A 115343-nucleotide genomic window follows, 5' to 3' on the forward strand; every position below is an offset into this window, starting at 1 on the left:
TAGTTTTACAATTTTCAGAAGAAGATATTAGTCAAAATATCTCAGATGCTCAAAAGTATATTGCCCAGTTACGTCAATTTGGCGCTGAAGTTTCCCTCAGAGACTTTGGTAATAGCATTTATAGCGAGTCGATGTTACGTCAACTTGATGTAAATTGTTTAACTTTACATCAGAATTTGACCAAAATGCTGCAGACAGAAAAATCGACGCAAGAATTACAGGAAAAGCTGAGTGCCTTCCAGGAAATTAAAGCTAGCGAAATCATGCTGCGCGATCTCAATGACATGACTCTGTTTGCAAACGCATGGAACGTGGATGCTCGTTTTATTCAGGGCGATTATTTCCAGAAAAAACTGGATCATTTGATTGATGTACAAGACCAATAGGTCTTGTACAAGGTCTGTAATTGAGTCATTGATGAAATAGCGGACATAAAAAAACGGGCAAGAAGCCCGTTTTTTTCATTTTGGGTATTAACGTTTGATAGAACGTGACATACCTGCAAAACGTTGTTTGAATTTGTCGATACGGCCGCCAGTGTCCACATTCTTTTGTTTACCAGTATAGAATGGGTGGCATGCTGAACATACGTCTAGGTAAATTGTTTCTTTACCAAGCGCTGAACGAGTTTCGATTACGTTACCACATGAACAAGTAGCAACTAATTTTTCATATTTTGGGTGAATATCGGCGCGCATCGTCGATTACTCCTAAGTTAAGAAAGGCTTATGCTGTCATCGCAATTGATCACTCTCATGATTCATGAGGAATAAGCTTGATCCAGGAAAAAGCCAGACCAACACCACAACAGACCATTCTTTTGGCCCACCGAGACGGATACCGTCAGAGCTAAGCACAACAAGTGGGCGTAATTATACGGGAAAAAATAACAGATAGCGAATTATTCTTTACACTCTTCTATCGCGTTAAACTCATCTACCGGATGTTTTGACCAGTAGTTGGCAATCACCCCACAGACCATCAACTGAATTTGATGAAAAATCATAATCGGTAACACAATCATACCCAACGGCTGCCCAATAAACAGGATTTGCGCCATAGGCACCCCGCTGGCCAATGTTTTTTTGGAACTACAGAAAAACATCGCAATCTGATCTTCCCGGTTGAAACCCAACCATTTCGGAATGTATAAAGCCAATAGCATAATGATGGTCAAGAATACTGAACAGGCTATGGTCAAAATCAGCAACGTCTTCCAGCTCACTTCTTGCCACAAACCGGCAACCACCGCCCCACTAAATGCCCCATACACCACCATGAGAATAGTACCCTGATCGAATGCTTTGACAATACCGGGTAATTTCAACATATACGGATAAACATAAGGACGTAATATCTGCCCCAATATAAATGGGACCAGTAACAATAAGGTAATTTGAAGAATTGAAGATGTAGGATCAAAGCCATGTTGCGATTGGCCTAAAATAAAGAAACTGACCAATACAGGAGTAATAAACATCCCGACAATATTGGAAAATGAAGCACTGCACACTGCACTGGCGACATTACCTTTTGCCACCGAAGTAAATGCAATGGAAGATTGTACGGTGGATGGCAAGAAGCACATAAACAGGAAGCCCCAGTACAATTCTTTTCCCAGCATTGGTAGAAGAATCGGTTTGGCCAATAGACCTAAAAGCGGAAATAAGGCAAAAGTGAAAGCAAAGACCACCACATGAAATTTCCAGTGCAGCATGCCTTGTACTACTGCTTCTCTGGACAGTTTAGCGCCATGCAAAAAAAATAGAATTGCAATCGCTATGGTCGTAATGACTCCAAAAACCTGTGCAGTGCCACCTGATACGGGAGCTATACTGGCCAAAATTACCATCACTACCAGCAAAATGGTAAAGCGGTCCAATGCCAACAATTTTAACATTATTACGTCCTGTAAATGACAGCCAATAAAAAACCCAATAAGTGATTTTACCTTGCGGTAAAGTTTCATCTTACTGGGCTGAATAAATAAAGCCAGTGTTTCAACTCAATGTTGAATATTTAGTTTATCTATATCACTTTATGATGAGACTTCTTTCATCAATTCCTTTTATTTATCCTTATGAGAGAAAAATAAAAAGAGTGTCAATAATGAGCAAAAAAGTGTATTAGTTATTTCTGGCATTAACATCTTGCTGAATTAGCTCGATTTTATAGCCGTCTGGATCTTCAACAAAAGCGATCACGGTAACACCACCCTTCATTGGACCAGCTTCACGCACCACCTTACCACCACGTGCCTTGATCTCTTCACAGGCTTTATAGGCATCATCGACCGCAATCGCAATATGGCCATAGCCATTGCCCAGCTCATAACTTTCTGTGTCCCAGTTATGCGTCAATTCCAGTACGGTATGGTTTTCTTCATCACCATAGCCGACAAAAGCCAGAGTGAATCGACCTTCTTCATAATCGCGTTTACGAAGCAAAGTCATACCGAGTACTTCAGTATAGAACTTTAAAGATTGTTCCAGATTGCCTACACGTAACATGGTATGCAGCATGCGCATGATTCTGTTTCCTATGTTTTCCATTTTTATAAACACTATAGGGAGTTGCTGTGGAAAATTCAATTTAGCAAACTGGAGCTGGATATCATTTATTGTTTCACTTCCCCATTATTATTACATTTTTAAATCAATGCTCTGTTTAGTTTAACAGTACAGCACACCCTAATGATGGAGTCTTTACTTAGGCTATTTTAAAAATAAGACTGAACCTTTGCAGCAATTTTTGGCCAAAGAAAAACCCATTTCATCCTCAAGACAAAATGGGTGATTCATTCAGTTTTTTAAAATTTGAGCTTAGTTGGACCGTTGCTCATGTTCACGCAACAGCTTCGCCACCCACACAACCAATATTAAAATTGGAATACCAATCAGGGTGGTCATGAGGAAGAAATTTGGATAACCAATATTGGTCACGATGGTACCTGAGTAACCGCCTAAAATCTTCGGCGTTAAAGTCATCAGCGAACTAAAAATGGCGTACTGCACCGCAGTAAAAGATACACTGGTTAAACTAGACAAAAACGCAATAAATGCTGCACCTGCTAAACCAGATGCCAGGTTATCGACAATAATGGCAAAATATAACCACAGTGAACTATAAGGTTTAATGACCTTGCCACTTATTTCAACATCATCCGTCGATTGAACATTGACTGCCGTCAAAGGCTGCACATCAATATCCAGAGCTTTGGCTAAGCTTGAGTTCATATCGACAGTATAGCGATGCTGTGCGCTTAAAGTGGCTTTGTCATTATCAATCACTTCAGCCACAAGCTGTTTCGATGCTGAATTTGCCAGACTTTCTGCGGGGATAGCTGTGCTAAATACTCCACTCTTGTCCAGATTGGCGTCAAATTTTTGACCGTCCAAACTCAGGACAATTTTTTGTGTTTCATTCAAGGGCTGCCCAACATACTGGCCCCGTACCACCAGACTGTTCTCTTGTTCATTTGAAGCAATAACATTATCGCTGGTCACCGGCAGAATTTGCAGCATGCCTGATTGAGCACCTTGCTGTTGCGCATTCTGTTTTAAATAGGGAACTGTGGTCACTACTGAGGGTTGTGTATCATCTTGATATTGCACTTGAACCTGTACTGCATTGGCTTGTGCCAAAACCTGACTCGGCACTTTCAGTTTCCAGTACCCCACTTCATCCGACTGAACCTGATACTTGTGCTGACCTACCGTGACTTGAACATCATGAGTCGGCTGACCAGATTTGACCAAGCCAATAAAAATCAGGTTGGTTGAGCTTGCCAGCACTGCACCGACAAACATCAGTTTCATAATGTTCATACGCTGTGCCAGCAAGCCTCCCAGGAAACCACCGACCAGGCTGAAAATTACCCCATAAATTTTTACCGCTTCCGCAATCTGCTCTTTACTGAAGTTTAAATCCTGATAGAAAACATTGGAGATGACCCCGGCAATAATGTCTGAGATGCGATAGAAACCGATGAGCAATAACAGAACCAAAGCCAGCTTTAAGCCATAGCGTCTAAAAAAATCGGCAATCGGGCTGATCCAGGTTTCCACTGCCATTTGCTTGTTGACCGCACCCATTTTGACCAATAATGAGCCCAGCAATACGGCTACCACAGCAGATTCAACAAAGCGCAAGGTTTCAAAGCAAAACAGCAATAATGAATCGGTAATTGCAAATTGTGCCTTAACAGATTCGGTTAGAGTTCCGGAAAAAATATAGCTCAATACAAAGCCAATCACGGCAACAAAAAATACGGCCACCAGACGATAGTAATCACTACTCTTATAATCTTTATAAGTGCGATCAACCTTCGGTTCACGAATCACTAAAGTGGTGATAATTCCGACCAGCATGACTGCTGCCATAACCAAATAAGTGATTTTCCAGGCGCTATAAATATAGTTTCCCTTAGCCGTTCCAAGTGAGGCCGCAAGGAACAAGGCACCTGCACCGGCCACAATCATCCCGATGCGATAACCTGCATTATAAGTCGAGGCAAGCACTGTCTGCATTTCAGTTTCTGCAAGCTCAATACGATAGGCATCAATCACAATATCCTGAGTTGCTGCAGAGAAACCCAGTAATACAGCTCCTGCTGCCATCTGATACAAATAGCCCTGACCAAGTGCTGGATTAGAAAAAGCCATCATACAAATGGCACTGATAATTAAAACTTGTGCAATCAGCAACCAGGCCCGACGTCGCCCCAGCTTTTGGGTCAAGAATGGCACCGGCAACTCGTCAATTAAAGGTGCCCAGACAAATTTGAATGAATACCCCAGGGCTGCCCAGCTAAAAAAGGTTACTGCACTTTTTTCAATGCCGGCTTCACCCAGCCATAAGGACAGACTGGAAAAGATCAAAAGAATGGGAATACCGGCTGAAAAGCCTAAAAACAGCATGATCAATGCACGACGATCGAGAAAAGCAGTAAAGGCAGATTTCCACCCTGTAGATTGTGTTGTCATTACGTTGTTTTTTTCTGCAAAACTGAATGCTGCTATTCAAACGCTTAATAAGTTCAGTTTCAACAATAATTGTGAAATCATTATTTTATTTTGTCGATAAAAACGACCTGCGCGCTTGAATTTTTCAACTAAACCTGTATACCTTAAAGCTCTATTGCAATATTTTAGTTTTGGATTTAAACAGTGCCCCAAAAACTCGATCAAATGAATTCTTCATTATCTGCAACAACTACAGTGACTCAACCAGACCCTCTACAAAGCAGTTTAATTTCAGCATTCGATCAACCGGAAATTCAAAACACCCTGACCAAAACAAAGCTTCAACCCAAGCAACTGACGCATATTCCCAATCTTGAAAAAATTCCTGCGTCAACACGAAGAATCAAACCGCTCAATGACTTTCTTGGGCAAGATCGAGCACGTGCCTCGGTTGAAGCAGGCATCGCCTTGCCTTACTCGGGCTATAATATTTTTGCAGTCGGTACAGCAGGCTTAGGTAAACGCACCATGATCAAGCGTTTACTGCAACAGCATGCCAAGACCATGCAAACCCCGAATGACTGGGTCTATGTCAACAATTTCAAGTTTCCCCGTCAGCCGATTGCACTTGAACTGCCACCAGGACAAGGTCCTAAATTCCAGGCTTTGCTGCATCAAACCTGGCAAACCATCTTAAAACAGCTGGAACGGCGCTTTACTGCGGAAACCTATCACAACCGTATTGAAATGATTCGCGAGCAAACTGGCGATGAACAGCAATCGGCCTTGGTCGAACTGACCAAAGAAGGTGCAAACTTTGACTTAAAACTGATTTCGCAAGATGATGAACACTGTTTCGTGCCAGTTCATCTGAAAAACAATGAATATCAGGAAATGTCCAAAGAAGACATTAATGCCCTGGATAGCAAACAGCGCGCAGAAATTGCTGCAAACATTCGCTACATGAATAAAAAACTGGAGCGCTTGGGCCTACATTTAGGTGATCTGGAAGATGATGCACGCGATCAGGTCCAGCATCTCAACCGTGACATTGCTAAACAGGTGGTGATGCCGCGTATTGATCTGATTCAGAACAAATATCCCGATGTCGATGGCCTGACCGAATATCTGCAATATTATGCGGAAGATATTATCAATAATGTAGAAATTATTCTCGAGCAAGAAGAGGATGATTTTGCTCCGGGCATCTTTAGTCGCGTACCTTCACGTTATCAGGCCAACATCATTGTTTCCTACAAACCCAATAGCGGTGCGCCGGTGATTTTTGAAGACTTCCCGACCCACTACAACTTGTTAGGACACGTGGAACAGCTTACTCAAAATGGTACCATCACCACCGACTTTACCCTGATTCGTCCGGGTTCACTACATCGGGCGAATGGCGGTTTTCTGATACTCGAAGCTGAACAACTGCTGGAACAGCCTTATGCTTGGCAAGGTTTAAAACGTGCCCTGAAATCTGGGAAATTAAAGCTGTCCTCGCTGGAACATATGCTGACCTTAACCGGCAGCATCTCCATCGAACCACAAGCGATTCCATTAAATATTAAAGTGATTTTACTTGCAGAACCTGAAATTTATTATGAAATTTTAGAACTGGAACCTGAACTCGGCAGCGTGTTTAAAATTCGTGCCGACTTCACCGACACATTACAACGTAATGACATTAACGAACAAGCCTATATACAATTGATTGCGGATTATGTACAGGCTGACAAACTCTTACCTTTCGACCGCTCTGCGCTAGCTGCACTACTCACCGACTCAAGCCGTCAGGCAGAAGATCAAAGTTCCTTGTCATTACATGCCTTAACTTTGGGGGATCTGATCCGGGAAGCGCATCATCATGCAGCACAAGCCGGTGATAAAACCGTTTCGGAAAAACATATCAATACCGCACTTGATCATCGCAAATATCGCCTAGGTTATTTACGTGAATTGTACTGGCAAGATTTAACGCGTGGCACGCAGTTAATCGAAACCAAAGGCCACCGTTTGGGTCAAATTAATGCCCTGTCGGTGATTCAGTATGCCGATGTCGAATTTGGCTTGCCTTCGCGTTTGACTGCATCAGTCTATCAAGGTGGCGGTGACATTCTGGATATCGAGCGTAGTGTCGAACTGGGGGGCTCACTGCATGCCAAAGGCGTGTTGCTGATGTCGAGTTTTCTGAAAGCGCATTTTGGTCGTGAACAGATGCTGCATTTTTCGGCTGCCCTCGCCTTTGAACAAAGTTATGGTCAAATCGACGGTGACAGCGCAACCGTAGCTGAGCTTTCCGCGCTCATTTCTGCCATTAGCCAGTTACCGATTGACCAGTCTTGGGCCATTACCGGCTCCATGAACCAGTTGGGTCAGGTTCAACCAATTGGCGGTGTCAATGCCAAAATTGAAGGTTTCTATGATGCCTGCAAGCTGCAAGGCTTAACGGGCAAACAGGGAGTGATTATTCCGCATCAAAATATGGAACACCTGATGTTACGTCATGATGTGATTGAAGCTGTAGCCAAAGGTCAGTTCCATATTCATGCCATTGAAACCATTGACCAGGCTCTAGAAATTTTAATGGCACGTCCTGTCGGCACACTGAATAAAAAAGGCCGTTACAGTAAAGGTTCCATTTATGCAGCAGTCATGGCGCAATTAGAATATTGGCAGGCGCTTGAAGATGGTGCTGAACTGGAAGAAGAACCGAAGAAAAAGAAAAAAAAGAAGAAAGACAAGAAAAAAACCAAAGGTGAAGCATCTACCAATCAAGCTGTAACCACTGCAACGGTTGAGCCGAAAGCCAATGAGCAAGACCCGCTCACAGAAAAAGCATGATTTTTTTCTGAGATATAAAAAAGCGCCTTAAAGGCGCTTTTTTTTAATTCAACTTCACATCACTGAATTAAGCTTCAGGTGCCGGGCTGTACTGTTCGACCAAAGGTTTTAACTCACCTTTTTGGAACATATCCAGCATGATATCGCTACCACCAATCAATTCACCATTGATCCACAATTGTGGGAACGTAGGCCAGTTAGCAATTTTCGGTAAAGTTGCACGGATATCCGGGTTTTCCAAAATGTTGACATAAGCAAATGGACGACCAATTTGACTGAGTGCTTCTACTGCACGTGCAGAGAAACCACATTGTGGAAATTGTGGTGTACCTTTCATGTAAAGTAATACTGCATGTTTAGCAATTTGGTCACGAATTAACGCTTCAGTATCGCGTACTTGTTCAGTCATTGATAAATCCTCAACTAATCTGCCTCGCATTATACCCAAAACTGGAGGAAACAGTATGTCTAAAGCAATAATTCCATTTTTATTTACATTTGGGCTTTTAATCTGTCCTGGATTTTGCTTATATAAACTTTTATTTTTCCCTCCTAACAGATAAGAGTTAGTCATGAATAACATTACCCTTGCTCCTGTGCAAACTGATCAACCATCTCATTTGATGCCGGTATTTGGCCGTCAGCCGATCAGCTTTGTCCGAGGACGAGGTTCTTATCTTTATACTGAAGATGGTACTGAATATTTAGATGCATTGACCGGTATTGCAGTGTGTGGCTTGGGTCACTCACACCCTGCGGTAACTGAAGCAATTGCTGAACAGGCAGCTACCCTGATTCATACCAGCAACATTTTTGAAGTACCTTGGCAAACTGCTGCTGCACAAAAACTGGCTGAAGTTTCAGGTATGGAAGAAATTTTCTTCTCGAATAGTGGTGCAGAATCAAATGAAGGTGCAATTAAAATTGCGCGTAAATTTGGTCATATGCAAGGGGTAGCCACACCTAAAATCATTGTTGCAGATCATTCTTTCCACGGTCGTACACTGGCGACCCTGTCAGCAACGGGTAACAAAAAGGTTCAGGAAGGTTTTGCACCTTTGGTTGAAGGTTTTATCCGTGTGCCATTTGGTGATATCGAAGCAATTGAAGAAGCGGCCATCCATCACCCAGACATCGTGGCAATTCTGGTTGAACCGATTCAAGGTGAAGGTGGTGTAAATACTGCACCTCAAGGTTTTAGCTACCTGGAAGAAATCCGTCAAATCTGTAACCAGCACAACTGGCTGATGATGCTGGACGAAGTTCAAACGGGTAATGGCCGTACCGGAAAATACTTTGCTTACCAGCATACCAATATTGTTCCCGATGTACTCACTACTGCCAAAGGGCTAGGCAATGGTTTCCCGATTGGTGCGGTGATGACTCAAGGCCGTGGCGTCGGTGTTTTAACTGCCGGCAACCATGGTTCAACTTATAGTGGTACTGCTCTGGGTTCACGTGTGGTTTATACGGTTATTGATACCATTCAAAAAGAACATCTGGTTGAAAATGCCGCAAAAATGGGAAGTTATATCGTTGAGCAGTTAACCCAGCAACTGGCTGATCAAAATATTAGCGTTCGTGGTTTCGGTCTGATGATTGGTATTGAGTTACCAAAAGCCTGTGGCGAATTGGTCAATGTGGCACGTGATGAATATCATTTAATTATCAATGTGACTGCAGGTTCTGTAATCCGTTTATTACCGCCACTCAACATTAGCCAACAACAGGCTGATCAGTTGATTGAACGTCTGGTTAAAATGATCAAGGCTTATTTAGCTTAAGCCTTCAACCCAGTCTAAAAAAGCCGCTAATCGCGGCTTTTTTATGCTTCATTTTTATGAAACTGCCTGGTAAATTCTTCCGCCGGGTAACTGGCTAAAGTATTGTTTTAATGCATCCAGACAACGATGAACCTTCATGGGTTGCTGATCTTTTTTTGCCGTGATGGCATATAAAGTGAAATTTTCCAGTTTCCACTCTGGTAAAACCTCCACCAGAGCACCATTCATTAAATCCTTTTGTACATCCAGATATAAAATTCGTGCAATACCATGCCCTTGCAAACATAATGATTTTGCAACCAGGACATTATTGGTACTTAAGCGTGATTTCATTTCCAGATTCACTGTTTTATCTGACGCCGCATGTTGAAATGAAAAATGTTGATAATTTTTCATAATATTGATTGGAATCAGGTCATGATGGTTTAAATCTTCAGGCCGCGATACAGGCGCCGACTGATTCAAATAACTTGGAGAAGCCACCAACACCTGCTCTACCAGAGCCAGAGGCATCACATTCAAATGATGATCTTCTATTTTTGGGCTCATGCGTAAAGCGATATCGATACGCCCTTCAAGTATATCAATATATTGATTATCGGCTTCTAAATGGACTGCTAAACCACGATGTGCCTGCATCCAGTGAGACAATGCAGGAATCACATGATTGGCACCAAGTTCCGGGGTTGTAGCAATGCGTAAATCCCCCACCAAGTCATCGCGTAACTCGTTGATACGGATTTTCCCACGCTCTGCAGCGGCAAGCATTTCTTGACAGCTGTGGAAAAAAGCCTGTCCAGCTTCAGTCAAATTCAATTTTCTTGTAGATCGATGTAGAAGTGTCACTTCCATTTCATTTTCTAAAGAACGAATTTGCTGACTCACGGCGCTGGTCGTGATTCCTAACTCACGTGCAGCACCGCTAAACGAGTTTTTTTCAACAACACAAGCAAACACACCCATTGCTCGAAGTTGATCTAACATAAATTTCCCTCTGAACTTATAATTACTTTATCTTTCCGATAAAAGCAACTCATTGTATTATACGGCGAAATTTATGTTTTGTATTTGTAAAATTTAATTTATTGGTAAAACGATGGTCGGATTGATAGGTTTACCATTTAAACGCACCTGAAACTCCAGCATAGTACGATTTGTACCCGTTGAACCCATTTCAGCAATTTTCTGCCCTGCAGTCACATTCTGGCCACTGCTCACATTCATTTTGCTGTTGTGGGCATAAGCGGTAATGTAGCCATCGATATGCTTGATCAGAACTAAATTGCCATATTCTTTCAAACCATCAGCCGCATAGACTACTTGACCATCAGCCGCAGCAAAAACCGCATCTCCAGTATTACCACCATAACGAATACCCTTTACATTTGCAGCCACATTAAAGTTTGCAATGACTGCGCCATTACTTGGTTTTACCCAGCGCAAAGCAGAGACTTTCGAAGATGCTACGGGGGCAGTCGCCGTGGTTGCAGGAACTGTAGTTTTAGCCGGTGTAGTCGGAAGTTGAACGGTTTGACGCTGAATCGGTGCGGCTTGGGTCACCGCTTGTGTAGTGGTAGTGCGACGTGAGCCTGAATCTTTTAAACGTAAAGATTGACCGACATAAATGCGATAGGGTGGCGCTATATCGTTCATATCGGCAACACTGGTATAAGACAGACCATAACGTGCAGCAATTCCGCTTAATGTATCTCCAGATCGAACCGTATAGTAATCCGGTGCAGCCGCATAACGTGTCGCATTATGAACTTGTGGTTTTGAAGCACAGCCACTCAAAATGGCTGTGGCAATAACAGCTGTAGACAAGACCATGGTTTTCAACAAACCCACAGGCGCAGCAAATAAGCGATATGGTGACACCAAGTGCATTAATCTTCCTCTCTACACATTAAGTCTATTTATTGGTTTGCACTAAGATTAGCAAAAAAGCATCTGAAAAATAGGGGCAATTCTGCTTTTTCACAAAGTTATAACACTACTGGGCATTATTTGGAAAACTCTGCATGTAATGTGTGCAAAATCTCATAATTTGTCGCATCCATTTGAATCGGCGTAATGCTGACATAGCCATTTGCCACCGCAAAAAAATCCGATTCTATTTCAGTTAAACCTTTTTTAGGTTCAGCGACAGCCTCACCTGACAAACCAATCCAATAAACCTGACGTCCACGTGGGTCTACATGACTGCTAATCGGTTTAGATTGACTGCGACGTCCCTGATAAGTAATTTTCGAACCTCTCAATTCAGATATATCTGGAATATTCACGTTAAAAATATGACGTGGCGGTAAAGTCGGCAATCCCTGGGCAATAAAATCATGCACCCATTTTGCTGCTACGGCATAATCATTTGGATTGTCATAAGAACGGACATTGGGACCGGCCATGGAGACGGCAATAGCCGGTTGTTTCATTAGGCGGCCTTCGAAGGCGGCTCCGACAGTACCAGAATAAAGCACATCATCGCCCAGATTTGCCCCACTGTTAATTCCGCTGACCACCAGATCAAATTCAAAATCAAATAAGCCGTTCATGGACAGATATACACAATCTGCAGGTGTTCCATTGACTGCCCAGACATCTGCTGAAATTTGAACAGGTCGTAAAGGACGATCTAAGGTAAGTGCACTGGAAAAACCACTGCGTTCACTTTCAGGAGCAACGATGACTACACGACCAAGCGGAGCCAGGGCTTGAGCCAAGGCCTGAATACCGGGAGCAAAAACGCCATCATCATTGGCAATTAATATATTCACTTAAACATCTCTTAACGGTTAAAAATGACTAATCAGAACATTTGATTGAATTGTATAGAAAATTATATATATTTGACGCTCAACATCCATTCAAAAAGTGTGATTTAAAAATGACTAAAAGCATATCATTTCGTGGCTTATTGGGGTTAGGCATTGCGGCATTATTATCTTCTACTGTGTTAGCCAATGACGGTTTATCTCTGGAAGAAGCCAATACAATTGTGAAAGAAGACCTTGCTTCAACTCAAGTGATGGCTGAAGTATGCCCTGCCATTATTGGTAAAAATGCAAAATTTGATCAAAACATTCAACTGTTGATTAAAGCTTATCTGCAAGACTATTCAGATCAATCGATGACTTTTGATAAAATTCAAGCAGATTCAGAGTATAAATCTGTCCTGGAGGAAGCTCGCCATGCTGCAAAAGAAACCAGTAAAGATGAACAAAAATCGGTTTGCGAAGATGTTGTAAATTATCAGGTTTGATCATTCGGTCTTGTTTTATATAAGTTATCTAAAATATTAAACCTCTTATTATGACCACAGGCATAAAGCAGATTCCTCTTTATGCCTTTTTTAATCCTTTGCTGTTTTCATATTTTCTTGATGAACGTCATCATTTTCAACAGCTTTAATACATTTGTGTACTTACAATTACCCAAAATACCGTTAATCTTATTTTTATTATTGTGATGTTTTTAAATCATTCAGGTCTGTTTAATGAAATTATCTATGCTTAAACCGCTTTCTTTGGGACTGTTAACCACTGCTGCCATGACCCTGTCTATGATTCATGCAGCCACACCAGATGAAAATATTGAAGTGACGCCACTACAAAAAGTCACCCAGCAAGAGCTAGCAGCCATTTATGTACTTTCAGAAGTATGTCCAGATTTAGTGAATGATCGCGCTCAATTTGAACAAGGTTATGCCAAGCTGGCACAAGAATATTTACCTGCCGACAATAATGCGGTTTCGAGCCTGGCTAAACTCAGCCAAGAGAAAAAATTTGAGCCTGTTTTAACTGAAGCACGTAACGATGCAAAAAAAGCTGGAGATGCAAAAAATCAGGAAATTTGCCAAGAACTCACCACATACAGCAAATAACACAAATTGGTTACAATACTTTTGAAAATAAGCTGATTTCCCCCATAGAAGTCAGCTTTGCTTTGTCCTAAAATGCAAAGCTCTTTGTGCTTATTATTAAGATATTGGAACCACCCAGAATGACCCACAAAAGCGCCCTTGCTGCATTATTACTATTGCCGAGCTTCACATACGCAGCAACTGTCTTATCTGCACCGCCAGAACTCAATAATAAATCTTATGTTTTAATGGATTATGAGACAGGGCAAATCCTCGCATCAAAAAATGAAAATGAAAAATTAGCACCTGCTTCAATGACCAAGATGATGACCAGCTATATCATCGAACAAAAGTTATTGAGCGGTGAACTAACTGAAAATGAAAAAGTTCGTATGAACGAATCTGCGTGGTGTCGTGGTAGCAGCACGGAATCATGTATGTATGTCCCGCTTAACGGGACTGCAACAGCACTAGAAATGCTGCGTGGGATTATCATTCAGTCTGGTAACGATGCCTCTAAAGCCATGGCAGAACATATTGCTGGCAATGAAGGTACCTTTGCGCACATGATGAACCAGGAAGCAAAACGTATTGGCATGACCAATACCAGCTTCATCAACGCAACGGGTATGCCTGCCGAAGGTCACTACTCGACTGCCAAAGATATGGCAACACTTGCGCAACATATCATTCATGACAGTTCAAAATATTACCCAATCTACTCTGAAAAAGAATTTACCTTTAACAGCATTAAACAGGGTAACCGTAATGCCTTGCTTTATACAGACCCAAGTGTAGACGGTTTAAAAACCGGTCATACTGAAGAAGCTGGCTATTGCTTAACCACTTCCGCTAAACGTGGCCCAATGCGTTTAATTTCCGTGATTTTTGGCGCACCAAGCATGAACGAACGTGCCTCACAAACACGTGAAATTTTGGCTTGGGGTTATGCAAACTTTGAAACTGTTAAGGTTCAACCTGCCAATCAGGTTTTAGCCAAGTCAAAAGTTTGGTATGGCAAAAGCAATGATGTTCAAATTGGCCTGCCTGAAAACTTTAACGTGACCATGCCTAAAGGCGAAGCCAATGCCATTAAAACCCAATTGGTGGTTCAACCTAAACTGACTGCACCGTTGAAAAAAGGTCAAGTGGTAGGTAAATATGTAGCTACTTTAAATGGTAAAGTGATTGCGGAAAAACCGCTTGTTGCTCTTCAGGCAGTTGAAGAAGCTGGTTTCTTTGCAAAAATGATTGATCACATCAAACAATTCTTCGCAAACTTGTTCTAAGTACAGCTTTAGACTTAAGTTAAAGCATCCACACTTCGGTCTGGATGCTTTTTTATTTTATAATGCTTGAAAATTGACAGACTGAACCCCTCACATGGCTAAAAACATTCGTCCCTATTTAAATACAGCACCGCAAGTTGATGACTCATGTTATATCGATGATATGTCAGTCGTCATTGGCGATGTGGTACTTGCTGAAAATGTTTCGGTGTGGCCTTTTGCCGTGATTCGTGGTGATGTCAATCATATTCATATTGGCAAAAACTCCAATGTGCAGGATCATGCCATGCTGCATGTCAGCCATAAAAAAGCCGATAAACCTGAAGGTTCACCTTTAATTATTGGCGAAGATGTGACGATTGGCCATCATGTGACTTTACATGGCTGTACCATTGGCAATCGGGTATTAGTGGGGATCAACACCATCGTTTTAGATGATGTGGTGATTGAAGATGACGTGATGATTGGTGCAGGCTCATTGGTTCCACCACGCAAACGTCTGGAAAGTGGTTATTTATATGTCGGCAGTCCGGTACAGAAAGTTCGTCCGCTTACAGAGAAAGAAAAAGAATTTTTGCCTTATTCAGCAAGACATTATGTGAAAGTGGCAGGGAATTACCAATAACGGTCAGAGTTTAATTTCGCTAGTTCGTTCAGTTCAAGGCATGAACTTTACAGGTTCAATTTTCTCTAAATTAAGGATGTCACACCATGAGCAAAAAGCATTGGGAAGATGTCTATCAGACTAAATCTACTGATCAAGTCAGTTGGTATCAGGAACAGGATCAAAAATCTTTAGAACTGATCCAGAGATTAAGAGATAAACATAAACTTGATTTAACTGCGCAGATTATTGATGTGGGAAGTGGTGCGTCGTTATTTATCGATCAACTTTTAGAGCTTGGATTTAAACATATCCATGTATTAGATCTCTCCCGGACAGCTTTGGAAAAAACCCAAACCAGACTACGGGAGAAAAATCTGCATGCAGAACAGATCACTTGGCTGGTAGAGGATATCTGCACCGTCACGCTTCCCGCCAATTATTTTGATTTATGGCATGACCGTGCCGTATTTCATTTTATGGTCACAGCTGAACAACAACAGCAATATATTTTCAACCTAAAAACCTCTTTAAAAAAAGGGGGGCATCTAATCATGTCCAACTTTGCTGAAGATGGCCCAACCCAATGCAGCGGTTTAACTATTCAGCGTTATAGCATTAAAGAGTTACAAGAAAAACTCGGTGCCGATTTTCATTTAATGCATTTTGAACATGATATTCACCTGACCCCGTGGGGCTCAGAACAGAAATTTCTACATAGTGTCTGGGCTTACCAACCCAATTCCTGATGTATTTTCACCGTGCAAGTGATCATCAAGAAGGTGGATTAGAAAGAAAAAGCCCTGCAACATAGCCACCGAGCGCTAAATTTTGTAGAATACCCCTTTTATCCCATGGTGCTTTTCTATGACCGCTTGGACTGCCCACGTTACCGTCGCTACTGTTATTGAAAAAAACGGAAAATTCCTGTTTGTTGAAGAACATACTCAAGGTGTGACACATACTGTATTTAACCAGCCGGCAGGTCATGTCGAATGTGGCGAAACGCTGATACAGGCGGCTATTCGTGAAACCATGGAAGAAACCGGGCATGATGTAGAAATTACAGACCTGCTTGGCATATATACTTATACTCCCCCAATGTTCCCTGACCGTACCTATTTCCGTTTTTGCTTTTTAGCCACAGATCTGCATCATCATGCCGATGCCAAATTAGATACAGGAATCGTGGGTGCCGTCTGGATGACATTGGACGAACTGGAAGAATCTGCACGCGCACGTAGTCCCTTGGTGATTAAAGCCGTCAAAGATGCCCTATCCGGTCAAAAATATCCTTTATCGCTCGTTTATGAGCACCAAAATTCTCCCTTATTTACAACTTTGGATGCCTAATCCTATGCAACAACGTGTCATCGTCGGTATGTCTGGTGGTGTAGATTCTTCTGTTTCTGCAGCACTCCTTCTTCAACAGGGTTATCAGGTTGAAGGACTTTTCATGAAAAACTGGGAAGAAGATGACGGCACGGAATATTGCACGGCCATGGAAGACCTTGCCGATGCGCAAGCTGTGTGCGACAAAATTGGCATCAAACTGCATACCGCCAATTTTGCCATGGAATATTGGGATCGTGTGTTTGAGCACTTCCTGGCTGAATATGCGGCTGGTCGCACCCCAAACCCGGATATTTTATGTAATAAAGAAATCAAATTTCGCGCCTTTTTAGACCATGCCGTGAATTTGGGTGCAGACTTTATTGCGACCGGTCATTACTGCCGTCGTGGTGAAACCATGACCAACTCGCGTGGTGAAGAATATGCACCTTTGTTACGCGGATTTGACCAAAACAAAGACCAGACTTATTTCCTGCATGCGGTACATGGCCGTGAAATTAACAAGACTTTGTTCCCTGTCGGTGAAATTGAAAAGCCACAAGTGCGTAAAATTGCTGAAGAACTGGGTCTGGCAACTGCAAAGAAAAAAGACTCCACCGGAATCTGCTTTATTGGTGAACGCCGTTTTAATGACTTTTTAAAACAATATCTTCCAGCCCAACCCGGAAAAATTTTACTGGATACCGGCAAAGAGGTTGGTGAACATCACGGCTTAATGTACTATACGCTCGGTCAGCGCGGTGGTATCGGCTTAGGTGGTCTGAAAGGCGAAGCCGAAGGCGCCTGGTTTGTGCTTTATAAAGATATTGAAAACAATCGCCTTGTTATTGGTCAGGGTCATGAGCATCCACTCATGCAAAGTACTATACTTTGGAGTGAAGCAATTGACTGGGTCGCGGGTGAGCAGAATATTCCAGTAACAGGTTTCCGCTGTACGGCTAAAACCCGTTATCGCCAGCCGGATCAGGCTTGTGTCATTTATCAAGATGCCAATATGCCAAATGGCGTACGTGTTGAATTTGACGAACCGCAACGTGCGGTGACTCCAGGACAAAGTGTAGTGTTCTACGCAGATGAAGTTTGTTTAGGTGGCGGTGTGATTCATCATACCAATGCACCAAAACCTGATTTTATTTAAAAAGGAAGCGATAGGCATGGCTGAGTTACCCTTTCAACAGCCTCGGACTTTGAATGTACGTCAGAACCGTGCTTTGGCGTTGGCAGCTGTGTTCCAGTCAACACAGCTGACCCATATGACAGCCATGTCAGGACAACACAGTATTGGTGAAAATGGTAGCTTCTATTTAGAACAACTGATTAAAGCCAGCCTGAATATCCGTCCTACTTCCAATGAATCCTGTCAAACCCTAGACTTTTTTAATCAACTGGCCGATATTTCCCTTGGCTTAAAAACATTAGAAAGCAGTATTACCCAACCCTTTAATCCTTCTCCTAAATCACGTTTACCGAAATTTTCCAACGCCAAATTGCCAATGAGCTATGCCATGGCGTTGTTACAGTTAGAGAAAAAAGTCTATAGCAATCCCAAATTTGTTGAAATTATTGAACAATCACAACAAAAAATTCTAAAACAGCTGTCTTTTTTCGATAATAACTATCTGCATCCCAGCATTATTGCTAACCTTGCCCAAACCTATATAGACACTGCCGGACAAATTAATCCGCGGATTATGGTCAAGGGCAATGCCGAAGCATTTAAAGATAGTGCCCATACCAACCGAATTCGCGCTTCCCTGTTTACTGGCCTGCAACTGGCGCACTTATGGCGTCAGTTAGGTGGCAGCTCATGGGGCATGATTTTTAGCAAGCGCAAACTGCTCCAGGATATTCAAGATCTTGCCCGTTTACAGTATCAGGTAGTTTAACCTGATCATGAACGAATTTTTATTATTCGCTTTACGTTTAATTCCAAAGTTTAAGGAATCGCTATGAACGCTTTAACCGCACTTTCTCCATTAGATGGACGCTATGCTAGCAAATGTGATGCTTTGCGCCCTTTCCTCTCTGAGTTTGGTTTAATCCACGCTCGTGTGACTGTTGAAGTACGCTGGTTACAAGCGCTTGCAAACCGTCCTGAAATCACTGAAGTTCCTGCTTTCAGTGCAGAAACCAATGCTGCGCTTGATGCAATTGTTGCCAACTTCTCTGAAGACAATGCCAACCGCATTAAAGAAATTGAACGTACCACAAACCATGACGTTAAAGCAGTTGAGTATTTCCTTAAAGAACAAATTGCTGATATCGAAGAATTGAAGAATGCCGGTGAATTCATTCACTTTGCCTGTACTTCTGAAGACATCAACAACTTGTCTCATGCTTTAATGCTGAAAAATGGTCGTGAAGTTTTAGTTGCTGCAATGCAACAAATTATCGACTCAATCGTTGCTTTGGCTGAAACTCATGCTGAACAACCAATGTTGTCTCGTACCCATGGTCAAACTGCTAGCCCAACCACTTTGGGTAAAGAAATGGCGAACGTTGCTTACCGTTTAGCGCGCCAAATCAAACAGTTCAAACAAGTTGAACTTCTAGGCAAAATCAACGGTGCTGTAGGTAACTATAACGCGCACTACTCTGCTTACCCTGAAATCAACTGGCCTGCTCATTCACAAGCATTTGTTGAATCTTTAGGTTTACAGTTTAACCCGTACACTACTCAAATCGAACCACATGACTACATGGCGGAACTTTTTGATGCGTTACGTCGTTTCAACACGATTTTGATCGACTTTAACCGTGACATATGGGGTTATATCTCGCTTGGTTTCTTCAAACAACGTTTGAAAGAAGGCGAAGTGGGTTCTTCAACCATGCCGCACAAAGTCAACCCGATCGACTTCGAAAACTCTGAAGGTAACCTGGGTATTGCCAATGCAGTTCTTGCACACTTGGGCGAAAAACTTCCAATCTCTCGCTGGCAACGTGACTTAACTGACTCTACTGTGCTTCGTAACATGGGGGTTGGTTTTGCGCAAAGCTTGATCGCATTCGAAGCTTGCTCTAAAGGTATTGGCAAACTTGAATTGAATGCACAGCGTATTCTGGAAGATCTTGACCATGCTCAAGAAGTGCTTGCTGAACCAATTCAAACGGTAATGCGTCGTTATGCAGTTGAAAAACCATACGAGAAATTAAAAGCCCTGACTCGTGGTCAGGCCATGACTCGCGACATGATGGTGAACTTCGTAAATGGTAACGAGCTGGAAGCCGTTCCTGCTGCTGACCGTGCCCGTCTGGCTGAAATGACTCCTGCAACTTATACAGGTAATGCTTCAACTCAAGCGAAACAGATTAAGGATTTAATTTCTAAAATTTAATTCGAAATAAATCTAAAAAGCGAAGCTTCGGCTTCGCTTTTTTATTAGAATAGAATCTGTTGATAATTCATCTATGTTTGTAACCACATAAGCCATTGATAAAATTTCAGCACTTCCTATAAAACTTTGCCAATACAAGAAATAATGATTGAACATCAATTGAATATCAAACACTGGGTTGCTCTTGCAGTACTCACTATTGCGGTAATCATCGCCAGTATCCATCCTTTAGAATTTGAAGCATATCTACTGCATCAAGCCGGTACCGTGTTTATGCTGGTGCTGCTATTGTTTACCCAAAAAAAAATTGGCATGAGTTTTTATAGTTTTGTGCTCTATCTCATTTTTTTACTGATCCATATTATCGGTGCACATTACCTCTATTCCTATGTTCCCTATAACGAATGGCTAATTCAGCTGTTCAATTTTGACCTTAATCAATCGATGGGCTGGTCACGCAATATGTATGACCGTCTGGTGCATCTTGCCTGTGGTGTACTGCTCTACCCAGTGTTACTACGGCTGTTTCATGTATGGCTGCCTGAGGCCAAACCCTTCACGCTATTTTTATTAGTCGTGCAATTTATCATGGCCACCAGCTTAATTTATGAATGGCTTGAATGGCTGATTGCCATTGGTTTATCACCAGAGGAAGCAGAAAATTATAATGGGCAACAGGGAGATATGTGGGATGCACATAAAGATATGCTGCTTGCAACAGTCGGCGCTGCAGGCTATGGCCTTCTTGATTTATGTTATAAAAGCTTAGCTAAAATACCGCAACCAGAAAGTGACCACACGTCCAAGGATAGCATTCAGGCAAACAGGGAACCATGAGTCAGCTTCAGCCTCCCCCAGCTCTACTTTGTCAGCCATTTTTCAAGCAGAATACTATTTACTCCCAATATACTGAAACCGGATCAGTAAATCCGTTGCAGAAGTGGTTCTACGCTAAAGCATAAAAAACCTGTGCTCATTTATTTTAATTTCCTCATAAGGGGGGATCAAATTGAATCGGATATTAAGCTACAGTCAGTCAAAAAAATTGCGCTCATCAGAGCGCAATTTTAAAATCAGCAAACAGCTTTCAATTAAAGTTTAGGGTCACGCATTTGTAGCAAATTTGCATTGGCTTTACTCAATGATTCCATCACTTTATTCATCACTACAGGGACTAGACCGTCAGCTATTTGCGCGGCTTGTAAACCCAGCTTTTCACCCAGTGTCGGTTTACGTCGAGTTTCAATCACAAAGACTTCATGTTGTGGCAATAAAGCAAGTAAATATTCATCTGAAGTTTGCAGCTTATCTACCAGATTCAATTCAAGCGCATCTTTTCCATACCAGTGCTCACCAGTTGCCACTTTTTCAACATTCAACTGCGGACGATACTTTTCAACAAAGTGCTTAAACAGCTCATGCGTCTGCTGTAACTCTTGTTCAAATTTGGCTTTACCTTCAGCGGTATTTTCACCAAACATGGTTACGGTACGTTTAAACTGACCTGCGGTATAAAGTTCAAAGTCGATGTGCTTTTCTTTCAGCAGACGGTTAAAGTTTGGTACCTGTGCAACCACACCAATGGAACCGACCACGGCAAATGGTGCAGATACAATTTCATTGGCAATACAGGCCATCATATAGCCACCACTGGCTGCGACTTTATCGACACAGATCGTCAGGTTAAAACCGGCATCGCGCAAACGCACCAGCTGGGCAGCTGCCAGACCATAGCCGTGCACCATACCGCCCGGGCTTTCCAGACGTACCACAACACGGTCACGCCCTGCTTTTGCAGTGGCTAAAATCAGGGTAATTTCTTCACGCAAGTTTTCTACGGCAGAGGCTGCTGTGTCACCTTTGAAGTCAAGCACATAAATTTTTTGATTATTCTTTTTACGTAAACGCGCTTCTTTTGAAAGCTGTTGGGCAAGATGCAGTTGTTCCAATTTAGATGCAGTCGCTTGTGCAATTTTTTTTCGTTGTTCATTTACACGTGCGTTTAAATGGTTGATACGGATTTCAGCGGGTAATTTGGGGTTGTGAAATAACATAAAAAATCTATTCTCAGTTTAATTCGGTTTATATCTTTAGATTAGGTCAATTTCAGCATTTTTCAATAGTATTATTACGATTGCGTTTAGCTTGTTCACATCGAATCAACCCCTTATATTGTGTCATAATAGCTTTCACCGCGAATAAACGAAAATACAGCCAAAACCATCCCGAATATAACACCCCTATAATGACCGCATTGATTGGCCACCACGTCTGAATAAAGAAATTACCACGTCTTGAATTTTCAATTGGTGTGATTATTGAATACATTAAAACAAAGAATATAATCAAAAAAATGAGAAAGAAATACTCCCCAAAGCGTGTATGCAACAAGGGGAATTTACCTTCCTGTTGTGCTTTTTGATAACGATATAGTTTAACTTCAACATTTGCTCTAATGTAGGCACGCCACTTTTGGCCAAACTCAGTATTATATTTTTGTCTTTTCAATAAAAAATAAAGGACAAAACCCATCAAACTCGACAAAATCACAAAAATATCATAAAGCCATCGATGGTAATTTGTCATGCCGCGGCTTTGCGACGTTAGAAACAGGCCATCATAATCAGGGATCAAAACTGCAATGACTATACTCAGCCCAACCATGAAAACAGCAAAATATGATCTATATACACTGTGCCAAATACGATTTGAAACACCTCTTTTAAGGCACGACGTGTGATTTTAGCGCGCTCTCGCTCTTCAAGTGTAGGCTGCATTCTTGTTTTATGGTTGGATTCTTAATCTGTTAATTATAACGAAAAAAGAGCCTTACGGCTCTTTTTAGATATGGTGTTCAGATTAACCGAAGCGACCAGTAATATACGCTTCAGTCAATTGGTGATCTGGCTGAGTAAAGACTTTTTCAGTCGAATTGACTTCAATCAAGTCACCCAAATGGAAATAGGCAGTACGGTCAGATACACGTGCAGCCTGTTGCATCGAGTGCGTTACAATCGCAATGGTATATTGGGTTGAAAGTTCTGAAATCAGTTCTTCAATTTTAGCCGTTGCAATTGGGTCCAGCGCTGAACATGGCTCATCCATCAGAATCACTTCCGGACTCACCGCAATAGTACGCGCAATACATAAACGCTGCTGCTGACCACCTGAAAGACCTGTACCCGGCTGGTTTAAACGGTCTTTGACTTCATTCCACAGCCCCGCTTTATGCAGGCTATTTTCCACAATTTCTTCCAGGTCGTATTTATCACGCGCCAAACCATGCAGTTTAGGACCATACGCCACGTTATCAAAAATTGATTTCGGGAATGGGTTCGGTTTCTGGAAAACCATACCAACCTGTGCACGCAGTAAAACCACGTCCAGATTCGGGTCATAGATATCCTGATTATCAAGCATGACCTTACCGGTCACGCGACAGGTATCAATGGTGTCGTTCATACGGTTTAAGGTACGCAGGAAAGTTGATTTACCACATCCCGATGGACCAATAAAGGCAATCACTTCATTTTCATAGATATTGATGTCAATACCTTTAATGGCTTCTGCTTCGCCATAGTAAACATGGACATCTGAAGTACTTATTTTAACATTCGATGTTTCATTTTCTTTTTTCGTTGAAGTATGAGTATCGAATTGAGAAACAAATGAAGTACCAGGATGTTTTTGATCGACTTCGGGAGCGATAAACTGTTTCTGTTCTGGATTCACGGATTCATCCTGTTCTAAGGAATTTGCTTGTGTCATAGCTGTTACAGTATTCATATATTGTCCTCACTTACCAGCGCACTTCAAGTTTCTTACGTAACCAGATGGCAAGGCTGTTCAAACCAACCATCAGCGCCAGTAAGACAATAATTGCGGCAGCAGTACGTCCTTCAAAGAAGTTACGTAATTCGTTACCCTGCCATAAGAAAATTTGTACCGGTAATGCAGTAGATTGATCGAGTGGTGTCGCTGGCACGCTTGCTACAAAAGCACTCATCCCAATCAAAAGTAAGGGTGCGGTTTCACCGAGGGCTTGTGCTACCCCAATAATGGCGCCAGTTAAAATACCAGGAAGCGCCAAAGGCAGCACGTGATGAAATACCGTTTGTACACGGGAAGCACCCAGGCCCAATGCCGCCTGACGAATGGATGGTGGCACTGCTTTCAGTGATGCACGTGTGGTAATAATCACGGTTGGCAAGGTCATCAGACTCAGTACCAGACCACCGACCAATGGTGCAGAAAGGGGTAAATGCATCCAGCCAATAAAAATTGCAGCGCCGAGCAAACCAAAGACAATCGAAGGAACAGCTGCCAGGTTATTGATATTCACTTCAACAACATCTGTAATCCAATTTTTAGGCGCAAATTCTTCAAGATAAATAGCTGATGCCACACCAATCGGAATCGAGATAAAAATCACGATCAGCATCATGAACACTGAGCCCATGAATGCACCTGCAAGACCAGAAGTTGCAGGTGAGCTGCGTGAGTCCGGATTGGTAAAGATATTGGTATTAAAGCTATTCTCAATCACACCTTTGGCTTTTAAATCATCGGCAAGCTGGCGAATTTCAGGACTAAGCTGTTGCTGGTCATCAGGTAAACTGCGATCAATATTACCTGCTAGCCATACATCGACATTGGCATCGGCCAGAATCTTGATCTCTTCTTTTTTGCCAATCAGTGTTGGATCAGCCATTACCATATCACGCAAGCGATAGGCCTCTGAACTGGTATACAAAGCGGATAAATCATCACGTTTTGAGGCAATTGAAGGATCTTTTGCAATCATGCCATTAACAATCAAGGCATCCCAATCCACCATGCCCATTTCGGTTTGCCAGGCAATGGTACGCTCTGCAAACTGGGCTGGAGATTCACCATCCTTCTGCGTAGGTTTTGCACCCACCTGAATGATGGCAGGATCGAAATAGACCGGTACAGAGAGACTGCTTTGCCAGAATGCCGGTAAGCCTTTCGCTAAAATACTTCCGAATAAAAGCACCACAAAGAACAAACCTGTCACAACTGCAGAAAAGCCTAAAATACGGAATGTCTTTTCTTTACGATGACGTTTGGCTAAAGAACTGGCAATTCTCTGTTTACGTTTTTCGCGTAATTCAGCTGCAGCTTGTGGGTCAAAGCTTTGCCCCATAGAAGATGTATTTGATGTACTCATTCGTATTGCTCGCGATATTTACGCACGATATACAGTGCAACAATGTTTAAACCTAACGTAATGACAAACAGCGTTAGACCTAATGCAAATGCCACCAAAGCTTGCGGGCTGGCAAAGTCGGTATCGCCGGTTAACTGGTTCACAATGGTAATAGTAACTGTAGATACGGCTTCTAGCGGATTGACATGCAGTAATGGGCTGTTCCCTGCTGCCAGAACCACAATCATGGTTTCACCAATCGCACGTGATGCGGCAAGTAGGAATGCGCCAATAATCCCCGGCAGTGCAGCAGGCAGAACCACCTGACGAATGGTTTCAGACTTGGTTGCACCCAGCCCTAAAGAACCATCGCGTAGTGCACGTGGCACCTGGGTAATAATGTCATCCGACAATGAAGATACAAATGGAATAATCATGATGCCCATGACAAAACCGGCAGTTAAGGCACTGGTTGCATTAATGTGTAGTCCAATGCTTTCGCCAAGCAACTTGAAGAATGGGCCAATCACCATCAATGCAAACACGCCATAAACAATGGTTGGAATACCGGCTAAAACTTCAATGGCAGGTTTTGCCCAGGCACGAAAACTTGAAGGTGCATATTCAGCCAGATAGATAGCAATCATCAGTCCAACAGGAACCGCAACCAATAAGGCGATTCCGCTCACCATCAGGGTTCCCCAGATTAATGGCAACAGGCCATAACTGCCTTCTGCATTTCCAGAAGTACTAAATCCAGGGTTCCATTCCGTACCAAAAAAGAAATCGATCGGACTTACAAAATGGAAAAAGCGCATGGCTTCGCTAAACATCGAAAGTACAATGCCGATGGTGGTTAAGATGGCCACACCGGAACATAGAGCCAAGCCCCAATTAATGATTTTTTCAACCTGGTTACGGGCACGATATTGCTGGGCAATGCGCTTTTTAGCCATCACCAGACCCGCCAAAGCGGCACAAATCACTAAAGCCAATTTGGCAAAAGAACTAATCGTTTCAATTTTCGCGAGTTGCTGTGCGGCTGCAATTTCATAGGCTGCGGCTTGATCACTCACACCAAAACCCGAAGCAATCGCTTTAACACGATCAATGAGCACTTCTATGCCGGCACGATCCAATGTCGCTGCAACGTTTGCAGGGACATTATTTAACACCACATGGCGCAGAATGTTCGGTTCGACAATATTCCAAACCAGTAAAATTAAAAAAGCAGGGATACCACACCATAAAGCCACCAGTGCCCCGTAATAGCCAGGACGCGAGTGCAACTTTGCAGTGTTATTTCCCTTACCTGCTAGGTTACGGCTTTTTGATAACCCGATTTGATAGGCGATGGCAATTAATGCCAACAACACGCCCATAAGTAGCAGATTCATGTATTCTCCAGCATTTTTCAATTTTCATGCTTTGAAAAACTTGTCTATACAAAAAAGCCGAAGGTAGAAATTATTCTACCGTCAGCTCATTTATCCTAATTACTTAACCGCTTTACCGGCTTTCAAATTTGCAAGAACTTTGGCACGTTCTTTGTCTGACATAGAAATCAGACCAGCTTTTTCCAGTTTAGAGCCTTTACCTGAAACTTTCTTGTTCAGGAAGTACTCAGAATACTGTTGTAAGCCTTTGATTGATTTAAGGTGCTCACCTTTTACGTAGAAGTACAATGGACGTGATACCGGGTAAGAACCATTTAGAATAGTTTTCTCTGATGGGGTCACATTGTTCACTGTAGCTACACGTAATTTGTCACGGTTTTGGTCATAGAAACCTAAACCAAACACACCTACTGCACTTGGAGAAGTTTTTAAACGTGCAAGTGTTTCAGTATAATCGCCAGAAATTTCAATGACTTTTCCGTCTTTACGGAAATTTGAACATGCTTTCTTCTGAGCATCTTTGTCTAAGTTTTTGAAGTATGCGTAAGATTCACAACCTGCTTCAACCATTTTTTCCTGGAACACTTCACGTGTACCATGGTTAGAAGCTGGAATTACCAATGTAATTGGTTCATTTGGAAGTGCTTTGTCAATTTGATTCCAGCGTGTATACGGGTTTGGAACCAATTTGCCTTGTGAAGGCAACTGTGCAGCCAGTGCAGCAAATACATGTTGTGGACGTAATTTATAAGCTGCTTTCTTTGAGTTAGATGCGAATACAATACCGTCATAACCTACTTTAACTTCGATTACTTGGTTTACGCCAGCTTTTTTACATGCAGCCAATTCAGTATCTTTAATTTTACGAGATGCATTGGCGATGTCGATGGTATTGTCACCTACACCCTGACAGAATTGTTTTAAACCGCCAGATGTACCACCAGAACCAACAACTGGTGCTTTAAATTGCGGGAAAGTATTACCAAATTCTTCTGCTACAATACTTGCATATGGCAAAACAGTTGAAGAACCAGCAATCTGGATGGTGTCACGAGCTGCATTTGCTGTTGTTGCTACAGCTGCCCCTGAAAGTGCTAAAGCAAGTGCGATGTGGTTTAAGCGCATTCTTTTCTCTCTTCAATAGATGCAATTTTGAAGTACGCTACTTTTTATAAAGTTTTGTACTTATTTCGATGATTGCATTTTGATTTTAGAATATGACAATCAAGTTACAGCTTTGTGACGCTTTTATGATAATTCATTTCTTTTGTAGGATTTTTAAAAATATCTTTTAAATTCAATAACTAAAAACCAATCAAAAATATTATTCAAACATTGTTTTTGAGTACGAATTTGTAATATTTCTTAAATCTGTCATTTTCTCATGCCTTCTGTTTCTACTTACAGGGTGTTTATTCTATGTACAGACCATAAAAATGTTCTGTTTCTGGATTTCTTTTCTATCTGTATCAGGCTTTCTTTGTCCCGTCTCAAAGTTACACTACTCTAATTTTCACCACCACTTGTCCAAATCTCTGAAATTCATACAACATGATTTTGTCATATAGTCAAAAATAAATAATGACAATGATATGACCATAAACATTAAAATAATTAAAAATTTTAATCCTGATTGACCCGCTCACATGATCTTTAAAGAACATGACTGGGACTTGCTTGCAGAATACTGCTCTCTAAAAGGTTTTAGTCTGCAATTTACAGCTTGAATTTAAAGCAAAACTTTTCAACCACATCTCTTCCAATCAGATCAATATTGATACCTCATAAATCAAATGAGGTTGTACAATCTTAAACACACAAAAAAGGAGACCGTATGGTCTCCTCCTTTCACACAGACAATCAATTAATCAATTGCTGGTGTATATGTACCGTCCGCGATTGGACCTTTGATACGATCAGCCTCTGCAAGCACAAGGCCAAGCAGGTTCTTCACGTTATCTAAAGTCGCAACTGGACTAAGTGTAGTCATCTTCAAGGATTGAACATCACCCACTTTAGTCACGCCAATATTCGCTTCACCACGGGCAAACAGTTCATCTGCTACGTTTTGGTTTAATGTATCGAGCAATTCTGCCGGATAGCCTGCTGGCACTACACGGAACAAGACCGAAGCAAATTGCTGTTCAACCAGAAGCTCTAAACCATCAGTCACTTTAATGTAATCAGCCACTTCACGTGTCAACTTCACACCATGATCGATCATTGAACCGTAAAGCTCTTCACCCAATGCTTCAACCGTCATCCACAATTTCAGTGCATCAAAGCGACGAGTCGTTTGCAATGACTTGGACACCAGGTTCGGCACGCCATGTTCTTCATCATAAGCAGAGTTCAAGTACTCAGCCTCATAATGCATGAAACGGTAGTTGGCTTCGTCTTTCAGCAAGAACGCGCCACAAGAAATGGTCTGGAAGTAATGTTTATGGAAATCGAGCGTCACGGAATCAGACAACTCAATACCATCGAGCATAGAACGATAGTTATTAGACAGAATCAGTGCACCACCCCAAGCTGCGTCAATGTGCATCCACGCGCCGTACTTGTTAGTGATTTCACGAATCTGTTTTAATGGATCAATCGCACCCGCATCAGTCGTACCCGCAGTAGCAACCACACATGCCACGATCTTGCCTTCAGCTTGAAGGTGAGCCATGGTTTTTTCCAGTGCATCCACATCCATCTGTGCATTTTCATTCACAGGAACAGTGACTACAGACCGGAAGCCCATGCCCATCATCGCCATATTCTTTTGCACAGAGAAGTGTGCATTTTCAGAACAGATGACCTTGACATTACGCATCGCATCAGCAGGAATACCATCGCGCTGAACTGACCACGGATTGCCGTTTTCGTCTTTCCAGTTTTTCGCGATGCAGGCATCACGCGCAAGCAGTACACCCATCAGGTTCGACTGGGTACCACCAGAGGTAAATACACCTGCCTGACCTGAACCATAACCAACTTTTTGACGTAGCCAGTCAATCAACTGCACTTCCATCAATGAACCGGCCGGGCTTTGATCCCATGAGTCCATAGACTGGTTGGTTGCATTAATCAATACTTCTGCAATCTGGCTTGCCACCATGGTCGGGCAATGCAAATGTGCTAACGAGTGCGGATGATGAACTTTCAGGCTTTTGTTTAAGAAAAGCTCAACCATACGTTCAAGAGATTTGTGTAGCCCCATGCCTTCTTTTGAAGGATGAAATGCAATTGCACTACGTAGCTCTTTAATGCTGCCGCCGGTGTACATTTTGTCGTTTTGCAACCATGCAGAAACGGCTTTTACCGCTTCGTCCATTGCTGACTGATAGTCAGCAATGGAACCTGCATCATTGCAGAATAACGCTTTACGGTGTTCTGCAAAATCTACCATGCCTTATGCACCTCGAACTGCAACAAGCGCTTCAGCAATTGCTTTCTTAAAGCGGACAATCACTTCAACACATTCCTCTTGGGTGATGATAAGCGGGCAAAGTAAACGAATCACAGTACCGTTACGACCACCTTTTTCTAACAACAGTTTGTTGTCGAAACATGCAGCCTGAATAGCAGCAGCCAATTGAGAATCACCTGGGAATGAACCCATATGATCTGCTTTTTGACGTTCGTCAACGATTTCAATACCGATCATCAAACCACGGCCACGTACGTTACCGAGACATGGGAATTCCACTGCTAATTTTTTCAATTCAGCTTGTAAGAAATCGCCACGTTCTTGCGCATTTTGTGCAAGATTTTGTTCTTTGATGGTTTTGATGGTCGCAAGACCTGTACCCATCGCCAACTGGTTACCACGGAAAGTACCGGTGTGACCTGCTGGCTGCCAAGCATCAAATTTACGTTTAATACCCAGTACTGCAAGCGGCAAGCTACCACCCACAGCTTTAGACATTACGACCACGTCAGGTTCAATACCCGCATGTTCAAAGGCAAACATTTTGCCTGAACGTCCAAAGCCTGCTTGAACTTCGTCAAGAATCAACACGATATTGTGTTTTTCAGTCACTTCACGGATTTTCTTCAACCATTTAACCGGTGCAGTCACCACACCGCCTTCACCTTGAATCGCTTCAAGAATTACAGCTGCTGGCTTGGTTACACCGCTTTCTACATCTTCAATGAAGTTTTCGAAATAATAAGTCAAGGCATCAACACCCGCTTCACCGCCAATGCCTAATGGGCAACGGTATTCATGCGGATATGGCATAAACTGTACGCCTGGCATCAAGCCATTGACTGCATTCTTCGCAGACAGGTTACCTGTCATTGCCAAAGAACCGTGTGTCATACCGTGATAGCCACCTGAGAAGCTAATCACTGAGCTACGACCAGTATAAGTTTTTGCTAATTTAATTGCTGCTTCTGTACCGTCTGCACCAGACGGACCACAGAACTGTAGGCAATACTCTTCCTTCCCACCAGGGAGCTGTTCAAGTAATGCTTCAGTAAATGCATCTTTTAAAGGTGTCGTTAAATCTAAAGTATGTAATGGAAGACCGCTTGCTAGCGTATCTTGGATACTTTGAATTACCGCAGGATGATTATGGCCTAAAGCCAATGTTCCTGCCCCAGCTAAACAATCGAGGTACTCTGTACCTTCAACATCAGTAACCCAACAACCTAAGGCTTTTGCTATCGCTAACGGCAATTTACGTGGATAGCTACGAACATTGGATTCCATCTGGCTTTGGCGAGTCAAATAGTATTCGTTAGTAGACTTAGTGGCAGGATTTACAGAAGAAACGCTCATATCGAATTACCATCTCTGATATGGGTTGAAAGAAATAAGTCGGGTGACTTGTGGTCCTTTGACTCGGTGCTTTATAGAATCTAGTTTGACGACTTGATTTATACATCATAACTAAACGGCGGATGATACAGAATTTTTCAATAAAATAAACAAGTTTTATGACTTTATCTGCCTAAAACCGATCAAAAAAATATATCAAGCCAATTCTTAGATTGAATTATCATCTTACAGTGTGACAGACTAAAGAAAACCTTATTTTTATACTTTTTTTATGCAAAAGATTGAATGAACGTAACCGTTCAAGTTAAATCAAGTTAAGTAATTAATTTTTAAATATTTTATTTACAAGCCATTTTTTATAAGATCGATCAAACTATTTACAATCTTGACACAAAGTCTACAAAAAATCCTCATGAAGTAGCGATACCATGTTTATTAAAGACTGAACTTTTCTTTACAAAAAATAGGTAAAAATAATGCGATATTTAACTCTCTCCTCTCTTGTACTTACTAGCCTACTTTCAACAGCTACCTTTGCGCAGCCAACAGAACAACTGAATTATAATTTAGTCAATGTCCAGGCTGAAGCCACTCGCCAGATTTCCAATGATGAAATGTATGCAGTTTTATATATTGAAAGAAGCAAGAAGCAGCCAGCTGAACTTTCTGCACTCATTACGCAACTCATGAATCAAGCCATTGCAGCATCGAAAAAATACCCGCAAGTGAAAGTCGAAACGGGCACACAGAGCACTTATCCGGTGTATGACAATGACAGCCAGAAATTGAAAGAATGGCGTGGCCGGGCTGAAATTCGCCTAAAAAGTACCGATTTTAAAGCCGTCAGCCAGTTAATCAGCGAATTACAGCAAAACTTCCAAACCCAGTCGATCAACTTTACCGTTTCCGATGCACAACGTAAAAAAGTGGAAAATGAATTGATGGTGGAAGCATCGAAAAACTTTCAGCAACGCGCACAAATGTTGACTTCGGCATGGAATAAATCAGGCTATCAATTGGTCAATCTCAACCTGAATACCAATAACTACTACCCACAACCGGTAATGATGCGCGCCAATATGGCGAAATTTGCAGGTGCTGAGGCCGCTGATGCGCAAAATGTTGAGGCCGGTGAATCAAAAATTACCGTTAATGCCAATGGTTCAATTCAGTTTAAATAATGAAATGATGAGTTAAACAAAAACCGTGTGCACACACGGTTTTTTTAATCAGCCAAATAGATAATTTACAACAATATAGCGATAATCCAGTTAAACGTTTCATTTTATTTTTCTTGTAACCCCCATCTTTCGCCTTTTATCTCTCCCACTTACCATATGTCCCTTGAAAGTTTAAATCTTGATCTGTTTAGCATTTTGAATGTATCTGAACAGGCTTCTCCATTGATGATGTGCTTTGCCACTTTTGTCGCCCATGATCTCGTGTATCTGCTGATTGCCTGCTTTGTCCTGTTTTGGTTTTATGGTCATCAAAATTCAAAAGCCCTGATTCTAAAAGCCTTTGTATTTTGTTGTATCGCTCTTTCCATCAGTGAGCTGGCCTCTTACCTGTTCAATACTCCACGTCCTTTTGTGATGCATCTCGGTCAGACTTTAATTACACACGAAGCAACAGGCTCATTCCCCAGCAATCACATGACCATTTTTAGCAGTATTGCCTTTGCCTATTATTTTTCGGCGCGCCGGTATATTGGAAAATTCTTGCTGGCAGTTGCCTGGCTGGTGGCATGGTCACGAATCTATGTTGGTGTACATTTCCCGGTTGATATGTTCGGTGCCTTTATTTTGTCGTGGGCTGTGAATCTTGCTGGTTTAAAATTATGGCATCACTACCAGGCAAAACTGATGTGTTGGGTCATGTTCCTCTATGAAAAATTATTTGGCGCTCTAATTCAACGTGGTTTAATTAAATAAGTAATTAAAAAATATATATAAAAATCCCGCTCTAAAGCGGGATTTTTTTGAATCTATAAAACTTAGTAAATCGCCATATGATTGCGATATATAAAATATATAAATAATTGTTTTAATTATATTATTTTTACAGGTATAAATATTTAACCTCCAATTTAACCTCTACCTGTATTTTATATCTTTCATATCCAATCGGTAATTATTTTGACTTTCAGATTTCTGTATCATGGGTTCGAGTCCCACTGAGAGATTCCCTCAGATTAAACTTTATTCATAAGTTGATGACTTCAGCTTAAAGCTTTCTAAATGTGTCTTATTTTTTAATTACAATTTTCATCGGCTGAAAGTCATCGATATAAACTTTTTTAGCCTTCAGTAAATCTTCTCTTTTGCCATCTACAACCAACACGGCACGCTTAACCTGAACTGTCCAGGTACGATCTGCTGCACACATAGTCTCTGATTCGATAAAGACATTCCCAAATGCCTTACCTTGGAGGTTTTGTATATCGCCGTAGGTTATGACATTCTCAGAAGTCCCCTGCACCCTGCCAGCTTTATCTTTTGCCACCAGGTCTAAATACAGCTTGTCATTAGTCCCAAGAAAATCATGAATGGTTACATCCACCACGGCGGAACAGATCCCAGCATTCACATAGCTTGTTTTGGAGTGTTGCAAGGTAATTGGTGTAGCCATAGCTAATGAGCTGGCAAGAGCCATTAAAGAGAACATTATTGTCTTATGCATGATGCAAAATCCCCTTTTAGTAAATTACAAATGTGATGTTATCAAAGGCTGTATTTCAAGTGAGTTAAGCAATCCGCTATCTCTTTCCCAGGCATCGACCGCTTTGATCCCGTAACGGCTGCTTGAGCGTCCATGTGCTTTGATCACTGGCTCAGGGAAATTCTTTTTATTCCGCCAGCTGATCAACGTTCCTTTAGTAATTCCATAGCGCTTCAACAGCTCAGGTGTTGAGATATATAAGGCCATCAGGATATCCCTCTAAGTCGTATATTGCTGTCACCTCTTACTCGATACCTACCGATACGAGTATTCATTATGGTAGTGCACTCTGTATAAGGCTCATAAGGGAATCCATATTATCCCAACCAACATCTACAATTTTCATTGTCAGGTGTTTTAGCCCTTCTGCCGGCAGTTCTTTAATAGCATCTATCATAGTGGTTTTACGTTCAGAACTAAGATCAGAACTCATAATTTTTGCAGCAAGAATGGCTCTAAGCTGCTCGGTTTCAAATTTGATCGTAACTGTCCCAAGAATTGCAGATAGGCCACCGTCATCAGCCAAGAAATCCATACCTCTGTGATTTAGCCTGGTATTTCCCAGGGTCCAACTTTGCCCTCCACCGATCCCAAGGGTCAAATGAATACTCTTTGCCTCCAATAATCCATGGGACTCTAAATAATAAAGATTAGTGAAAAGCTTTGTCCGAAAGTCACTATCCATATATCGCTCATCTTGTGAAAAGTCATAAGCAGCTGGATATACTTCAGCCATCTTCGTCATAATTTCAAGCTGAAACGCCCTATCTAAAATCATTCTATTTTCATCCTATGACTGCAGGTAATTCTCAGAAATTTTTGACTAATTTAATAAAAATCTCTCATATCCTTCAGGAGAGAAATTGTTAGACCAGTATTTTGAATTTTTCTTTCATTAGAAATATATTTATTTTTCTCATTTTTATAAGAGTACTGCATCTTTTTGGAATCGATCATTTTGGCTAAGAATTTCTTAACTTCGAACTTATCAATAATACGGTAAGTTGCCTCAAAACTAGGCTCCTTATCAAATGCCACTATATAGCGCCCTCCGCCTCTTGGCTTATTTTCCATTTCAATTATATATCCTAACGAACCCAACAAAATTCTGAATTCCCCTCTCTGTGCTCCGCATATAACGGCATTCATGTTGTAACTATCTTTGTAAGAGTTACAGCTTAAAAACCAGTAATTATCACCGCTCTTGTTTGGAATAGACTCACCATCAAATAGAGCTAAAGTTAGTAATCCATTCTCTTTAGCTGAAATAAATTTAACCCCATTAATAGACCCTTCTTTAGGCGTCCCATCAGAGTTAAAGATGTCGGCTATATCAACTTCTGAAGCTGCTAAAGCAATACAATTAAATGCACTAAAGCATGCCAAAAACATTAAAACCTTAAGTAAAAATTTATTCATTTCTTTCATTTTTAAAGTGTATTAATTAATCACCATACAATAAAAAAGGAGCCGAAGCTCCTAATTTTATTCTGATAAATCCCACCAGTAGCTATTGCCCAAGTTCTCCAGCCGCTGCTGTGTACGAGGCAAATAATCCGGATCAATCATATTCTGCAACTTTGAATAAAGCATACGATCAACAATCAATTTACTGTACCAAAGATTTTGCAATGGGATATTACTCTTCAGCGTATTGGCCACCTCCATCATCCGGGTAGATTCCTTACCCTCAATGATGTTGTTCCCCATACCAGTTAGCAGCATACCCAGTTTCATACTCTGACCTAAGAGCGGTCCACTGATAAAGTCCGATGCACTTCGACCAGTAGGATCTGAAAGCGCCGACATAATGTCACCCAGAAAGGAAAGCCCACCTCCTTTAAGAAGTGACTTACCAAAGAAATCAATTGTGAATACTGGCTCTGGATTCTTACCATTTGCCAAGTTCTGTGTCTGGACAATCAAAGCCCCTGCCAGTGTTTGATAGGCTAATAGAGAAGCTAGGAACGTTACCCGGCTCTTAATATCTCCCTGAGCAAAAGCACGATGACCAATACGGAACATATATGCCAATGGGAAGCCTTTGAACTGGAATAAAGTACGGCCCAATTCTCCCTGGATGGTACCGGCCTCACCTAAGTTGATAATACTGCGCTCACGTACACCGGCCTCGATGATAGCTACGGATTCCTCATTGAAGATATGAGTCTGATATTTCATTGCGGCCTTATAACGAGCATCAGCTAACAACTCTTGTTGTCTTGGCGTAATGGAATTATTGAGGCGACCCATAACATATTGACGCTTTGTTTGGCGCTCATTAACTTTGGCTTGATATTCTGTGAACTCGGTATCTAACTCATTCACTCGCTTATCAAGTTCTTTATATTTTTGAGTTATGGCTTTATTTGCCAAACTGTCGGCATTACGCATTCTTGCTCGTAATTCAATCATACGGCGTTCTGCATTACCAAGACGATAACCTAGATCCTCGCCACTCTTGTAGTTTCTCCGAGCATTACGTGATAGCGATGAGTCAATTTTCTTATCGGTCTCTTCTTTGATTCTTGTTTGCTCAGTAGCCTTGCGAATTTCAAAATCAGTTTCAAGCTGCTCTTTCTTTAAACCAATCAAATCCTTTAATTCATTTAAAGCATCCATTTCTTTTTGAGCAATTACATCACGACGAGAACCATAGCGATTCAGACGGTCCGATAACCTATCCTCATATTCAGCCAACTTTTCTTTTGATAACTTATTTTTACTGTTCAGTAGTCCAGTGAAATCACTAAATTTGCTTTGGATCTCTTTTTCAAAAGTCTTGATCTTATCGTTCAACTTAGTTGTTTTTAATGCAACTGTATTGTCCAAACTCTCAAGTGTTCGACCTAGTTTTTTGGCTTTATCAGTTAAATTATCAATGGTTTTTCCTTGCGTAATACCATCAATAAAACCTTTCAATTCTTCTTGATTCCCAATCGTACGAATATAGGCATTCATATCAGCATGAGCTGCTGCGGCCTCTTTCTGGGCATCAATTAGATCAATTCGATCTTGTAGTGCTCGCTTCTCCGCTTGAGCTCTTGCATCTTTCTGATTTGCATAGTCCTGAAGTCTTGCAGAGAGCTGTTTTTTAACGTCCTCGATTCGCTGTGCTTTGTTAGCAATACGCATATCATCTTCAGCATTACGACGATTCAGGTCAGATACTTGCCCTTCGATTTCATCTTTAAGAGCTTTTAATTCTGGTGATGCAAAATCAATGAATACATCATCAGGTGCATTAAAGAAGTCATTCTGAGAGAGTACCGCCGTCCCATCTTCACGCTTACTTGGCTCCAGCTGCTGCCACAATTGCCAGTCACGTTCGGTAATACCGTTCCCCTGCAGGATCTTAAGATCATCTGCACCGAGATCCTGCCAATCCGTTTTACGGGTCATTTCAGCAAGCTTATTCATATGCACCAGATTAAACGCTCGTTTCGCTCCTGCGGTCACGGCGTTCAAACCTGATAGTTTCATCGTTGTTGAGGCAAGGGTGTTCATACGGGCATTAAAACGCCCTGATTTGGTAGCACTGCTTACAATATCTGCATCACCAAAACGGGACATAGAGCCAATCATCTCATTAATACCAAGCCCAAATCTTAAAGCTTCATCTCGGGTACTGCCCTGCTTGAGCTGCTTCATGTATTCAGGAAGAATGGATTTGGTGTAAGACAAGCCCAGCATATTAGCAACCTTCTTCATGCTGGCATGGTCACCAAAGGTAGTTAATGTGGTACCACCTAATTTAGATGTAACCATTAATGCACGGAGACCCCCCATGACATTACCTAAGGTTGAATCAATCGACCTGGTATAGGCATCCAAAGTGTTATACATCGATAAAGCACGATGAGCCTGCTTATCAATTTCGCCGTGCTTTAATCCATTTTGAGGATCAGCCTTAAGGTTAATCTTGGCTTCATCTAATAATGATTCGAATGTCAAACGTGGATTCGAACCTAGGTTTTGCATCATGGCCACTTCAGTACTCATACGCTGAGTATGGTTTTTCAAGATTTCATGAAAGCCAGACTCATTGTAAGTACCGTATTTTTTCTGATACTCCAACCAGGCATTCCCATCTTTAAAGTGTAGCGCACGAGATTCTTGATGACGGTTAGCCATTTTGGCACGACCACCTACAGGTGATGTACCTGCTTTGGCTTGTTTAGTCAGTACCAATAAGTCTTTATTAGCGCCGTTGGTTGAAATGGTTTTATAGACCTCCTCAAGCATGGATTTGAGCTCTAACTCATCCATGAGTTCACCAGTCTCTTTAATGTACTGGTTTCTATCTACCCCTTTTAAAGTATCACTCACCCATTCCGCTTGCTCCGTTAAAGCAACTTTCTTTTGATCATGAGATGTCATAAAACCAAAGTTGTCTAACTTTTTAATATTTCCCCCGGCTCGGTTGAAAGCTAAACGCATTTCCTCTAAGACTGCGCTTACATCTTTGGCCATTGCAGTGATTTCAGGATTATCAGATTTTCCACCAAACATGACTCGAATAATGTCATCAGTCATTGCCTTATTCACTGACATCCCAAACCGTTCTTGGGTTTTGGTAAATGCATCAGCTACTAAAGACATCCAACGACTATGCAATGCTTGAGATTGCTTCTCTATAGATTGGACACCACTTTGATCAGAGAAATATGCAATCTTACGCATAAGAACCTGAACTGGATTTAATTTAGGATGGTTATAAATCTCGTTCTGTAGCTGGGCCTTAATAGTGGCATCCCGTGCAATATTTTGATTATTCTTAGCAATCTGCACGGCGAGATCCGAAGCTGTTTTCTGAGCAATAGCTTCTGCACGTTCAGCCGGGCTTTTAAATATCCAGTCCGGGTCAGTTCTGGCCAATGTGTTTTGTGCACGGATATACAGTGATGAAATACGATTACTGTCTGCAGCACTTAATTTTCTTTTGCCTAAAGCCTTTGCGACCTGTTCTCTACATTCTGCTCTCATGCTGCTTCACTCCCATATCTTAATGCACAGCTGGCTAATGCCTTCACTGCCTGAATTTCATCTTTTGCGATTTCTTCTTGCTCTTTAACGTAATCCAACAGATCACGGGAAGACATCGTCACAATTTCTTCATTCCCATTTTCATCCATACGGGTAAAGGTCACTTCCATATCAGGATCTGCTTCCATAATGGCAACGGCTTCCCGACCATCTGGAGTATCAGTGAATGCGCCGTATTCACCTTTACTGGATTTAGTTAAGTCTGGTGCACCATCAACTTTAGATTTGCCTGGCTTCCAGAACTCCCGCTCTAATGCCTGGGTGGCTTTATGTTGGACTGCTGTTAATTCAGGGCTATCTGCTTTGCTATTGGCTGGATGTGCAAATAGATCATTACCATTACGTGTAGCTTTTACTGGAGTGATCGTACCGTCCTGATTAATCTGACGCTGAAAGGTCGTATTAGAGGCTTTGTTGTGGAGCTCTTGAGTTAAGCTGCCATCCTCCCTTACCTGCTCGCGCTTAAGATAGTTTTGAGATCTGGTAGAAGCCCAGTTATCTACTCCCTCAATAATTGAGTTCTGCTGATTGGTTGATTCAAGCAGTCTGTTATTAAGATCAAAATTATCTGACTCAGGAGTATTAACAAGAACCCGTTGCTGTTCTGGTAGAACTTGCTGATCTGGTGCCAATTGCTGAATGTCATAATCCAATGTATCCAAAGTACGATTTGCACTATTACTTGGACCAGATAAATCAATTTGAGGCTCGGTATACGGCGTACGATAAGCACTGCTTTCAGAATATTGATAATGCGCTGTAGCCTTTAAATACTCTAAATCCTCTTTAGTCAGTGGAGAAGATAGTGCTTCAAACTCTTCCTGCAGTGATTTAACACTATGCTCATCCGCACTAAATACAAAAGGCATTGCTTCGATTTCAGCATCAGATTGAGACTTATAGGTAGGAGGTGCCGCTATTTCTGACTCAAACTCTGGAAACTCTGATTCACTTCCTCTGACAGCTGTAGATCCATTGTCATCGGACAGTGTGCCAACACCATCATATTGCTTGGCAATGTCATTCCAGCGATTCTGATATTTTGCTTTAACCTGTCCAACGGTCATGCCATTAAATTTATGAGACGCCGTAATACCTTCCGCAATTTGACGAGCCGTTTTTTTCTCGTTGCCTTTGCTCCAGCGAGTGGCCACATCAACAAACAACTCATTATCTTTGGCCTTCAAAAAAACTGGACCACCACCCTCACCAAAGAAATGTAGATAGTAAAGCTCTAAGCCGTTAGGATCTCGATTAAAGTGGCTGCGGAAAACTTTGGTATTATGCTCGTAGTAGTTCAGACCCGCTTTAATCTGATCATTACCATCAAACTTATTCTTTCCACCCATACGTGCAAACGTACTATCAATGGTTTGAAATAAGCCTGTAGCAGATGACAGTAGATTCCCTTCTTTATCTTTAGGCTGAATTTTTGGGTCAAACGTGCCAGCATTTTCTATATGAGATAACACCAAAGCATCTACTGGATTAATACCGCGTTTAGAAGCTTCTTGAGCGATAGTTTTGGCCCATGGCTTTTTATCCAATATAGGATTGGTAAAAACCTGTGCTCTATGCTCATCAGCATTTAATGGAACTGGTCTTATGATTGCCTTAGGTGTTCCTGTTATTGGTACCACTGGTGTACCGGTTACGATTGCTTTAGGTGACCCGGTCACTGGTACCTTCAGGCTCACTAACTCATCATTTAATGCGCTTTCCATGGCACTATCTAATGCATCAAAGTGTGAGTTTACTTCTTTAGGGTTGGTTGAACTAAATGGGTTTGAGCCTTCCGCATGCTCAACATTCGCTTGAATATGCGCTGCATCATTCATAGCATCAACATTACTGTGGTCTTTAACCTGATCTGGTCGCAATCTCCCCTTATTCGCCCACAGGTTAAGCAGCAATGCCATTCCCCCATTAGCTGCCAAAGTAGATGGACTGGTTGCATTTTCCTTTAAAGCTTCACCGTACTGAGCAACCTTTTTATTTTTATGGTCTTCAAGGTACGACCCTTCCAGATAATCTCCCGCTGAACCTGCAGCAGTAGACAAAGCAGTAGTAGCAACGGCGTCAGCTATTACAGATTTGGATACGCCGTGAGTAGGAATTGCGAATCCTAAAGCGTCCGTAACACCCCTGATGGCCCCACCGGTACGGGCTGTTTTTATATCTGCCCCTTTATTCAGTAAGTCTGATTTCTCTGCCTCAAAGGTCTGGTACCCAAATAGCCCAGAATTCAATGCCAAACCAGGTACACCACCTGTACCTAGTGTGGTTACGGCGTTCCACCCAATACGTGTAAAGTCTTTAGTCAGGCCGTAGGTAAACTCACCCACACCACCTAAATCATCAGGTTTAAAAATTTCAAGGTTTTGCGCTCTAAGAGCAGCTGCCTTTTTATCGCCCCTAATTAGTGAATCTGGTGCTGTTGCGGCCTCAATTGTTCCCATTGCCACACCGGAAACAGTACCTAATGCACCATCTAAAAAGTTCCCACGCTGACTTTTTGGCTTAAACCGTGGGTCATCCTGATTTAATGTGAGTTCATCATCTGCTAAAAAATCCATGGATCACCTCATCGGACTGTAAAAGTTAAACGTGTCTTGCGCTTCTTATCGTTTGCATCCATCACATACCTGGTACCATTTTTGAAATAGTATTTGTATGGATTGGTAGGGTCTTGCTCTAATGGTAAATCCATAAAGAACTCTTTATCCGATCCTCCATAAGTACGAGCATTACGGGAATTGAAATTTTCTAATTGTTCACGGAATGACTTTTCACCAACAGTATGAGGTCGCAACACGACTGACTTGGAGCCAAAAAATCCACCAGAGGTGTACTTTCCTCCAGTTACGTTCAATACAGCTTTGTGGAATAAATCTTCATCAATTGACTTATTTAGGAGGCTTCCTTTTGAATCAGCCACTTGCCCAGACTTCTGCAGCAAATAGGCATAATTAGCCTTTACCGACTCCAGATAAATTTCAAAATCAGGTTTTCCAGGAGTCGTAACACCAGCCAGATAAGTTGCTGTATGAGTTCTGAGAGCATTCTCATCAACCTTTACCAGATTTTTATCCAGCAGATCCTGTCCGGTGACAATCTGCCCCGCAATATCATTCAAGCCTCTACGGCCTAATGATGCTGATAAACGATAAGCTCCACTGTCACCAGCAACACTCTTGATTATGTCCCGCGCTGCATTAGCGTTCCCCGCGCTAGCAGTAAACAAATTGGTCAAAAGTGTAAGCTTGTCACCTGGCTTAGCCTTACCCCAAAACTGTTTTAATTCTTCTTGTTGCTGAGATGTTAATGGGTTAAGCGAACCAGTTACACCGTTAAGAACATTATTGGCATGGATCGTTTTAATATTTTTAGATAATGCTGCAACCGCCTTTGGATCTCCCATAATGATGGAAGTAGTGGGGATCGGTGTTAATTCCTGCCCGGTCTTGATGGAATAAGCCAAGGATGAATTATTCTTTTCATAGCTCAGCATATTCTCATGAGTTTTGGATAAAAGATTTAAATTCCAGCTCACATCTTGAGGATTATCTAATGCTCTATTCTGTGCCTCTGATCGTTTTTTGCTTAGGTAAGCTTCACGCTGATCAGGGCCTAGCCTCATGAATTTTTGAACTTCAACCAAAGCCCCACTATATTGGACAAACTCAGACTCTTTTTCAGTTCCTTTAACACGTGCCAAACGAGATTTGATGATATCTTCACTTGGAATCAAGCCTGTTTCGATATCTGCCTTCATCTCATCAAGAGCATCTTTAGCATCACTCTCTAACTGCTTCTGCTGCAAAGCAGCTGCCCGACTGTTCTGATCAATTTGGCTTAATACTCGCCCACTCCAGTAGACAGCTTGCTCTTGGGTCAAATTAGGATGTTTAGCTATTACAGCTTCTGGGGTGGAGAGTTCAGTCAATTTTTCATTGTCTGACTTGTTTCCCAGGTAGAAGGTATTTATATCATTTGCAGCTCGTTTATTTTTATACTCTAAAAATGTGTCGTCCACATAAGCTTGTGATAGACCTTTTGATTGAGCAAATACGATTAGTCCATTCTGTACTTCCTGTTCTGTAGCACTTGGATTCTTCAGGTAGTTTTCAGTCATGCTCTTTAATTCAACTACGCCCTGTTGCTGTTTAGCTTTTTGAGCAACAGGTAAATATTTAGAAGCACTTTGATATGAATGTTGTTCAAAATAATTATCAAAAACTTGAGTGTAAGTTTTTGGAATTACATCCTTGTACTGCCCTTTAATCGTTTCAATATTATTTTGTCTTTGTTTTACCGCTTCATCATAAGTTAATTGGCCATCCTGCATTTTGACCAACAAGTCCTCATCAATCAAACTGATGTCCGCCCCAATCTTTGATGATTGGAGCGCAAATTCGGCCTTATCTTTCTTATCCTGCTCAACCTTTTGCTTTTCTTGTTCTAGTTTTTCTCTTTCGTGCTGTTGCTGTGCAACCTGTGAAATATTCTGTAGTGCACCTGCAATCATCTGGCCACTTTGGTTTTGTGGCATCTGGATACGCCCCACCTGAGGCATAGCATTACCGAAATTACCCATCGGGATTTTAGCCATTTATTTATCCTTCTAAATCTATTGAATAGGATCAATTTAGAACGATATTGGCATTCAAAAAATGGGTGTATTTAGATGTAAAAAAGGAGCTAATGCTCCTTAATTTACTGATCAATAATTAGTATGCTCGGCTTATTTCCAGCCACCTGTTGTTTTTGGTGGTGCTGCGGTCATAATTGCAGTCTGATTCTGAGATGCCGCACCTTTCTTCGCCTTGGTGTAGTCACGATAACCACCAGCACCAACAGCTACAGTATTTAAAACACCTGTAGCAGCGGCTGCATTGGCATTATTTTTAAATTGGCTTGCTTCAGCTTTCAAAAGCTGTGATGAGTTATATCCAGTAATTTCAGCCATGTTTGCATCATAATTTGCAGCCTGCTCAATGCTGTCATTAATAACTACAGATGTACCTTCATTAACATCAAGACCATTACTTGCAAGTGCTGCACGTGCTGCTGACTGTGTTTTTTCCTTCTCCTTACGGATACGCTCAGCTTCAAGTCGACCACGTGCTTTTTGTGCTTCAGCATCAGCATTGGCTTGCTCAGCCATACCTTTGCTTTGATTATAGGATGAATATCCTGTGATTGCCGCACCCGCTACAGCTGCAACTGCTGCTACCGTTGCTGCCCAAGTCATACCAGGAACTCCTGCATATTTTGTCCGATTGAAATGAGATAATCTTCCTCTTCACCACTTGGAACAATTATTTCTTTTTCAATTTCTTGTACATCCGTATTTTCAGTCGGATGAATAGTCATACAGGTTGAATCTTCATGGAAATAGGCTACACGCTTTGTACCTGGCATAGTTCGCTGGATACACGGTGCTTTAATGTGTTCAACACCATTTTCAGTCATAACACTTAAACTGCCAGTTAAAAACAAAATGAAATGCTCAGTACGATGCATTTTGCTTACAACCAAAGTACCTGCTTTGGCACTGAACTCCCTTAAATAAACATTTGGCGCAAAATGATTAACAAGTCCGGTATCCGCTTTTTCAATTTCTCCAGATTCTATTTTTTGTTCTAATTCAGTCTGTAAATTAAGTGCTGAATGTACATAAGATTGCTTATGTGCTCCACCCATGATGTGAGTCAATAGTTCAGTATTTTCTGGTGATATAATTTCGCTCATATTTAGCTCTATATTTTGATCGATCAAAATACAGTTTATAGCTACCTATATGCAGAAAAATGGGTGTATTTTTAGGTATAAAAAAAGGAGTACTAATGACTCCTTCACTTTTTTCACTTACCAACGGGATCTAAAATTTAAAGTTGGCCTAGGAATATTTCTACTCATAGGATCGCCTTTACTGACGCGCTCTAAGACTTGTTTAACAAAATCAACTTTTCTAAAAATCTGATTTAATTCAAAAGAAAAAGAATGTTGATTCAACAAACGTTTATATTTATTTTCAGGCTTCAAATAATGCGCCGTGATAATTAAAACATTTGATGTGCCGTTGAGTGCTGCCAAAGCTGTTCTTAAAGAGGAATAGTAAATATCCTTTGGCTTAATCATCCCAGTTAGCAAATAATGCAACTCATCCAAGTTATTTACGAGAGATAATAACTGATTAACGAATTGGTCCTGAAAAAGCTGATTTGAATCAAGATAGTAAATACTCTTTTTGAACTTCTTTAAATCTTTAGGAATATTCTTGCATAACTCTTGGACTCGATCCGCGCTTTCCCCTGTAATCGGTTCAAATAATTTCTTTTTAGATCCCATGTTTAATCCTTTTATTATCCAGCAATATGGTGTCGATTAATTCGAGGCATTTCTTTTTCAGTTTTATCTGTTAAATGCTTCCATAGCTCTATGAAAGCATTCCCATTGTCGAAGTTCATTAAACTTCCATGCGACCATTCGGAAATAGTAGATGCTCCCGATACTGGAAGAACAAAGGCAATTTTCTCATGTGTCCAGCCTAATAAAGACAGATCCTTAATCATTACAGAAAAGTCTGGAGCTGAATAAGTACGAATACTTTTATTCAAAAAAAGATTTGCAGGAGTATCGAAACTGCACAATTCACTAAATATATTCATGTCTCACCCTATTCAATTTGTCTAATTAGGGCTTAATCCAAGCTCTCAAAAAATGGGTATATTTCCAACAAAACGCGCGCGCGCGCGAGGGAGAGAGGAAAACACTATATTTTTAGTCCTTACCCCATCTAAAATGATGAACGACCAAAGCAATATTATTTGCCTCTACGGCGTAGATAATTTGCTCATAGCTGATGTAACAAACGAAATTTACAAAACGCTCTAATTTGCTTTATATCGCACTTAAAAAGCAGGCATGTATCCTTTATCATTTTTTCAATTAAAATCGCACACAGCTCAAACCAGTGCAAAATTGGTACATATATTAGGATCGTTTTAAAGTTTATTTTCGAATATTGAAGAAGAATGAATGCGAATTAAGACGACTCTCTCAGAGAGATGATTGATTCAATGGTAGATTCATTGATAGGTTCTGCATCCCGTTTTTGGGATCATTCAAAATACCAAAAACGGGTACATTCAAAATACCGAAATTGGGAATATTACCGTTTTTGGAATAATACCAATATTGGGTATATTAGCCACTCATAAATCCCAGCAGAGATAATCTAAAATGCAGTAAATTATTGGTCTGCAAACGAGTTGACTTATGCCATGTTTCAACGTGAATAGGCATGTTTAAAATTAAGCCAATACACTGGCATAAATTGAAAGCAAATAAAGAGATATTCCAACATTCAGAACTTATACATACTACCTATAACTAGATTGCAGGTTTTGATGTGGTAACAGGTTTTAGCAATTGCAGGTTTTGATGTGGTAACAGCATTTTTTTGATGTAGTAACATAATCCAAGTATATAAAATGATCAAAAGTACGGACATTCAACCTACACCCATAATTCTATGATTTATCGACAAAAACTATAAAAATTTAATGCTTATTTTATATAGCTTTAATATGGTTCGAATATCATTTGTGATATCAAAATTTGTCATGGTCTGATGAAATTTTTATCGAGCGGCCTTAGTCTTCACAACATTCTCAAAAGCATTTTTATTGCACTCACCTTATTAAAATGTAAATCTATTTAGAATAAAAACTAACTTCCGGATACCTATGAATATTGATAGACGAGTTCGAGCAAAAGAATTTATGGACCTTCTTGCTGTTGGTCGAACCAAGTTTTATAGACTGCTAAAAAAAGGCCTGATTCCTGAACCAGTTAAAATTACGGAAAAAGATGTTTTCTGGTATGAGTCAGTGGTAAAAAAAGAAGTGGAAAAGTTTAAAGATAAACCGGAGTAGCCTCAATTATGTTTAAGCACAAATACATCATAACAGTAGAAAGCGACACCCCTCCTCAAATATGTTTAGGAGATAAAATTCACGGTGCCACAGTTATTGCCTTAGAAACTGAGCAATATCCTGATTTTGTAGATTTAGCCTGGCTAACTAAACGCTTTCCGATGTCCAGAAAAACGCTTTCGCAAAAATTAGAATTATTCAACGTCGGTAATTCTGGTAAAAAACTTTATGATCCCAATATTGTAATTCCATTTCTAAAGCTGGATATCAAAAACAGAAGAGGTAGACCTAGAAAAAATTAATATATTACAAAGGAGTACTTCTTTAATTCGAAACCATAAATTATTATTGTCAGAACAAAATAGCTAAATTACAGTTGGTTATAACTAAAGACAACTAAATAATGTCAATGATTATGTCCAAGTACAAAGCAATTCTTGTATTCAATCAAGCAACAATCAACCATTTCGTTATGATCAACGATATGGTACCTTCACCAACGAAGGTATCGTCAGCATATTTTAATTATGGTGAAACAGGATTTATTTAATTCGATCTAAATATCGACCATATGTGATCCATTTACACTTGTCACATTGCCACTCACTACGAGCATTTAAGTGATTAATCTGATCACCATGAATAGTTCGAATCAGTTTATAATCATGCTTGCAAAAAATAGATTTAATAATTTTTCTAATCATACCCCACCATTTTTTAACTGAATTCCATAAACCCAACTCACAACCTATTCCTACATACAGTGCCAGTGTGAAGTGGAATTAAATATAAGGCTACAGCTTTCCAGTATGCAAAAAAAAGCCCAATCCAGTAGTAGTTGGATATGGGCTTATAAACTAAGGACCTTGGATGGTCACTGGGAAACTACAGCCGTTTCTGGTGGCGATTATACATACCTATTTATTAAATTCTTGTTAAAAATTAATATAAGTTTCAAATAAATCAATATATTATAAAAACTTAATTAATTTTTTATTAAATATTAAAAAAGCCCGATCAATTGACCGAGCTTTCGTTGCTATATAAATCTAGTGGACATAATTAGTTTTACACTGATCATCCCTCAGTAAGCAAAAATTATATTATTTAAATTTTAAATCCAGTTGATATTCATCCTGAGTAACTTTGATTTTATAGCCTTTATATTTTCGCTTATTGGCGCTCAAAGATGATTCTGTCACTTCTTTATGAAAGTTACAGTCAGTCATTAAGCAATTGTAAGCCTTATAACCAATGATAATTTTCTCAATTTTCTTCCCCTCTGTTAATGCATTTTCAAGTAAATCATCTAAGTTTTTTAATTTAATATCAGACATCTAATTTTACTCAAATTTAAAAAATCTATTCTGCCACATTTATATTTCAAGTTGAGTAGTAAATGATGCTCTTTCTATCGGAATGTTTTTACTTAGTATTTCATTATCAACAAAAAAGCCAACTATTATGGGCTTTCATTATCCAGGACAACTTCATTCACATAGCCACTCAGCCAGTACCGGTTTGGTCCATCTTTGAATGGTTTTTTTATCACACCATCATTAATGCGAGTCCATAGAGTTCGTTCCGAAATATTCATTCGAATAGCAAACTCTTTTGGCCCAATCCGGTATTGCTCTCTTTTGATCAAAGCCTTCTCCAAGCCTTCAACCTTTGAAAGGATGGCTTGTAATAATTCGGTATCGCTCATGTCACTCTCCTTATGCCTCTGGCTTAATGCGTGGATTAGCTTTGTCCTTCTCCGATTCAGCAAAAAACTCTGCAGTACTTCTTCCATGTTAGTCGTGACAATATCGAACCAAATATTCATACATGCCTAGACGATCAAGCAAATTATCCAAATGAATTGCTTTACAGCATTTAGCATCTTAAAACTTTAAAATTAAATTAATTTATCAACTAATATAGCTAAATATGGTTATTGGAAAAACATCCAATAAAAGTTATAAAGCATTACTAAGAAAGAAAATATTGGGGGATATATGTCTTATATAATCAAATTGATATCAGAAAACTGCTACATCATTCCTGATGATGACGGTTGGCTTACCACTACAGAGTCACAGCAAGAAGCGATTGATATAGGACTTTTTGATGATATGGAATCCGCAGATGAAACAGCACAAAGTTTCAGTGGCGGGATGACCAGAGGCATTGATTACATAATCCAGCCAATTTCTAAAGACCCCTACCATGTTGTGGAAATTATTATTCCTGAAGAAATTGCCCCTAAACTAAAAGATATCAATAGCTTCATTAAGAATGGTAAGGCGCATATATTCCTTACTAATGTGACGACTGCAAATGATGCTATGGATGGCTTTACTCGCTACGGCGTTTCTACTGGAACCAATGCTGTTCTTTATAAAGCTGATCAATATGAAGCACGCAAAGAAGAAATTTCAGCATACCTTGATCAGCGATTTGGGAGTCAGTGGGAAATTAAACTGGTACCAGTTCGTGTTTAATAAAAGAGTTAAACCAAATAGTAATAGCTTCAAGCAAATAATTTTAGCCTAAATATTTAATTTAGCTACGATCCTGACACAGACACAACCTACTGTAAGTTGTTGTTTTTATGAAAAAATATTTAAAATTTAGTGATGATTTAGAGGGTAAAATGGCACAAACTTTTGAAGAAAAACAGGCATTCATTCAAAGTGGAGTAAAATTCTATAAAAATAGAGGTTATACACTTCGCGGTAGTATTAATTCTATCTTTAAATCGAATGGATTGTTAAATACGAAAAGTTCTTGGGAAGACACTTACAAACTCATTTCTGAATTTCAAGATAGTGAGATTAATAATGAAATTTTAGACAAGATAATTGAAGCCTTTCATAATGATCTTTTCTCTACCATTCTATTTAGAGATAAATATTTATCTATATATGAAAACCCCAAGAACTATGATGACATAATTGCTAAACTCGATGAGATTTCTATAGACTTTGATGGTGATTTCTCATCAATTCTTGATAACTCTTTAGATTTCGAATATATAAAAACTATTCATAATCACCAAATTTTTTATACCTTTAAATCAATTAGATCACTTTCAACTAAAGTTGATTTAGGTGTTTTTGCATTAAAACAGGATTTTGTAGATGAAGAGTATGAAAGAGTTTTTGCATATAAAACTGTAGATTTACCATGCTTTAACTCAATAATTTTTGATACTCAGAAAAAAAATCTCATCCTTTCTGTTGATTTAGCTAATCAGTTTCAGGATGAAAATTTAAGAGCTGAAATTGCACGATTAGTTAACTTAATTAGACAAACTACTGGTTTAGGTCATACTATTGAAGATACAGGTATCAATCTCTTTCCATGTGTAGCAAAACTTTACCATGAGCAACCTGGCGTGATAAAGGAATTAGCATTTAAAACTGATGACGGCGTAGCTCACCGAGAGATTGCACGTGGTGGTATAGATGATGTTCGTGAAGGCGATTATCATGTTGGTGGTACTGCTTCAACTAGCATTCAACCATATGATATTAAAAAAATTTATGGTGGTAAAAAGTTCAACGATAAAAAGGATTTGTTGTTAAAAGGGAGCTGGTATATATTAAACTTACCTACCCCTATACTTACAAATGTTACCATAACAGTGAATTCTGCACAGGATATGAATGATATGGTTAATAAACTAATAGCTTTTTCTCAATAAGTAAAAGCTTATGAATAAAAAGAATGTTATCAATGAAAAATATCTTTCACGTTTACGTGAAAGATGTTTTTTCGAAAAAGAAGATCAACTTTCATTACTCACATATGAAAGCTCAACTAAAATTTTTCTTTTTTTAGTCGAAACTCCTAAGCCATCGAAATTGAAACATCTTAATTTTTCACGTTTAAAAGAAATAGCTGCTTATCCGACAGATTTACCACCTAATTATTTTAAATTAGTTTTAGCAATACTAACTGATGAAAGAGTTAATATTTTAGAAGAGATTTTTGAAGCACATAATGTAGAGTCTGACGAAAGTTTGATTTTAAGTTTTGATGAAATTACTGACTTTATTATTGAAAATAAATTCATTAATCCTTTTACAGAAGAAGAAATCAGCGAGTTAGAATTTTCTAAAATGATAACAACTTTTTTTTCAATTTCAGAAGAACTTTTAGGAGACCTAAATGTCTAATGATATTGAAAAATTTGATATTTCCAATCATTTTGAAAAAAGTATTCTGTTAAGAAAAAGAGCTAGGGTTAAACGTGATTATGAAGCTTATATTAATCAATTCTATATAGATTTTGAATATCAAATCAGTGAACTTGAATTACAGTGTAATCAATTACATGATAAGGGTGAGGATCTGATTACAGCCTTTATTGTTACTGGTTTAAGAAGTAGTGGCTATCCTGTCACTCATGATGGAAATAGCAATGGCCATGTAGATATCAATTTAAATGATCCTCCTTTCACATGGTTTGGGGAATGTAAACTCCAAAAAGGTAATGAAAATACGCTTGGAGGTTTCCAACAATTAACTACTCGTTATAGTAGAGGAAATGATTTTGGATACCATGGAGGCGTTATTATCTATCATCAGAATACTACTAAAAAAGCTTTGACATCACTTACAGAATGGAAAAGCTTCTTAACTGCTGATCCTGAACAGATTGGTATTCAATGTAATGATATACCTCATCGAAAATTATATTTTGATAGTTCACATGAACATGAAGATTCTGGATATCCATATCTTATAAGACATTTTTGGATCAAGTTGACATATACGCCAAAGCAATAGTTATAGTTTTTTGATTACAGATTCACTATCTCTTAATATCGTTGAAGATGTCTGCTTACAAAGCCTGCAAATCACGTGTAGACGCCGTGCAACAGGCTTTGAATGAGACTTTTAAAGAATAAAAGCAATATGTTCTTTCTTCAGCAATTCTTAAAACTCTTGGTTTCGAAATGCATACTATTCCAACTATATTTTTACATAACGCCAAGTTTTCAACCCTAGAGCCTTAGCAGCATCTTTAGCCGTTGCCTTGTCACCTAGTAATGGCACTTGTCTTAAGTCCAAGACCTCAAGTAACTCAAACTCTCCGGCTTTAAGATTTTGATCAAATTTATATTTGTACCAACGTACTTTATCTTCAGTTGTAGCTAGGACATAAGACATTTCATCATCACCTTATTATTTTGCATTCTTAGACTCATCTTTAGTTAATACATTAGAGTTCAATTTTGCCAGATTTATATTTTTATAACAGAATATTATATAGATACCTGTACCCAACACTGATTTTTATGAACAAGCTATTAGAAATTCTAAAAATTAAATGTATGTGTGAAATAAAATATCTTTTAAAAGCAACCAAAACCAATATGTAGGATCAAAACTATGCGAGTAAAAGACCTAATTGATAACCTATCAAAATTAGATCCAATGTTAGATGTGTATGTAGTTCATGATGACATTGATAATGGACCCAAAGTTTTTTATATAGATGGAGTAGATACCCATCATGTTGAAACCAGCAGATCAGATGATGGAATACCTCTGATTAAGTTTGTAACGCCGTCAGAAGGTCGTAAAATGGCTTTCATCGATGTGATTGATCAATTCTAATACCAGAGCAAAGAAAGAAGGATAAACAAAGCCCTCATTCGAGGGCTATCTCTAATATCTACAAGGCTGAACTATGGATAACGTCATTCAAAGAAGATTTAACTGTCCAATTTCATATTTATAAGTCTGCCACTCACCTTCACGGGGTTCACGGCTAATACCGGTTTCTGCACGCCACAGCTCAATTAAGGCTTCTCCATTCTCATAATTCGGAACACCACCACGTGCCCATTCGCTTACCGTAGAAGCACCAGAAACAGGTAATACAAAGGCTATTTTTTCATGTGTCCAACCTAACCGTACCAGATCTAGGATCATTCGGTTGAAGTCTGGGCGTTTATAGCCGCGGCGTTTAACGATAAACTCCTTTACCTTCTTTTGGGTTCTTAAATTCTTGAACCTATTGGTTAGCGATTTGCTTGATGCTGTAGAATCTATACGGTCAACCTGGCTAAACATCATATTGCATTCCCTTGAATTTGATTAAGTGCATCGTGGTCTAAGTTGGTAAATTGACAATACTTGAGCTGAGCATGCATGTATGCGATACCAGATTCGCCATGCCGGTTCTTACCTACGATGGCTTCAGCAATGCCTCGGTATTGGGATTCTTTGTTATAAACTTCGTCCCGGTACAAAAAAATAATTTGGTCGGCATCCTGTTCGATTGCACCGGATTCACGTAGATCCGACATCACTGGTCTTTTGTTTGGTCGTTTCTCAAGTTCACGATTGAGCTGAGATAAAAGAACAATGACGCACTCAAACTCTTTAGCCATCGCTTTGAGTTCACCAGTAAAATAAGCAATCTTTAAATCTTCCCGGGCGAATTGTTTTGTGGTCTTCATAATCTGAAGGTAGTCAACAAGAACAACACCAACAGATCCATATTGGTGTTTTACCTTACGGATAGACTCCCTGATATTCGCAATAGAGGGGCGGGAGGTGTCATTGATGTGCATCGGCACACTTTTAAGCATCACGACGGCGTTTGTATATGCCGTAAATTCGTCCTTAGGAAGCAGGTGTGGAGAATTACGTACCACTCCAATATCTGCCGGTGCAATCGCGCAACAGAGGCGCATGGCGATCTGTTCTTTCGGCATTTCTCCCGACATGATAAGGGCCGGTTTTTTTTGAATGACTGCCACATTATTTGCAATAAGCTGCAGCATCGTGGTTTTACCCATCGCTGGGCGTGCGGCCACCACCATAAGGCAACCAGGTTCGACATCACCTAGTTTTTTATCCAGGTCATAAATACCGGTCTGGATTCCTTTAATCATCGAATTACCAGCAAGTGCAGCTTCAATCTTGCGATGCATCTCAAGAAATGTATTAGATGCAGCATCATGGATATGAAATAGGGATTCACTCCCTGATTCCGTATTTAGATCGGCAAAAGCAGATTGAGCATTTTGTACAAGCTCACCACGACTGATAGTTAAATGCCGGGCCTGTTGAATTACTTTAAGTGCTTCAGCTTCAACTTGGCGGCACGTAGTAAGATCTTTCAATTTCTCGGCATAAGAAACCAGGTTATAAAAACTCGACGGTGCATCACCTAGGATTTGCATAATGTATTGCTCACCGCCAGCAGCTTCTGAGCCCCCGTGCTTTTCCAACCATTCATTGACCAATACGGCGTCATAAGGTGAATTCTTGGAATCCAGATCCACTATCGCTTGGAAAATAAGTTTATGACGTGTAGCGTGAAAATCATTTTCAGTTAGCAGGCTTTCAACTTGAGAATAAGATTCAGCGACAGTCATTAGTGCAGCAAGTACGGCTTGTTCAATCTGTAGGTTGTGAATAGGCTGATTACTCATTGCACACTCCCAGTAAGCTCTTCGGTTTGCTGTCCGTTAAATTAATAACAGGTGTATTGGCGATATTTATTTGTGTTCCAGGCTGGTTCACATAATTAGGATTCAATTTCTTATAACGCTCAAATTTATCGATGATCCAGCGGGCAAAAGAATAAAGCTTCCTGGCATTAGGTATCACTTGTCCTGCATAGTGAGCATTGAATGCACCCAACTGAAATTCAAAATCAGGCAATCCAAAAATGAGGTCCAAATTTTGTTGCTGACCGGCAGAATTTAAGACGGCGATCAATTGCTTTTGGTCTGGAATCCAATCGTGCTCGCTAGAGATATTCATTGATAGATTCAATGGTTGATTCTGCATCCCAAAATTGGGATCGTTCAAAATCCCGTTATTGGGATGATTCAGAGTACCGTTTTCGGGATTATTTCCAGTATTGGAATCATTCCGTTTTTGGGTTTGTTTAATGTTCCCATTTTTGGGTGTATTTGCTCTGGATTTAGCATACTTTTTTGAACCTGAATCATCCCAATTATGGATATATTCTTCACGTCCTTTAACGCCGTTGAGTTTAAGTACACGAACTCTATTTGTTGGTCCTGTACGGTCACCGGTATCACTGATTAGACCAAGTTTTATCAGCTCTAATATAACCTTCTGTACTGTCTTTTTGTCCAGGACGGTATCAGCAGCCAAACGATCGATGCTAGGCCAGGCTGTATGTTCCTCACCGGCCCGGTCTGCTAGTGAAATCAGAACCAGGCGTTGAGTAGAAGTTTTAACTGAAGCGGTCCAAGCCCAGCGCGTTGCATCAATGCTCACTGTGCCCTCCTTGCCGGCTATTTTTGATCACGGCGTTAAAGAGGCGATCTGGTGTTATGCGGACTGACTCAGCATAGGCAGATGATGATGGTGGAAGCTTAGGCTCAGGACTAGGCTGTATTTTATTTTTTTCAGCAGAAGCAGGAGACTTAGTCATTTTTATCTCCTCCTATTTTATTCCACTCCATTTCATACTTTTCGCGTTCAACATCAAATGCATTACTGTGATTTTCAGCAAAATATGCAGCAATATGAATAAGGTTCTCAAGAGTTATAAAGACGGCGCTATGAATGTTCTGCTTCACGGCTTCTTTAACTATCTCAGCTTCATCTTTAATTTGATAAAGCATAGTTTGAAGCCACGATGTATTTTCGAAAGCAAGCGAGTATGCATCGAGAAGATCACCGGCACTGCACTGGGCATTCAATTCTTTTTGATATCTCTTACGCTCAAGGTCGTAAGTATCTACTTGGCTGTCAGTAAGATGGTGAGATACTGCAATTAAATTTTCGAGTTCAGTAAAAATAGAGGAGTTTGCTTTGTTTTCTTCTGCGTATGCTTTAACGAATGCCGTATTTTTACTGATTTGATTAACTAGAGTTCGAAGCTGTTTTGCAGTTTCGAATGCAAGAGAATGGGCCTTTATTACATCTGCAGTGCTGTAGAAAGGAATTAATTGTTTTGGTAATTGAAAATTTACTTTAGCGTTCATGATGACGCTCCTTTTACAAGTTTAGGAGCTTCACAAGTCTCTGCTAAAAGATTGGTGTGAAGCTCAGAAGGGTTAGCAGACCGGTGTAAAAGGTACCCGGCACACCTAAAGGTGTCCCTCCCGAGCTCCACATAGCGATGCGGATGCATAGAGATTTTACGCATAAAAAAAGCCCGAAGCGGACTGTATGCGCCTTTTACATTGTAGCCTGCTAAAGCTAATTCAGTGATTTTGCACCGAACAAATCCAATATAGCCGAAGATTATTGATTTGAGAAGACTTAACCAGAAAATATTTTTCATTGGCCTTCCTCATCGAATAATAGAGGCTGTAGCTGGCGCTCAAGCTCAGCAACTTTTTCTGCAGCCAGTGGTTTAATTTTTCGGCCAAATAAAACAAGATTGCGACCAGCATCACTTGCAGCATCTGATGCACGTTCATATTGGAGTACAGCTTTATTAAATTCAGAAATAAGGGTTAGGTTCTGTGATTTGATGAAATCAGACATCTCATCAAAAGCTGCAATATAGCTTTCTTTAAAAAGAGCTGCCTGCTTACCAGTGAAGCCCATGACTAGAAAAACAAAACCATTTTTTGTCATCTCAATCATTGGTTGAGATTTACCTTGTTCGTTTAGATATGATGACTGCGCAAAATTGCGCTCTCTAAATTCATTGGAGCATTCAAGGTTTTTTGCTGCGCGAAGTACGTCGCGGTGATTTTTGCCAAAATGTTTTGCTACGTTTAGTGAGGTTGTCGTTGCTTCTGCTTGACTATCGCTATTGTGAAAGCGATTACTGATTTCAATTAATTGATTTTGAGCTTCTGGGGAAAAGTTGAGAGATTTGCTCATTGAGAAACCTCCATGCTTTGTTCTTCTATCCACGCCTGAACTTCTGACATGCGCCACACAGTCACATTGCTACTCATACGGATAGGCTTCGGAAACTTTCCTTGACGCACCCACTCCCAGATCGTTTTTTCGCTAACAGGAAGTAATCCAACGCGCCCAGGCTTAGCATTAACTTTGCGTTTCATGCCTGCATTTGCGCCTGTCTTTACTGTGTAGATTTTTGCGGGAGTAGATGGAGCACTGGCTATTTGTTTAACTCGTGCATAATGTTCTTTGAATAGCATACTTCACCTTTGCAAGTCATAGAGCGTTATTGCTCAGGTGAATAAAAACAAATAAAAATAAAGGTAGCCTAGCTACCTAAATGTAAAAAGTAGCTAACCTAACCTTAGCTACCTTATTAAATATCAATTACTTATTAAACTTATTTTTTCTATCAATGTGCCAACTTTCAAATGGTGAAGTAATCTCTCTTAATCTTTTTACCTCAACACTTTCTATCTTTTGGTACGGAGTATTCTTCTTAATCCAATAATTCACTCTATTACTATGCTTATCTTCAGTTTCTTTATTATCAATATAGAGAAACTTCCATGCATTAATAGCGAATACTAAATCAGGAGCATATCTTTCTTTTTTTGTTTCATCATAAATTAAACTTATTAAATCAGTCTGGTTTGCTTGTTGTGAAGATTTCAGCTCTTTAATTTGGTAATCTTTTTCTAGTAATTCTAACTTTAATCTTTCCACAACTATTGATAGTTCATCACATTTTTTTTGATAGTGCTCTATTGTTGCATGCCCAATGACCTGATTTCCAAATCTAGACTGATCTTGTAACAACAACACACTTTCTGATTGATTTACATCTGCTTCTTGATGTGAAATTTTTTCAGAATTTCCATCATCTTCATCAAATTGGTAAACCTCTTTATACAAATCAACATTCGTTAAACACCTAAACTCCAAGAAAAAATCAAACTTTTCCCAAGCGAATTTTTTTAACCTCCCATCGTCACTATTAAGCTTCAATTCTTCTCTAGCGATTTCCAGTAAGAGTAAATCCATTTTTGTTAATTGATTCTGTTGAAAATCCTTATATAAGGGTGTAGGTTTTCCATCAAAATAATCAAATTTATTAACTGGATTTGGTAAATCATTTTTATGTACGATCAAGAAGTTAGCAACTTCAGAATCTGATCCAAGATCAGTTCTCTCTTTTATCAATTCAAAAACACTAGATACCGAAATATAATCATCCATATCTTCCAGCATATCTTTCAAATTAACAGTTTTTTTTATATTCGAGTTTTCTTTTTCTTGTAGATTTTCAACGCCCAAATCTCCAGCATAATTTAAAACTTTAACTGAGCTTTTTGGTAACCGGCTATGCGTTAATAATAATTTTTCCACCTCAGATGCATGAAAAACAATTTCATGAGCTTTAAAAACATTCCCTTTGAAATCATTAATTTCATGTAACCATCTTTTCTCTTGTATCTCATCATCAATTCTTGAAGGGAATGCTTTAAGATATTCATCTTTTTGGAGCAAAGGAAAATCATTAGTTAATGAGATGTGCTCAACAATTTTCGTCACATTAAAAAAAACACCAGAAGTCTGAGTATCAGTATCAGCAATATAGTCTATAAAATTTGAAGCAGAGATATACCCTTTAAATGTTCTAGCCCAGCCTACAGTTTCAATATGTGCAACTGGATCACATTTATCAATACTATTTTTAAAACGCTCATCATGAATACAAACAATGTTACCTTCAAAATATATACAAGGATGTAATTCCCCTCGTCTACAATAATCTTTAATTGTATGAATACTTAATTTTTTTTCAGAAGCATCTATAAGTTCATTTAATGAAAATACTTTCTGCATTCTTGCCTCCCACAGCATCCCCAAAATAGCAAAGGCTAAGCCAGTCGGATTGGGTATCCGACTTTTCGAGAGCTACTCTAGGCTTAGTGGTTAAAATAATATCAGATGGTGGCGTAATTGCATGTAATAGATTGTTTCTGAAAGTCTTAACTTGAATAGCCACTAATTTTGTAGACACCTTTTAGTTAGATAAAATGGCTAATTAACGAGGTGCTTATGAGCAGTAAACGATATCCTGAAGAATTCAAAATTGAAGCAGTAAAGCAAGTTACCGAGAAAGGTTATAGTGTGGCCGAGGTTGCTGCGCGTTTAGGTACAACCACGCATAGTCTTTATGCCTGGATTAAACGCTATGATCCTCAACAACCCAAAGTTACTCAATCAGCAGATCCAACTGCAGAGCTAGCAAAGCTCAGAAAAGAACTGCAAAGAGTAACTGAAGAACGGGACATCTTAAAAAAGGCCGCGGTGTACTTCGCAAGCCAGTCCAAATGAGGTACGCCTTTATTCGGGACAACCAGCATATATGGCCGATCCGTCGTTTGTGTTCAACTCTAGATGTTCATCATAGTGGTTATTATGCATGGCTAAAGCAGCCTATCAGCAAGACAGCCCAGAAACGGCAACAACTTTCAGGACTGATTAAACAGTTTTGGTTAGAATCTGGTGGAATTTACGGCTATCGTAAGATTTACTGTGATCTAAAAGATGTTGGTGAGAATTGTGGGATTAATCGAGTGCATCGGTTGATGAAAGTTGATGGACTTAAATCACAGCGTGGCTATCGCAAACCTAGAACTCATGCAGGTACTCCGTCAGTTGTTGCTGCAAACACTTTAGACCGCCAATTTAATCCAGCGCAGCCGAACCAATTATGGGTGACTGATATTACCTATATTCGTACCCATGAAGGATGGCTGTATCTCGCAGTGGTAATCGACCTGTTCTCACGACTTGTAGTTGGCTGGTCTATGAAATCCAGAATTACGACAGATCTGGTTTTAGATGCGTTATTAATGGCTCTATGGCGGAGAAAACCACAGAATAAAGTTCTGATTCACTCTGACCAAGGCAGTCAATATACGAGCCATGAATGGCAAACATTCCTTAAGCAGCACAATCTGGAATGTAGTATGAGTCGCAGAGGAAATTGCCATGACAATGCTGTTGCAGAAAGCTTCTTCCAGCTATTAAAGCGGGAACGAATTAAGAAGAAAATCTATGCATCAAGAACTGAAGCCAGGTCAGATATCTTTGAATATATTGAGATGTTTTATAATTCAAAACGTAGACATGGTTCCAATGGTCAGCGTTCTCCATTAGATTATGAAAAAGCCCATCAAAAGATGGTTACGTGTGTCTAGAATTTTGGTGGCTATTCAACTTATCGCACCTATACAGACTTTTTAAATAAAATAATGTCGGGGTCATTCTCTTTGTGTAGATGATTGGCTAGTTCTTCAATGTCAGGGTTATAGTAGGTATTAATTAAAATACTTATTGTTTTATGTCCTGTAATTTTTGCCAGTACCTCTACTGGGAGCTTGGCATTCTTAACCATTCGTGAAATAGCTTCATGTCGGGTGTCGTGAAAAGTTAAATCATTAATTTTTAACTTACCTTTCACTACCTGGGTAAAGTATGCAGATAATCCCCCCCTACCTGTTTCACCATCAGCAACCTTATTTTTAAGCGTACAAACGTCTATTTCATCTATCCCTTTCATATAGCTTAGAAGCTCAATTGCTCGCTTAGATAATGGGACTTTTCTCGCAGTACCATTCTTTGTGATTTCAAGTTCAACATGCTTGTCGTAAACATCAGCCCACTTTAAGCCTGTTATCTCACTTGCTCTCATTGCTGTTTCAATAGCAAATAAAAATGCCCAGGCTGTTTGTTGTTTCTTAGTTATTGGCTGAGAATGACCATCATATTTGAATGCCTCTAAGATTCTATCTATTTCATCTTGAGAAATACGTCTATTTCTACTTACTGACTGTTTAGGCTTGGCCACATCATCTAACGGGGAGCTGGTCATAATTCTTAGTTCTTGTCGTGCGTACTTAAATACAGCACTTAATAAGCCTAAATCCCTTGCGACTGTTGCACTCTTTACCTTTTTTAAGCGCTCATCCCTAAATTGAATCATGTCTAATTGCCCCAGTTGGTTTACTGGCTTTTTCATCAACCGGGGAAATGCTTTTATATAACCATTCAAAATGACAATTTCCACACGTCCACCTCTTTTGTGTGGTGTGACCTTTTCAGCATAAAGCTGTATCAGATCAGCAAAACTCATCGCTGATAAATCTTTAAGTTTGTTTTGTCGCTTCTGCTCTGTCGGATGAATGCCCTCTGATATTTGTTTTTTTATCTCGTCACGTCTTAATCGTGCATCTTTAGCATTAAGTACCTTTGGATACTCGCCCAGTGTGATTGTGTTCTTTTTCCCATCAAGTGTATAAAGAACTTTCCAAGTTTTGCGACCTGTCGGAGATACGAATAAATACAGCATCTCACTATCATTGATTTTCTGTAATTTACTCGATGGCTTAATAGCATCAATCTGCAATTTAGATAACATGGCGACCTCACGACAATGCTTAATTTTTTCAGGCAATTAAGAAGATTCAAATTTTATGGCGATTAATTTTTTTAACCTCCTATTTAACCTCCTAATTTAACCTCCTGTTAGTCTATTGCATGTTATTGCACCACACAAGAAAAAGGCTCAATCCCTTTCAGAATCAAGCCTTAGCGTTATGTTACGTCATGGTAGGTAATTGTTAATATATTGCCATATGATTGCGGTGAATCATCTCAAGTGAACGCGCTTCACCTAAAACCTGATGCACTTTATCCGATGCCAGACCTTTGACAATTTCAGCTGAACGCGAACTGAAGTTGACGCGACCGACAGCAATACGATGCCCTTCTGTATCCACGCACTCCACCACATCACCACGTTCAAAGTGACCTTCAACCGCTTTTACCCCTACAGGTAACAAGCTGCGGTGATTGTCTTTAATCGCTTTTACTGCACCATCATCAAGAACCAGACGGCCAGCCGTTTGTAGATGTGCCGCCAACCATTGCTGATGTGCAGTAATGCGGTCATTATCCGTGATAAACAAAGTACCTAACAATTCACCCGACATTAAACGTGCCAGGACATTATCACTTTCACCACTGGCAATTAACGTTGGACAACCCGATTTTGCTGCCAGACGTGCAGCACGGACTTTGGTCAGCATACCGCCACGACCAAATTTACCGCCACCGCCTGCCATATCAAACAGGCTTTCATCCAAAGCACGCACGGTATGGAACAGTTTGGCATTCGGATTAGAACGCGGGTCTGAATCAAACATGCCTTGCTGATCGGTCAGGATAATCAGCAAATCTGCATGCACCTGACCTGCGACCATGGCTGCCAGTGTGTCGTTATCACCAAAACGGATTTCGTCGGTAGAAACCGTGTCATTTTCATTGATCACGGGAATCACACGCCAGTCAATCAGGTTCTGTAAGGCATCACATGAATTGAGATAGCGACGGCGGTCTGCCAGGTCATCGTGAGTCAATAAAACCTGCGCCGTTTGAATGGAATGATTTTCCAGAACACTCGACCAAGTTTGAATCAGCCCCATTTGACCAATGGCAGCACAAGCCTGAAGACTGGGTAGATCGGTGGGTCGATTCTCAAGTTTCATTCGCACCATACCTTCAGCCACAGCACCGGAAGACACCAGAATAATCTCATGTCCTGCATTGTGCAGATCTGCAATCTGTTTCGCCCAATGCGAAATTGCATCCAGATCTAACCCTGTTCCGTTTGCTGTGAGTAAAGATGATCCGATTTTAACAACGATTCGTTTACAAGCCTTGAGCTGACGTTGCCCATCTACCACTTCTATCATCTTGTCCTCAGTTACTCTTATTGCAGAGCTTAACGTACGTAGTACACTTCCATTTCACCATCATCACCGTCTTCATCATCATCGTCATCACCCAGAATACCGGCAAGACGCTGTTGACGACGCATCTCACGATACGCTTCTTTCGCTGCGATGGTTTGTTCACGTGTTTCAGCTTCAAGCTGGTCACGGAACGCTTTTAATTGTGCTGCGTATTCTGGATCTTCAGCTTCGAGTTCACGTTGTTTCTCGATTTCATCCATGAGGTAATACACAACTTCTTTAGTCCCTTCAGACATGAGGCCTGAAGTTTTGAATACCGGACCTGTCCATTGCATTTCCTCAAGAAGATGCTTACACCATTCTTCACGCGTATCTTCGTCAAGTTGGTCAACCTTGTTCAGCACCAGTACCACTGGCAATTTAGCAAGTGTTGGAGAGAATTTTTTCAACTCATTCAAAATTGCTTTGGCATTGTGTGCCGGATCTGAACCGTCAATAGGCTGTACATCGACAATGTGCAACAAAATACGGGTACGGGCCAGATGCTTAAGGAAACGAATACCCAGACCCGCACCTTCAGATGCACCTTCAATCAGTCCAGGAATATCGGCCATCACAAATGAACGGTGACGGTCGGCATCTACCACGCCCAGATTCGGCACCATGGTGGTAAATGGATAGTCTGCAACTTTTGGTTTTGCAGCAGAAACCGCACGAATAAAGGTCGATTTACCTGCGTTAGGCATCCCGAGCAAGCCAACATCCGCCAATACTTTAAGTTCTAGACGCACTTCACGGAATTCACCTTTGGCGCCGTGGGTACATTTACGCGGTGAACGGTTGGTAGAAGATTTGAAGTGAGTATTCCCCAAACCGCCTTCACCACCTGCTGCCACCATTACACGCTGACCATTAGTGACCAAGTCACCGATAATATCGCCAGACTCAGTATCTACAATAGTTGTTCCGACTGGAACCAATAATACGGTGTCTTCACCGCCACGGCCTGCACAGTTTGCACCGCGACCATTTTTTGCACGTTCTGCACGGAATTTGCGTGTATAACGATAATCTACAAGAGTGCTGGTATTATCGTCGGCTTGAATATAAATGCTGCCGCCACGACCACCATCACCACCATCTGGGCCACCAAATGGTACGAACTTTTCACGGCGAAAACTGGCTACGCCATTGCCACCGTCGCCAGCCTCTACGGTAATGACTGCTTCATCAACAAAGCGCATGCTGCCAATCCTCTAAAAACTTTAAAACCCCATATTCTGCCATATTTTAAAGAATTTCTCGAATATATTTATTCAGCACTCCATGAAGATGACTGAATTCAGTTTTATTTTATAAACATCAATCAAAAAGCTAATGTTGTCCGATCTTTTTGCCAAGCAATTATTTTCCAACCGTTGATATAAATTAATGATCACATGATTGATTTTACTTATTTCAGAATCTGAACAACTCTCCTTATAGTGCATGCAGCGTTGTTTGAGTCCTGATCATGTCTTTGCCAAAACCTGAAACTGTCAGCCCTTTGTCATCACAATTTGTATTGCTTATGGCAATTGCCTGCGGTTTATGTGCCGGTTCGGCTTATTTTAATCAGCCCCTGATCTATTCGATTGAAAAGAGTTTGAAAATTAGCACCAGTCAGGCCGGCTTAACCGTCGTGCTTGCCCAAATTGGTTATGTGCTTGGCTTAATGCTGTTGGTGCCTTTAGGCGACTTCCTGAATAAACGTAAACTTGTGGTCAGTTTGATGGTATTTGCTGCCATCTCGCAAATTCTGCTGTCATTGAGCACCACCCTTAGCACCTTATATCTTTTCACCCTGTGTGCCACCTTTGGGGCAATTTCCGCTCAGGTTCTGATTCCTTTTGCCTCAACCATTAGTCCACCAGAATCCAGTGCTGCAACGGTTGGAAAACTCATGAGCGGTTTGGTAATGGGGATTATCCTGTCACGGACTTTTGCCGGTTTTGTCTCAACATACTGGTCCTGGGAAGGGGTGTATTTATCCAGTGGCGTGATCACTCTGCTGTTTGCTGTTGTGATGTGGAAAAAATTACCAAATACTCAACCCCAAACCGGCTTAACCATCAGCAGTATTTACCGTTCACTGTTTACACTTGCCCGAAACAATCCACATTTAATCCGTCGTGCCTGTGCCGGTGCTTTGGGCTTTGGCATCTTGTCGATGGTCTTTACCTCGATGACCTTTGTCCTAGGCAATGCGCCTTACTACTTTAGTGATTTTGAAATTGGCCTGTTTGGCTTGCTCGGCGTTATCGGAATTTATTCATCGAGCTGGTCGGGCAAAACCGTGGGGCAAGGCAAGGAAAACCTGGTCGCAACACTGTGTATTTTCCTGATGCTGTTTTCATGCATTCCCCTGTTCTTTGCCCAGCAGAATATCTGGGTTTACGCGCTTGGGGTTTTGATGAGTTATTTTGGCCTCACCGCCTTTCATGTCCTAAACCAAAATCTGGTTTACCGGATTGACCTGAAAGCACGTTCACGGATTAATGCAGTCTATATGACCATCTATTTTTCGGGTGCAGCTTTGGGTTCGCTGGGTGCAGTATATGCATGGGAACACTTTGGGTGGATTAGCTGTGTTGCACTCGGTCTGGTCTTCTCGATTGGAATTTTACTGATTGACCGTTTTGATTTTAGCCAAATGAAAAAGGTTTAAACCCAGCACAAGGAATAGACCACAAGGTTTATTCCTTTAAAACTTTCTAAGACTTAATATCTAAAATGGATAAACATTTATCCTGTAAATCTTTTCCTGACAAGTCTTTGAATCGATAAATAAAAAGTTCCACAGACCATAACCAAAGTCCGATACCTTACCAGTAAAGTCACCAGCTGATGACTGCCCACAAAGACAATTTAATTCTTATTTAGCAATGCGGTCTTTATTTTCCAAAATCTCAGGCAAACTCCGCTCTACCCAGCCAATCAGATAATTCATTTTTTCTGCAGCTTGCGAGCCTAAAATGGTCAGCTGATATTCCACTTTGGGTGGCACCACCGGATAGACGGTACGTAAAATAAAACCATCCTGTTCCAGCATTTTTAGGGTTTGTGAGAGCATTTTTTCACTCACCCCTTCAATGCGCTGTTTCAGCTCACTAAAACGATGCACCCCCTCACTTAAACAGCGTAAAACCAATACCGACCATTTGTTCGCGAGATGTTCCAATATTTCCCGTGATGGACATTCATTCGATAACACCTGCCCCAACAAGGGACTGATCGCATATTTACTCATTCAAGCTCTCTCCATCTGTATATTTTTTATCTCTTACTTACTATTTTTAATGTACTTACCATTTGTAAGCTATCAGATTAGGATTTCGGCTACAAGTATCATTTTTTAATTAAGGTATTCAGTAAAAATTCTGCCTATTGCATGAGTTTAAAATGACGGGATAAAAAAAGAGCCTCTATAGAGACTCTTTTTTATCTACTTCTACAAATTATGCATTTGTTTCAGCAGGAATTTTTGGATAGCTTACGCCGCCCATCTGTTCTGCAATACGTAATACCTGGCAGCTATAACCCACTTCGTTATCGTACCAAACGTAGCAAGTTAGACGGTTACCTGAAGTGATTGTTGCTTGCGCATCAAATACACCTGCAGTACGTGAACCGATAAAGTCAGAAGATACCACTTCAGTTGAGTTGGTATAACCGATTTGACCTTGAAGGTTTGAGTTGATTGAGATTTGACGAATGTATTCGTTCACTTCTTCACGATCAACTTCTTTCTCAAGAGTCAAGTTAAGAATAGCCAATGAAACGTTTGGTGTTGGAACACGTACAGAGTTACCAGTCAACTTGCCTTTAAGCGCAGGTAGTGCTTTAGCAACCGCTTTAGCAGCACCAGTTTCAGTAATAACCATGTTCAAAGTAGCAGCACGGCCACGACGGTCAGCTTTATGATAGTTGTCAATCAAGTTCTGGTCGTTAGTGAACGAGTGAACTGTTTCAACGTGACCATTCAGCACTTTGTATTTATCTTCTAACACTTTAAGTGTTGGAGTGATGGCGTTAGTCGTACAGCTTGCTGCAGAGATGATAGTATCTTCATCAAGAATGTCGGCCTGGTTCACACCGTATACAACGTTCTTCATGTCACCTTTACCAGGTGCAGTCAAGATTACGCGTGCGGCGCCTGGGCATTGAAGGTGTTGAGCAAGACCTTCTGCATCACGCCATTTACCAGTGTTATCAATAACCAATGCATTGTTAATACCATAAGTAGTGTAATCCACTTCAGATGGGCTAGATGCATAGATCACTTTAATGAAGTTACCGTTTGCAATAATGGCTTCGTTTTCTTCATCAACTGAAATTGTGCCTTGGAACGGACCATGGATAGAGTCGCGACGCAGCAATGAAGCACGTTTTTCCAAATCACCATCAGATGATTTACGCACCACGATTGCTTTAAGATTTAAACCACGACCCAAACCTGATTGGCCAATGATTAAACGCGCAAGAATACGACCGATACGACCAAAACCGTAAAGAACAACATCTTTGCCTTCTACAACCTTCGCATTACCTGCCAAAGATTTCACTGCATCAGCAACAAAAGCGTCTACGTCACCGCCTTTTTCCTTGAATTCAACAGCAAGTTTACCTAGATCAATTTCTGCTGAACCAATATTTTCAACTTTAGCTAAAGCTTCTAAAATCGGGAAAGTGTTAACGACTGAAAGCTCAACATCCATAACACGTGTACGGCGATGCGCTTTTAAAATCTGGATTACTGAACGGTTAACTAAAGAACGACCGTATACAGAAGTCACGATATTTTTTTCACGATATAGTTGACCAATCAGGGCAATCATACGTTCCGCGATTTCTTCACGGTTTTTCCAGCGACCTTGGTGCTCTGCATGTAGGGCGATGATAGTGTCTTTGCTCACAGCTACGTCCTCTAATTAATTGTATATCTAGGCATAAATTTCAAACCCGACAATTGTAAAGGAATTATCAGCAACTTTGAATCAAAAGCTGAATGTTCAACGTGCTTTTTACGATATATTCACTATAAATTTATAAAATAGTTGTAATTATTTTCATGATTTCACTGTTAAAAGATCAGAAAGCTGTTTAAAAAGTAAAAGTATACTTTTTTGTTAAATGTTGCTTAATCAAACAACCTGAGTTTTCACCCAGCTTACCAAATAAAGTCTATTTTAAACGATCCTGATAGTTTTCCACATTTTGATTCAGCGCACGCTGTTTATGTTTTTGTTTGATGATATGAATTGTGCCTTCAATGACCAGCAATAAAACGGCAATCCAGATGGGAATATAAGTCAGCCATTCTCCTGTCTCAACCCGTTCCCCCAACACAATAGAAGCAAAGGCCAAAAGCACGGGCTCGAGATAACTCAGCAATCCAAAAATCACAAAGGGCAAATAACGGCTGGCCAGCATATAACTGCCCAGTCCCAACGCACTTAAAAAACCCAGGCCAATCACCGCGATAATTAAATGTGGAAAATGAGTCATTAAACTCAGACTATCGCTATGCATAAAGCCCAAGTAAAAAGCCATTGGCAAAATGAGACATAAATCCCACCAAAAACCGCCCAAATGATCCGTTTTAAAAACCCGGCGTAAAAAGAAATATAAGGGATAAGCCAAAGCAACATAAACCGTTTCCCAGGCGATACTGCCGATACGCCAGATTTCATGTCCTACTCCTAAAATGGCCAACATCACGGCAGCCAACTGCCATTTCGACAGTTTTTCCTTATAAAGCACACAACCCACCAGCACCATCACCAAAGGCAATAAGAAATAACCCAGTGAAACTTGCAGACCACGACCATTAATGGGACCCCAGAGAAACAGCCACAGTTGTGTGGTACAAAGCAGGGAGCTAAAAATCAGCCAGATCAGGAACACCGGCTGTTTAACCATACGCTTAAAAATCTGGGAAATATGCTGCAAATCACCAGACCACCACATAAACAGGGTTAGAAAAGGCAGCGTGGCCAGCATACGCCAGGCAAAAGTCTGTTCGCTGTCCAAAGGTTTTAAAAATTGCGTATAAAAATACAATACCCCAAAAGTAACAGATGCCAATACTGACAAAGCCAAGCCTTTATACATCTTTTACCTCAAGGAAATTATTCATTTCATGACTTTACGAAACCATCCCAAATACTGGATCATTCCACTTTAAAACCGGAGCTATCTTAACAAATAAAAAACCATGCCTAAGCATGGTTTTGAACTTTTATTAAAATATGAGGTCTGTTATTTCATCGTTTGCTTGGTATGAATCACATCACCCAAATCATAGCCCAACGACTTGGCATATTCTAAATATTCGTTAACGACTGCCTGATCAGGTTGTGGAGTACGGGACAATACCCACATGTATTTGCGACGTGGCTCCCCTACCAATACCGTCTGATAGTTTTCATCCAGCTTAAGTACCCAATAATCACCGCGACCGAAGGGTAACCAGCGAATCGCCTCAGGCAAGAAACTGACTTTTAATTTGCTATTGAAAGGTGCATTTTCAATAAATGCCTCTCCAATCGACTGGGTGAGTTTACCCTCTTTGGTATAGCAGCGGTTATCTACGACCACATTACCGTTCTCGTTCAGGGTATAGGTCGCGGTGACATCACGATCACACTTATTTTGAAAATACAGCGGCTTGCGAGCCACTTCATACCAGACACCCAGATATTTATCCAGCTCAACCTTTTCCACCGTTTGCAGTGGCTTGGTTTGCGCATATGCCATTGTCGCCATCCCCAAACCCAGCAATACGGCTCCACCGACAGCAATTTTAGCCAGTTTATAGCCCGCTTTTGGAAGATTATCACCTGTCATAAAAGTACCTTTCAGTCAAAATTTTAAATTTTTAAAGTGCTTACACATTTAAAAATAACGACTCTAACCCAACCATACTGTAGCGTTATGTAATGATTTTGCAATAAAAATCATCCAGCTAACTCAGCATCTGTGCCTTCAGGCGAACTATTTCATCGCGTAGTCGCGCTGCCTGTTCAAACTGCAATTCTTTCGAAGCTTTGAGCATCTCTTTTTCCAGTTTGGACAAATGTTTTGCCAGCAATTTAGGATCAGCCAAAATATGACGCTCATCAGCACTCAAGGTACGAGCCTGATCCGAAATCTTCTCGTCAATTTGATCATCATTCAGCACTTCACCAGTATCAATATCCTGAGTGTTTTGACGCTTGGTGCTGCGCGGTATAATGCCATGCAGCTCATTAAACTCGATCTGTTTGGCTCGGCGGCGCTCAGTTTCATCCATGGCTTTTTGCATGGAGTCGGTAATGCGATCTGCATACAGAATGGCTTTACCATTCACGTTACGTGCAGCACGACCAATGGTTTGAATCAGTGACCGCTCCGAACGCAGGAAACCTTCTTTATCGGCATCCAGAATGGCAACAAGGGACACTTCCGGCATATCCAAACCTTCCCGCAGCAGGTTAATACCGACCAGCACATCATGTACACCGCTACGCAGCTCATGAATAATCTTGGTCCGCTCCACGGTATCAATGTCTGAGTGCAGATAAGCCACCTTGACCCCGTATTCTTTTAAATACGAAGTTAAATCTTCCGCCATGCGTTTGGTTAAGGTCGTCACCAGAACACGTTCATCCAGTTCCTTACGAATATTGATTTCCGACAGCACGTCATCCACCTGGGTCAGCACAGGGCGGATTTCGATTTCAGGATCGACCAGTCCGGTTGGGCGAACCACCTGCTCTGCAATCTGCTGTGATTTTTCCAGTTCATATTTTGCCGGTGTTGCACTGACATAAATCGTGGATGGGATAATACGTTCCCATTCTTCAAACTGCATCGGACGGTTATCCAGCGCACTTGGCAAACGGAAACCATAGTTGACCAGATTCTCTTTACGCGAGCGGTCGCCTTTATACATGGCACCAATCTGCGGCACCGTGACATGCGATTCATCAATAATCAGCAGGGCATCATCGGGAATATAGTCAAATAAGGTCGGTGGTGCCTCACCTGCCGGACGGCCCGACAAATGCCGTGAATAGTTTTCGATGCCGTTGGTATAACCCAGCTGCTGCATCATTTCCAGATCATAGCGAGTGCGCTGTTCAATACGCTGTGCTTCCAGCAATTTATCATGTGCGCGAAAGAAGCATAGACGCTCTTTCAGTTCTTCACGAATGGTACCAATGGCGCGCTGCAAGTTATCCTTTGGAGTAACATAATGACTTTTAGGATAAATGGTCACACGCGGAACTTTACGCACCATTTTTCCGGTTAAAGGATCAAACCAGCGAATCGAATCAACTTCATCATCAAACAGTTCGATGCGGATGGCATCCTGATCTGATTCGGCCGGGAAGATATCAATAATTTCACCACGGATACGGTAAGTACCACGCAAGAATTCCAGCTCGTTACGAGTATATTGCATTTCTACCAGACGGCGAATAATGTCATCACGGCTGATCCGGTCGCCCTGCACAATATGCAACAACATGCTCATATAGGCATTCGGATCACCCAGACCATAAATGGCAGACACCGAAGCGACAATAATGGCATCACGGCGTTCAAGTAATGACCGCGTTGCCGAAAGACGCATCTGGTCAATATGATCGTTAATGGCTGAATCTTTTTCAATAAAGGTATCGGAAGATGGCACATAAGCTTCTGGCTGATAATAGTCGTAATAGCTGACGAAATATTCCACCGCATTATTGGGGAAAAATGACTTGAACTCGCCATACAGCTGTGCAGCCAAGGTCTTGTTATGTGCCATAACGATGGTGGGACGCTGTAACTGGGAAATCACATTGGCCATGGTATAGGTTTTACCCGACCCGGTTACCCCAAGTAACAACTGGTCATGATAGCCTTTTTGAATACCTTTGACTAATTTTTCAATGGCTTGTGGCTGATCCCCCGCAGGCTGATAGCTGGTCACTAATTCAAAAGGTTGATGACTATCCGACATATTATTCAGCTTCTATACACTAATGCAGTTTGAATGATATGAGGGTTAAAGCTCAACATTCAATATCAATCTTCCGATATTTAGCGAGGGACTTATATAAAGAAAATTGCAACATTTTTGTCTTGACCGCATGTGCATTCAATAGCAACATGAGACAAAGCCTCATGATCAAAATAAAGCCTATGACTTACCATTACCATGACGAAAGTATTGTCAAAAATCTACCAGAAGATACCGTTTTTGTCTTTGGCAGCAACATGGCAGGAAACCATGCAGGTGGAGCTGCGCGTACAGCACTACAATATTTTGGCGCAATGCAAGGCGTAGGACGTGGCTGGTCAGGTCAAAGTTATGCCATTCCCACCATGAACGAACATTTGCAACAGATGCCCTTGTCGCAAATTCAGCACTATATTGATGATTTCAAGATTTATACCAAAAACCATCCGAAAATGACCTATTTCATTACCTCGGTGGGTTGCGGCATTGCCGGCTATAAAACCGAAGAAATTGCCCCAATGTTTAAGGGTATTTCACATAATGTGATTTTTCCCATTTCATTCCGTCCTTTTGTAGAAAGAGCCTTACCCAAACTAACCCGTCATTTTCTCAGAACAGTATTTACCGATGAGGTTATTTTTTCCTCTCTAGATGAAGATATTACTGCCTGTTTAGATTTGTCAGAAAATGAAAAAAGTGCCGCCCGCATTATTTTAAATACCCAAATGTACCCAACCGACAGTAATGGCCGGGACCGAAATTTTGAAATTTCAGACATTTTGCATGTGTTAAACGGCAAAATTTTTGACTGGCAAGACCATTCAGAAGGTTCAATGATGTTTGGCGGAGTCATTCTGGCTTTGCTTGAACTCTACAATATCAACGAAAAAGACTTTATGGATGTCTGGCAAGGTGAACGTGAAATTTCTGCGCCTAAGCCAGAAAACAAGGCCCGTAGAGCCAGTCGTTAAGCTTTAATCCTATTTCATAAAACCGATCTTGAAAGCCAGTTCCTGAATTGGCTTTTTTTATCCACCTGATTTTTTATTTTGAGATACCCTACTCATTAAAAATACATATTATTTTACTTATCATATTATTTTAAAATCATTTTTTACATCATATACTTGATACTTAAATTCTAAAAAATAATGAGCGCCTTAAATGGACATGCTGAACTCTCCTTTTTTTGAACTCTCTCCCGTTGCCATGTGGCTGGAAGACTATAGTGAAATCAAAAAACAATTTGATCTTTGGCGTAGTCAGGGCGTGCAAGATCTGTTCAGTTTCCTACAAGAAGATGAATCGCGTATTCTTGCATGCGCAAAAAAAATTAAATTATTAAAGGTCAATTCTAAAACCCTTGAACTTTATCAAGCCCAAGACTTTGAACATTTATCGCAAAACCTGCAATTAGTCTTTAAAGAAGATATGACAAAAACCCATATCCACGAAATTGTTGCGTTGTGGAATGGTGAAACCCGTTTTTCCAATCCCGCAGTAAACTATACCTTGACTGGAAAGCGCCTGGATATCCAGCTGAAAGGCCTTGTACTGCCGCAACATGAACAGGATTGGTCCTTAGTATTAATTACCACCGAAGACATTACGTCTTACACCGAAGCCTGCCGTAGGGAAGAACGAAGCCGTCATATGGCAGAGGCACGCTTTACTTATTCCCCAACCTCACTTTGGATAGAAGATTTCAGCCGTATTAAAATTAAATTGGATCAATTACGTAAATTAGGCATTGAAGATTTTGCCACCTTTCTGGATGTGCATAATGAATTTGTCATTGAATGCATCAAGGAAATTAAAGTTATTGATGTCAATCAAGCCACACTCGACCTGTTTGGTGCCCCGAGCAAAGATATTTTATTAAAAAATCTTCATATTGTTTTTGCTGAGGAAATGGTTCGAACTTTTCGGGAACAATTGATCGAATTGTGGAACGGTCATTTGCATCATCAACGGGAAGCGGTCAATTACGCGATTGATGGCAGCATTCGCCATGTGCTGCTGCAATTTACCGTATTTCCAGATTATCTGGATGACTGGAGCATTGTACAAGTTGCCCTGACTGATATTACCGCACGCAAAAAGGCTGAGCATTATCTGGAATATTTAGGCAAACACGACGTACTCACCAAACTGTACAACCGTTCTTTTTATGTGGCAGAACTGAACCGGCTTGAACGCAATATATTACGTCCGGTCTCGTGTATTTTTATGGATTTAAATGGACTAAAACAGCTGAATGACAGCGAGGGACATGACGCAGGTGACAGTCTATTACGGCGTATGGGTAACATTCTTAACCAGCTGATTCAGCATACCCGCTATTCAGCTTCACGCATTGGCGGAGATGAGTTTGTCGTTCTTTTACCAGGTGCAGATGAAGCCGCCCTACAAAATTGTTTGCAAAGTCTGCAGGAACTTTTGCTGGTCGACAATCAATTTTATGCCAATCAGCCGATCAGCCTGTCTATAGGTCATGCGACAAATTTGCCGCATGAACGGATTGAAGATATGCTGAAGCGTGCTGACCTAGACATGTATCAGCAGAAAAAGAATTACTATCAGAACCACGATAGACGAAACCAGCTTTCTGGTTCAAGTTAAAGATTCAAAACAACGTTTTATGCAGCAATAAAAAAGCCACGGTCTGACCATGGCTTTTTTATTTTTATATGAATAACTTAACGCTTACCCATAGAACGGCGTGTACCACGTGGTGGCATCCAGGTACGATCAGCATAGCGCTGCGGTTTAGGGCGTAAATCTTCCAAGACTTCATCGGAAGAATTCTCATCTGCCTTTTTCATCGGGAAAGGTAAATTAACCAAGGTTTTTTTCTTGGGCGTATTTTGGGTGCTCATATGATTCACTCAAGGATTTCTGCAGCATATTGTACGGAAAAATGCTTCTCAGTGCGAGACAGGATTTTAGCTCATGGTGCAATCACTTGAGTCAATTGCTTTAGTTATGCCAGCGATGATCTGTTTTTAACTACATCGTCATCAGCATTGACCACATCAGCCCCTATATCAACGCTATTAATGCATTAAAAATATATAAATATCATCTCAATTCCTGCCTGTTATTAACCTACAAAAACTTTATCCATTAGCAAAAACAGCAGCTTACATAAAATTATTTTTCTTCATGTTCCTGAAACAAAACAGTTAATTTTTTACATGAATACTACTCGATTAATATTTTTGAGTAACAAAATGATTTTTCTCTAAATATAGAATAAGAAATGTGAACAAAAAAAAATGAATAATCGCAAAATAGACATGGAGTCCCTGAATGAAAAAAACGTTATTTTGTATGATGTCGTCTCTTGCTGCCCTACCCGCTGTAAGCTATGCCGATTCACATTATTTCAGCTTAAAAGATGGCGATGGTTTTAAACGCTTTTCTGTTTCTGTCGGTGCCCTACATGTCATGCCGCAGGGTAAAGCCCAGCCCTTTCAGGTGAATACAGCTGTTAAAAATGGTGAAGTTGCCAAGAATGGCGATATTCAGGTCGATACTGTATTAAACAACCTAGATCCGGAGGTCAATCAGACTGCACTTGCCACCGTTTTAAGAGGTTTGGGCTTTTTTACCGGAGGTCAGCTTGGAAGCGAACTCAGTGGCAGCTCACAAATTTATGGGCTGGAACAATGGGATAACCCAGGTACAGGCCTAGAGGCCGATGATGTCACAACACTGGGGATCATGACCAATTACTTCTTTACCGATAACCTTTCCTTTGAAATCAAGGCCGGTATTCCGCCCAAAGTTGACTTACAGGGTAAAGGAAAGATTTATGCACCCTTCTCAGCTGTAGCAACACCGCAAATTGGTAACTTGCCCTTAGAATTCCTCAATATTGATTTGCAAAACAATATCTTTATTACCGATTTAGAAGCTCATGGACCTGCTGCCTCGGCTCGTGCCTGGACACCGGCCTTTGAGTTCCAGTATCACTTTGGTAAAACCGGAGTCAATAAATTCCGTCCTTATGTTGGTTTAGGTTTGATGTATGCTTATTTCAATGAACTGGAAATCAACCCGCGTACTGAACAGGACTTGATTGCAGCCGGTCATATGATTGCCAATATCAAAGAAGGCAATGCTGGAGCATCACTGGAAGGCAAACCAAGTAAAGCCAATCCTAAAGTCGAGCTCGAAGCGACCGATGCTATTGCCCCGATTGCAACTGTCGGTTTCACCTATGATTTTAATGACCGCTGGTTCGCAGTGGGTTCAGTGTCTTATGCACATCTGAAAAATGAAACCACGATTACAGTAGCTGATGAACAATTAGGTACATTAATTACCTCCAAAGCAGATATTGAAGTCAACCCGATACTTGCTTATGCGGGGGTCGGTATGCGTTTCTAAGTTTTTAATAATCCAAAGACGGCTTCGTGTCGTCTTTTTAATCTTTATAAAACTTTCTATAACTTAATTTTATCTTTTGTTGAAATTTAATTTAATCGCCTCGTCCTTTATAATCGAATAACATAGCCACAACACAACTCCGCATGGATGAAATATGTCAGACACCCGTTTTTCCAAACCTCTGATTTACATGTTAATTGGAAGTGCCGTTATTCTGGCTTTATCCTTAGGTGTCCGTCATGCATTTGGTTTATATCTTGTTCCCATGAGCCATGAGTTTGGCTGGGGACATAATGTCTTTAGTCTTGCCATTGCCATGCAAAACCTGATTTGGGGTGCAGTACAACCCATTACCGGAGTTTTTGCCGATAAATATGGCAGTAAAATTGTAGTTGCTATTGGTGGTGCACTTTATACCCTTGGCCTGTTGCTGATGGCCGTCAGCTCCAGCGGCTTGCTGCTGAATTTAAGCGTGGGTTTAATTTTAGGTCTGGCACTTTCTGCGACCTCTTTTCCCATATTGCTTTCTGCTGTGGGGCGTGCCGCACATCCTGAAAAACGCAGTCTGGCGATGGGTATTGCCAGTGCAGCAGGCTCTTTTGGCCAATTTATCATGCTGCCATCGACCCTACTGCTTTTACAAAGTGTCGGTTGGTCAGCAGCATTAATGGTCAGTGCCATTTTAATTGCTTTCATTATTCCATTGGCGTGGACTTTAAAAGCACCTGCATATACGCCTACGAATGTTTCGGCTGCCATCCCAACACCGGCATTAAGCGTCAAAGAAATTCTAAGGATTGCCAAAAATCATAAGCCGTTCTGGTTCCTGTCTTTAGGCTTTTTTGTCTGCGGTTTTCAGGTGGTCTTTATTGGTATTCATTTACCTGGTTACCTGATTGATCATGGTTTTGATGCCACCACAGGCACAGTTTTCCTGGCTCTGGTCGGTTTATTTAATATTGTCGGTACTTATACCGCAGGCTGGCTGGGTGGAAAATACTCCAAACCTCATTTGCTGATGGGTTTATATGGCCTGCGTGGTATTGCCATTATTGGCTTTTTATTGCTGCCTTTGAGTACCTGGACAATTTACAGCTTTGGCATCATTATGGGCTTATTGTGGTTGTCTACGGTTCCCCTGACCAATGGTATTGTGGCGAACATGTTTGGCATAAAATATCTATCCATGCTCAGTGGCATCGTGTTCTTTACCCATCAGGTCGGCTCGTTCTTTGGCGGATGGCTGGGAGGTGTCAATCATGACATGACTGGCAACTACAATATGATCTGGATGTTTTCTATCCTGTTAAGTGTATTTGGGGTTCTGGTTCATTTCTTTGTCAATGAGGAGCATGTGGTTCATGACTGATTCTATGCTTGGACTCAAAATTTTGGTTACCGCAGCAATTGGCCTGTTGTTAGGGATTGCGATTATGCTTTGGGTCAAAACACCGCAACTGTTTGAGTATTTCAATCAGGCCTTTTGCGCGCATTAATGCTGAAATATCAGCAGTGAAAACAGCAAAAAAACCGCTTTCTTTTACTGTTTATATTAAAAGTTTAACAATCATCAATTTAAGTATTTTTCACTAGGATTTCATAAGCTTAGAAAATATTTTGATTTTATCTTTTGTTCTGGATTGCTTAGATTTTACTTCAACGTAAAAACATCAGAGCAAAACAATGACGGCACTTACCCAACTTTCTCAGGCAATACATGATGCACCGCGCTGGCATCAGGCAGAACAATTTCAAAACCCGCAAGATATTACTATTGTGCCCTTAGAGGGGGAAGCTTTAGGGGCGGTGGTTTTTGGCCTGGATGCACGCAAAGCTCAAGCGGGTGAAACCATTTACCGCCTGAAGCAGGCACTGGCCGAGCATCTCATTTTAATTTTCAAAAACCAGCGCTTGGACGATTTACAGTATTTGGCCTTTGCCAGCTATTTTGGTTCCATTTTCCGCCCGAGTGCAGATAATCCGGTACTTGCCACCCAAACAGATACCGGTACACCACCCGATGTCGTGCCCGTTTCCAATGCTGTGGGACAGGGTGATTACACCGGCTATGGTGAACTTTCGCCGCATGCCGATCACCAATGGACGCCACAACCGTCTTTTGCTTCATTGCTTTATGCCATTGAATTACCAAAAGACGGTGGGCAAACATCCTGGTTTAATACCATCCAGGCTTATGATGCTTTAGATGAAGCAACCAAACAGCATATCGATCAATTACAACTGATTACCTATAACCCCTTTGTTCGTCGACAACACATTAAAGACAATGACAATAATGGTTATGGCAGCAGTCCTCTATATCGCTTTAAAGATCAGCCGATTATTGGTCATGCCTATCCTCATCCACTGGTACGTACCCATCCTGAGAGTGGTCGTAAAGCGCTCTGGTTAAATACCCATTCCGAGGTGGAACTGGTCAATTATGATGATCAGGCTGGTAGTGAATTGATTGCTTCATTGCGCGAACATCTGTTAAAACCTGAATTTCGCTATGAACATCAATGGCAACAGGGCGATATCGTATTTTGGGATAATCAGGTCACCCTGCATTCACGCAAACCTTTTCCTAGTGAGCAGCGCCGTTTGCTAAAACGTATCAGTCTGGCAGGTGGTCGGCCTTATTAAGGGATTCATCCATCTGAAATAATAACAATAAACAATAGCTGAAAAATTACTCCACAGCATCATGACCTCATCTACATTTAAGAATAGGCAAAATCGTAAATAAAATAAAAAATGCGTCATGATGCTGCAATTTTTTATTATCCCCCTTACCTTAGGATAAGCTCCCTCTACTTATCAGTAACTAGCGTGCGATACATCACATCAGGGATCATTTTCAATGATGGTCATCTTGTTTAAATATTTACGAGTTAAATTAAAAAATAAAAGCCCATCAAAAGTAATTACTTGGGATGGGCTTTTTCATATTTGCAATATGTATTGCAGGAAAACCATACAACAAGGTCAATCCGACCTGTTAATCTTGCTTAGGCTAAAACTCAAATATTTTTGGATCATTTCATCATGTCATCCCCTGTTCCCAAGCTGTCAAATTTCAGCTTGTTTAAAATATTCCTCAGATTAGGCTGTACGGCATTTGGCGGTCCAGCAGCCCATCTGGTGTTTTTTTATCGGCGTTTTGTGCAACAGCTTGGTTATCTGGATGAGCATCAATATGCCCACCTGCTGGCCTTGGCACAAATTTTACCTGGACCTAGCAGTAGCCAGCTGGGTCTTGCAATTGGTTATCAGCTAAAAGGTTATCGGGGTGCGCTACTGGCATGGCTGGGCTTTACTTTACCTTCGGCACTGCTCATGACCCTTGCCGCAATGCTGGGCATTCAATTTTCTGGTTATTTTTCTGTCGAATTTTTCCATGTGATTCAACTGATTGTATTTAGCGTGGTGGCATGGGCATTCTGGCAAATGTTACGTAGCTTTTGTAAAGAGCAATGGCAGTATGTATTAATGCTGCTGTCGGGCTTATTTGTCTATCTAGTTCCCATCAGTATCAATCAGGTTTTGGTGATTCTTTTTGGTGCTTTGGCAGGACTGATTTATCTGCATTATTTTCCGCAAAAAAATACCCATAAACCCGTTACGGGCATCTCAATCACAGCTAAAAAACCTTTCGCTTATCTCTGGCTGATTTTATTTGCCTTCCCTTTTGTACTGGTTCCAGCGCTACAATATTTTTTTCCCAGTATTTGGCTAGACAGTTTTACCGGTTTATACCGCACTGCTTCTTTAGTCTTTGGTGGCGGTCATATTATTTTGCCATTTTTACAGCAGGACTTTGTTGCATCCGGCTTGGTCTCTCAGCAACATTTTGACCTGGGCTATGCCATTGCCCAGCTGATGCCAGGCCCATTATTCAGTTTCGCCAGCTATCTGGGTGCTTTATTACCCTTAAGTTCATCGGCAGTACTGAATGCCGCCTTTGCAACTACAGTGATTTTCTTGCCTTCTTTTTTCCTCATTTTCGGCGCTTTACCTTACTGGTCGCGTTTAATGCAGTTTCCAGGTTTATTTCAGGCTTTAGCAGGCGTTAATGCTGCTGTGGTGGGCCTGTTATTATGCCTGGTGGTGCAGATGGGTGAAAAATATGTACTGTCTGGCTTAGATATTATTTTTATTATCGCTGTCATTGCATTACTTAAGAGCAAAGTTCCAGTCTGGCTGACCTTAATCAGCAGTTTCTTTAGCTATTACGGACTATTATGGTTATTGGATTATCATGGCTTTTTCTCATAGCCTATAGAATCCAGTGATCCACTATCTATTTACCCAGATTTTTTATCATGCAGCATTCGCTTACTTAAAGCGGACACTGTTTACTTTTAATCACTCAATCTCTCTATTTTCTTAGTCTATTTCTAATTAGCTTATTCAGATATCAATTTAAATTATTAATCAGGAAAACAGAATGAATACTGTCAGCTTTTCAGATTGTGTCCAAATGTGTATGACCTGTTCTTTGACCTGTACCACCTGTGCAGCTGCTTGTCTGGATGAAAATGACATAGAGATGATGCGTGAATGCATTAAACGCTGTCTGGACTGTGCAGATATGTGCAACTTATGCGCCCACTCTGAACAAAGAACATCTGCCTTTATGCAGGAAATCTGTCAGCTCTGTGCTCAAATGTGCGATTACTGCGCCAAAGAATGCAGTAAACATGAAGCAGAACATTGCCAGCGATGTGCCGAAACCTGCCAGCAATGTGCGGCAGAATGCCGTAAAATGGCAGCCTAAATCCAAGCAAGTGATAAGCAAAATATGAACACTTGATCTGCGGGTTTGCGCTAAGCTCTATTCTCACTCTAATCTCCTGATGAGATATTTTGTCCTACAAAATAAACAAAAACCCGCAAGCCTTCACTGACGGGTTTCGCATCTAAAATTCAGAAAATCTTAGAATAAACGGTTCATACCATTCAAGGTTGCTACACGGTACGCTTCCGCCATGGTCGGATAGTTAAAGGTAGTTTCAACAAAATACTTGATGGTATTGTTCGGGCTATTCATCACAGCCTGACCAATATGGATAATCTCGGCAGCGTTATTACCAAAGCAATGCACCCCTAACACTTCTAAGGTGTCACGGTGGAATAGAATTTTCAATTCACCTACGGTGTCACCGGTAATCTGTGCACGTGCCAAATGACGGAAAGATGCCTGACCAACTTCGTAAGGAATTTTTTCTTCGGTCAATTGCTGTTCAGTCTTACCAATCGAAGAAATTTCCGGAATGGTATAAATACCTGTCGGAATATCCGTTACCGGTTTAACGTTCTCTTCACCGCTCATGTTTGAACCAGCGCAACGCCCTTGGTCATAAGCAGCAGAAGCCAGTGATGGCCAACCAATCACGTCACCGGCAGCATAGATATTTTCCACTTCAGTCTGGTACTGATCATTTACTGTAAGCTGACCACGACTGTTTGGGGTAATGCCTACATTTTCCAAACCTAAACCGTCAGTATTCCCCGAACGGCCGTTACACCACAAAATGGCATCGGCTTTAATTTTCTTGCCGCTTTGCAAATGCAACACCACATGATCATCAAATGTCTCAAGATGATCAATTTGTTCATTATGACGAATCAATACACCCTGTTCACGTAAACGGTAAGATAAGGCATCAGAAATTTCATCGTCCAGATAACTGAGCAATTTAGGCTGGGTATTAATCAAATCAACTTTATGGTCCAGACCAATGAAAATGGATGCATATTCACAACCAATAACGCCGGCACCATAAATAATAATTTTTTGAATTGAATAATCCAGATCCAGAATTTTGTCTGAATCAAATACACGTGGATGATTGAAATCAAGCGCCGCCGGACGGTATGGACGTGAACCTGTCGCAATAACTAATTGCTGGAAAACAATCGTTTCTGTTATGCCTTCAGGGCTAAAGATCAATACGGTATTTTTATCCTGGATATAGGCACGACCATGATAAATATCAATCTTGTTACGGTCATAAAAACGCGAGTGTGTTTCAACCTGTTGCTGAATCACTTTATGGGCATTACGCAGCACCTGTTTCATGGTGAACTGCTTCCATTCGCCCACTTTCTGGAACATCGGGTCACGCTGGTAACGCAAAATGCTCGATACTGTTTGACGTAATGCTTTACTTGGAATGGTACCTACGTGTGTACAGTTACCACCTAATTGTTCACGCATATCAACAATTGCAACACGCTTGCCTGATTTAGCAAGTTTCATTGCCGCGCCTTCACCCGCAGGGCCTGAGCCGAGAACTACCGCATCGTATTTAACGAAAGTTCCACTAACGACCTCTTTTTTACGTGGCATTCAACGCTCCTATCTTCAATATTGGTCTATCTTGGCTATATTATGACGTAAATACTCGCAATTTTCTGTATTTACCTCACATATATTAAGTGATGACTACATTTATTAAATGAATATCCTTTTTACCCCATTTAGATTCAAGTCCGTTATAATGAGAGACCTAATATATCTAGTATCTCCCCCGTCAAAAAACAGTGGAAAAGTTGAATATGTCTGAAAACCGTAAACCTGAACAGGGTGTCAAACTTCGTGGCGCAGAGAAAGTCGCTCGTATTCCTGTAAAAGTTGTACCTACGGTTGAAACGCCACGCAAGCCGGACTGGATCCGGGTAAAAATGGCGGCTCCTGAAGAAGTTCAACGTATTAAAACCACGCTGCGTGAGCAAAAATTACATACGGTGTGTGAAGAAGCCGCTTGCCCGAATCTGCCAGAATGTTTTGGTGGCGGTACCGCAACCTTTATGATTATGGGTGATATCTGTACCCGTCGCTGTCCTTTCTGCGACGTAGCACATGGTCGTCCAAATGCCCTTGACCCTGACGAACCGCGTCATATGGCCGAAACCATTGCCAATCTGGGTTTAAAATATGCGGTCATTACTTCGGTTGACCGTGATGACCTTCGCGATGGCGGTGCACAGCATTTCGTGGACTGCATTAAAGAAGCCCGCAGTTTAAGCCCGAATACCTTATTAGAAATTCTGGTACCGGATTTCCGTGGCCGTATGGACATAGCGCTTCGCATCATGACCGAGTGCCCACCGGACGTATTCAACCACAACATTGAAACCGTGCCGCGCCTGTATAAAGCGATGCGTCCAGGTTCAGATTATCAGCATTCTTTAAACTTACTGAAAATGTTTAAGGAATACTGCCCGGACGTTCCAACCAAATGTGGCTTGATGGTCGGTATTGGTGAAACTGAAGAAGAAGTGATTGCATTGCTGGATGACTTAAAAGCACACGATGTCGATTACGTGACTATTGGTCAATACTTACAGCCTTCTAAAGAACATGCACCGATTGACCGTTTCGTGACTCCAGAAGAATTTGAACGCTATACTGCCCACGGTCAGAAACTTGGATTCAAGAATATCTGGGCAGCGCCGATGGTTCGTTCAAGTTACTTTGCCGACCGTCAGTATTATGGTGAACCGGTTCCTTCGGTACGTCGCAAAACTGATCCTGCGAAAAAAATTGCGGTGCAGACCATTGAAGCTTGATTGAACTCAGCCTGAAACCAGACTGATCAATAAATGCCAATCTAAAATATTTAGATTGGCATTTTTATTTAAGATTAAAATAAATCATAAGATATAAAAAATCCTCCATTTAAATAGAGGATTTGTTAGATCAAAAGTATTTAAACAGCTTGACGCGGCACACCACTATGAAAACGGAAAGTATCATCTTCTGAAAGGATTAAATTCTTTTCCACTTCACGGATATGCTCGATGCGCCCCTGAATGTCTTCTTCCGGGTCTTTCATTTTAGATGTTTTGGCAACATCTAAGGCCAGTGCCAGATAATCTTCATAATGGCGTGATTCAGATTTAAGCAGGTAGCGATAATAGCGTCCTAACTCTTCATCAACCAGTGGCGCAAGTGCATAAAAACGCTCGCAGGAACGTGCTTCCACAAAGGCACCAATAATCAGCACATCAATCAATGCTTCCGGCTCGTAGGTACGGATTTCCTTACGCAATATGCCTGCATAACGCCCTGCACTCACGGCTTTCCATTCTTGTCCACGTTTGGACATAAACTCCAGCACCTGTTCATAATGCAGCATTTCTTCGCGTACCAGTTGTGCCAGCTTGACCTGCAAATCGGTAAAAAAGCTGTAGCGGAACATCAGGTTCATGGCTGTACCAGCGGCTTTTTTTTCACAATTGGCATGATCCTGCATGAGTAACTCCAGGTTATTCACGGCTTCATCTAGCCACATTTTTGGCGTTTCACATCCCAGGAAGCCAATCACAGGTTTCATGAGATCATCATAATGGGTTGTCGACATAACTTTTAAACTTAAATCTTAACGTGCTGCTTTAATCACAGCTTTCATTTGTTGAACAGCTTGGGCCAAACCGACAAACACTGCATCGGCAATAATGGAATGACCAATATTGAGCTCATGAATGTGTGGAATTGCAGCAATTGGGGTGACATTTTCCAGGTTCAGCCCATGCCCGGCGTTCACAATTAAACCTTTAGATGCAGCATATTCCGCACCTTTAACAATACGCTCAAGTTCATGCTGCTGTGCTTCTGCAGTTTCAGCATCGGCATAAGCACCTGTGTGTAACTCAATGGTTGGCGCACCGCAAGCCACAGCTGCATCAATTTGGGCAAAGTCAGCATCAATAAATAAAGACACTTCACAACCAATAGAAGACAAGGCCTGAGTCGCGGCTTTAACATCTTCAAAATGACCCACCACATCCAGACCGCCTTCAGTGGTCACTTCCTGACGCTTTTCTGGAACGAAGCACACATGATGCGGCTTGATTTCCTTGGCGAATTCCACCATTTCAGCCGTCACGGCCATTTCCAGATTCATATGCGTTTTCAGCACAGGACGCATACGACGTACATCATCATCCTGAATATGGCGACGGTCTTCACGTAAATGCAGGGTGATACCCTCTGCACCGGCCTGTTCGCAAATTAAAGCAGCATTTACCGGATCTGGATAAGCGGTTCCGCGCGCCTGTCGCAAAGTCGCCACATGGTCAATATTTACACCAAGTAATGCAGCCATAACAATTACCTAACTATGTTTAAAATTAAGATTGAGATTGAGTGTTTTGAATCCACAATTGACGGCTTTTCAGCGGTCGGTCGCCCAAAAGCGCGGTGATGATCTGCCGATACAGCTTAGTCAACAATTGTAACTGTTCAGGATTAAAATCCCTACCCTTTTCATAATCATGCATCGAAAGAATCTGCTGTCCAGATAAAGTCGAACGTGACTGTTGTACTGTAGGAATAAAACCATCATTGAGCTGAAACAGATAAGATTGTGATTCCTGAATTTTATGTTGCTGTGCATCCACTGTAAAATCAAGTGCATAGCCCAGTTCTTCTAAAAGTGCATGCTCGAACTGACGTAAGATTTGTCTTAAAAAAAGATCAGGATGCTCCTGCTGTGCCAATTGTTGCAATTGCTGCAAGGTCTGATGATATTGCACAAAGGTTTGTGGCATTTCCACTTCAACCGGGCACAAGCGCAGGATAATTTCATTCAGATAAAAACCGGAAAAGAAGGCATCGCCAAAAAAGAAAATCGGCTGATTGACAATTTCCAGTTTGGTAAAATTTTTCAGCTCAGATTTACCCGAAGCTTGCAGACAAATCGGTTGGTATTGCGGCGGTGGCGTTTGTCTTAAAATTCCATCCACACGACCATGCTCCTGAGTAAACAGATGCACAATATGGCTGCGCTCACGGTATTTACGATGATGGATTAAATAACCATGCAAGGTTTCATTGCGCATACAGGCTTAAGTCTAATCCTTTTTCTTTTCAGAATCAGATTCTTCATCATCCCCATCTGGAATGACGGCACCCACCACAGCTGCCGTACCTTTAACCACGCCTTTAGTGGTTTTATAGGCCACTTTGACCGGAACTGTAACAATCTTGTAAATACAGCCTTGCAGGAACAATACACATGCCACAACAGTCAGCACTTTCATCATTACAGCTCCTTTCAAAGTAAAACCTAGATTTTAGATATCACTATAACCCAAGCTTTTTAATGCACGCTCATCATCAGACCAGCCACCTTTAACTTTCACCCAAAGGGTCAGCATGATTTTCTGTTCGAACATTTTTTCCATATCGGCACGCGCATCCATACCAATTTTTTTCAGCTTAGAACCTTTTTCACCAATTACGATGGCCTTTTGACCAGGACGATCAACAAAAATGGTGGCATCAATATAGGTACACGCCGCTTTTGGACGACCTGTTTTCGCATTAATGGTCGCTTCTTCAGTCTTGAAAGATTCAATTTGCACGGTCAAATCATACGGCAGTTCTTCACCCAATTGACGCATGATTTTTTCACGAATCACTTCCGAAGCAAGGAAGCGTTCTGAACGGTCGGTGATTTGATCCAGTGAATAGAGTGGCGGCTGGAATGGCAAATACTTTTCGATGGTATTACGCAAATGTTCCAGATTGGCACCACGTAAAGCGGATACAGGTACGATTTCGGCAAAGTTCATCAGCTTGGCACGTTCCTGGATCAAGGGTAAGGCTTGATTCTTGTTTTCAAAAGTATCCAGCTTATTGATGACCAGGATCACCGGCATTTCTGCATTTTTCAGTTTTTCCAGCACCAGTTCATCATTTTGCGTCCATTTTTGCGCATCAACCACAAACAGCACCAGATTGACATCACGCAGTGCAGAGTGAGCCGCACGGTTCATCATTTTGTTGATGGCACGGACTTCTTTTTTATGCATCCCCGGCGTATCCACAAAGACTGCCTGAGATTTTTCACGAGTATCAATCCCCACAATCTTGTGGCGCGTAGTTTGTGGTTTACGTGAAGTGATTGAAAGCTTTTGACCCAGCAAATGGTTCATCAAGGTAGATTTACCCACATTCGGGCGTCCTACAATCGCAACAAAGCCACTTTTAAAGTCCGAAGGAATCGTCGTTCCTTGCGAACTGAAGAATTGATTAATTAAATCGTTACCGCCGTCTTGCGGTTCGTGATCAGCATCGATGTGATCGGAATGAGTAGTCATTAAGACTTTTGCTCCAATTGTTTTAAGATATCTGCCGCAACTGCCTGTTCAGCAAAGCGACGACTTGAACCCTCACCACACAATACAGGCAAGCCTTCAATCGTACATTCCACCTTGAAATGCTGATTCGGAGCATCGCCTTGAATATCTACAACGTCATAAACAGGGAGAGGTTTTTTACGTGCCTGTAAATATTCCTGTAAGCGTGATTTAGGATCTTTCAGCTGGTCTGTAGGTTCGATATGGTCTAAATATGGCGTGTACCATTTTAGCACGATGTCTTGCAAGACATTTAAATCGTGACAATCAACATAAATTGCACCAATAATCGCTTCCACAGTATCAGCAAGAATAGATTCGCGATGATGTCCACCCGATTTCAACTCACCCGTGCTGAGAATTAAACACGAACCGAGTTTCAAATCGTTTGCAATTTTGCCTAATGCTTCCTGACGAACCAGTGTGGCACGCATACGCGTTAAACGCCCTTCATTTTCATGCGGATAGGCTTGATACAAATAATGGGCAATGATCATCCCCAACAATGAATCGCCTAAAAACTCCAGACGTTCATAGTTAGTTTTATGACTAACCGATCGGTGGGTCAGTGCAAGCTGCAATAATTCAGGTTGTTTAAACTGATAACCGATACGGTTGACTAAGCGCATATCACTTAGTTTGGACTGACCTTTGATCAAAACTTTTCTCGAACTTTAACACTAAATCTATATTGAGTAAGAACGGCTTTCTTATCTCATACTCTTTTTTCACTTGCAGTCCATCAATATTGGTCACCTGAGCGATTTCATCAAATTTAAGATCGCGAACATTGTTCATCTCTAAACGTTGACTCATCTGACTTGCAAACTTTGAAGGATCGGTATCGGCCGGGCTACTTTGCAGCAACTCTGTAATCTGGCTATCTACAACCCGATCATCCCAGTACGGTGCCCAAACAGCGATGGCAATTTTTGCTAAGAAAGCAAAGCCAATGATTGCAATTAAAACTGCAATATAAGATGCCCCTTGTTGATTTTTACGCATTTGTTATTTTTTCCAATCATGCTCAATCAATTGCACCGTTGCGCTTAAACGACGGTAATTTAAATCCAGGTTCTTTATGCATCCAGATATAAAATGCACGACCTGTTAGATTCTGTTCCGGAACGAAGCCCCAAAAACGGCTGTCAGCACTCTGATCACGATTATCCCCCATCGCGAAGTAATGACCTTCAGGTACTTTCACTTCCCAATATAAACCATTTTCAGATGAATATTTACCATTTTCAACATAGTTGATAAAGGGGGCCTGACGGGCCACATTTACACCTTCAAGCTCACGCATTTTAAAGGTATGCTTGCCTAATGTTTCTTGATGGTAACTTGAAGTTGGTGTATCGAGAATATCTTTTTCTCGGCTAAATTCCACTGGAACTTTCGCCACTTTTTGTCCATTGATAATCAGTTGTCCATGATCATAAACAATATGATCTCCCGGCAAACCTACTACACGTTTGATATAACTGATGGTCGGTTGTGGCGGATAACGGAACACAATCACATCGCCACGTTCCGGTTCACCAACGTCAATGACTTTGGTATTGACAATCGGTAGACGCACACCATAGTTAAACTTATTGACCAGAATATAATCCCCCGTTTCCAAGGTCGGAACCATAGAATCAGACGGAATGTTAAACGGCTCATACAGGAATGAACGCAGCACCAGAACCACTGCCAGGACTGGCCAGAAGTCATATGCCCATGTGATAATGAAATTTTCATTCCCCTTACCTAAGGTTTGTCTTTGTTTGAAAACAAACTTATCCAGTAGCCACACCAAGAAAAAAATCAGCGTGACGGGAACGAGAATTAAATTAAAATCAAAATCCATGAGCTATATGACCTCTATTATTATCTTTCTACTTTCAACACAGCAAGGAACGCTTCTTGCGGGATTTCAACACTACCCACCTGCTTCATACGCTTCTTACCTTCTTTCTGTTTAGAAAGAAGTTTTTTCTTACGTGATACGTCACCACCATAACATTTCGCCAATACGTTCTTACGCATCGCTTTTACAGTTGAACGGGCAATAATTTGCGCACCGATGGCAGCCTGAATCGCCACATCAAACATTTGACGCGGAATCAGGTCTTTCATTTTTTCAACCAGGGCGATACCACGGTGACGTGCATCCTGACGGTGACAGATCATGGCCAAGGCATCAACTTTATCGCCATTAATAAGCACGTCAACCTTCACCAGCGATGAGCTTTCAAAACGGATAAAGTTGTAATCGAGTGAGGCAAAACCGCGCGAACATGATTTCAATTTATCAAAGAAATCCATCACCACTTCGGCCATTGGAATTTCAAAGGTAATTGAAACCTGGTTCGCCATGAACTTCATGTCTTTTTGTACACCACGGCGTTCCACGCACAAGGTCATCACGTTACCCAAGTATTCTTGTGGTACAAGGATATGACATTCTGCAATAGGTTCACGCAAATCTTCTACCGTTGAACCATCTGGCATTTTTGATGGACTGTCGATATAGATCGTTTCACCATTCTTCATCACGGCTTCGTAAATTACGGTTGGCGCAGAAGAAATGAGGTCAAGATCGTACTCACGCTCTAGACGCTCCTGTACGATTTCCATGTGCAACATGCCAAGGAAGCCACAGCGGAAACCAAAACCTAAGGCATCTGAACTTTCAGGTTCAAAGAATAATGCCGAGTCATTGATTTGCAGTTTATGCAGTGCTTCACGGAACGGTTCAAAATCGCTTGAATCAATCGGGAATAAACCCGCATACACCTGCGGTTTAACCTTTTTGAAACCAGGTAAAGTTGCAACATCAGGAGTAGTCGCAAGGGTAATGGTATCACCGACAGGCGCACCAAAAATATCTTTAATCCCTGCAATGATAAAGCCGACTTCACCCGCTTCAAGCATGCCTGTTTCAGTATGTTTAGGATTGAAGATACCGACCGAGGTAATGATGTGCGATTGGCCAGTTGATTTAATCAACATTTTATCGCCCTTACGCACACGCCCCTGTTTGATACGCACCAAAGACACTACGCCGAGGTAGTTATCAAACCATGAGTCAATAATCAAGGCTTGTAGCGGTGCTTCGCGATCACCTGTAGGTGCAGGAATAACATTCACCAGCGTTTCAAGCACACCTTCAATGCCGAGACCTGTTTTCGCTGAACAGGTCGGTGCATCAGTTGCTTCAATCCCGATGATGTCTTCAATTTCTTGGATCACACGCTCAGGTTCAGCTTGCGGCAAGTCAATCTTGTTGAGTACTGGTAAAACTTCGAGTCCCTGTTCAATCGCGGTATAACAGTTTGCTACAGACTGGGCTTCAACCCCTTGCGCAGCATCGACAACCAGAAGCGCACCTTCACATGCTGCAAGCGAACGTGATACTTCGTAGGAAAAGTCCACGTGTCCTGGAGTGTCAATAAAGTTTAATTGGTATTCTTGACCGTTCGGATGAGTATAATACAACGTCACTGATGCCGCTTTAATGGTAATACCGCGCTCACGTTCCAATTCCATAGAATCCAGAACCTGAGCCTGCATTTCGCGATCTTGCAAACCTCCACAGGTTTGAATAAAGCGATCTGCCAGTGTCGATTTACCATGATCGATATGCGCAATAATCGAGAAGTTACGAATGTTTTTAATATCAACAGATTTTTTAGCTTGCGCCATGGGCTACCTTGAGAAAAAAACACGCCATGCAACCAATAGTTAATGCATGGCAAAAGCTGAATAGAAATTGCGTAGGATTATAGCAGATGGATTTTTCAATGTATCCTAAATAATGAGTTCGTTTTTTGCTTTGACTGTTATTTTCAAAATAAAACCGGATTGTAGTCATGTACTCAATTTGAAGCCATCGCATCATACTGACTAAAATCCAGCGGATTCACCTGTTCCGATATCGGCTGGTAGGCTTGGCTAAAAGTGGGAGACATGCGTTTTGGCCGACCTGTGGCAATTTCCACACAGGCCCATTTGGTATTCCCCATAAATAAAACGCTTTGGTCTTGGGGACGATAAAACACATATTGCCGGAAAGAATACAAGGCATTGATATCATTCAGCCAGGTACGCAAGATAATCTTTTCGCCTTCAAATGCCGCTTTACGGTATTGCACATGGTGCTCTACCGCAACCATGGCATGCTTCAGTTCCATGTATTCATTCAGCCCCAAACCCAGGGCCTCAATATGTGCAGTAGCGACATCCTGCATCCAGTGCATATACACTACGTTATTTACATGTCCCAGACTGTCAATATCTTTTGCTTGAACGGTGATTTCCAAATCAAAAACTGTGCTCATCTATTTTACCGACCCTTACACTATGCAAAAAATGACCTTCAAGGCTACACAGTCTACGTAATTTTGTATCGCAGTAAAATTGCAAAATATAAAAAACCACTCAGCTGTAGAGTGGTTTTCTGTTCGATGGATTCATGCTATTCAATACGCATGCCTAAAATTGCGCGCTGATCTTGACGAATAATAGAAACACGTGCAATTGAACCTTTTTTCAATTCGGATACTGTCTTAATAAAGTCATTACTATTCAAAATGGTTTTATTATTGATTTGAGTAATGATATCACCTACAGCAATACGGGATTGTGATGCGATCCCTCCCCGTTTGACTTCTTGAATCAGAATACCGCCTTTAAGATTCAGTTGGGATTGTTCACTGGCCGTCAAATTACGAATCGTCACGCCCAAAACAGGACCTTTACTTTGTGCTGCCTGTTCCACTGGTGCCGGTGTGTCGTCCGGTGCAGTCGTCAATGTTGCCGAGATATTACGAGTCTTATCATCCCGCAAAACTTGCAATTGAATGTTTTGATTCGGTGAAGTCCGGTTTAAATAGTTGAGCAAATCAGAAGTTCTGGAAATAGGCAAGCCATTATATTTCAGGATCACATCACCCGCCTTAAAGCCAGCTCTGGCTGCCGGGGAATTGGGAGCGACCTGGGTCACCAATGAACCTTCAGGCTTGGACAGGTTATAAGATTCAGCAAGGTTACGATCGATATCTTGCAACATCACACCCAGATATGAACGGGTGACCTTGCCATTCTTTTTCAGCTGCTCTGCCACATCCATCGCTACATCGATCGGAATAGAAAATGACAGGCCCATATATCCGCCAGTACCGCTGAAGATACGCGAGTTTACCCCAACCACTTCACCATTCTGGTTAAATAAGGGACCGCCTGAGTTACCCGGATTCAACGCCACATCGGTTTGAATAAAGGGCACTGAGGTTTCCCCCATCATGTTACGCATTTTCGCACTGACAATACCGGCAGATGCAGAATAGTCAAAACCGAAAGGTGAACCAATGGCCAGTACCGGCTCACCGACTTTCAGCCGGTCTACATTGCCTGTACGCAGTTCAGGGAAATTGGAACCATTGACTTTCAGTAGCGCCACATCGGTACGCGCATCACTTCCAACTATGGTGGCATCAATCTCACGGCGGTCATTAAACATAATGGTCACTTTAGATGCATCTTCAACCACATGATGATTGGTTAACAGATAACCATCCTTGCTGATAAAAAATGCGCTGCCGTAAGCTGTTTTCTCTTGCTGAGCCTGTTGCTGTGGAACAATCACCTGGTTGCCAAAAAAGCGTTTCAAAATTTCAGGAATTTGCTGTTGAATCAGCTCTTCCTGAGTCATTTTTTTAACGACACTGACACTCACTACAGCAGGGCTGACCTGTTCAACCAAATTGGAAAAGTCTACCGAAGAAGCTGCTTGTGTTTGCATCGCTGCCATGGTGAATACAGCAGCATACATTCCTTTTTTTATATAGCGATTGTTCATATAAAGCATTCACTCCATTCATTATAAGTATGCGTAAACAGTATTTAGCATAAAACATGTCTGTCTTGGGTAATAATATGTTTGATTATATTTGTATAAACAACAGCTTAAATCTTTCTTAAAAGTTTGTTGCTTTATTACTTTTTCTCATCATACATTAGCATATTAGCTCTTGTTTTTTGATGAAAAAAGGGGTGTTATTAGCAAACTTTTTTCAAATTAGCTGATGAACATGTCTAATTTAAATACAACACATCATTTTGACGTGATCATTGTAGGCAGTGGTGGTGCAGGTTTAAGCCTGGCTTTATCATTACCAGATCATTTCAATATTGCTGTTTTGGCCAAATCGGCACTCACCGAAGCCAGTACTTTTTATGCACAAGGCGGTGTCGCGGCGGTTTTAGATGAAACTGACTCAATTGAACAGCATATTGATGACACCATGATTGCAGGTGCACATTTATGTGAGCGTGAAGCGGTCAAGCAGACTGTAGAAGGCGGCAAACCTTCGGTCGACTTTCTGCTAAAACATGGCGTGCAGTTTACCTTAGATGAACAGGAACAATTGCATTTAACCCGTGAAGGCGGTCACTCCCAACGCCGTATCATCCATGCTGCAGATGCGACAGGTCGCGCCATTTCAACTACTTTGGTGCAACGTGCCCGTGAAAAGCAAAACATCACTATTTTTGAAAATTATATTGCCATTGATTTAATTACTTCAAAAAAACTCGGCCTGAAAGATCAAGAAAATCGTGCGTTGGGTTTATACGCGCTCGATGAAAAGACTGAAAAAGTCCATACCTTCTTGGCACCCTCTACCGCCTTGGCGTGTGGTGGGGCGATGAAAGCCTATCTGTATACCTCTAATCCCGATATTGCGACCGGTGATGGTATTGCCATGGCCTATCGTGCCGGTTGCCGGGTTGCCAATATGGAGTTTAACCAGTTCCATCCAACCTGCCTGTATCATCCGCAAGCACGCTCATTTTTAATTACCGAAGCCATGCGTGGTGAAGGGGCTTATTTACGCTTGCCTGATGGTGAACGTTTTATGCTGCGTTTTGACGAACGCGCTGAACTGGCACCGCGTGATATTGTGGCACGTGCTATTGACTATGAAATTAAACGTTTGGGTATCCGTCATGTCTGGCTGGATATCACCCATAAACCAGCAGAGTTTGTGAAAGAACATTTCCCTACCCTGTATGCCCGTTTATTAGAGCTTGGCATTGACATTACCAAGGACATGATTCCTGTGGTTCCCGCTGCGCACTATACCTGTGGCGGTGTAGTGGTCGATGAAAACAGTCAGACCGACCTTCAAGGTTTATATGCCATTGGTGAAACCTCTTATACCGGCTTACACGGTGCTAACCGGATGGCGAGTAACTCACTTTTAGAATGTTTTGTCTACGGCATGAGTGCAGCCAAACATATAGAAAGCCTGTTCAATCCAGATTATGTTTCTCCTGATGCACCAAGCTGGGATGATTCCCAAGTGATGAATCCGGATGAAAATGTCGTTATTCTGCAAAACTGGGATGAACTGCGTCAGACCATGTGGAACTATGTGGGTATTGTCCGCACCACTAAACGTCTGCAACGTGCCTTACATCGTATCGAAATGTTGAAACGTGAAATCACTGAATATTATCAGGATTACCATGTCAGCAAAAACCTGATTGAATTACGTAACCTGGTACTGGTTTCAGAGATGATTGTACGCTGTGCCATGGCACGCAAGGAATCACGCGGTTTGCATTACACTCTGGATTATCCGGAGCTTGGGCCTGAATTACGTAAAACGGTACTGACTCCACCCAACTTCCAGGTGGAAACTCCGTTGGTCAATGTAGATGCTTAAACCCGTGTAGCCTAAATAAAAAAGCCGAACATCTTTGTTCGGCTTTTTCAATTAGCATGATATCTGTTTATTGCCGGGGTGGGATGGAATAAGTCCCCACTGCATGTGCAATCGGTTCATCTAAATTGATGGAATATAACCATACATCACCCACAATGAGGGCCTTGCCCACTTTCATTAATTGGCAGACCGCACGAATATCCTGTGCTGCCGTCGGTTTTCTTAAAAAATTGATATTTAAATTGGTGGTGACCACCAAAGCCACAATACCAATCTCACCCAGTATGGCAATATAAAGCGCATAATCAGCAGCGGTCATCATGGTGGGTCCAGACACCGTTCCACCCGGTCTTAAATCGGCTTCATCCACATGATATAAGATGGTGGCTCCTTTTTCAGTGACTGTTTCTATTTCACATTTTTCCAGGCTTTGCGGAAATTCACGTTGCAAAAATTCAATAATTTCGACTTTATTACTTTTCATTGTTTATAAAAAAATCTTCCATAATGTTAACCACTATAGAAGATTTTTCATTTAAACCCAATTGCTGGGGATGACTACACCGATTGCAAACACGCGAGTGCCTGAGTGAATACCTGTTCTGGCGTTTGGGTGGCATCCAGACGTTTAATCCGTTGCCCCTGCTGTTGCCAAAGCTCCTGATAGCCTGAACGTACTTTCTCAAAGAACGTGGCTTTCTCCTGCTCAAAGCGGTCTAAGGCACCCCGTGCACGCGCACGTGACATCCCCAACTCAGTTGGTGCATCCAGCCAAAAAGTAACGTTCGGCATATGCGAGACAAAATTTGCATTTAATAAAGCCAGTTTTTCTTTGCTTAAGCCACGCCCTGCACACTGATAAGCAAAACTGGCATCGGTAAAACGGTCACACAGTACGGTCTTACCTGCCTTCAATGCTGGAACAATCACCTGCTGTAAATGCTGTGCACGTGCTGCGTACATTAAAAGCAGTTCTGTGTCATTCGACATGCTTTCTTCATGGTTGACTGACAACAGCAGGGAACGGATTTGTTCTGCCATCGGCGTCCCCCCCGGCTCACGCGTCAGTACAACTTCATGACCTTGCTGTTGCAGATAATCATAAATTTTACCAATGAGTGTGGTTTTCCCGACACCTTCAGTGCCTTCAAAACTAATAAACATCCCCACTCCTTAATTTTTTGAACGAATGACAGTTAGATATTCTTGCACAGCACGATTATGCTCATCCAAAGTTGCGCTAAATTTATGCCCACCATTACCCGTGGCGACAAAATAGATATTGCTGGAATTGTCCGGGTGCATGGCAGCTTCAATAGCTTTTTGACTTGGCAAGGCAATCGGCGTTGGCGGTAAGCCATTGTTGGTATAAGTATTATATGGCGTAGGTGTACGCAAATCGGTACGGGTGATATTGCCATTATAACGGTCACCCATGCCATAGATCACGGTTGGATCGGTTTGCAAACGCATCCCTTGTTGCAGACGACGGATAAACACCCCCGACACCTGATTTAACTCCTGATCCAGACTGGTTTCTTTTTCCACAATGGAAGCCATAATCAGCGCTTCATATTTATCCTTATAAGGTAAACCGCTGGCACGATTGGCCCATGCTGTATCCAAAGCCTTCATTTGACGTTTATATAAATCGGTCAAAATCTTTTTATCAGTTTCACCTTTGGCAAAGAAATAGGTATCTGGCGCAAACAGGCCTTCGGGATGGTTAAACGGAATACCCAAGGCTTTTAGCATTTGATCTTGCGGAAGATTCAACACTTCTTTAGTGACTAAATCATCTTTCTTTAGAATTTCAATTAACTGTTTAAAGGTCGTACCTTCAATCACCAGAATGCGGTTCATCTGTGCATTTTCAGCATTCGAAACCAGTTCCAGCACTTCACGTACCGACATGCCTTGACGAATTTCATAAACACCCGCTTTCATGCTGTCATGAATCATTATTTTTTGATAAAGCTTCAAGATAATAGGAAAACTGACCTTATCTTGCTGAGCTAGACGGTCAATAAAGCCTGAATAACTGTCACCATCTCCAATCGCCAGCATCTGCTTTTCACCTTGCACCGGATAGGACTTGAACAAGCTGGCAGCCAAGATGACTGCAAATAATACCGTCAGACCTGCAATTAAAATAAGGATGCCTTTTAAAGGAAATCCTGATGCAGTTTTATTTTTCGATTTTTGCTTTTTGCTAGACATATTAATGAATCTGATTCAATTGAAGGATATTAAAGAGTTCGATACACGGCTGAATATTCAACGGTTGCCGGTTAAGTTCAGTCACAGCTTTCATGGGACTTAAGGCATTACAAAAAAACAGGCTTTCAAATTTTGCAATGTCTTCCATTTCAATAAACCGCTGTTCACAGTGAATACCATGCTGCTGCATCCGGGACAAAATTTCGGCCCGCATCACCCCATGCACGCCATTATAGCGAAGTTCAGGTGTAATCCAGGTATTGTTTAAACGAATGAAACAATTACTGCTTACGCCCTCCACAACAGTGCCTTGTACATCGGTCACCAAGGCTTCAGCCCAACCCTGCTGATCGGCTTCATGTTTTAATAAGACCTGTTCCAAACGGTTCAGGCTTTTCAAACCCACCAGATTGGGCATGCTCAGCCCTAATGCTTGCTGCAACACCCCGGACTTGATTTTTTCAATGCGAAAATCATCGACTGCTTGGGGATAAAAAAACACCCAGACATCTGCCGGATGATCAGGCAGGCTATAGCCGCGTTGTCCCTCACCACGACTGATGATGATTTTTAATGTGCCATTCAGTTCAAGAAACTGCTGCTGCAATACAGCCAAAGTTTTTTCAATGCAGCTTAAATCTGCCTGCAACATCAGCCGTTCACAACTTAACTGTAGCCGTGCCCGATGCAGGCTTTCAAGTTCAATTTTGCCATGCCGAACACGTGCCGTGGTGAAACAGCCATCTCCGTAATGGAAAGCACGGTCCTGTAATGACACTTCATTTATTTCCCGTGCATTCTTAAAACATGGCATAACAAACATCCCGCAAATGATGACCTAGTTTAAAAATAGTGGCGCTTAATTGATAGCTTTTTTATTCATATCAAATTCGTTTCTTATTATTTTTTCAACAAAAAAGATGACGCTATGCTTGGCTCCGTTACAAAACATTAATAATTCAAAGGATAGCAAAATGCGCTCACTAAAAATCGGGGTTTTAGCAGCTCTTATTTCAGCAACGTCTTTTACTGCACTGGCAAAAGACTTTTTAAACGTTTCCTATGATCCAACGCGTGAATTGTATGAAAACTACAACAAAGAGTTTGCTGCATACTGGAAGAAAACCACAGGCCAAGATATTAATTTTAAACAGTCACACGGCGGTTCTGGCAAACAGGCACGTGCCGTGATTGATGGTCTGGGTGCCGATGTAGTGACTTTGGCACTTGCAGCAGATATCGATGCAATTGCAGCAAACTCAAATTTACTTCCAAAAGACTGGCAAAAGAAATTCCCAAATAACTCTACTCCCTATACCTCTACCATCGTTTTTTTGGTACATAAAGGCAACCCGAAAGGCATTAAAGACTGGGGCGATTTAATTAAAAATAATGTCGGCATTATTACCCCAAACCCTAAAACCTCTGGTGGTGCACGCTGGAATTATTTAGCCGCATGGGCTTGGGCGAAACATCAGCCAGGCGGTAACGATGCCAAAGCACAGGAATTCGTACGTCAAATCTATAAAAACACCAAGGTCCTCGACTCTGGTGCACGCGGTGCAACCACGACATTTGCTGAACGTGGCATTGGAGATGTATTGCTGGCCTGGGAAAACGAAGCTCATTTAGCGATTCGTGAACAACCGGGCAAGTTCGAAATTATCACACCGTCGTTGTCTATTTTGGCTGAACCCCCTGTGGCGATTGTAGAGAAGAATGCACAGAAAGACGGCAACCTGAATTTAGCCAAAGCTTATCTCAACTATTTATATTCACCTGCAGGTCAAACCATTGCTGCCAATAACTTCTACCGTCCGCGCAATGCAGCAATACTGGCAAAACATAAATCCGTATTCAAACCCTTAAAACTGGTCACCATTAATAAAGAATTTGGCGGCTGGAGCAAAGTTCAAAAAGCACATTTTGAAAATGGCGGCATCTTTGACCAGATCGTAAAAGCCAATAGCACCAAATAATCTCAGTCAAGCAAACAAGGCATCAGTTTTATTTATAAGGCTGGTGCTTATTTTATGAACTCAGCCTTATTTATCTTTTTTATTCATATAAAATTCATTTTTTATTATTTTTTATGCATAAAGAATATAGCTATTCTGTACCCCTGTAATGAAACACATTAAGAATATTGAGGTTCGCATGAGCATTTCGGCAAAATTGAAACTTGGAGTTTTAGCAGCAGTTATATCTACCATTTCTTTAGGTGCTGCAGCGAAAGATTTTCTCAATGTTTCTTATGACCCAACACGTGAACTTTATGAAGACGTGAACAAAGATTTTAGCAAATACTGGGAAAGCCGTACCGGACAGAAAATTAACTTCAAACAGTCACACGGTGGTTCTGGCAAACAGGCACGTGCGGTCATTGATGGGCTGGATGCTGATGTGGTGACTTTGGCACTTTCTGCCGACATTGATGTAATTGCGGAAAAAACCAGACAGTTACCTGCAGACTGGCAAAAGAAGCTGCCACATAACTCAACACCATATACCTCTACCATCGTATTTTTAGTGCGTAAAGGCAACCCGAAACACATTAAGGATTGGGGTGATCTGGTTAAACCGGGAGTAGGCATTATTACACCAAATCCTAAAACCTCTGGCGGCGCACGCTGGAACTATTTAGCGGCATGGGCCTGGGCAAAACACCAAGCGGGTGGCAATGACAAAACTGCCCAAGAATTTGTGCGTAAAATTTATAAAAACACCAAGGTTCTCGATTCTGGCGCACGTGGTTCAACCACAACATTTGCAGAACGTGGCATTGGGGATGTGCTGTTGGCTTGGGAAAACGAAGCTCACTTAGCCCTTCGTGAACAGCCAGGAAAATTTGAAATTATCACGCCATCTTTGTCTATTTTGGCTGAGCCACCCGTGGCGATTGTAGATAAAAATGCAGAGAAAAAAGGCAATAAATACCTGGCTCAAGGCTACCTAAATTTCCTTTACTCGCCACGCGGTCAGCAACTTGCGGCTGAAAACTTTTACCGTCCACGCAACGCAAAAACACTGGCGCAATACAACAAGGTATTTAAACCCTTAAAACTGGTCAGCATCGATCAGGAATTTGGCGGCTGGAGCAAAGTTCAAAAAGCGCACTTTGAAAATGGCGGCGTATTTGACCAGATTGTTAAAGCCAATAGTGCAAAATAATAGCGTTCAATAGACAGGAGCATCGACATGATTCATACCGTAATTGTTCCAGGCGTAGGTGGCAGTGAACATGCACACTGGCAGTCGTGGCTACAACGACAACTCATGTCATGCTCCCGTGTGCAACAACAGGACTGGAACACGCCTGTGTTACAAAACTGGATTGCCGAGTTTGTAAAGACCGTGGCACCTATTCAGGGCAGCATCCAGATTGTCGCGCATAGTTTTGGTTGTTTAACTACTGTGGCAGCTTTAGCCCAGCATCCGGAACTCAATCAAAAAATTAAAAATTTGATTCTGGTTGCTCCAGCCAATCCTGCCCGTTTTGGTGAAGCCGGTTTTTCACGTGATAGCCAGCAAGATTATCAATACTATTTTCATCAGCTGAAAATTGCCGTGCCAACGACTTTACTGATCAGTGAAAACGATCCCTGGTTAAATTTTGAAGATGCCCATCAACTTGCAAAGGCGTGGGAACTTAATCCGGTTAATCTGGGTCAGGTTGGACATATTAATGTTGCTTCCGGTTTTGGGCCTTTTCCTGAAATTTATGATTATTTAATTTCAGAAAATGTGCTGCAACATATCAATTTTACTGATGATAGCAAGTGCTTTTTCAAATTTGCAATTTAAACCCTGCAAATTATGCTTGTGCCGAATTAAACTTTTATTTTCGCTGACTTTATTGGTCAGTAGTCGCTCTTTTTAAGGAATCATCATGTCGCAGCGATCCCGAGTGCTGCCAGGATTTGGTCTTTCTCTAGGCTTTACCCTAGCGTATCTGTCATTAATCGTGCTTATTCCACTATCTGCGGTGTTTATCAAATCGCTAGGTATAGGCTGGGACGGTTTATGGGAAATTTTAAGTTCAGAACGTATCTTAAAATCTTTGCAGTTAAGTTTTAGTGCTGCCCTATTTGCAGCCTTAGTCAACGTTGTGTTTGGCTTGTTACTGGCATGGTGCCTGGTCCGTTACAGTTTTCCCGGTAAACGCATTATTGATGCTTTGGTCGATTTACCCTTTGCACTGCCAACAGCGGTGGCGGGTATTGCCCTAACCTCATTATATGCACCGACTGGCTGGATCGGTCAGTATCTGGAACCCATCGGCATTAAAGTAGCCTATACCCCGATCGGGATTACGCTTGCACTGATTTTTATTGGCTTGCCTTTCGTTGTACGTACCGTACAGCCAGTCCTGAGCGATCTGGAAACCGAACTTGAAGAAGCGGCTTCTGCTCTGGGTGCCAACCGTTTTCAGATTGTCAGCAAAATCATTCTGCCCATTCTGTTTCCAGCGCTACTGACCGGTTTTGCCCTGGCCTTTGCACGTGGTGTGGGTGAATATGGTTCCGTGATCTTTATTGCCGGTAACCAGCCATTTGAAACTGAAATCGCGCCATTGATGATTATTTCCCGTCTAGAAGAATATGACTATGCCGGTGCAACTACCATTGCTGTGGTAATGCTGGTCCTGTCATTCGCGATTTTATTCCTGATTAACTTGCTGCAAGCATGGGCAAGCAAACGTACCGGGAGAACAGCACGATGAGTTTAATCACCAATAGCAATGCCTTAGCCGAGAAATTACAGTCCCGCGATGCAACGCGTGAACCGGTCTGGGTTCGTTATTTACTGCTTACGATTGCGCTGATTTTCTTTTTAAGCTGCTTGATTCTGCCTTTAATTCTGGTCTTTGTTGAAGCATTTAAACAGGGGGTTGGGGTTTATTTTCAGGCACTGGTGCATCCAGACACCTTGTCTGCGGTGAAACTGACCTTATTGACCGCTGTAATTGCCGTGCCATTAAATGTAGTATTTGGCGTAGCAGCCGCATGGTCGGTGGCGAAGTTTAATTTCCGTGGCAAATCCATTCTCACCACCATTATTGATCTACCTTTCTCGGTTTCTCCAGTTATCGCAGGCATGATGCTGGTACTGATTTTCGGTACTCAAGGCTGGCTTGGCGGCTGGCTGATGGACAATGACATTAAAATTTTGTATGCCGTTCCTGCCATTGTACTGGCAACCGTATTTATTACTGTGCCTTTTGTGGCGCGCGAACTGATTCCCCTAATGGAAGCGCAAGGTACCGAGGAAGAAGAAGCTGCGATTGTATTGGGTGCTTCAGGCTGGCAAACGTTTTGGAAAGTGACCTTACCCAACATTAAATGGGGTCTGATTTACGGCGTGATTCTTTGTAATGCCCGTGCCATGGGTGAATTCGGTGCAGTATCGGTGGTGTCGGGTCACATTCGTGGTGAAACCAATACCCTGCCGCTACATGTTGAAATCCTTTACAACGAATATACCTTTAGTGCGGCATTTGCAGTGTCATCGCTTCTGGCTTTACTGGCAATTGTGACCCTGATCTTGAAAACATGGGTAGAAGTGCGCCAGGAAAAACAAAACAAACGTAATGAAGATTCAACAGTTTCTTAAGGAATGACATCATGAGTATTCAAGTTAAAAATATTGAAAAACACTTTGGTGCATTCCATGCACTTAAAAATATCTCACTGGATTTTCCAGATGGCCAACTCGTGGCATTACTGGGGCCATCAGGCTGTGGTAAAACTACCCTGCTGCGTATTATTGCGGGCCTGGAATCAGCCGATGGCGGTCAAGTGATTCTTGAAGGTGAAGATGCAACCAATGTGCATGTACGTGAACGTGAAGTCGGCTTTGTATTTCAGCATTATGCCTTGTTCCGTCATATGACTGTATTTGACAACATTGCCTTTGGTTTACGTGTGCGCCCTCGTTCTACCCGACCATCAGAAGCTGAAATTAAAAAACGTGTGACCCGTTTACTTGATCTGGTTCAGCTGGGCTTTTTGGCCGACCGCTATCCTGCACAACTCTCGGGCGGACAACGTCAACGCATTGCCCTGGCACGTGCTTTAGCGGTTGAACCTCGTGTATTATTGCTGGATGAACCTTTTGGCGCACTCGATGCCAAGGTGCGTAAAGAGCTGCGTCGCTGGTTACGTACTTTGCATGATGAATTGCATATCACTTCTATTTTTGTTACCCATGACCAAGAGGAAGCTTTGGAAGTAGCCGATCAAATCGTGGTAATGAATAAAGGCAATGTCGAGCAGATCGGTTCACCACGTGAAGTTTATGAAACACCGGCAACACCGTTTGTATTCGACTTCTTAGGTCAGGCCAACCGTTTTGAAGGTCAAAACCAGCAAGGCATTATCCAGATTGGTGACGACCGTCTGCAACTACCGCAGGTGAAAGATGCTCCGCAAGGAAACGTGATTGCCTTTGCCCGTCCAAATGAATTACGCATTCATGCAACACCGCAAGAAAATGCCATTCAGGCCACTTTCCTGCGTGAAATCTGGATTGCCGGCAAGGTTATTGCTGAACTTCAGGATCGCCAGGGCAATTTAATTGAAATTTCGCTTAATTCTGAAGAAGCGAAGTTACACCAATTCAAACCAAATCAAACAGTGTGGTTAAGTCCAACGGCATTGCACCTGTTTGCCAATGACGTCGCTTAATAACAAATAGATGGGGCAAAAACAGCCCCATCCTCTTTAGGGTAAACAGCATTATGAATTTCCAACAATTAAGAATTATTCGAGAAACTGTTAGACAAAACTTTAATTTAACCGAAGCTTCGGCAGCACTTTATACGTCACAATCTGGCGTCAGTAAGCATATTAAAGATTTAGAAGATGAACTGGGCGTACAGCTGTTTATCCGTAAAGGTAAACGTTTACTGGGCTTGACCGAACCTGGCCAGTCTTTACTCGGGATTGTAGAACGCATGCTGGTTGATGCCGACAATATTAAACGTCTGGCAGATGATTTTAACCGCGTCGATGAAGGGACACTGACCATTGCAACCACGCATACCCAAGCGCGTTATGTCTTGCCGCCAATTGTGAACCAGTTTAAAAAAGAATTTCCAAAAGTTCATTTGATTCTGCAACAGGCCAGCCCGGTTGAAATTACCGAAATGTTGCTACAAGGTGAAGCAGATATTGGTATTGCAACCGAGTCTCTCACCACTGAGGAGAACCTGGCCAGCGTACCTTATTATAATTGGCAGCACAGTATTATTACCCCGCAAAACCATGCACTTGCCAACAAGGTAGACATTACGCTGGAAGACTTGGCGCAATATCCGATTATTACCTACCATGGCGGTTTCACAGGTCGTTCTAAAATTGATAAAGCCTTTGAAGAGGCAGGTATTGATGTTGATATTGTCATGTCAGCACTGGATGCGGATGTCATCAAAACCTATGTTGAATTGAATATGGGCGTCGGTATTGTCAATAATGTCGCTTATGATGCTGAACGTGACTATCGACTCAAACAGATTCCAACCGATATCTTTGGGGTAAATACCACCTGGATTGCGGTACGCAAAGGTCATTTGCTGCGCGGTTATGGTTATGAGTTTATTTCACTCTGCTCGCCAGAAGCTGACATTAAGGCCCTGAAAAAAGTAGCTTATCCAGAAGAATAAGCATTTCATAATTTTTTAAAATAAGGGATATAAAAAATATCCCTTTTTAAATTCATCTGTCGTGGCAAAACCAGAGTTATAAAAATAATTTAATTTTTCAATTCCTTAAAAATAATAACTTCACATAATGCTTGATCATTCTATATAAAATCACAAAAGAAAAAATTGAATGGGAAAATCTATATAAGCTAAGGCATTTGGTCTCAGTATTGGTATTTTCATGACTAGAGACTTCTATGCTGCAGCACTAGAAAGCTCTAACCAATCCATTGCCTCTTTGTTACAGCCGCATCATTAAGCCGAGTTCTCAACGGCTATTGTAGATGCCAATATTTCAGGTAAAACACTTCGACCAAACCAGAATACCCCCCAATATTTACTGAAATTTCTACCCAAAATTTTGCCCATTCTTTTTATACTTCAAATGTTGCATTTAAATTGCAAGCTCACACTCACTGGTCTTTTGGGCTCATCTACGATCACACTTTTGCTACAGATGTCGGCTATGCTTTATAGTTTGGGTATTGGTAGTTTTTATCCTATGTACTCTAATGTATTTATTGTCGCGGGTATAAAATATTTCAGACTCAACAAAGACAAAGTTAAGCAAAATCAGGAAGGTTCAGGCAGTCTGTTTGGTATATTATCTTCAGTAAACCATAACAAGGCTGTTGTTTATAGCCTTAAGCCAGGTTACCGTTTCCAGAGAACATAACTGCATTTTCTAAAAATAAAAAACGAGCCGAAGCTCGTTTTTTTTAAAGGCTACTATTTTATTACCAATGATAACTTACACCGATTTTACCTACAGGAAGCCATTTGTGTTTGTCATCAGTCGCAATTTTATTTTCATCAGCTGCAATATTGTCAACCAGTGAACCGCGTGTTGGGTTATCAGCCGCACCACCACTGACTAACTGTAAGTTAACATCTGGATTATCGGCATAGTAAGCACCGACTTCACCAAATACGCCCCAATTTTTATTAATCTTAGGCGCCCATCCTAAGCCTAAATATGGAGCAATGTCATTTTTGTAATCCATGGTCCCTTTAATATGAGCGCCATCTGCACCCGCTACAAAGTCTGTATGGTTAATGGTAAAACCTTCTCCCGCACCTACACGGCGATCAAGTTCATACTCATTATCTAAATAGGCTACACCAGCGGCCATATATAGACCTTGCACCCATCTATTTTCACTTGCACCCCAAGGACGAATTTCAGCATTCAAATAGGTATTTTTATTTTCCATATCAATGTCATAGTCTGAACCATTGACCGAGATATCATCAGACCAAGAGATATCACCGCCATTATAACCTAGCGCCAAACCGACATATGGGTTTGCAGTCCACAGTAATGCACCACCATAACCGGTTGTACCTACTTCAGCACGGACACCAGTTGGAATAAGCTGATTACGTTCAAATGCATAACCATCTTGAACGACTGCATCATCAGCTGCCATGACCGTTCCTGCGACAGAGGTCAATACCGATACTGCTAAAAGTGTAGCTAAAGTTTTCATTGTAGATCTCCTCAAAAAGGTTTCTATTTCGTCATTAGTGCTTTTCTATCTAATAGTTAGAACTATAAAATATTAATCGCTCAACTTTTATTCGAAATTTGCTTAGTTTTTGTTATTTTTTGATACATTTTCTATTTGTTTTTGATTATTAACTCATTTTTTGTTTATTTATCTGTGTAGCCGATTTTCGCTCCTATTTTGCCCATCTTTCATAATTAATTCCGATCCAAAGCCACTTTTTCATCTATTTATATCTCAATATAGTGTAAAATCTTGAAAAATTTTTTCTGGAAGGAAGATCATGTCTCAGCTTTCAACAATCATTGAACAAGCGTTTGAAGACCGTGCGAATTTCACAGCAGCAGATTGCCCTGCTGAAATCCGTCAAGCAGTTGAAGAAGTCATTGCTGGCCTGGATAATGGTACTTTACGTGTTGCTGAAAAAATCGACGGTGAATGGGTTGTTCATCAATGGATTAAGAAAGCGGTATTGTTATCATTTAAATTAAACGACAACAAACCAATGGAAGCTTGTGATCTTCGTTTCTATGACAAAGTCGATACTAAATTCTCTGATTGGACTGAAGAACAGTTTAAAGCTGCTGGTGTACGTGTAGTACCTCCTGCTGTTGCTCGTAAAGGTTCATTCCAGGCGAAAAACGTGGTATTGATGCCTTCTTATGTGAACATTGGTGCTTATGTGGATGAAGGTACCATGGTGGATACATGGGCAACTGTTGGTTCATGTGCACAAATTGGTAAAAACGTTCACTTGTCGGGTGGTGTAGGTATTGGTGGTGTACTTGAACCGCTTCAAGCCAACCCAACCATTATTGAAGACAACTGCTTTATTGGTGCACGTTCTGAAATCGTGGAAGGCGTGATTGTAGAAGAAGGTTCTGTCATTTCAATGGGCGTATTCATTGGTCAATCCACCAAAATTTATGACCGTGAAACTGGCGAGATCCATTACGGCCGTGTACCTGCAGGTTCGGTAGTTGTTTCTGGTAGCCTGCCATCTAAATGCGGTAAATACAGCCTGTACGCAGCTGTAATCGTGAAAAAAGTAGATGCGAAAACCCGTGCCAAAACTAGCCTAAACGATTTGTTACGCGAAGACTAAGATGTAGTCTTTTGCGGAACATTAATTGTTCCTCGGAGCTTCAGCCGCTCCTCGTCTCTACGGTTAGCAATAGCCGTAGGGATTTTTATTTTTATACTGTGTTATTTATCCTGAGCTGGATTATGTTGTTATGAGTACTCTTCGATCTTCCGCTATTCCTGTTACCGATCCGTCTGCGGGGTTACGTATTACGGAGATTTTCTATTCATTACAAGGTGAAGCCAACGCTGCAGGATTACCGACCGTATTTATCCGTTTAACCGGTTGCCCGTTACGTTGTACTTATTGTGATACCACTTATTCCTTTGAAGGTGGCGAACGCCAGTCCTTAGACGACATTATTCAAACTGCACTCGATTTTAAAACGCCCTATATTTGTGTGACCGGTGGTGAACCATTGGCACAGCCTAACGCCCTGCCCCTGATGCAGCGTTTAGCTGACTTAGGCTGTGAAGTGTCGCTCGAGACCAGTGGAGCTTTAGATGTATCCAAGGTTGATCCGCGAGTTTCCAAAGTACTGGATTTAAAAACGCCCACTTCTGGAGAAGTTGCACGAAACTTGCCTAGTAATCTTGATTATTTAACCCCACACGATCAGATCAAGTTTGTAATTTGTAACCGTGAAGACTATGAATGGTCAAAACAGCAGGTTGAACAATACCAACTTGCCGATAAAGTCAGTAACGTCTGGTTCTCTCCTGCTTTTGCCGTAGAAAAAGGTGCGGTGAAATTACCTCAACTTGCACGTGATTTAGCTCAATGGATTTTAGATGACCATCTCCCTGTCCGTTTCCAGCTACAGTTACATAAACTGCTCTGGAATGATGAAACCGGTCGTTAATCCATTTTTATTGTTACTTATTTTTTGGAGACTTTAATATGCGCCCTCGTGCCATAGTTTTATTATCTGGCGGCTTAGACTCAACGACTTGTTTGGCTTGGGCGCAAGCACGTTATGAATGTATTGCTTTAAGCTTCATGTATGGTCAGCGTTCAACCACTGAACTCGATGCTGCTCGAGCATTAACCCAGCGTGCTAGTGTAGAACATCGTGTGATTAATATCGATTTGGGTAACTTGGGTGGCTCTGCGTTAACAGACCATAGCATTGACGTACCAGAACATGAACAAGAAGGCATTCCTGTAACTTATGTTCCAGCACGTAACACAATATTTCTCTCCTATGCGCTCGCAGCGGCCGAAGTCTTTGGTGCAGAAGCCATTGTGATTGGCATCAATGCCGTTGATTATTCGGGTTATCCTGACTGTCGTCCTGAATTTATTGAGGCTTTTGCCAATATGGCACGTCTGGCCACCAAGGTTGGAGTAGAAGGTAAACCGCTTAAATTTGAAACACCTTTGTTACATTTATCCAAAGCAAATATCATTCGCTTAGGTATAGAACATGGCGTAGACTACAGTCAAACAGTGTCTTGCTACCAGGCAGATGACCAAGGACGTGCATGTGGCAAATGTGATAGTTGCCGCTTACGTAAACAAGGTTTTGCTGATGCAGGTATCGTAGATCCGACACGTTATATACCGTCATAATAGGGTACAGTAAATGAAAAATTTGAAATCAAACATTATTCTTTCTACATTGGTTTCTGCAGTCGCATTGATGGCGACTGCTGCAAATGCAGCCGAAACAAATAAGCTTCAGGAAGCTTATAAAAGCACCAATGTAAAATCTGCGTTAATTAATGTTTGTAAAGAAGAAACTGCTAAAGGTAAAAAACTTACTTCTGCTGAAGTCAGCAAATACTGTACATGTGCAGTGGAAGCAGATGGTAAATTAACCAACGCACAAAAATGGGAAATCCAAAGCACTATTAACCAGAAGAAAAGTCCTGCAACTTTAGCTTTTGTGCAAAAACAAAATAAAGATCTGCAAGCGTGTTTTGGACCAGAACTTACTGGCAAGCTTAAAAGCTTAAGTGAAGCGGCAATGAAATCTGCTCAACAACCTAAAAAATAAGTTGATTTAGATTGAATAAAAGCCTGCATAATTGCAGGCTTTTTTATTTGTGAAAATTACCTTCCCTACTTCAGCATAAACATCGTTAAATTCGCTATCATGGCAGCATAAACTTAAGATCAATATGACAAATTCGACTTTATAAGGATGAAGCCATGTCTGCTATTACGCTGCCTAATCAAGCCTTCCCAACCACAACCGGTGAAATCAACCTGACTGAAATATCAACCGAATGGCTGATTGTGTATTTTTATCCTAAAGATTCTACTCCGGGCTGTACTACACAGGCGATCGGTTTTTCATGCCTGAAAGACCAGTTTGATACCTTAAATACCACCATTCTTGGGATTTCACGTGACTCGGTGAAAGCTCATCAGAACTTCACTGAAAAACAAAATCTGAGCATTAACCTGATTAGCGACAAAGAAGAAGTGCTGTGCAATCTTTTTGACGTGATTAAAGAAAAGAACATGTATGGTAAAAAAGTGATGGGTATCGAGCGCTCCACCTTTATTTTCCATAACGGTCAACTGGTCAAAGAATACCGTAAAGTAAAAGCTGCAGGACATGCTGAACAAGTACTGGAAGACTTAAAAGCACTTCAAGCAGCTTAATTTTTCATTATCAAAAGGCATGATTTTTAACTAGAAATAGTATTGCTCATGCCTTTTTCTTTTGTGTTCCGCTCACTTATTTTAATAAGGAAATGGCAATCGACCACATCACACAGCCAATCATAATATCCAGTATTTTCCAGGCTTGTGGCCGTTGGAAAACCGGTTGCAAATAACGTGCTGCATAGCCCAAGCTAAAAAAGAATAAGAATGATGCCGTTATAGCCCCCAAGGCAAAATACAGTTGCGTGTCTGGATATTGTGTTGAGATCGAACCCAGCAAGACGACCGTATCCAGGTACACATGCGGATTCAGCCAGGCTAAGCTTAAACAGATCAATAAAACCTTGCCTAAAGAAGGCACATCGTTTGGTCTGACTTCTAAACGCTGCTCAGCTTTCCAGGCCTGATAAAAATGTAGGACTCCATAGACCAATAAAAACGTTGCACCAAAATATTTTGCAATATTCAGCCAATCCGGATGCAACATGACCAGCTCTGAAAAGCCCAGCACCCCTGCTGAAATCAATATCGCATCAGACAAGGCACAACACAGGCAAATGGCAAACACATGTTGCTGTTTTAAACCCTGTTTCAACACAAAAGCATTTTGTGCACCAATCGGTACAATCAGACTTAAACCCATGACAAAGCCATGTAAGGCACTATTTAACATACACAATAAAACTTAAAAATCATTCAAAAATCGTGTCTTGAATTATCCCAGCTTGAAGCATAAATTAAGTATGATTAAGAAAATATCAATTTAACTCAGTTTTTCTTAGGTAGTACCCTATGCTTTCAAGTAAATCCTGCGAAGCTTTTCTTGCTGTGGCTGAATCCGGCAGTTTTGACGAAGCGGCTCAGCGGCTGTGTCTTACCGCATCTGCAGTCACCTTAAGGGTCCAGACTTTGGAAAAAGATTTGGGACAGATTTTATTGCTGCGCGAACGTCCTTGTAGGGTCACGCAAGCCGGTCAAAAGCTGTTAGAACATTTACAGCATCAACGCTTACGCGAACAGAATCTGTTACAACAATTCATGGGGCAATCCAGCCAGCATGAATTTCATCAATTCAGTATTGCCACCAATGCCGACTCTTTATCGACCTGGCTGCTCAAAGTCCTGCAAAGCACATTGATTGAGCACAAAATTATCCTAAAACTGTCGCTGGATGACCAGACCCAAACCCATCAACTGCTTGAAACCGGTTTGGTCAATGCCTGTATCTCGACTGAATCAACTGCCATGAAAGGCTGTGAAGTGCATGACTTGGGACAGATGACTTATCGCATGGTCGCAACATCTTCCTTTGTAGAAAGGTGGTTTAAAAATGGTATTCACCGCGATGCCTTAAAACATGCCCCAGCCATTATTTTTAATGGCAAAGATCTGATGCATCATCAGGTGATTCTGAACTTGTTTGGATTAAATCAGCAAAGTTATCCGCATTATTTTATTCCCTCCTCTACTACATTTGTGGAAGCAGTACATTTGGGTTTAGGCTTCGGTTTGGTACCGGAATATCAAATTGGTGATGATCTGCAAACCGGGAAACTGATTGAAATTATGCCAAATGCTAAAACCGAGATGAAATTGTATTGGCATCACTGGAAGCAGCAATCTGTGCTACTGCAACAATTGACGATTGACCTGCTGGAAAAGGCTCAACATCAGATGAATTAAAAAATGGAAATCAGCAGATATTTTGTGGCAAATCCTACTGCTTATTTGCGTTGCCATTGCCCAGATACTTCAATATTGACTTTCTCTCCGATGCCGCCAAATGCCTTTTTCATCCCAAAATCACTACGCTTAACCATAGTTGTAGCTTCTACATTCATAAGTTGTGGATCAAATGGATTGGCTTCTAGGGACGCATCAAGGATCACCGGCCGGGTAATACCGCGCAGGGTCAGATCACCTTTGATCTTGTATTGATAATTCCCTAAAGCGAGAAATTCATGACTGTTAAAAGTCGCTGTTGGGTACTTCTCTGCATAAAATAAATCTTCACCTAAAATCATATTTTTCAGTGAAGGCTTGCTCAAGCTTAGGCTATTTACTTGCATCACAAACCGTGCCGAGGCATTCTGAGGTGCTGCAGAATCAAAGCTCATACTGGACTGAACCTGTTCAAACTTTCCTTTTACGGTTGAAAAGCCCATCGACTTCACCTCAAAGCCCACATAGCTTTGTGGAGTCAATGTCCATTCCTGTGCATTGACCTGTGCGACGATACCTAGATGGATTACACCGACAATCAGGACACTTTGTAAGCTGGTTTGGATATTCATCTTATACACTCCTGGGTCTTGGCAATGCTGTGCCTCGACCTAGTAGCTTACTGAAGATTGTTCCAGATTGGTTTTATCTTGGGTCAGGTATTTGTGCTGCAATTGTTGATAAATGGCAGTTTTCTGAAATTTGTGTAAAAACTCACTGGTACCGAGCGGCAAAGCAGATTCGATAATTTCACCACGATAATATGCTTCACGCAGCGGCGTTGCTGAAATTGCCCCGACCAGGCTGGCAAGTTCCACCATCTCCCATTCCGGAAACAGCTTGAGATAATAAGAAGATTCATCTTTAAAGTGACCAATCAAACCGACTTTTGCTTCAGGCTCTACGACACCTGCCACAAGAGATTGCACCAGTTGTTGCCATTTTTGATCATCATAAACATCAATCACATGCACAAACTTGATCCGCTTCTGGTCCGCTTCTGAAAAATTGGACAAGATCATCTGTTCACGTTCAGCAGCACTAAACGGATTTTTAATATTGCGTTCATTTTGTGCTGAACCTAAGGCCAAAATCACCTTTTGGCTTTGCTGCAATGCAATTTTAATCGTTTGCATATGTGCCAGATGAAAAGGCTGAAAGCGACCAATGAAAACCAGATAATCGAATGTATAGTTCATAACAGATCAAGTTTTTTATGACTCGTGAGTTATGCCGCTAAAATAAATATGCGACATAATAACTGCCATAAAATCAAATTAAATTTTAAAGCAAGGATAGTACGATGACACTGAGCTGTATTCAACAACCACATCAACATTTAAATGCGAATTTAGACAATGGCGTACTGACCTTAGCCATTCATCGTCCCGAAGCTAAAAATGCGTTATACGGTGAACTATATCTAAAAATTGCCCAGGCACTGGATGAAGCCGATCAGGATAAAGACGTTCGCGTGGTGATTTTACGTGGTGAGGATGCCGACTTCAGTGCCGGTAATGATATGCAGGATTTCATGAAGTTTATTCAAACTCCACTGGCAGGCAAAGAGGGAGATGCGCCTCCATTTGTGGTTTTAAAATCTGCGGCAAAATTTTCCAAACCATTAATTGCTGCTGTTCGTGGTGTGGCGATTGGCATTGGAGTAACGATTTTGCTGCATGCCGACCTAGTCTATAGTGATTCTACTGCCCTGTTCCAGATTCCATTTGTGAGCTTAGGTCTATCGCCTGAAGGTGCTTCGAGCAAATTGCTGATTCAGCAAGCGGGTTACCATAAAGCGGCTGAGCTGCTGTTTACTGCACAAAAGTTTAATAGCGACAAAGCCTTAAGTGCTGGAATTGTGAATAGTATTGAAGATGATGTATATGCAACTGCACTGAAACAGGCACAGACTTTAGCAGCACTACCGCTCGCTTCAATCAAGCAAACCAAAGCCTTAATGAAACATAATCTGCAGGAAATTATTGACTGTATTGATAACGAAGCCGAGATTTTTATGAAGCGCGTAACTTCACCGGAAATGGCAGAAGCTGTTGCTGCATTTATGCAGAAGCGTAAACCGGATTTCGCTCAATTTAATTAATTGAAAAATACATAAAAAACCACTGGGTAATTTACATTGCTTGGTGGTTTTTTTCATTTCTACCCCCACATCAAATAAAAATTGTTACGGAATACACCATGACCAGCCAAGCCAAGACTGAAAAGAAACGCTACTTTGAACCTGCTCCACAAGATATTGATGTCGAAAACTTTAAGAAAGTCGTGCAAAGCCGTCGTTCGGTGCGTAAATTTACCAACAAGCCAATTCCTGCCGATATATTAGATGAATGCTTGGACTTGGCATTACTTGCACCAAACTCATCAAATTTACAGCCTTGGACCTTTTATGTGGTTCAAAACCCGACCAAGAAAAAGCAGTTGGTAAAAGCATGTTTAGGTCAATTGGCTGCAAAGACTGCGGCTGAACTGATTGTCTGCGTGGCAAGGACCGACCGTATTGAAGAGATGGCAAAGAAAAATATCAGTGAGTTTCCATTTCCGGAAGTGCCTGCTGCTGTGCAGAAGTATTACAGGTTTATTCCCTACAATTATAAAACCGGTTACTTCAATGCAATAGGTAACTTTAAGAAAGTGGCTTTCAAAGTTGTACGTACACTCGACAAGCAATTGCCAGTGACGGCTTTTAATCCTGCTGATGCAAAGCTTTGGGCTACTAAAACTACGGCTCTCGCTTGTGAAAATCTGGTTTTAGCTTTACGTGCCTATGGTTTTGACAGTTGTATGATGGAAGGTTTTGATGAGCCGATGGTCAATAAAATTTTAAATCTGAATGACCAGCAATATCCGGTCATGGTGATTGCTGCCGGTGAACGTGCAGCGGATGGTGTGTTCTTCCCACAATACCGTTTTGAGCGTGAGCTGTTTGTTCAGAAGGTTTAACCTCTCTAAAATAGCTTATGTAATTTCTACAATTACATACATCAATCACTATTTGATACAAGGAAAGCGACATGGATGTCGCTGGTTAGACTGTGGCATATGGACATGCCATCAGTCTAACAAAGGGCTTTTGTCACTTTTCGCCCGTGAAAAGTGAGACAACACCTACGCAATCAAAAAAACATCCTCTCACCATAAAGTGAGGTAATGATATTTACAAATTATCTTTATCAATCAATATCTAATATTTGTATAAACTCAAAAGCAGGCTCTTCATACGGATGGCTGGCCTTAAGTGCTTTTGCCACATTGGAGGCTTGATTTTCAGGCACAATCGTTTCTACCCGCCATTCCGCTACCTGTTCCAGTTCCCCCACTTTACCAATAAAAGGATCAGCGCCTTTTAACGGCTTAAACTGTCCTGTACCCAACACCTGCCAGGCACAATGCTCATAGTTGCCTATCCCACCTGCCCCTGCTTGAAACACGGCGTTTTTGGTTG

The 115343-nt window shown here is 41.3% G+C and carries 118 protein-coding genes and 1 pseudogene (2 of these 119 only partly in view); 50 read left to right on the plus strand and 69 right to left on the minus strand.

Going from position 1 to position 115343, the window contains the following annotated elements; genetic code table 11:
• Positions 1-386, plus strand: partial view of an EAL domain-containing protein gene (locus GTU69_RS00915; protein WP_166166957.1) — the end only. The gene continues 1729 nt to the left of window position 1, outside the view; only the last 386 of its 2115 coding nucleotides appear in the window; its start codon lies off the left edge, out of view; its stop codon occupies positions 384-386.
• 87 nt (positions 387-473) lie between these two features.
• On the opposite strand, the gene rpmE is transcribed toward GTU69_RS00915, so the two are convergent.
• From rpmE to GTU69_RS00935, 4 genes are all read right to left on the minus strand, one after another.
• On the minus strand, positions 474-698 hold the full coding sequence (rpmE, locus tag GTU69_RS00920) for a 50S ribosomal protein L31 (RefSeq protein ID WP_001200845.1): 225 nt from the start codon (positions 696-698) through the stop codon (positions 474-476).
• Between the two features lie 203 nt (positions 699-901).
• A complete protein-coding gene (locus GTU69_RS00925; RefSeq protein ID WP_166166960.1) occupies positions 902-1900 on the minus strand; it encodes a bile acid:sodium symporter family protein in 999 nt (332 codons plus the stop codon).
• 226 nt (positions 1901-2126) lie between these two features.
• Positions 2127-2528 (minus strand): lactoylglutathione lyase, encoded by a 402-nt coding sequence (gene gloA, locus GTU69_RS00930; RefSeq protein ID WP_166166964.1) that lies wholly within the window; start codon positions 2526-2528, stop codon positions 2127-2129.
• Between the two features lie 294 nt (positions 2529-2822).
• A complete protein-coding gene (locus tag GTU69_RS00935) occupies positions 2823-4985 on the minus strand; it encodes an MFS transporter (RefSeq protein WP_166166967.1) in 2163 nt (720 codons plus the stop codon).
• A gap of 183 nt (positions 4986-5168) precedes the next feature.
• Between GTU69_RS00935 and GTU69_RS00940 the strand changes: the two genes are divergently transcribed.
• Positions 5169-7808, plus strand: a complete 2640-nt coding sequence (locus GTU69_RS00940) for an ATP-binding protein (RefSeq protein WP_346764409.1) — start codon at positions 5169-5171, stop codon at positions 7806-7808.
• 67 nt (positions 7809-7875) lie between these two features.
• Here the strand turns inward: GTU69_RS00940 and grxD are convergent, their stop codons facing one another.
• Positions 7876-8217 carry a Grx4 family monothiol glutaredoxin gene (gene grxD, locus GTU69_RS00945; RefSeq protein WP_086175639.1) on the minus strand — a complete coding sequence of 114 codons (342 nt, stop codon included), beginning with the start codon at positions 8215-8217 and terminating at the stop codon, positions 7876-7878.
• A gap of 163 nt (positions 8218-8380) precedes the next feature.
• On the opposite strand from grxD, the gene GTU69_RS00950 reads away from it, so the two are divergent.
• Positions 8381-9592 carry an aspartate aminotransferase family protein gene (locus GTU69_RS00950; protein WP_086195652.1) on the plus strand — a complete coding sequence of 404 codons (1212 nt, stop codon included), beginning with the start codon at positions 8381-8383 and terminating at the stop codon, positions 9590-9592.
• 54 nt (positions 9593-9646) lie between these two features.
• On the opposite strand, the gene GTU69_RS00955 is transcribed toward GTU69_RS00950, so the two are convergent.
• From GTU69_RS00955 to surE, 3 genes are all read right to left on the minus strand, one after another.
• On the minus strand, positions 9647-10576 hold the full coding sequence (locus GTU69_RS00955; RefSeq protein WP_166166970.1) for a LysR family transcriptional regulator: 930 nt from the start codon (positions 10574-10576) through the stop codon (positions 9647-9649).
• 93 nt (positions 10577-10669) lie between these two features.
• Positions 10670-11479 carry a peptidoglycan DD-metalloendopeptidase family protein gene (locus GTU69_RS00960; protein ID WP_166166973.1) on the minus strand — a complete coding sequence of 270 codons (810 nt, stop codon included), beginning with the start codon at positions 11477-11479 and terminating at the stop codon, positions 10670-10672.
• A 116-nt stretch (positions 11480-11595) separates the two neighbouring features.
• Positions 11596-12366 (minus strand): 5'/3'-nucleotidase SurE, encoded by a 771-nt coding sequence (gene surE, locus GTU69_RS00965; RefSeq protein ID WP_166166976.1) that lies wholly within the window; start codon positions 12364-12366, stop codon positions 11596-11598.
• A gap of 110 nt (positions 12367-12476) precedes the next feature.
• Between surE and GTU69_RS00970 the strand changes: the two genes are divergently transcribed.
• The 10 genes from GTU69_RS00970 (at position 12477) to GTU69_RS01015 (ending at position 20872) form a co-directional block, all read left to right on the plus strand.
• The gene (locus GTU69_RS00970; RefSeq protein ID WP_166166979.1) at positions 12477-12851 is read left to right on the plus strand and encodes a hypothetical protein; all 375 of its coding nucleotides are present in this window, start codon (positions 12477-12479) and stop codon (positions 12849-12851) included.
• 234 nt (positions 12852-13085) lie between these two features.
• Entirely contained in the window at positions 13086-13472 is a 387-nt protein-coding gene (locus GTU69_RS00975; RefSeq protein WP_166166982.1) for a hypothetical protein, read from the plus strand.
• Between the two features lie 119 nt (positions 13473-13591).
• A complete protein-coding gene (gene dacC, locus GTU69_RS00980) occupies positions 13592-14740 on the plus strand; it encodes a D-alanyl-D-alanine carboxypeptidase PBP5/6 (protein ID WP_166166985.1) in 1149 nt (382 codons plus the stop codon).
• A gap of 94 nt (positions 14741-14834) precedes the next feature.
• Positions 14835-15365 carry a gamma carbonic anhydrase family protein gene (locus tag GTU69_RS00985; protein WP_166166988.1) on the plus strand — a complete coding sequence of 177 codons (531 nt, stop codon included), beginning with the start codon at positions 14835-14837 and terminating at the stop codon, positions 15363-15365.
• Between the two features lie 86 nt (positions 15366-15451).
• Complete coding sequence (locus tag GTU69_RS00990; RefSeq protein ID WP_166166991.1) at positions 15452-16093, plus strand: class I SAM-dependent methyltransferase; 642 nt, start codon at positions 15452-15454, stop codon at positions 16091-16093.
• Between the two features lie 118 nt (positions 16094-16211).
• Positions 16212-16697, plus strand: a complete 486-nt coding sequence (locus GTU69_RS00995; RefSeq protein ID WP_166166994.1) for an NUDIX hydrolase — start codon at positions 16212-16214, stop codon at positions 16695-16697.
• A gap of 4 nt (positions 16698-16701) precedes the next feature.
• On the plus strand, positions 16702-17835 hold the full coding sequence (gene mnmA / locus GTU69_RS01000; protein WP_166166997.1) for a tRNA 2-thiouridine(34) synthase MnmA: 1134 nt from the start codon (positions 16702-16704) through the stop codon (positions 17833-17835).
• Positions 17836-17851: 16 nt separating this feature from the next.
• Entirely contained in the window at positions 17852-18583 is a 732-nt protein-coding gene (gene hflD, locus GTU69_RS01005; RefSeq protein WP_086195683.1) for a high frequency lysogenization protein HflD, read from the plus strand.
• 63 nt (positions 18584-18646) lie between these two features.
• Positions 18647-20035: an adenylosuccinate lyase gene (gene purB, locus GTU69_RS01010; protein ID WP_166167000.1), complete on the plus strand. Its 1389-nt coding sequence runs from the start codon at positions 18647-18649 to the stop codon at positions 20033-20035.
• Positions 20036-20179: 144 nt separating this feature from the next.
• Positions 20180-20872 carry a DUF2238 domain-containing protein gene (locus tag GTU69_RS01015; protein WP_166167003.1) on the plus strand — a complete coding sequence of 231 codons (693 nt, stop codon included), beginning with the start codon at positions 20180-20182 and terminating at the stop codon, positions 20870-20872.
• Between the two features lie 254 nt (positions 20873-21126).
• Here the strand turns inward: GTU69_RS01015 and sohB are convergent, their stop codons facing one another.
• The 8 genes from sohB to GTU69_RS01060 form a co-directional block, all read right to left on the minus strand.
• Positions 21127-22089, minus strand: coding sequence for a protease SohB (sohB, locus tag GTU69_RS01020; RefSeq protein ID WP_166167006.1), 963 nt, complete (start codon positions 22087-22089; stop codon positions 21127-21129).
• A gap of 52 nt (positions 22090-22141) precedes the next feature.
• A complete protein-coding gene (locus GTU69_RS17015) occupies positions 22142-22699 on the minus strand; it encodes a hypothetical protein (RefSeq protein WP_240921566.1) in 558 nt (185 codons plus the stop codon).
• Positions 22700-22894: 195 nt separating this feature from the next.
• Positions 22895-23821 carry a phosphate ABC transporter ATP-binding protein PstB gene (gene pstB, locus GTU69_RS01035; protein ID WP_086196108.1) on the minus strand — a complete coding sequence of 309 codons (927 nt, stop codon included), beginning with the start codon at positions 23819-23821 and terminating at the stop codon, positions 22895-22897.
• 13 nt (positions 23822-23834) lie between these two features.
• The gene (pstA, locus tag GTU69_RS01040; protein ID WP_086196109.1) at positions 23835-25226 is read right to left on the minus strand and encodes a phosphate ABC transporter permease PstA; all 1392 of its coding nucleotides are present in this window, start codon (positions 25224-25226) and stop codon (positions 23835-23837) included.
• Complete coding sequence (gene pstC, locus GTU69_RS01045) at positions 25223-26602, minus strand: phosphate ABC transporter permease subunit PstC (protein WP_086196110.1); 1380 nt, start codon at positions 26600-26602, stop codon at positions 25223-25225. Before pstC ends, pstA begins: the two co-directional genes overlap by 4 nt.
• 99 nt (positions 26603-26701) lie before the next feature.
• Positions 26702-27727, minus strand: coding sequence for a substrate-binding domain-containing protein (locus GTU69_RS01050; RefSeq protein WP_166167009.1), 1026 nt, complete (start codon positions 27725-27727; stop codon positions 26702-26704).
• 739 nt (positions 27728-28466) lie between these two features.
• Complete coding sequence (locus tag GTU69_RS01055; protein ID WP_166167012.1) at positions 28467-29999, minus strand: aspartate aminotransferase family protein; 1533 nt, start codon at positions 29997-29999, stop codon at positions 28467-28469.
• 3 nt (positions 30000-30002) lie between these two features.
• Positions 30003-31376, minus strand: a complete 1374-nt coding sequence (locus GTU69_RS01060) for a diaminobutyrate--2-oxoglutarate transaminase (RefSeq protein WP_166167015.1) — start codon at positions 31374-31376, stop codon at positions 30003-30005.
• A 476-nt stretch (positions 31377-31852) separates the two neighbouring features.
• On the opposite strand from GTU69_RS01060, the gene GTU69_RS01065 reads away from it, so the two are divergent.
• Positions 31853-32557: an SIMPL domain-containing protein gene (locus GTU69_RS01065; protein ID WP_166167018.1), complete on the plus strand. Its 705-nt coding sequence runs from the start codon at positions 31853-31855 to the stop codon at positions 32555-32557.
• A gap of 156 nt (positions 32558-32713) precedes the next feature.
• Entirely contained in the window at positions 32714-33310 is a 597-nt protein-coding gene (locus GTU69_RS01070) for a phosphatase PAP2 family protein (protein WP_166167021.1), read from the plus strand.
• Between the two features lie 313 nt (positions 33311-33623).
• Here the strand turns inward: GTU69_RS01070 and GTU69_RS01075 are convergent, their stop codons facing one another.
• From GTU69_RS01075 to GTU69_RS01130, 11 genes are all read right to left on the minus strand, one after another.
• On the minus strand, positions 33624-34058 hold the full coding sequence (locus GTU69_RS01075) for a hypothetical protein (RefSeq protein WP_166167024.1): 435 nt from the start codon (positions 34056-34058) through the stop codon (positions 33624-33626).
• A 24-nt stretch (positions 34059-34082) separates the two neighbouring features.
• The gene (locus tag GTU69_RS01080) at positions 34083-34304 is read right to left on the minus strand and encodes a hypothetical protein (protein WP_166167027.1); all 222 of its coding nucleotides are present in this window, start codon (positions 34302-34304) and stop codon (positions 34083-34085) included.
• A gap of 67 nt (positions 34305-34371) precedes the next feature.
• Complete coding sequence (locus tag GTU69_RS01085; RefSeq protein ID WP_166167030.1) at positions 34372-34875, minus strand: hypothetical protein; 504 nt, start codon at positions 34873-34875, stop codon at positions 34372-34374.
• Positions 34876-34925: 50 nt separating this feature from the next.
• Positions 34926-35525, minus strand: coding sequence for a hypothetical protein (locus GTU69_RS01090; RefSeq protein WP_166167033.1), 600 nt, complete (start codon positions 35523-35525; stop codon positions 34926-34928).
• Positions 35526-35582: 57 nt separating this feature from the next.
• The gene (locus GTU69_RS17355) at positions 35583-39083 is read right to left on the minus strand and encodes a hypothetical protein (RefSeq protein WP_346764411.1); all 3501 of its coding nucleotides are present in this window, start codon (positions 39081-39083) and stop codon (positions 35583-35585) included.
• Positions 39080-41719, minus strand: a complete 2640-nt coding sequence (locus tag GTU69_RS01105; RefSeq protein WP_166167036.1) for a hypothetical protein — start codon at positions 41717-41719, stop codon at positions 39080-39082. The genes GTU69_RS17355 and GTU69_RS01105 overlap by 4 nt, the downstream gene beginning before the upstream one ends.
• An 8-nt stretch (positions 41720-41727) precedes the next feature.
• Positions 41728-43755, minus strand: coding sequence for a hypothetical protein (locus GTU69_RS01110; RefSeq protein WP_166167039.1), 2028 nt, complete (start codon positions 43753-43755; stop codon positions 41728-41730).
• 132 nt (positions 43756-43887) lie between these two features.
• Positions 43888-44397, minus strand: a complete 510-nt coding sequence (locus GTU69_RS01115) for a hypothetical protein (protein ID WP_166167042.1) — start codon at positions 44395-44397, stop codon at positions 43888-43890.
• A complete protein-coding gene (locus tag GTU69_RS01120) occupies positions 44394-44897 on the minus strand; it encodes a hypothetical protein (RefSeq protein WP_166167046.1) in 504 nt (167 codons plus the stop codon). Before GTU69_RS01120 ends, GTU69_RS01115 begins: the two co-directional genes overlap by 4 nt.
• A 117-nt stretch (positions 44898-45014) precedes the next feature.
• On the minus strand, positions 45015-45497 hold the full coding sequence (locus GTU69_RS01125) for a hypothetical protein (RefSeq protein WP_166167049.1): 483 nt from the start codon (positions 45495-45497) through the stop codon (positions 45015-45017).
• Between the two features lie 14 nt (positions 45498-45511).
• Complete coding sequence (locus GTU69_RS01130) at positions 45512-45817, minus strand: hypothetical protein (protein WP_166167052.1); 306 nt, start codon at positions 45815-45817, stop codon at positions 45512-45514.
• Between the two features lie 1080 nt (positions 45818-46897).
• Here GTU69_RS01130 and GTU69_RS01135 point away from each other — a divergent pair.
• Together GTU69_RS01135 and GTU69_RS01140 are read left to right on the plus strand one after the other, a co-directional pair.
• On the plus strand, positions 46898-47086 hold the full coding sequence (locus GTU69_RS01135; protein WP_166167055.1) for an AlpA family phage regulatory protein: 189 nt from the start codon (positions 46898-46900) through the stop codon (positions 47084-47086).
• Between the two features lie 8 nt (positions 47087-47094).
• Complete coding sequence (locus GTU69_RS01140; protein WP_166167058.1) at positions 47095-47388, plus strand: hypothetical protein; 294 nt, start codon at positions 47095-47097, stop codon at positions 47386-47388.
• A gap of 801 nt (positions 47389-48189) precedes the next feature.
• Here the strand turns inward: GTU69_RS01140 and GTU69_RS01145 are convergent.
• Positions 48190-48423, minus strand: a complete 234-nt coding sequence (locus tag GTU69_RS01145; protein WP_166167061.1) for a hypothetical protein — start codon at positions 48421-48423, stop codon at positions 48190-48192.
• A gap of 125 nt (positions 48424-48548) precedes the next feature.
• Positions 48549-48794 (minus strand): hypothetical protein, encoded by a 246-nt coding sequence (locus GTU69_RS01150; RefSeq protein WP_166167064.1) that lies wholly within the window; start codon positions 48792-48794, stop codon positions 48549-48551.
• Positions 48795-49086: 292 nt separating this feature from the next.
• Between GTU69_RS01150 and GTU69_RS01155 the strand changes: the two genes are divergently transcribed.
• The 5 genes and pseudogenes from GTU69_RS01155 to GTU69_RS01175 all read left to right on the plus strand — a co-directional run.
• Entirely contained in the window at positions 49087-49572 is a 486-nt protein-coding gene (locus GTU69_RS01155) for a hypothetical protein (protein ID WP_166167067.1), read from the plus strand.
• A 110-nt stretch (positions 49573-49682) separates the two neighbouring features.
• On the plus strand, positions 49683-50777 hold the full coding sequence (locus GTU69_RS01160; RefSeq protein ID WP_166167070.1) for a hypothetical protein: 1095 nt from the start codon (positions 49683-49685) through the stop codon (positions 50775-50777).
• Positions 50778-50787: 10 nt separating this feature from the next.
• A complete protein-coding gene (locus GTU69_RS01165; RefSeq protein ID WP_166167072.1) occupies positions 50788-51252 on the plus strand; it encodes a hypothetical protein in 465 nt (154 codons plus the stop codon).
• The gene (locus tag GTU69_RS01170; protein ID WP_166167074.1) at positions 51245-51865 is read left to right on the plus strand and encodes a hypothetical protein; all 621 of its coding nucleotides are present in this window, start codon (positions 51245-51247) and stop codon (positions 51863-51865) included. Before GTU69_RS01165 ends, GTU69_RS01170 begins: the two co-directional genes overlap by 8 nt.
• 47 nt (positions 51866-51912) lie before the next feature.
• Positions 51913-51987: pseudogene (locus GTU69_RS01175) on the plus strand (exodeoxyribonuclease VII); the annotation flags it as partial.
• A 64-nt stretch (positions 51988-52051) separates the two neighbouring features.
• Here the strand turns inward: GTU69_RS01175 and GTU69_RS01180 are convergent.
• The gene (locus GTU69_RS01180; RefSeq protein WP_166167076.1) at positions 52052-52249 is read right to left on the minus strand and encodes a hypothetical protein; all 198 of its coding nucleotides are present in this window, start codon (positions 52247-52249) and stop codon (positions 52052-52054) included.
• Between the two features lie 222 nt (positions 52250-52471).
• Between GTU69_RS01180 and GTU69_RS01185 the strand changes: the two genes are divergently transcribed.
• Positions 52472-52699 carry a hypothetical protein gene (locus GTU69_RS01185; protein ID WP_166167078.1) on the plus strand — a complete coding sequence of 76 codons (228 nt, stop codon included), beginning with the start codon at positions 52472-52474 and terminating at the stop codon, positions 52697-52699.
• Between the two features lie 87 nt (positions 52700-52786).
• Here the strand turns inward: GTU69_RS01185 and GTU69_RS01190 are convergent, their stop codons facing one another.
• The 9 genes from GTU69_RS01190 to GTU69_RS01225 form a co-directional block, all read right to left on the minus strand.
• Positions 52787-53161 carry a hypothetical protein gene (locus tag GTU69_RS01190; RefSeq protein WP_166167080.1) on the minus strand — a complete coding sequence of 125 codons (375 nt, stop codon included), beginning with the start codon at positions 53159-53161 and terminating at the stop codon, positions 52787-52789.
• Positions 53158-54528, minus strand: a complete 1371-nt coding sequence (locus GTU69_RS01195) for a replicative DNA helicase (RefSeq protein WP_166167082.1) — start codon at positions 54526-54528, stop codon at positions 53158-53160. The genes GTU69_RS01190 and GTU69_RS01195 overlap by 4 nt, the downstream gene beginning before the upstream one ends.
• Entirely contained in the window at positions 54521-55348 is an 828-nt protein-coding gene (locus GTU69_RS01200; RefSeq protein WP_166167084.1) for a helix-turn-helix domain-containing protein, read from the minus strand. The genes GTU69_RS01195 and GTU69_RS01200 overlap by 8 nt, the downstream gene beginning before the upstream one ends.
• Positions 55338-55505 (minus strand): hypothetical protein, encoded by a 168-nt coding sequence (locus GTU69_RS01205; RefSeq protein WP_166167086.1) that lies wholly within the window; start codon positions 55503-55505, stop codon positions 55338-55340. The genes GTU69_RS01200 and GTU69_RS01205 overlap by 11 nt, the downstream gene beginning before the upstream one ends.
• Entirely contained in the window at positions 55498-56061 is a 564-nt protein-coding gene (locus GTU69_RS01210; protein ID WP_166167088.1) for a hypothetical protein, read from the minus strand. The genes GTU69_RS01205 and GTU69_RS01210 overlap by 8 nt, the downstream gene beginning before the upstream one ends.
• A complete protein-coding gene (locus GTU69_RS17070) occupies positions 56058-56363 on the minus strand; it encodes a hypothetical protein (RefSeq protein WP_240921567.1) in 306 nt (101 codons plus the stop codon). The genes GTU69_RS01210 and GTU69_RS17070 overlap by 4 nt, the downstream gene beginning before the upstream one ends.
• Complete coding sequence (locus GTU69_RS01215; RefSeq protein WP_166167090.1) at positions 56360-56914, minus strand: Rha family transcriptional regulator; 555 nt, start codon at positions 56912-56914, stop codon at positions 56360-56362. The genes GTU69_RS17070 and GTU69_RS01215 overlap by 4 nt, the downstream gene beginning before the upstream one ends.
• On the minus strand, positions 56911-57198 hold the full coding sequence (locus GTU69_RS01220; protein WP_166167093.1) for an AlpA family phage regulatory protein: 288 nt from the start codon (positions 57196-57198) through the stop codon (positions 56911-56913). Before GTU69_RS01220 ends, GTU69_RS01215 begins: the two co-directional genes overlap by 4 nt.
• A gap of 127 nt (positions 57199-57325) precedes the next feature.
• On the minus strand, positions 57326-58807 hold the full coding sequence (locus tag GTU69_RS01225; RefSeq protein WP_240921568.1) for a hypothetical protein: 1482 nt from the start codon (positions 58805-58807) through the stop codon (positions 57326-57328).
• Between the two features lie 216 nt (positions 58808-59023).
• Here GTU69_RS01225 and GTU69_RS01230 point away from each other — a divergent pair.
• Positions 59024-60171 (plus strand): IS3 family transposase gene (locus GTU69_RS01230; RefSeq protein WP_166167096.1). Its coding sequence is split into 2 segments (ribosomal slippage): positions 59024-59270 and positions 59270-60171, totalling 1149 coding nucleotides; the frame shifts between segments, so codons are not numbered across the junction.
• Between the two features lie 29 nt (positions 60172-60200).
• On the opposite strand, the gene GTU69_RS01235 is transcribed toward GTU69_RS01230, so the two are convergent.
• The 3 genes from GTU69_RS01235 to cgtA all read right to left on the minus strand — a co-directional run bounded on the left by GTU69_RS01235 (position 60201) and on the right by cgtA (position 63971).
• On the minus strand, positions 60201-61391 hold the full coding sequence (locus tag GTU69_RS01235; RefSeq protein WP_166167099.1) for a site-specific integrase: 1191 nt from the start codon (positions 61389-61391) through the stop codon (positions 60201-60203).
• Between the two features lie 202 nt (positions 61392-61593).
• Entirely contained in the window at positions 61594-62727 is a 1134-nt protein-coding gene (gene proB, locus GTU69_RS01240) for a glutamate 5-kinase (RefSeq protein ID WP_166167102.1), read from the minus strand.
• Between the two features lie 29 nt (positions 62728-62756).
• Positions 62757-63971, minus strand: a complete 1215-nt coding sequence (gene cgtA / locus GTU69_RS01245) for an Obg family GTPase CgtA (RefSeq protein ID WP_166167105.1) — start codon at positions 63969-63971, stop codon at positions 62757-62759.
• 269 nt (positions 63972-64240) lie between these two features.
• On the opposite strand from cgtA, the gene GTU69_RS01250 reads away from it, so the two are divergent.
• Positions 64241-65434: an MFS transporter gene (locus tag GTU69_RS01250; protein WP_166167108.1), complete on the plus strand. Its 1194-nt coding sequence runs from the start codon at positions 64241-64243 to the stop codon at positions 65432-65434.
• A gap of 207 nt (positions 65435-65641) precedes the next feature.
• Here the strand turns inward: GTU69_RS01250 and GTU69_RS01255 are convergent, their stop codons facing one another.
• The 5 genes from GTU69_RS01255 to uvrB form a co-directional block, all read right to left on the minus strand.
• A complete protein-coding gene (locus GTU69_RS01255) occupies positions 65642-66016 on the minus strand; it encodes a helix-turn-helix domain-containing protein (protein WP_166167111.1) in 375 nt (124 codons plus the stop codon).
• A gap of 208 nt (positions 66017-66224) precedes the next feature.
• Positions 66225-67682: a glyceraldehyde-3-phosphate dehydrogenase gene (locus GTU69_RS01260; RefSeq protein ID WP_166167114.1), complete on the minus strand. Its 1458-nt coding sequence runs from the start codon at positions 67680-67682 to the stop codon at positions 66225-66227.
• A 268-nt stretch (positions 67683-67950) separates the two neighbouring features.
• Entirely contained in the window at positions 67951-68880 is a 930-nt protein-coding gene (gene rarD / locus GTU69_RS01265) for an EamA family transporter RarD (RefSeq protein WP_166167117.1), read from the minus strand.
• 147 nt (positions 68881-69027) lie between these two features.
• Positions 69028-69615: a lipocalin family protein gene (locus GTU69_RS01270; protein ID WP_166167120.1), complete on the minus strand. Its 588-nt coding sequence runs from the start codon at positions 69613-69615 to the stop codon at positions 69028-69030.
• Positions 69616-69733: 118 nt separating this feature from the next.
• The gene (uvrB, locus tag GTU69_RS01275) at positions 69734-71758 is read right to left on the minus strand and encodes an excinuclease ABC subunit UvrB (protein ID WP_166167123.1); all 2025 of its coding nucleotides are present in this window, start codon (positions 71756-71758) and stop codon (positions 69734-69736) included.
• A 182-nt stretch (positions 71759-71940) separates the two neighbouring features.
• Between uvrB and GTU69_RS01280 the strand changes: the two genes are divergently transcribed.
• Both GTU69_RS01280 and GTU69_RS01285 read left to right on the plus strand, forming a co-directional pair.
• The gene (locus GTU69_RS01280; RefSeq protein ID WP_166167834.1) at positions 71941-72729 is read left to right on the plus strand and encodes a hypothetical protein; all 789 of its coding nucleotides are present in this window, start codon (positions 71941-71943) and stop codon (positions 72727-72729) included.
• Positions 72730-72922: 193 nt separating this feature from the next.
• On the plus strand, positions 72923-74380 hold the full coding sequence (locus GTU69_RS01285; RefSeq protein WP_166167126.1) for a sensor domain-containing diguanylate cyclase: 1458 nt from the start codon (positions 72923-72925) through the stop codon (positions 74378-74380).
• Between the two features lie 77 nt (positions 74381-74457).
• Here GTU69_RS01285 and GTU69_RS01290 read toward each other — a convergent pair whose 3' ends face one another.
• Positions 74458-74637: a hypothetical protein gene (locus tag GTU69_RS01290; protein ID WP_166167129.1), complete on the minus strand. Its 180-nt coding sequence runs from the start codon at positions 74635-74637 to the stop codon at positions 74458-74460.
• A gap of 433 nt (positions 74638-75070) precedes the next feature.
• Between GTU69_RS01290 and GTU69_RS01295 the strand changes: the two genes are divergently transcribed.
• From GTU69_RS01295 to GTU69_RS01315, 6 genes are all read left to right on the plus strand, one after another.
• Positions 75071-76153, plus strand: a complete 1083-nt coding sequence (locus GTU69_RS01295; protein WP_166167132.1) for an OmpW family protein — start codon at positions 75071-75073, stop codon at positions 76151-76153.
• A 154-nt stretch (positions 76154-76307) separates the two neighbouring features.
• On the plus strand, positions 76308-77522 hold the full coding sequence (locus GTU69_RS01300; RefSeq protein ID WP_166167135.1) for an MFS transporter: 1215 nt from the start codon (positions 76308-76310) through the stop codon (positions 77520-77522).
• Positions 77515-77649, plus strand: coding sequence for a hypothetical protein (locus GTU69_RS17265; protein ID WP_257221752.1), 135 nt, complete (start codon positions 77515-77517; stop codon positions 77647-77649). Before GTU69_RS01300 ends, GTU69_RS17265 begins: the two co-directional genes overlap by 8 nt.
• Before the next feature lie 187 nt (positions 77650-77836).
• Positions 77837-78799 (plus strand): TauD/TfdA family dioxygenase, encoded by a 963-nt coding sequence (locus GTU69_RS01305; protein ID WP_166167138.1) that lies wholly within the window; start codon positions 77837-77839, stop codon positions 78797-78799.
• Between the two features lie 402 nt (positions 78800-79201).
• Positions 79202-80431, plus strand: coding sequence for a chromate efflux transporter (chrA, locus tag GTU69_RS01310; protein ID WP_166167141.1), 1230 nt, complete (start codon positions 79202-79204; stop codon positions 80429-80431).
• Positions 80432-80603: 172 nt separating this feature from the next.
• Complete coding sequence (locus GTU69_RS01315) at positions 80604-80933, plus strand: four-helix bundle copper-binding protein (RefSeq protein ID WP_166167144.1); 330 nt, start codon at positions 80604-80606, stop codon at positions 80931-80933.
• A 159-nt stretch (positions 80934-81092) separates the two neighbouring features.
• On the opposite strand, the gene sthA is transcribed toward GTU69_RS01315, so the two are convergent.
• Positions 81093-82508: a Si-specific NAD(P)(+) transhydrogenase gene (sthA, locus tag GTU69_RS01320; protein WP_086196133.1), complete on the minus strand. Its 1416-nt coding sequence runs from the start codon at positions 82506-82508 to the stop codon at positions 81093-81095.
• 209 nt (positions 82509-82717) lie between these two features.
• Between sthA and lipA the strand changes: the two genes are divergently transcribed.
• Entirely contained in the window at positions 82718-83731 is a 1014-nt protein-coding gene (lipA, locus tag GTU69_RS01325) for a lipoyl synthase (protein ID WP_166167147.1), read from the plus strand.
• 140 nt (positions 83732-83871) lie between these two features.
• Here the strand turns inward: lipA and GTU69_RS01330 are convergent, their stop codons facing one another.
• The 11 genes from GTU69_RS01330 to GTU69_RS01380 all read right to left on the minus strand — a co-directional run bounded on the left by GTU69_RS01330 (position 83872) and on the right by GTU69_RS01380 (position 93155).
• Entirely contained in the window at positions 83872-84525 is a 654-nt protein-coding gene (locus GTU69_RS01330; protein ID WP_166167150.1) for a tRNA-(ms[2]io[6]A)-hydroxylase, read from the minus strand.
• Positions 84526-84543: 18 nt separating this feature from the next.
• A complete protein-coding gene (gene pdxJ / locus GTU69_RS01335; protein WP_166167153.1) occupies positions 84544-85269 on the minus strand; it encodes a pyridoxine 5'-phosphate synthase in 726 nt (241 codons plus the stop codon).
• Between the two features lie 25 nt (positions 85270-85294).
• Positions 85295-86005, minus strand: coding sequence for a DNA repair protein RecO (gene recO / locus GTU69_RS01340; RefSeq protein ID WP_166167156.1), 711 nt, complete (start codon positions 86003-86005; stop codon positions 85295-85297).
• Positions 86006-86017: 12 nt separating this feature from the next.
• Positions 86018-86209 carry an NF038104 family lipoprotein gene (locus tag GTU69_RS01345; protein WP_166167159.1) on the minus strand — a complete coding sequence of 64 codons (192 nt, stop codon included), beginning with the start codon at positions 86207-86209 and terminating at the stop codon, positions 86018-86020.
• A gap of 30 nt (positions 86210-86239) precedes the next feature.
• Entirely contained in the window at positions 86240-87268 is a 1029-nt protein-coding gene (gene era / locus GTU69_RS01350) for a GTPase Era (RefSeq protein ID WP_166167162.1), read from the minus strand.
• Positions 87268-87966 (minus strand): ribonuclease III, encoded by a 699-nt coding sequence (gene rnc, locus GTU69_RS01355; RefSeq protein WP_086196140.1) that lies wholly within the window; start codon positions 87964-87966, stop codon positions 87268-87270. Before rnc ends, era begins: the two co-directional genes overlap by 1 nt.
• On the minus strand, positions 87938-88312 hold the full coding sequence (locus tag GTU69_RS01360) for a DUF4845 domain-containing protein (protein ID WP_166167165.1): 375 nt from the start codon (positions 88310-88312) through the stop codon (positions 87938-87940). The genes rnc and GTU69_RS01360 overlap by 29 nt, the downstream gene beginning before the upstream one ends.
• A gap of 22 nt (positions 88313-88334) precedes the next feature.
• Positions 88335-89162 carry a signal peptidase I gene (gene lepB, locus GTU69_RS01365; RefSeq protein ID WP_166167168.1) on the minus strand — a complete coding sequence of 276 codons (828 nt, stop codon included), beginning with the start codon at positions 89160-89162 and terminating at the stop codon, positions 88335-88337.
• A gap of 20 nt (positions 89163-89182) precedes the next feature.
• The gene (lepA, locus tag GTU69_RS01370) at positions 89183-91000 is read right to left on the minus strand and encodes a translation elongation factor 4 (RefSeq protein ID WP_086196143.1); all 1818 of its coding nucleotides are present in this window, start codon (positions 90998-91000) and stop codon (positions 89183-89185) included.
• Between the two features lie 173 nt (positions 91001-91173).
• Positions 91174-91635: a thioesterase family protein gene (locus GTU69_RS01375; RefSeq protein ID WP_166167171.1), complete on the minus strand. Its 462-nt coding sequence runs from the start codon at positions 91633-91635 to the stop codon at positions 91174-91176.
• Between the two features lie 137 nt (positions 91636-91772).
• A complete protein-coding gene (locus tag GTU69_RS01380; RefSeq protein WP_166167174.1) occupies positions 91773-93155 on the minus strand; it encodes a Do family serine endopeptidase in 1383 nt (460 codons plus the stop codon).
• Between the two features lie 226 nt (positions 93156-93381).
• On the opposite strand from GTU69_RS01380, the gene nadB reads away from it, so the two are divergent.
• Entirely contained in the window at positions 93382-95025 is a 1644-nt protein-coding gene (nadB, locus tag GTU69_RS01385; protein WP_166167177.1) for an L-aspartate oxidase, read from the plus strand.
• A gap of 67 nt (positions 95026-95092) precedes the next feature.
• Here nadB and GTU69_RS01390 read toward each other — a convergent pair whose 3' ends face one another.
• From GTU69_RS01390 to pabC, 4 genes are all read right to left on the minus strand, one after another.
• Positions 95093-95509, minus strand: coding sequence for a PaaI family thioesterase (locus GTU69_RS01390; RefSeq protein ID WP_166167180.1), 417 nt, complete (start codon positions 95507-95509; stop codon positions 95093-95095).
• 74 nt (positions 95510-95583) lie between these two features.
• On the minus strand, positions 95584-96189 hold the full coding sequence (gene tmk / locus GTU69_RS01395; protein ID WP_166167182.1) for a dTMP kinase: 606 nt from the start codon (positions 96187-96189) through the stop codon (positions 95584-95586).
• A 9-nt stretch (positions 96190-96198) separates the two neighbouring features.
• Positions 96199-97245, minus strand: coding sequence for an endolytic transglycosylase MltG (gene mltG / locus GTU69_RS01400; protein ID WP_166167184.1), 1047 nt, complete (start codon positions 97243-97245; stop codon positions 96199-96201).
• Between the two features lies 1 nt (position 97246).
• Complete coding sequence (gene pabC / locus GTU69_RS01405) at positions 97247-98059, minus strand: aminodeoxychorismate lyase (RefSeq protein ID WP_166167186.1); 813 nt, start codon at positions 98057-98059, stop codon at positions 97247-97249.
• A 160-nt stretch (positions 98060-98219) separates the two neighbouring features.
• Here pabC and GTU69_RS01410 point away from each other — a divergent pair, with 160 nt between their 5' ends.
• The 7 genes from GTU69_RS01410 (at position 98220) to GTU69_RS01440 (ending at position 104908) form a co-directional block, all read left to right on the plus strand.
• On the plus strand, positions 98220-99224 hold the full coding sequence (locus GTU69_RS01410; RefSeq protein ID WP_166167188.1) for a sulfate ABC transporter substrate-binding protein: 1005 nt from the start codon (positions 98220-98222) through the stop codon (positions 99222-99224).
• 178 nt (positions 99225-99402) lie between these two features.
• Entirely contained in the window at positions 99403-100416 is a 1014-nt protein-coding gene (locus GTU69_RS01415) for a sulfate ABC transporter substrate-binding protein (RefSeq protein ID WP_166167190.1), read from the plus strand.
• 27 nt (positions 100417-100443) lie between these two features.
• A complete protein-coding gene (locus GTU69_RS01420; protein WP_166167192.1) occupies positions 100444-101049 on the plus strand; it encodes an alpha/beta hydrolase in 606 nt (201 codons plus the stop codon).
• A gap of 85 nt (positions 101050-101134) precedes the next feature.
• Complete coding sequence (gene cysT, locus GTU69_RS01425) at positions 101135-101968, plus strand: sulfate ABC transporter permease subunit CysT (RefSeq protein ID WP_166167195.1); 834 nt, start codon at positions 101135-101137, stop codon at positions 101966-101968.
• Positions 101965-102858, plus strand: coding sequence for a sulfate ABC transporter permease subunit CysW (gene cysW, locus GTU69_RS01430; protein WP_086196155.1), 894 nt, complete (start codon positions 101965-101967; stop codon positions 102856-102858). The genes cysT and cysW overlap by 4 nt, the downstream gene beginning before the upstream one ends.
• An 11-nt stretch (positions 102859-102869) precedes the next feature.
• Positions 102870-103931: a sulfate ABC transporter ATP-binding protein gene (locus tag GTU69_RS01435; RefSeq protein ID WP_166167197.1), complete on the plus strand. Its 1062-nt coding sequence runs from the start codon at positions 102870-102872 to the stop codon at positions 103929-103931.
• Positions 103932-103984: 53 nt separating this feature from the next.
• A complete protein-coding gene (locus GTU69_RS01440) occupies positions 103985-104908 on the plus strand; it encodes a CysB family HTH-type transcriptional regulator (RefSeq protein WP_166167198.1) in 924 nt (307 codons plus the stop codon).
• Positions 104909-105684: 776 nt separating this feature from the next.
• Here GTU69_RS01440 and carO read toward each other — a convergent pair.
• The gene (carO, locus tag GTU69_RS01445) at positions 105685-106437 is read right to left on the minus strand and encodes an ornithine uptake porin CarO (protein ID WP_166167201.1); all 753 of its coding nucleotides are present in this window, start codon (positions 106435-106437) and stop codon (positions 105685-105687) included.
• A gap of 301 nt (positions 106438-106738) precedes the next feature.
• Between carO and dapD the strand changes: the two genes are divergently transcribed.
• The 5 genes from dapD (at position 106739) to GTU69_RS01470 (ending at position 110152) form a co-directional block, all read left to right on the plus strand.
• Complete coding sequence (gene dapD / locus GTU69_RS01450) at positions 106739-107560, plus strand: 2,3,4,5-tetrahydropyridine-2,6-dicarboxylate N-succinyltransferase (protein WP_086196159.1); 822 nt, start codon at positions 106739-106741, stop codon at positions 107558-107560.
• A 130-nt stretch (positions 107561-107690) separates the two neighbouring features.
• Positions 107691-108401, plus strand: coding sequence for a 7-carboxy-7-deazaguanine synthase QueE (gene queE, locus GTU69_RS01455; protein ID WP_166167204.1), 711 nt, complete (start codon positions 107691-107693; stop codon positions 108399-108401).
• Positions 108402-108439: 38 nt separating this feature from the next.
• On the plus strand, positions 108440-109111 hold the full coding sequence (queC, locus tag GTU69_RS01460) for a 7-cyano-7-deazaguanine synthase QueC (RefSeq protein WP_166167207.1): 672 nt from the start codon (positions 108440-108442) through the stop codon (positions 109109-109111).
• Positions 109112-109124: 13 nt separating this feature from the next.
• Positions 109125-109538, plus strand: coding sequence for a hypothetical protein (locus GTU69_RS01465; protein ID WP_166167210.1), 414 nt, complete (start codon positions 109125-109127; stop codon positions 109536-109538).
• 155 nt (positions 109539-109693) lie between these two features.
• Positions 109694-110152 carry a peroxiredoxin gene (locus tag GTU69_RS01470; protein ID WP_166167213.1) on the plus strand — a complete coding sequence of 153 codons (459 nt, stop codon included), beginning with the start codon at positions 109694-109696 and terminating at the stop codon, positions 110150-110152.
• Between the two features lie 76 nt (positions 110153-110228).
• Here the strand turns inward: GTU69_RS01470 and GTU69_RS01475 are convergent, their stop codons facing one another.
• Positions 110229-110828 (minus strand): LysE/ArgO family amino acid transporter, encoded by a 600-nt coding sequence (locus GTU69_RS01475; RefSeq protein ID WP_166167216.1) that lies wholly within the window; start codon positions 110826-110828, stop codon positions 110229-110231.
• A 119-nt stretch (positions 110829-110947) separates the two neighbouring features.
• Here GTU69_RS01475 and GTU69_RS01480 point away from each other — a divergent pair, with 119 nt between their 5' ends.
• Positions 110948-111838, plus strand: coding sequence for a LysR family transcriptional regulator ArgP (locus GTU69_RS01480; protein WP_166167219.1), 891 nt, complete (start codon positions 110948-110950; stop codon positions 111836-111838).
• Positions 111839-111879: 41 nt separating this feature from the next.
• Here the strand turns inward: GTU69_RS01480 and GTU69_RS01485 are convergent, their stop codons facing one another.
• Together GTU69_RS01485 and GTU69_RS01490 are read right to left on the minus strand one after the other, a co-directional pair.
• Positions 111880-112449 carry a YceI family protein gene (locus GTU69_RS01485; protein ID WP_166167224.1) on the minus strand — a complete coding sequence of 190 codons (570 nt, stop codon included), beginning with the start codon at positions 112447-112449 and terminating at the stop codon, positions 111880-111882.
• 39 nt (positions 112450-112488) lie between these two features.
• Positions 112489-113076: a nicotinate-nicotinamide nucleotide adenylyltransferase gene (locus GTU69_RS01490; protein ID WP_166167227.1), complete on the minus strand. Its 588-nt coding sequence runs from the start codon at positions 113074-113076 to the stop codon at positions 112489-112491.
• 104 nt (positions 113077-113180) lie between these two features.
• Here GTU69_RS01490 and GTU69_RS01495 point away from each other — a divergent pair, with 104 nt between their 5' ends.
• Positions 113181-113981, plus strand: a complete 801-nt coding sequence (locus tag GTU69_RS01495) for an enoyl-CoA hydratase (protein ID WP_166167230.1) — start codon at positions 113181-113183, stop codon at positions 113979-113981.
• Positions 113982-114079: 98 nt separating this feature from the next.
• Positions 114080-114841, plus strand: coding sequence for a nitroreductase family protein (locus GTU69_RS01500; RefSeq protein ID WP_166167233.1), 762 nt, complete (start codon positions 114080-114082; stop codon positions 114839-114841).
• Between the two features lie 230 nt (positions 114842-115071).
• Here GTU69_RS01500 and GTU69_RS01505 read toward each other — a convergent pair whose 3' ends face one another.
• Positions 115072-115343: the 3' portion of a YqfO family protein gene (locus tag GTU69_RS01505; protein WP_166167236.1), read on the minus strand. Its footprint extends 43 nt past the window's final position; the window shows 272 of its 315 coding nt (coding positions 44-315); its start codon lies beyond the right edge, outside the window — the gene reads right to left on this strand; the stop codon is at positions 115072-115074.

This window comes from Acinetobacter sp. SA01, from assembly GCF_011319235.1.
Taxonomy (GTDB): Bacteria; Pseudomonadota; Gammaproteobacteria; order Pseudomonadales; family Moraxellaceae; genus Acinetobacter.

Bases quoted from the DNA above. Each gene is read 5' to 3' on its own strand.
- GTU69_RS01285 (WP_166167126.1), top strand. From the start codon at position 72,923: ATGGACATGCTGAACTCTCCTTTTTTTGAACTCTCTCCCGTTGCCATG.
- GTU69_RS01420 (WP_166167192.1), top strand. From the start codon at position 100,444: ATGATTCATACCGTAATTGTTCCAGGCGTAGGTGGCAGTGAACATGCA.
- GTU69_RS17355 (WP_346764411.1), bottom strand. From the start codon at position 39,083: ATGAGAGCAGAATGTAGAGAACAGGTCGCAAAGGCTTTAGGCAAAAGA.
- GTU69_RS01085 (WP_166167030.1), bottom strand. From the start codon at position 34,875: ATGATTTTAGATAGGGCGTTTCAGCTTGAAATTATGACGAAGATGGCT.
- GTU69_RS01300 (WP_166167135.1), top strand. From the start codon at position 76,308: ATGTCAGACACCCGTTTTTCCAAACCTCTGATTTACATGTTAATTGGA.
- GTU69_RS01160 (WP_166167070.1), top strand. From the start codon at position 49,683: ATGAAAAAATATTTAAAATTTAGTGATGATTTAGAGGGTAAAATGGCA.
- cysT (WP_166167195.1), top strand. From the start codon at position 101,135: ATGTCGCAGCGATCCCGAGTGCTGCCAGGATTTGGTCTTTCTCTAGGC.
- GTU69_RS01465 (WP_166167210.1), top strand. From the start codon at position 109,125: ATGAAAAATTTGAAATCAAACATTATTCTTTCTACATTGGTTTCTGCA.
- GTU69_RS00935 (WP_166166967.1), bottom strand. From the start codon at position 4,985: ATGACAACACAATCTACAGGGTGGAAATCTGCCTTTACTGCTTTTCTC.
- GTU69_RS00970 (WP_166166979.1), top strand. From the start codon at position 12,477: ATGACTAAAAGCATATCATTTCGTGGCTTATTGGGGTTAGGCATTGCG.
- GTU69_RS01145 (WP_166167061.1), bottom strand. From the start codon at position 48,423: ATGTCTGATATTAAATTAAAAAACTTAGATGATTTACTTGAAAATGCA.
- GTU69_RS01050 (WP_166167009.1), bottom strand. From the start codon at position 27,727: ATGCGCTTAAACCACATCGCACTTGCTTTAGCACTTTCAGGGGCAGCT.
- GTU69_RS01410 (WP_166167188.1), top strand. From the start codon at position 98,220: ATGCGCTCACTAAAAATCGGGGTTTTAGCAGCTCTTATTTCAGCAACG.
- lepB (WP_166167168.1), bottom strand. From the start codon at position 89,162: ATGGATTTTGATTTTAATTTAATTCTCGTTCCCGTCACGCTGATTTTT.
- GTU69_RS00960 (WP_166166973.1), bottom strand. From the start codon at position 11,479: ATGCACTTGGTGTCACCATATCGCTTATTTGCTGCGCCTGTGGGTTTG.
- GTU69_RS01090 (WP_166167033.1), bottom strand. From the start codon at position 35,525: ATGAAAGAAATGAATAAATTTTTACTTAAGGTTTTAATGTTTTTGGCA.
- GTU69_RS01190 (WP_166167080.1), bottom strand. From the start codon at position 53,161: ATGATGTTTAGCCAGGTTGACCGTATAGATTCTACAGCATCAAGCAAA.
- mnmA (WP_166166997.1), top strand. From the start codon at position 16,702: ATGCAACAACGTGTCATCGTCGGTATGTCTGGTGGTGTAGATTCTTCT.
- GTU69_RS01075 (WP_166167024.1), bottom strand. From the start codon at position 34,058: ATGCATAAGACAATAATGTTCTCTTTAATGGCTCTTGCCAGCTCATTA.
- nadB (WP_166167177.1), top strand. From the start codon at position 93,382: ATGAACATGTCTAATTTAAATACAACACATCATTTTGACGTGATCATT.
- GTU69_RS01280 (WP_166167834.1), top strand. From the start codon at position 71,941: ATGACTTACCATTACCATGACGAAAGTATTGTCAAAAATCTACCAGAA.
- hflD (WP_086195683.1), top strand. From the start codon at position 17,852: ATGGCTGAGTTACCCTTTCAACAGCCTCGGACTTTGAATGTACGTCAG.
- GTU69_RS01155 (WP_166167067.1), top strand. From the start codon at position 49,087: ATGTCTTATATAATCAAATTGATATCAGAAAACTGCTACATCATTCCT.
- GTU69_RS01110 (WP_166167039.1), bottom strand. From the start codon at position 43,755: ATGGCTAAAATCCCGATGGGTAATTTCGGTAATGCTATGCCTCAGGTG.
- pstB (WP_086196108.1), bottom strand. From the start codon at position 23,821: ATGAATACTGTAACAGCTATGACACAAGCAAATTCCTTAGAACAGGAT.
- queE (WP_166167204.1), top strand. From the start codon at position 107,691: ATGAGTACTCTTCGATCTTCCGCTATTCCTGTTACCGATCCGTCTGCG.
- GTU69_RS01060 (WP_166167015.1), bottom strand. From the start codon at position 31,376: ATGAGCGTTTCTTCTGTAAATCCTGCCACTAAGTCTACTAACGAATAC.
- sohB (WP_166167006.1), bottom strand. From the start codon at position 22,089: ATGTTATTTCACAACCCCAAATTACCCGCTGAAATCCGTATCAACCAT.
- lepA (WP_086196143.1), bottom strand. From the start codon at position 91,000: ATGGCGCAAGCTAAAAAATCTGTTGATATTAAAAACATTCGTAACTTC.
- GTU69_RS01215 (WP_166167090.1), bottom strand. From the start codon at position 56,914: ATGAGCAAATCTCTCAACTTTTCCCCAGAAGCTCAAAATCAATTAATT.
- uvrB (WP_166167123.1), bottom strand. From the start codon at position 71,758: ATGTCGGATAGTCATCAACCTTTTGAATTAGTGACCAGCTATCAGCCT.
- GTU69_RS00995 (WP_166166994.1), top strand. From the start codon at position 16,212: ATGACCGCTTGGACTGCCCACGTTACCGTCGCTACTGTTATTGAAAAA.
- GTU69_RS01115 (WP_166167042.1), bottom strand. From the start codon at position 44,397: ATGACTTGGGCAGCAACGGTAGCAGCAGTTGCAGCTGTAGCGGGTGCG.
- GTU69_RS17265 (WP_257221752.1), top strand. From the start codon at position 77,515: ATGACTGATTCTATGCTTGGACTCAAAATTTTGGTTACCGCAGCAATT.
- pdxJ (WP_166167153.1), bottom strand. From the start codon at position 85,269: ATGGCTGCATTACTTGGTGTAAATATTGACCATGTGGCGACTTTGCGA.
- GTU69_RS01305 (WP_166167138.1), top strand. From the start codon at position 77,837: ATGACGGCACTTACCCAACTTTCTCAGGCAATACATGATGCACCGCGC.
- GTU69_RS01120 (WP_166167046.1), bottom strand. From the start codon at position 44,897: ATGAGCGAAATTATATCACCAGAAAATACTGAACTATTGACTCACATC.
- GTU69_RS01210 (WP_166167088.1), bottom strand. From the start codon at position 56,061: ATGAACGCTAAAGTAAATTTTCAATTACCAAAACAATTAATTCCTTTC.
- GTU69_RS01390 (WP_166167180.1), bottom strand. From the start codon at position 95,509: ATGAAAAGTAATAAAGTCGAAATTATTGAATTTTTGCAACGTGAATTT.
- rarD (WP_166167117.1), bottom strand. From the start codon at position 68,880: ATGTATAAAGGCTTGGCTTTGTCAGTATTGGCATCTGTTACTTTTGGG.
- GTU69_RS01130 (WP_166167052.1), bottom strand. From the start codon at position 45,817: ATGAATATATTTAGTGAATTGTGCAGTTTCGATACTCCTGCAAATCTT.
- purB (WP_166167000.1), top strand. From the start codon at position 18,647: ATGAACGCTTTAACCGCACTTTCTCCATTAGATGGACGCTATGCTAGC.
- GTU69_RS01195 (WP_166167082.1), bottom strand. From the start codon at position 54,528: ATGAGTAATCAGCCTATTCACAACCTACAGATTGAACAAGCCGTACTT.
- GTU69_RS01170 (WP_166167074.1), top strand. From the start codon at position 51,245: ATGTCTAATGATATTGAAAAATTTGATATTTCCAATCATTTTGAAAAA.
- GTU69_RS01360 (WP_166167165.1), bottom strand. From the start codon at position 88,312: ATGCGTAAAAATCAACAAGGGGCATCTTATATTGCAGTTTTAATTGCA.
- pabC (WP_166167186.1), bottom strand. From the start codon at position 98,059: ATGCCATGTTTTAAGAATGCACGGGAAATAAATGAAGTGTCATTACAG.
- GTU69_RS17070 (WP_240921567.1), bottom strand. From the start codon at position 56,363: ATGAAAAATATTTTCTGGTTAAGTCTTCTCAAATCAATAATCTTCGGC.
- grxD (WP_086175639.1), bottom strand. From the start codon at position 8,217: ATGACTGAACAAGTACGCGATACTGAAGCGTTAATTCGTGACCAAATT.
- GTU69_RS01485 (WP_166167224.1), bottom strand. From the start codon at position 112,449: ATGAATATCCAAACCAGCTTACAAAGTGTCCTGATTGTCGGTGTAATC.
- cgtA (WP_166167105.1), bottom strand. From the start codon at position 63,971: ATGCGCTTTGTTGATGAAGCAGTCATTACCGTAGAGGCTGGCGACGGT.
- GTU69_RS01165 (WP_166167072.1), top strand. From the start codon at position 50,788: ATGAATAAAAAGAATGTTATCAATGAAAAATATCTTTCACGTTTACGT.
- GTU69_RS01315 (WP_166167144.1), top strand. From the start codon at position 80,604: ATGAATACTGTCAGCTTTTCAGATTGTGTCCAAATGTGTATGACCTGT.
- GTU69_RS01330 (WP_166167150.1), bottom strand. From the start codon at position 84,525: ATGTCGACAACCCATTATGATGATCTCATGAAACCTGTGATTGGCTTC.
- lipA (WP_166167147.1), top strand. From the start codon at position 82,718: ATGTCTGAAAACCGTAAACCTGAACAGGGTGTCAAACTTCGTGGCGCA.
- GTU69_RS01235 (WP_166167099.1), bottom strand. From the start codon at position 61,391: ATGTTATCTAAATTGCAGATTGATGCTATTAAGCCATCGAGTAAATTA.
- GTU69_RS01105 (WP_166167036.1), bottom strand. From the start codon at position 41,719: ATGGATTTTTTAGCAGATGATGAACTCACATTAAATCAGGATGACCCA.
- proB (WP_166167102.1), bottom strand. From the start codon at position 62,727: ATGATAGAAGTGGTAGATGGGCAACGTCAGCTCAAGGCTTGTAAACGA.
- queC (WP_166167207.1), top strand. From the start codon at position 108,440: ATGCGCCCTCGTGCCATAGTTTTATTATCTGGCGGCTTAGACTCAACG.
- GTU69_RS00975 (WP_166166982.1), top strand. From the start codon at position 13,086: ATGAAATTATCTATGCTTAAACCGCTTTCTTTGGGACTGTTAACCACT.
- GTU69_RS01495 (WP_166167230.1), top strand. From the start codon at position 113,181: ATGACACTGAGCTGTATTCAACAACCACATCAACATTTAAATGCGAAT.
- recO (WP_166167156.1), bottom strand. From the start codon at position 86,005: ATGCGCAATGAAACCTTGCATGGTTATTTAATCCATCATCGTAAATAC.
- cysW (WP_086196155.1), top strand. From the start codon at position 101,965: ATGAGTTTAATCACCAATAGCAATGCCTTAGCCGAGAAATTACAGTCC.
- GTU69_RS01290 (WP_166167129.1), bottom strand. From the start codon at position 74,637: ATGAGCACCCAAAATACGCCCAAGAAAAAAACCTTGGTTAATTTACCT.
- GTU69_RS01250 (WP_166167108.1), top strand. From the start codon at position 64,241: ATGTCTTTGCCAAAACCTGAAACTGTCAGCCCTTTGTCATCACAATTT.
- GTU69_RS01065 (WP_166167018.1), top strand. From the start codon at position 31,853: ATGCGATATTTAACTCTCTCCTCTCTTGTACTTACTAGCCTACTTTCA.
- GTU69_RS01220 (WP_166167093.1), bottom strand. From the start codon at position 57,198: ATGCTATTCAAAGAACATTATGCACGAGTTAAACAAATAGCCAGTGCT.
- GTU69_RS01135 (WP_166167055.1), top strand. From the start codon at position 46,898: ATGAATATTGATAGACGAGTTCGAGCAAAAGAATTTATGGACCTTCTT.
- carO (WP_166167201.1), bottom strand. From the start codon at position 106,437: ATGAAAACTTTAGCTACACTTTTAGCAGTATCGGTATTGACCTCTGTC.
- mltG (WP_166167184.1), bottom strand. From the start codon at position 97,245: ATGTCTAGCAAAAAGCAAAAATCGAAAAATAAAACTGCATCAGGATTT.
- tmk (WP_166167182.1), bottom strand. From the start codon at position 96,189: ATGTTTATTAGTTTTGAAGGCACTGAAGGTGTCGGGAAAACCACACTC.
- GTU69_RS01255 (WP_166167111.1), bottom strand. From the start codon at position 66,016: ATGAGTAAATATGCGATCAGTCCCTTGTTGGGGCAGGTGTTATCGAAT.
- rpmE (WP_001200845.1), bottom strand. From the start codon at position 698: ATGCGCGCCGATATTCACCCAAAATATGAAAAATTAGTTGCTACTTGT.
- era (WP_166167162.1), bottom strand. From the start codon at position 87,268: ATGACTACTCATTCCGATCACATCGATGCTGATCACGAACCGCAAGAC.
- sthA (WP_086196133.1), bottom strand. From the start codon at position 82,508: ATGCCACGTAAAAAAGAGGTCGTTAGTGGAACTTTCGTTAAATACGAT.
- GTU69_RS01500 (WP_166167233.1), top strand. From the start codon at position 114,080: ATGACCAGCCAAGCCAAGACTGAAAAGAAACGCTACTTTGAACCTGCT.
- GTU69_RS01470 (WP_166167213.1), top strand. From the start codon at position 109,694: ATGTCTGCTATTACGCTGCCTAATCAAGCCTTCCCAACCACAACCGGT.
- GTU69_RS01490 (WP_166167227.1), bottom strand. From the start codon at position 113,076: ATGAACTATACATTCGATTATCTGGTTTTCATTGGTCGCTTTCAGCCT.
- dacC (WP_166166985.1), top strand. From the start codon at position 13,592: ATGACCCACAAAAGCGCCCTTGCTGCATTATTACTATTGCCGAGCTTC.
- dapD (WP_086196159.1), top strand. From the start codon at position 106,739: ATGTCTCAGCTTTCAACAATCATTGAACAAGCGTTTGAAGACCGTGCG.
- GTU69_RS01205 (WP_166167086.1), bottom strand. From the start codon at position 55,505: ATGACTAAGTCTCCTGCTTCTGCTGAAAAAAATAAAATACAGCCTAGT.
- GTU69_RS01055 (WP_166167012.1), bottom strand. From the start codon at position 29,999: ATGGTAGATTTTGCAGAACACCGTAAAGCGTTATTCTGCAATGATGCA.
- GTU69_RS01295 (WP_166167132.1), top strand. From the start codon at position 75,071: ATGAAAAAAACGTTATTTTGTATGATGTCGTCTCTTGCTGCCCTACCC.
- chrA (WP_166167141.1), top strand. From the start codon at position 79,202: ATGTCATCCCCTGTTCCCAAGCTGTCAAATTTCAGCTTGTTTAAAATA.
- GTU69_RS01070 (WP_166167021.1), top strand. From the start codon at position 32,714: ATGTCCCTTGAAAGTTTAAATCTTGATCTGTTTAGCATTTTGAATGTA.
- GTU69_RS01140 (WP_166167058.1), top strand. From the start codon at position 47,095: ATGTTTAAGCACAAATACATCATAACAGTAGAAAGCGACACCCCTCCT.
- GTU69_RS01080 (WP_166167027.1), bottom strand. From the start codon at position 34,304: ATGGCCTTATATATCTCAACACCTGAGCTGTTGAAGCGCTATGGAATT.
- GTU69_RS01015 (WP_166167003.1), top strand. From the start codon at position 20,180: ATGATTGAACATCAATTGAATATCAAACACTGGGTTGCTCTTGCAGTA.
- GTU69_RS01415 (WP_166167190.1), top strand. From the start codon at position 99,403: ATGAGCATTTCGGCAAAATTGAAACTTGGAGTTTTAGCAGCAGTTATA.
- GTU69_RS01225 (WP_240921568.1), bottom strand. From the start codon at position 58,807: ATGCAGAAAGTATTTTCATTAAATGAACTTATAGATGCTTCTGAAAAA.
- GTU69_RS01125 (WP_166167049.1), bottom strand. From the start codon at position 45,497: ATGGGATCTAAAAAGAAATTATTTGAACCGATTACAGGGGAAAGCGCG.
- pstA (WP_086196109.1), bottom strand. From the start codon at position 25,226: ATGAGTACATCAAATACATCTTCTATGGGGCAAAGCTTTGACCCACAA.
- gloA (WP_166166964.1), bottom strand. From the start codon at position 2,528: ATGCGCATGCTGCATACCATGTTACGTGTAGGCAATCTGGAACAATCT.
- GTU69_RS00950 (WP_086195652.1), top strand. From the start codon at position 8,381: ATGAATAACATTACCCTTGCTCCTGTGCAAACTGATCAACCATCTCAT.
- GTU69_RS00990 (WP_166166991.1), top strand. From the start codon at position 15,452: ATGAGCAAAAAGCATTGGGAAGATGTCTATCAGACTAAATCTACTGAT.
- GTU69_RS00925 (WP_166166960.1), bottom strand. From the start codon at position 1,900: ATGTTAAAATTGTTGGCATTGGACCGCTTTACCATTTTGCTGGTAGTG.
- GTU69_RS01345 (WP_166167159.1), bottom strand. From the start codon at position 86,209: ATGATGAAAGTGCTGACTGTTGTGGCATGTGTATTGTTCCTGCAAGGC.
- pstC (WP_086196110.1), bottom strand. From the start codon at position 26,602: ATGAATCTGCTACTTATGGGCGTGTTGTTGGCATTAATTGCCATCGCC.
- GTU69_RS00985 (WP_166166988.1), top strand. From the start codon at position 14,835: ATGGCTAAAAACATTCGTCCCTATTTAAATACAGCACCGCAAGTTGAT.
- GTU69_RS01185 (WP_166167078.1), top strand. From the start codon at position 52,472: ATGCGAGTAAAAGACCTAATTGATAACCTATCAAAATTAGATCCAATG.
- GTU69_RS01435 (WP_166167197.1), top strand. From the start codon at position 102,870: ATGAGTATTCAAGTTAAAAATATTGAAAAACACTTTGGTGCATTCCAT.
- GTU69_RS01180 (WP_166167076.1), bottom strand. From the start codon at position 52,249: ATGTCTTATGTCCTAGCTACAACTGAAGATAAAGTACGTTGGTACAAA.
- GTU69_RS01480 (WP_166167219.1), top strand. From the start codon at position 110,948: ATGCTTTCAAGTAAATCCTGCGAAGCTTTTCTTGCTGTGGCTGAATCC.
- GTU69_RS01150 (WP_166167064.1), bottom strand. From the start codon at position 48,794: ATGAGCGATACCGAATTATTACAAGCCATCCTTTCAAAGGTTGAAGGC.
- GTU69_RS01380 (WP_166167174.1), bottom strand. From the start codon at position 93,155: ATGAACAATCGCTATATAAAAAAAGGAATGTATGCTGCTGTATTCACC.
- GTU69_RS01270 (WP_166167120.1), bottom strand. From the start codon at position 69,615: ATGACAGGTGATAATCTTCCAAAAGCGGGCTATAAACTGGCTAAAATT.
- GTU69_RS01440 (WP_166167198.1), top strand. From the start codon at position 103,985: ATGAATTTCCAACAATTAAGAATTATTCGAGAAACTGTTAGACAAAAC.
- GTU69_RS01375 (WP_166167171.1), bottom strand. From the start codon at position 91,635: ATGAGCACAGTTTTTGATTTGGAAATCACCGTTCAAGCAAAAGATATT.
- GTU69_RS00955 (WP_166166970.1), bottom strand. From the start codon at position 10,576: ATGTTAGATCAACTTCGAGCAATGGGTGTGTTTGCTTGTGTTGTTGAA.
- GTU69_RS01475 (WP_166167216.1), bottom strand. From the start codon at position 110,828: ATGTTAAATAGTGCCTTACATGGCTTTGTCATGGGTTTAAGTCTGATT.
- GTU69_RS17015 (WP_240921566.1), bottom strand. From the start codon at position 22,699: ATGGTTGGGCTGAGTATAGTCATTGCAGTTTTGATCCCTGATTATGAT.